Annotated in this window: 98 protein-coding genes (2 of these 98 running past the window's edge); 68 read left to right on the forward strand and 30 right to left on the reverse strand. The window is 63.7% G+C overall.

The genetic code is table 11. The annotated features are described in order from the left end of the window. Window positions 1-423, forward strand: the 3' portion of a protein-coding gene (locus tag Q8L25_RS11675; protein ID WP_308924974.1) for a TetR family transcriptional regulator C-terminal domain-containing protein. 183 nt of this gene lie to the left of the window's left edge; the window shows 423 of its 606 coding nt (coding positions 184-606); the start codon falls outside the window, past its left edge; its stop codon occupies window positions 421-423. Here Q8L25_RS11675 and Q8L25_RS11680 read toward each other — a convergent pair. After that, on the reverse strand, window positions 396-929 hold the full coding sequence (locus tag Q8L25_RS11680) for a DUF6622 family protein (protein ID WP_308924975.1): 534 nt from the start codon (window positions 927-929) through the stop codon (window positions 396-398). The two genes, Q8L25_RS11675 and Q8L25_RS11680, sit on opposite strands and share 28 nt — an antisense overlap. Window positions 930-1,111: 182 nt before the next feature. Next, window positions 1,112-1,384, reverse strand: coding sequence for an oxidative damage protection protein (locus Q8L25_RS11685; protein ID WP_065310347.1), 273 nt, complete (start codon window positions 1,382-1,384; stop codon window positions 1,112-1,114). A 228-nt stretch (window positions 1,385-1,612) separates the two neighbouring features. Here Q8L25_RS11685 and kdsA point away from each other — a divergent pair, with 228 nt between their 5' ends. Both kdsA and kdsB read left to right on the forward strand, forming a co-directional pair. Then, window positions 1,613-2,458, forward strand: coding sequence for a 3-deoxy-8-phosphooctulonate synthase (kdsA, locus tag Q8L25_RS11690; protein WP_308924976.1), 846 nt, complete (start codon window positions 1,613-1,615; stop codon window positions 2,456-2,458). Further along, entirely contained in the window at window positions 2,458-3,750 is a 1,293-nt protein-coding gene (gene kdsB / locus Q8L25_RS11695; protein ID WP_308924977.1) for a 3-deoxy-manno-octulosonate cytidylyltransferase, read from the forward strand. Before kdsA ends, kdsB begins: the two co-directional genes overlap by 1 nt. A 113-nt stretch (window positions 3,751-3,863) precedes the next feature. Here kdsB and argA read toward each other — a convergent pair whose 3' ends face one another. Continuing rightward, on the reverse strand, window positions 3,864-5,174 hold the full coding sequence (argA, locus tag Q8L25_RS11700) for an amino-acid N-acetyltransferase (protein ID WP_308924978.1): 1,311 nt from the start codon (window positions 5,172-5,174) through the stop codon (window positions 3,864-3,866). Window positions 5,175-5,230: 56 nt separating this feature from the next. Here argA and hrpA point away from each other — a divergent pair, with 56 nt between their 5' ends. Next, window positions 5,231-9,343, forward strand: coding sequence for an ATP-dependent RNA helicase HrpA (gene hrpA / locus Q8L25_RS11705; RefSeq protein ID WP_308924979.1), 4,113 nt, complete (start codon window positions 5,231-5,233; stop codon window positions 9,341-9,343). 141 nt (window positions 9,344-9,484) lie between these two features. On the opposite strand, the gene Q8L25_RS11710 is transcribed toward hrpA, so the two are convergent. Beyond that, window positions 9,485-10,120 carry a PRC-barrel domain-containing protein gene (locus Q8L25_RS11710; RefSeq protein ID WP_308924980.1) on the reverse strand — a complete coding sequence of 212 codons (636 nt, stop codon included), beginning with the start codon at window positions 10,118-10,120 and terminating at the stop codon, window positions 9,485-9,487. Window positions 10,121-10,300: 180 nt separating this feature from the next. On the opposite strand from Q8L25_RS11710, the gene Q8L25_RS11715 reads away from it, so the two are divergent. Next, entirely contained in the window at window positions 10,301-11,446 is a 1,146-nt protein-coding gene (locus tag Q8L25_RS11715; protein WP_308924981.1) for a PHB depolymerase family esterase, read from the forward strand. A 3-nt stretch (window positions 11,447-11,449) separates the two neighbouring features. Here Q8L25_RS11715 and Q8L25_RS11720 read toward each other — a convergent pair whose 3' ends face one another. Continuing rightward, complete coding sequence (locus Q8L25_RS11720) at window positions 11,450-12,715, reverse strand: putative Na+/H+ antiporter (protein ID WP_308924982.1); 1,266 nt, start codon at window positions 12,713-12,715, stop codon at window positions 11,450-11,452. Between the two features lie 214 nt (window positions 12,716-12,929). On the opposite strand from Q8L25_RS11720, the gene imuA reads away from it, so the two are divergent. From imuA to Q8L25_RS11735, 3 genes are all read left to right on the forward strand, one after another. Next, the gene (imuA, locus tag Q8L25_RS11725; RefSeq protein ID WP_308924983.1) at window positions 12,930-13,640 is read left to right on the forward strand and encodes a translesion DNA synthesis-associated protein ImuA; all 711 of its coding nucleotides are present in this window, start codon (window positions 12,930-12,932) and stop codon (window positions 13,638-13,640) included. Beyond that, complete coding sequence (locus Q8L25_RS11730) at window positions 13,570-15,066, forward strand: DNA polymerase Y family protein (protein WP_308924984.1); 1,497 nt, start codon at window positions 13,570-13,572, stop codon at window positions 15,064-15,066. Before imuA ends, Q8L25_RS11730 begins: the two co-directional genes overlap by 71 nt. Window positions 15,067-15,410: 344 nt before the next feature. Continuing rightward, window positions 15,411-16,184, forward strand: a complete 774-nt coding sequence (locus tag Q8L25_RS11735; protein WP_308924985.1) for an alpha/beta hydrolase — start codon at window positions 15,411-15,413, stop codon at window positions 16,182-16,184. Between the two features lie 51 nt (window positions 16,185-16,235). Here the strand turns inward: Q8L25_RS11735 and Q8L25_RS11740 are convergent, their stop codons facing one another. From Q8L25_RS11740 to Q8L25_RS11770, 7 genes are all read right to left on the reverse strand, one after another. Then, window positions 16,236-16,586, reverse strand: a complete 351-nt coding sequence (locus tag Q8L25_RS11740; protein WP_065310711.1) for a hypothetical protein — start codon at window positions 16,584-16,586, stop codon at window positions 16,236-16,238. Between the two features lie 23 nt (window positions 16,587-16,609). Beyond that, entirely contained in the window at window positions 16,610-17,245 is a 636-nt protein-coding gene (locus Q8L25_RS11745) for a glutathione binding-like protein (RefSeq protein WP_308924986.1), read from the reverse strand. Window positions 17,246-17,308: 63 nt separating this feature from the next. After that, complete coding sequence (locus Q8L25_RS11750; protein ID WP_308924987.1) at window positions 17,309-19,180, reverse strand: peptidase M61; 1,872 nt, start codon at window positions 19,178-19,180, stop codon at window positions 17,309-17,311. A gap of 24 nt (window positions 19,181-19,204) precedes the next feature. Then, window positions 19,205-22,459, reverse strand: a complete 3,255-nt coding sequence (locus Q8L25_RS11755; protein WP_308924988.1) for a CHAT domain-containing protein — start codon at window positions 22,457-22,459, stop codon at window positions 19,205-19,207. Then, window positions 22,456-24,084 (reverse strand): caspase family protein, encoded by a 1,629-nt coding sequence (locus Q8L25_RS11760; protein WP_308924989.1) that lies wholly within the window; start codon window positions 24,082-24,084, stop codon window positions 22,456-22,458. The genes Q8L25_RS11755 and Q8L25_RS11760 overlap by 4 nt, the downstream gene beginning before the upstream one ends. Next, window positions 24,081-24,578, reverse strand: coding sequence for a hypothetical protein (locus Q8L25_RS11765; protein ID WP_308924990.1), 498 nt, complete (start codon window positions 24,576-24,578; stop codon window positions 24,081-24,083). Before Q8L25_RS11765 ends, Q8L25_RS11760 begins: the two co-directional genes overlap by 4 nt. Continuing rightward, window positions 24,575-25,186: an RNA polymerase sigma factor gene (locus tag Q8L25_RS11770; RefSeq protein ID WP_308924991.1), complete on the reverse strand. Its 612-nt coding sequence runs from the start codon at window positions 25,184-25,186 to the stop codon at window positions 24,575-24,577. Before Q8L25_RS11770 ends, Q8L25_RS11765 begins: the two co-directional genes overlap by 4 nt. A 172-nt stretch (window positions 25,187-25,358) precedes the next feature. On the opposite strand from Q8L25_RS11770, the gene Q8L25_RS11775 reads away from it, so the two are divergent. The 7 genes from Q8L25_RS11775 (at window position 25,359) to coaD (ending at window position 31,680) form a co-directional block, all read left to right on the forward strand. Continuing rightward, entirely contained in the window at window positions 25,359-25,625 is a 267-nt protein-coding gene (locus tag Q8L25_RS11775; RefSeq protein WP_308924992.1) for a helix-turn-helix transcriptional regulator, read from the forward strand. Window positions 25,626-25,704: 79 nt separating this feature from the next. After that, a complete protein-coding gene (locus tag Q8L25_RS11780; RefSeq protein ID WP_308924993.1) occupies window positions 25,705-26,010 on the forward strand; it encodes a hypothetical protein in 306 nt (101 codons plus the stop codon). Window positions 26,011-26,167: 157 nt separating this feature from the next. Beyond that, window positions 26,168-26,641: an Hsp20 family protein gene (locus Q8L25_RS11785; protein WP_308924994.1), complete on the forward strand. Its 474-nt coding sequence runs from the start codon at window positions 26,168-26,170 to the stop codon at window positions 26,639-26,641. A gap of 240 nt (window positions 26,642-26,881) precedes the next feature. Further along, a complete protein-coding gene (locus Q8L25_RS11790) occupies window positions 26,882-28,411 on the forward strand; it encodes a Do family serine endopeptidase (RefSeq protein ID WP_308924995.1) in 1,530 nt (509 codons plus the stop codon). 23 nt (window positions 28,412-28,434) lie between these two features. After that, window positions 28,435-29,094, forward strand: coding sequence for a response regulator transcription factor (locus tag Q8L25_RS11795; protein ID WP_308924996.1), 660 nt, complete (start codon window positions 28,435-28,437; stop codon window positions 29,092-29,094). A 2-nt stretch (window positions 29,095-29,096) separates the two neighbouring features. Further along, the gene (locus tag Q8L25_RS11800; RefSeq protein ID WP_374694300.1) at window positions 29,097-30,437 is read left to right on the forward strand and encodes an ATP-binding protein; all 1,341 of its coding nucleotides are present in this window, start codon (window positions 29,097-29,099) and stop codon (window positions 30,435-30,437) included. Window positions 30,438-30,531: 94 nt separating this feature from the next. Further along, window positions 30,532-31,680 carry a pantetheine-phosphate adenylyltransferase gene (coaD, locus tag Q8L25_RS11805; RefSeq protein WP_308924998.1) on the forward strand — a complete coding sequence of 383 codons (1,149 nt, stop codon included), beginning with the start codon at window positions 30,532-30,534 and terminating at the stop codon, window positions 31,678-31,680. Here coaD and Q8L25_RS11810 read toward each other — a convergent pair whose 3' ends face one another. After that, the gene (locus tag Q8L25_RS11810; RefSeq protein WP_308924999.1) at window positions 31,681-32,283 is read right to left on the reverse strand and encodes a 2-hydroxychromene-2-carboxylate isomerase; all 603 of its coding nucleotides are present in this window, start codon (window positions 32,281-32,283) and stop codon (window positions 31,681-31,683) included. A gap of 116 nt (window positions 32,284-32,399) precedes the next feature. Here Q8L25_RS11810 and Q8L25_RS11815 point away from each other — a divergent pair, with 116 nt between their 5' ends. From Q8L25_RS11815 to Q8L25_RS11830, 4 genes are all read left to right on the forward strand, one after another. Further along, complete coding sequence (locus Q8L25_RS11815; protein WP_308925000.1) at window positions 32,400-32,843, forward strand: hypothetical protein; 444 nt, start codon at window positions 32,400-32,402, stop codon at window positions 32,841-32,843. Between the two features lie 100 nt (window positions 32,844-32,943). Continuing rightward, the gene (locus Q8L25_RS11820; RefSeq protein WP_308925001.1) at window positions 32,944-33,387 is read left to right on the forward strand and encodes a hypothetical protein; all 444 of its coding nucleotides are present in this window, start codon (window positions 32,944-32,946) and stop codon (window positions 33,385-33,387) included. Window positions 33,388-33,407: 20 nt separating this feature from the next. Beyond that, window positions 33,408-33,971 (forward strand): hypothetical protein, encoded by a 564-nt coding sequence (locus Q8L25_RS11825; RefSeq protein WP_308925002.1) that lies wholly within the window; start codon window positions 33,408-33,410, stop codon window positions 33,969-33,971. An 11-nt stretch (window positions 33,972-33,982) separates the two neighbouring features. Next, a complete protein-coding gene (locus Q8L25_RS11830) occupies window positions 33,983-34,507 on the forward strand; it encodes a demethoxyubiquinone hydroxylase family protein (RefSeq protein ID WP_308925003.1) in 525 nt (174 codons plus the stop codon). A gap of 20 nt (window positions 34,508-34,527) precedes the next feature. On the opposite strand, the gene Q8L25_RS11835 is transcribed toward Q8L25_RS11830, so the two are convergent. From Q8L25_RS11835 to Q8L25_RS11845, 3 genes are all read right to left on the reverse strand, one after another. Then, complete coding sequence (locus tag Q8L25_RS11835; protein WP_308925004.1) at window positions 34,528-36,267, reverse strand: methyl-accepting chemotaxis protein; 1,740 nt, start codon at window positions 36,265-36,267, stop codon at window positions 34,528-34,530. A gap of 387 nt (window positions 36,268-36,654) precedes the next feature. Further along, on the reverse strand, window positions 36,655-39,075 hold the full coding sequence (locus tag Q8L25_RS11840) for a TonB-dependent receptor (RefSeq protein ID WP_308925005.1): 2,421 nt from the start codon (window positions 39,073-39,075) through the stop codon (window positions 36,655-36,657). Between the two features lie 166 nt (window positions 39,076-39,241). Further along, on the reverse strand, window positions 39,242-40,027 hold the full coding sequence (locus Q8L25_RS11845) for a PhzF family phenazine biosynthesis protein (protein WP_308925006.1): 786 nt from the start codon (window positions 40,025-40,027) through the stop codon (window positions 39,242-39,244). Window positions 40,028-40,123: 96 nt separating this feature from the next. On the opposite strand from Q8L25_RS11845, the gene Q8L25_RS11850 reads away from it, so the two are divergent. After that, the gene (locus Q8L25_RS11850; RefSeq protein WP_308925007.1) at window positions 40,124-43,273 is read left to right on the forward strand and encodes an error-prone DNA polymerase; all 3,150 of its coding nucleotides are present in this window, start codon (window positions 40,124-40,126) and stop codon (window positions 43,271-43,273) included. Window positions 43,274-43,294: 21 nt separating this feature from the next. Continuing rightward, entirely contained in the window at window positions 43,295-43,765 is a 471-nt protein-coding gene (locus Q8L25_RS11855) for a GNAT family N-acetyltransferase (protein ID WP_308925008.1), read from the forward strand. Here the strand turns inward: Q8L25_RS11855 and Q8L25_RS11860 are convergent. The 3 genes from Q8L25_RS11860 to Q8L25_RS11870 all read right to left on the reverse strand — a co-directional run bounded on the left by Q8L25_RS11860 (window position 43,762) and on the right by Q8L25_RS11870 (window position 47,248). Then, window positions 43,762-44,778 (reverse strand): hypothetical protein, encoded by a 1,017-nt coding sequence (locus tag Q8L25_RS11860; RefSeq protein WP_308925009.1) that lies wholly within the window; start codon window positions 44,776-44,778, stop codon window positions 43,762-43,764. The genes Q8L25_RS11855 and Q8L25_RS11860 overlap by 4 nt on opposite strands. A gap of 149 nt (window positions 44,779-44,927) precedes the next feature. Beyond that, complete coding sequence (locus Q8L25_RS11865) at window positions 44,928-45,611, reverse strand: polar amino acid ABC transporter permease (RefSeq protein WP_308925010.1); 684 nt, start codon at window positions 45,609-45,611, stop codon at window positions 44,928-44,930. Continuing rightward, the gene (locus Q8L25_RS11870; RefSeq protein ID WP_308925011.1) at window positions 45,608-47,248 is read right to left on the reverse strand and encodes a transporter substrate-binding domain-containing protein; all 1,641 of its coding nucleotides are present in this window, start codon (window positions 47,246-47,248) and stop codon (window positions 45,608-45,610) included. The genes Q8L25_RS11865 and Q8L25_RS11870 overlap by 4 nt, the downstream gene beginning before the upstream one ends. 204 nt (window positions 47,249-47,452) lie before the next feature. On the opposite strand from Q8L25_RS11870, the gene Q8L25_RS11875 reads away from it, so the two are divergent. The 22 genes from Q8L25_RS11875 to tssA all read left to right on the forward strand — a co-directional run bounded on the left by Q8L25_RS11875 (window position 47,453) and on the right by tssA (window position 78,910). Further along, window positions 47,453-48,097, forward strand: coding sequence for a hypothetical protein (locus Q8L25_RS11875; RefSeq protein ID WP_308925012.1), 645 nt, complete (start codon window positions 47,453-47,455; stop codon window positions 48,095-48,097). Then, a complete protein-coding gene (locus tag Q8L25_RS11880; RefSeq protein WP_308925013.1) occupies window positions 48,098-53,977 on the forward strand; it encodes a hypothetical protein in 5,880 nt (1,959 codons plus the stop codon). Between the two features lie 373 nt (window positions 53,978-54,350). Then, the gene (tssB, locus tag Q8L25_RS11885) at window positions 54,351-54,893 is read left to right on the forward strand and encodes a type VI secretion system contractile sheath small subunit (RefSeq protein ID WP_308925014.1); all 543 of its coding nucleotides are present in this window, start codon (window positions 54,351-54,353) and stop codon (window positions 54,891-54,893) included. A gap of 46 nt (window positions 54,894-54,939) precedes the next feature. Beyond that, a complete protein-coding gene (gene tssC / locus Q8L25_RS11890) occupies window positions 54,940-56,436 on the forward strand; it encodes a type VI secretion system contractile sheath large subunit (protein ID WP_308925015.1) in 1,497 nt (498 codons plus the stop codon). Between the two features lie 91 nt (window positions 56,437-56,527). Further along, window positions 56,528-57,013, forward strand: coding sequence for a type VI secretion system tube protein Hcp (locus tag Q8L25_RS11895; RefSeq protein WP_308925016.1), 486 nt, complete (start codon window positions 56,528-56,530; stop codon window positions 57,011-57,013). A gap of 66 nt (window positions 57,014-57,079) precedes the next feature. Beyond that, window positions 57,080-57,538 (forward strand): type VI secretion system baseplate subunit TssE, encoded by a 459-nt coding sequence (tssE, locus tag Q8L25_RS11900; RefSeq protein ID WP_308925017.1) that lies wholly within the window; start codon window positions 57,080-57,082, stop codon window positions 57,536-57,538. 28 nt (window positions 57,539-57,566) lie between these two features. Next, entirely contained in the window at window positions 57,567-59,312 is a 1,746-nt protein-coding gene (gene tssF / locus Q8L25_RS11905; protein WP_308925018.1) for a type VI secretion system baseplate subunit TssF, read from the forward strand. Further along, on the forward strand, window positions 59,300-60,394 hold the full coding sequence (gene tssG / locus Q8L25_RS11910; protein ID WP_308925019.1) for a type VI secretion system baseplate subunit TssG: 1,095 nt from the start codon (window positions 59,300-59,302) through the stop codon (window positions 60,392-60,394). The genes tssF and tssG overlap by 13 nt, the downstream gene beginning before the upstream one ends. Window positions 60,395-60,396: 2 nt before the next feature. After that, window positions 60,397-63,096: a type VI secretion system ATPase TssH gene (gene tssH, locus Q8L25_RS11915; protein ID WP_308925020.1), complete on the forward strand. Its 2,700-nt coding sequence runs from the start codon at window positions 60,397-60,399 to the stop codon at window positions 63,094-63,096. After that, window positions 63,093-65,084: a type VI secretion system tip protein TssI/VgrG gene (locus tag Q8L25_RS11920; protein ID WP_308925021.1), complete on the forward strand. Its 1,992-nt coding sequence runs from the start codon at window positions 63,093-63,095 to the stop codon at window positions 65,082-65,084. Before tssH ends, Q8L25_RS11920 begins: the two co-directional genes overlap by 4 nt. Before the next feature lie 100 nt (window positions 65,085-65,184). Next, window positions 65,185-65,820 (forward strand): toxin-antitoxin system YwqK family antitoxin, encoded by a 636-nt coding sequence (locus Q8L25_RS11925; RefSeq protein WP_308925022.1) that lies wholly within the window; start codon window positions 65,185-65,187, stop codon window positions 65,818-65,820. Continuing rightward, window positions 65,821-66,207: a DUF4280 domain-containing protein gene (locus tag Q8L25_RS11930; protein ID WP_308925023.1), complete on the forward strand. Its 387-nt coding sequence runs from the start codon at window positions 65,821-65,823 to the stop codon at window positions 66,205-66,207. Between the two features lie 46 nt (window positions 66,208-66,253). After that, on the forward strand, window positions 66,254-66,502 hold the full coding sequence (locus Q8L25_RS11935; RefSeq protein ID WP_308925024.1) for a hypothetical protein: 249 nt from the start codon (window positions 66,254-66,256) through the stop codon (window positions 66,500-66,502). Further along, window positions 66,499-67,374, forward strand: coding sequence for a transporter substrate-binding domain-containing protein (locus tag Q8L25_RS11940; RefSeq protein WP_308925025.1), 876 nt, complete (start codon window positions 66,499-66,501; stop codon window positions 67,372-67,374). The genes Q8L25_RS11935 and Q8L25_RS11940 overlap by 4 nt, the downstream gene beginning before the upstream one ends. A gap of 28 nt (window positions 67,375-67,402) precedes the next feature. Continuing rightward, on the forward strand, window positions 67,403-68,671 hold the full coding sequence (locus Q8L25_RS11945) for a dicarboxylate/amino acid:cation symporter (protein WP_374694301.1): 1,269 nt from the start codon (window positions 67,403-67,405) through the stop codon (window positions 68,669-68,671). A gap of 7 nt (window positions 68,672-68,678) precedes the next feature. Continuing rightward, the gene (locus tag Q8L25_RS11950; RefSeq protein ID WP_308925027.1) at window positions 68,679-70,109 is read left to right on the forward strand and encodes a cation:dicarboxylate symporter family transporter; all 1,431 of its coding nucleotides are present in this window, start codon (window positions 68,679-68,681) and stop codon (window positions 70,107-70,109) included. A 23-nt stretch (window positions 70,110-70,132) separates the two neighbouring features. After that, the gene (locus Q8L25_RS11955) at window positions 70,133-70,669 is read left to right on the forward strand and encodes a hypothetical protein (protein WP_308925028.1); all 537 of its coding nucleotides are present in this window, start codon (window positions 70,133-70,135) and stop codon (window positions 70,667-70,669) included. 74 nt (window positions 70,670-70,743) lie between these two features. Next, window positions 70,744-72,033 carry a type VI secretion system baseplate subunit TssK gene (gene tssK / locus Q8L25_RS11960; RefSeq protein WP_374694262.1) on the forward strand — a complete coding sequence of 430 codons (1,290 nt, stop codon included), beginning with the start codon at window positions 70,744-70,746 and terminating at the stop codon, window positions 72,031-72,033. Between the two features lie 4 nt (window positions 72,034-72,037). Beyond that, entirely contained in the window at window positions 72,038-72,811 is a 774-nt protein-coding gene (locus tag Q8L25_RS11965; protein ID WP_308925030.1) for a DotU family type IV/VI secretion system protein, read from the forward strand. 21 nt (window positions 72,812-72,832) lie between these two features. Further along, window positions 72,833-76,990, forward strand: coding sequence for a type VI secretion protein IcmF/TssM N-terminal domain-containing protein (locus Q8L25_RS11970; protein ID WP_308925031.1), 4,158 nt, complete (start codon window positions 72,833-72,835; stop codon window positions 76,988-76,990). A 46-nt stretch (window positions 76,991-77,036) separates the two neighbouring features. After that, window positions 77,037-77,663 (forward strand): formyltransferase family protein, encoded by a 627-nt coding sequence (locus Q8L25_RS11975; RefSeq protein WP_308925032.1) that lies wholly within the window; start codon window positions 77,037-77,039, stop codon window positions 77,661-77,663. Window positions 77,664-77,674: 11 nt separating this feature from the next. Continuing rightward, window positions 77,675-78,910, forward strand: a complete 1,236-nt coding sequence (gene tssA, locus Q8L25_RS11980; RefSeq protein ID WP_308925033.1) for a type VI secretion system protein TssA — start codon at window positions 77,675-77,677, stop codon at window positions 78,908-78,910. 15 nt (window positions 78,911-78,925) lie between these two features. Here tssA and Q8L25_RS11985 read toward each other — a convergent pair whose 3' ends face one another. Next, window positions 78,926-80,335 (reverse strand): FAD-linked oxidase C-terminal domain-containing protein, encoded by a 1,410-nt coding sequence (locus tag Q8L25_RS11985; RefSeq protein ID WP_308925034.1) that lies wholly within the window; start codon window positions 80,333-80,335, stop codon window positions 78,926-78,928. Window positions 80,336-80,513: 178 nt separating this feature from the next. Between Q8L25_RS11985 and Q8L25_RS11990 the strand changes: the two genes are divergently transcribed. The 5 genes from Q8L25_RS11990 (at window position 80,514) to Q8L25_RS12010 (ending at window position 85,784) form a co-directional block, all read left to right on the forward strand. Further along, the gene (locus tag Q8L25_RS11990; protein WP_308925035.1) at window positions 80,514-81,404 is read left to right on the forward strand and encodes a ChaN family lipoprotein; all 891 of its coding nucleotides are present in this window, start codon (window positions 80,514-80,516) and stop codon (window positions 81,402-81,404) included. A 117-nt stretch (window positions 81,405-81,521) separates the two neighbouring features. Beyond that, a complete protein-coding gene (gene exbB, locus Q8L25_RS11995; RefSeq protein ID WP_308925036.1) occupies window positions 81,522-82,277 on the forward strand; it encodes a tonB-system energizer ExbB in 756 nt (251 codons plus the stop codon). A gap of 3 nt (window positions 82,278-82,280) precedes the next feature. Then, window positions 82,281-82,706, forward strand: a complete 426-nt coding sequence (exbD, locus tag Q8L25_RS12000) for a TonB system transport protein ExbD (protein ID WP_308925037.1) — start codon at window positions 82,281-82,283, stop codon at window positions 82,704-82,706. Next, on the forward strand, window positions 82,703-83,497 hold the full coding sequence (locus Q8L25_RS12005) for a TonB family protein (protein ID WP_308925038.1): 795 nt from the start codon (window positions 82,703-82,705) through the stop codon (window positions 83,495-83,497). The genes exbD and Q8L25_RS12005 overlap by 4 nt, the downstream gene beginning before the upstream one ends. Window positions 83,498-83,528: 31 nt before the next feature. Beyond that, entirely contained in the window at window positions 83,529-85,784 is a 2,256-nt protein-coding gene (locus Q8L25_RS12010; protein ID WP_308925039.1) for a TonB-dependent receptor domain-containing protein, read from the forward strand. Window positions 85,785-85,849: 65 nt separating this feature from the next. Here the strand turns inward: Q8L25_RS12010 and Q8L25_RS12015 are convergent, their stop codons facing one another. Then, window positions 85,850-86,257, reverse strand: a complete 408-nt coding sequence (locus tag Q8L25_RS12015; RefSeq protein ID WP_308925040.1) for a PRC-barrel domain-containing protein — start codon at window positions 86,255-86,257, stop codon at window positions 85,850-85,852. Window positions 86,258-86,502: 245 nt separating this feature from the next. Here Q8L25_RS12015 and Q8L25_RS12020 point away from each other — a divergent pair, with 245 nt between their 5' ends. The 4 genes from Q8L25_RS12020 (at window position 86,503) to Q8L25_RS12035 (ending at window position 91,474) form a co-directional block, all read left to right on the forward strand. Continuing rightward, a complete protein-coding gene (locus Q8L25_RS12020; RefSeq protein ID WP_308925041.1) occupies window positions 86,503-88,155 on the forward strand; it encodes a CTP synthase in 1,653 nt (550 codons plus the stop codon). 136 nt (window positions 88,156-88,291) lie between these two features. Then, window positions 88,292-89,575 (forward strand): phosphopyruvate hydratase, encoded by a 1,284-nt coding sequence (gene eno, locus Q8L25_RS12025; protein WP_308925042.1) that lies wholly within the window; start codon window positions 88,292-88,294, stop codon window positions 89,573-89,575. A 61-nt stretch (window positions 89,576-89,636) separates the two neighbouring features. Next, window positions 89,637-89,960, forward strand: a complete 324-nt coding sequence (gene ftsB / locus Q8L25_RS12030; RefSeq protein ID WP_308925043.1) for a cell division protein FtsB — start codon at window positions 89,637-89,639, stop codon at window positions 89,958-89,960. Window positions 89,961-90,115: 155 nt separating this feature from the next. Then, window positions 90,116-91,474, forward strand: coding sequence for a glycerophosphodiester phosphodiesterase family protein (locus tag Q8L25_RS12035; protein ID WP_308925044.1), 1,359 nt, complete (start codon window positions 90,116-90,118; stop codon window positions 91,472-91,474). 162 nt (window positions 91,475-91,636) lie between these two features. On the opposite strand, the gene Q8L25_RS12040 is transcribed toward Q8L25_RS12035, so the two are convergent. The 3 genes from Q8L25_RS12040 to Q8L25_RS12050 all read right to left on the reverse strand — a co-directional run bounded on the left by Q8L25_RS12040 (window position 91,637) and on the right by Q8L25_RS12050 (window position 93,710). Then, a complete protein-coding gene (locus tag Q8L25_RS12040; protein WP_308925045.1) occupies window positions 91,637-91,894 on the reverse strand; it encodes a hypothetical protein in 258 nt (85 codons plus the stop codon). Between the two features lie 304 nt (window positions 91,895-92,198). Further along, window positions 92,199-93,179, reverse strand: a complete 981-nt coding sequence (hslO, locus tag Q8L25_RS12045) for an Hsp33 family molecular chaperone HslO (protein WP_308925046.1) — start codon at window positions 93,177-93,179, stop codon at window positions 92,199-92,201. Window positions 93,180-93,185: 6 nt separating this feature from the next. Continuing rightward, window positions 93,186-93,710 carry a gamma carbonic anhydrase family protein gene (locus tag Q8L25_RS12050; protein WP_308925047.1) on the reverse strand — a complete coding sequence of 175 codons (525 nt, stop codon included), beginning with the start codon at window positions 93,708-93,710 and terminating at the stop codon, window positions 93,186-93,188. A gap of 178 nt (window positions 93,711-93,888) precedes the next feature. On the opposite strand from Q8L25_RS12050, the gene Q8L25_RS12055 reads away from it, so the two are divergent. The 8 genes from Q8L25_RS12055 (at window position 93,889) to bamC (ending at window position 100,892) form a co-directional block, all read left to right on the forward strand. Then, window positions 93,889-94,770, forward strand: a complete 882-nt coding sequence (locus tag Q8L25_RS12055) for an alpha/beta hydrolase (RefSeq protein ID WP_308925048.1) — start codon at window positions 93,889-93,891, stop codon at window positions 94,768-94,770. A gap of 80 nt (window positions 94,771-94,850) precedes the next feature. Continuing rightward, complete coding sequence (locus Q8L25_RS12060; protein ID WP_308925049.1) at window positions 94,851-95,684, forward strand: 3',5'-nucleoside bisphosphate phosphatase; 834 nt, start codon at window positions 94,851-94,853, stop codon at window positions 95,682-95,684. An 87-nt stretch (window positions 95,685-95,771) separates the two neighbouring features. Further along, window positions 95,772-96,653: a protease HtpX gene (gene htpX, locus Q8L25_RS12065; RefSeq protein WP_308925050.1), complete on the forward strand. Its 882-nt coding sequence runs from the start codon at window positions 95,772-95,774 to the stop codon at window positions 96,651-96,653. 38 nt (window positions 96,654-96,691) lie between these two features. Then, on the forward strand, window positions 96,692-97,315 hold the full coding sequence (locus tag Q8L25_RS12070; RefSeq protein ID WP_308925051.1) for an L-threonylcarbamoyladenylate synthase: 624 nt from the start codon (window positions 96,692-96,694) through the stop codon (window positions 97,313-97,315). A 70-nt stretch (window positions 97,316-97,385) separates the two neighbouring features. Beyond that, on the forward strand, window positions 97,386-98,063 hold the full coding sequence (locus Q8L25_RS12075; protein WP_308925052.1) for a site-2 protease family protein: 678 nt from the start codon (window positions 97,386-97,388) through the stop codon (window positions 98,061-98,063). A gap of 28 nt (window positions 98,064-98,091) precedes the next feature. Next, window positions 98,092-98,664, forward strand: coding sequence for a class I SAM-dependent methyltransferase (locus Q8L25_RS12080; RefSeq protein WP_308925053.1), 573 nt, complete (start codon window positions 98,092-98,094; stop codon window positions 98,662-98,664). Between the two features lie 84 nt (window positions 98,665-98,748). Then, window positions 98,749-99,627 carry a 4-hydroxy-tetrahydrodipicolinate synthase gene (gene dapA, locus Q8L25_RS12085; protein ID WP_308925054.1) on the forward strand — a complete coding sequence of 293 codons (879 nt, stop codon included), beginning with the start codon at window positions 98,749-98,751 and terminating at the stop codon, window positions 99,625-99,627. A gap of 68 nt (window positions 99,628-99,695) precedes the next feature. Further along, entirely contained in the window at window positions 99,696-100,892 is a 1,197-nt protein-coding gene (bamC, locus tag Q8L25_RS12090; RefSeq protein WP_308925055.1) for an outer membrane protein assembly factor BamC, read from the forward strand. Window positions 100,893-101,056: 164 nt separating this feature from the next. Here bamC and Q8L25_RS12095 read toward each other — a convergent pair whose 3' ends face one another. Together Q8L25_RS12095 and Q8L25_RS12100 are read right to left on the reverse strand one after the other, a co-directional pair. After that, a complete protein-coding gene (locus Q8L25_RS12095; protein ID WP_308925056.1) occupies window positions 101,057-101,311 on the reverse strand; it encodes a hypothetical protein in 255 nt (84 codons plus the stop codon). A 354-nt stretch (window positions 101,312-101,665) separates the two neighbouring features. Beyond that, window positions 101,666-102,787: a cupin domain-containing protein gene (locus Q8L25_RS12100; RefSeq protein WP_308925057.1), complete on the reverse strand. Its 1,122-nt coding sequence runs from the start codon at window positions 102,785-102,787 to the stop codon at window positions 101,666-101,668. A gap of 93 nt (window positions 102,788-102,880) precedes the next feature. On the opposite strand from Q8L25_RS12100, the gene Q8L25_RS12105 reads away from it, so the two are divergent. After that, window positions 102,881-103,432: a peptidylprolyl isomerase gene (locus Q8L25_RS12105; protein WP_308925058.1), complete on the forward strand. Its 552-nt coding sequence runs from the start codon at window positions 102,881-102,883 to the stop codon at window positions 103,430-103,432. A 156-nt stretch (window positions 103,433-103,588) separates the two neighbouring features. Here the strand turns inward: Q8L25_RS12105 and Q8L25_RS12110 are convergent, their stop codons facing one another. Beyond that, window positions 103,589-104,578: a hypothetical protein gene (locus Q8L25_RS12110; RefSeq protein ID WP_308925059.1), complete on the reverse strand. Its 990-nt coding sequence runs from the start codon at window positions 104,576-104,578 to the stop codon at window positions 103,589-103,591. After that, entirely contained in the window at window positions 104,575-107,184 is a 2,610-nt protein-coding gene (gene mutS, locus Q8L25_RS12115) for a DNA mismatch repair protein MutS (RefSeq protein ID WP_374694263.1), read from the reverse strand. Before mutS ends, Q8L25_RS12110 begins: the two co-directional genes overlap by 4 nt. Window positions 107,185-107,510: 326 nt before the next feature. Here mutS and Q8L25_RS31730 point away from each other — a divergent pair, with 326 nt between their 5' ends. From Q8L25_RS31730 to Q8L25_RS12130, 4 genes are all read left to right on the forward strand, one after another. Further along, window positions 107,511-107,807: an integrase arm-type DNA-binding domain-containing protein gene (locus Q8L25_RS31730; protein WP_374694302.1), complete on the forward strand. Its 297-nt coding sequence runs from the start codon at window positions 107,511-107,513 to the stop codon at window positions 107,805-107,807. A gap of 230 nt (window positions 107,808-108,037) precedes the next feature. Then, on the forward strand, window positions 108,038-108,706 hold the full coding sequence (locus Q8L25_RS31735; RefSeq protein ID WP_374694264.1) for a tyrosine-type recombinase/integrase: 669 nt from the start codon (window positions 108,038-108,040) through the stop codon (window positions 108,704-108,706). A gap of 318 nt (window positions 108,707-109,024) precedes the next feature. Further along, window positions 109,025-110,812 (forward strand): hypothetical protein, encoded by a 1,788-nt coding sequence (locus tag Q8L25_RS12125; RefSeq protein WP_308925061.1) that lies wholly within the window; start codon window positions 109,025-109,027, stop codon window positions 110,810-110,812. A gap of 332 nt (window positions 110,813-111,144) precedes the next feature. Continuing rightward, window positions 111,145-111,483 (forward strand): hypothetical protein, encoded by a 339-nt coding sequence (locus Q8L25_RS12130; RefSeq protein ID WP_308925062.1) that lies wholly within the window; start codon window positions 111,145-111,147, stop codon window positions 111,481-111,483. 114 nt (window positions 111,484-111,597) lie between these two features. Here the strand turns inward: Q8L25_RS12130 and Q8L25_RS12135 are convergent, their stop codons facing one another. Further along, window positions 111,598-112,122, reverse strand: a complete 525-nt coding sequence (locus Q8L25_RS12135; protein ID WP_308925063.1) for an IS630 family transposase — start codon at window positions 112,120-112,122, stop codon at window positions 111,598-111,600. 8 nt (window positions 112,123-112,130) lie between these two features. Beyond that, the gene (locus tag Q8L25_RS12140; protein WP_308925064.1) at window positions 112,131-112,409 is read right to left on the reverse strand and encodes a hypothetical protein; all 279 of its coding nucleotides are present in this window, start codon (window positions 112,407-112,409) and stop codon (window positions 112,131-112,133) included. 27 nt (window positions 112,410-112,436) lie between these two features. On the opposite strand from Q8L25_RS12140, the gene Q8L25_RS12145 reads away from it, so the two are divergent. The 3 genes in view from Q8L25_RS12145 to Q8L25_RS12155 are tightly spaced (at most 29 nt apart) and all read left to right on the forward strand, a layout consistent with a single transcriptional unit that may run on beyond the window. After that, on the forward strand, window positions 112,437-112,817 hold the full coding sequence (locus Q8L25_RS12145) for a transposase (protein WP_308921039.1): 381 nt from the start codon (window positions 112,437-112,439) through the stop codon (window positions 112,815-112,817). After that, window positions 112,814-113,161: an IS66 family insertion sequence element accessory protein TnpB gene (tnpB, locus tag Q8L25_RS12150; protein WP_070346880.1), complete on the forward strand. Its 348-nt coding sequence runs from the start codon at window positions 112,814-112,816 to the stop codon at window positions 113,159-113,161. The genes Q8L25_RS12145 and tnpB overlap by 4 nt, the downstream gene beginning before the upstream one ends. Window positions 113,162-113,190: 29 nt before the next feature. Continuing rightward, a protein-coding gene (locus Q8L25_RS12155; RefSeq protein WP_308921040.1) for an IS66 family transposase crosses the window boundary here: on the forward strand, window positions 113,191-114,416 show its 5' portion. It continues 319 nt past the right edge of the window; 1,226 of the gene's 1,545 nt are visible here — the first part of the coding sequence; the start codon lies at window positions 113,191-113,193; the stop codon falls past the right edge of the window.

A 114,416-nucleotide genomic window follows, 5' to 3' on the forward strand; every position in this document is an offset into this window, starting at 1 on the left:
TACCATGGGCAGTTCCAGCGCCGCGTGCTGCAGCCGGCGCTGGCCGCGCGCCAGGGTTTGCCGCGCCTGCGCGCGCTGTTTTCATCGAGCCTGGCGCATATCGGCGAACCGCGGCCGGCCGGCTGTTTCTATATCAGTTGCGCCGCCGAATACGACGACCGTCCCGGTCCGCTGCGCCATGAACTGACCAGCGGCGTGCTGGCCTGGCGCGCGCTGTTCGAGCAAAGCGTGGCGCAGGCGGTGGAACTGGGCCAGCTGGCCGCCAGTGCCGACAAGGGGCAGATGGTGTTCGAGATCTACGGCTTGCTGCTGGCGGTGCAGCACGACATGCGCCTGCTTGAGCGCAGCGGCAGCGTGTCGCAGGCGCAGCAGGCGTTCGAACAACTGCTGCTGCGTCATTTGGCCGATGGCGCCGGATCCTGACGCAGCCATGGCTGGCCCTGCGCCTGGCGATACACGGCCAGGGTGCGCAGCAGGCCGCCCAAAAAGATACCGCTGAAGCAGCCGTAGGCGGCGCACACGAACAGCACAAAACCTGTCGCATGCGCGTAAGCGGGATGGATCGCCAGGCTGACCGCCACCGCATATTTCATGCAAAAGATACTCATCATCAGCATCAGGGGCAGCCAGCTGCCGGCCAGCTGCATCGTGCCGCGCTCGGGGAACGCCGCCAGCTTGCGCGGATTGGTCAGCGACCAGGCGAGCAGGCCGCCGGCCAGCGCACCGGCCGCCCAAGCAAATGGCGCCACGCCGTCAAAACCGAAGCTGCCATGCACGCCGGACAGCGACAGGGCCAGCATCACCAGCGGAATAATGCACAGCTTGCGCAAGGTCACTTCACGGGCACGGCTGGCCAGCACGCCGCGGTACACGAGAAAAGCCAGGATGGCCCAGACGTAGAGGGGAGTGTGGCTGAAGAGCTGTTGCATGGTGTCCGCCTTGGAAAGTCGTTGTCGATGGATGTACTGTGCCTGCCGACGGCGTGGACGGCGAGCGGACTGCGACGAAACGAAGACGGAAGGCCGTGAAAACGGCTGAGGATGGCGTGAAACTGCGGTGTGAAACGAAGACGAAAACCTGCCCGTGACATGGTCGCGGGCAGGGATGCAACTTATTCCGTCGGTGGCACGTAGCCCATGGCGGCATCGGCTCCATCGCCGAAGAAATGCTTTTCCATCTGCGTGGCCAGGTATTTGCGGGCGCGCGCGTCGGCCAGGTTCAAGCGGTTCTCGTTGACCAGCATGGTCTGGTGCTTGAGCCAGGCGGCCCAGGCTTCTTTCGACACCGATTCGTAAATTTTCTTGCCCAGTTCGCCCGGGTACGGCGGGAAGTCCAGTCCTTCGGCTTCCTTGTTGAGTTTGACGCAATGGATAGTGCGGGCCATCTGTGCTCCTGAATCGGTGTAAAGATAAAGCGTGATTATAAGGCACTTTGCGCGGCGCTACCGGCAGCCATGCTCGGCCGGCCGCGCGGCTTGTGACGCGCCCTTGCGCCAGATCAAATTTGATCTGCGCCGCCCCAGCTAGTAAGATGTGTTGTCGCGCAAGTGCGATCTTGCGCCAGTATTGCCTCAACCACGCGGCCCGCCCGCCCAACAAGAATGGAATCCCCTATGGTCTCGGTCAAAGTCAACGATATCAGCGTCAGCAATGAAGGCAAGTTTGTGCTGTTTGGCGGCATCAACGTGCTCGAATCGCGCGATCTCGCCCTGCGCGCCTGCGAAGAATATGTGCGCGTCACGCAAAAACTGGGCATTCCCTATATTTTCAAGGCCAGCTTCGACAAGGCCAACCGCTCGTCGATCCACTCCTACCGTGGCCCGGGCCTGGAAGAGGGCATGCGCATTTTCCAGGACGTCAAGGCCGCGTTTGGCGTGCCCATCATTACCGACGTGCATGAACCATGGCAGGCCCAGCAGGTCGCCGAAGTGGTCGACGTATTGCAACTGCCCGCTTTTTTGGCGCGCCAGACCGACCTGGTGGTGGCCCTGGCCAAGACCGGCAAGGTGATCAATATCAAGAAGCCGCAATTCCTCAGTCCTGGCCAGATGGCCAATATTGTCGAAAAATTCAAGGAGGCGGGCAATGAACAGCTGATCCTGTGCGATCGCGGCACCTGCCTGGGCTACGACAACCTGGTGGTCGACATGCTGGGCTTTGGCGTGATGAAACAGACCTGCAACGATTTGCCCATCATTTTTGATGTCACCCACGCCTTGCAGCAGCGCGATCCCGGTGGCGCCGCCTCCGGTGGCCGCCGCCAGCAAGTGGCGGACCTGGCCCGCGCCGGCCTGGCCGTCGGCATCGGCGGCCTGTTCCTGGAAGCCCATCCGGACCCGGACAACGCGCGCTGCGATGGTCCCAGCGCCTTGCCGCTCGATAAACTGGAACCGTTCCTGACGCAATTGAAGGCGCTGGACGACCTGGTGAAATCCTTCCCTGCGCTGAATATCAATTAATGGAAAACGGTAAATTGAACCCGCGCCTGGCCATCGTCATTCCGGCCCGCTACGCCTCCACGCGCCTGCCCGGCAAGCCGCTGCTTGATATCCTCGGCAAACCGATGGTGCAACATGTGTATGAACGGGCGCTGGAAGTGCCCGGCGTGGACACGGTGGTGATCGCCACCGACGACCAGCGCGTGGCTGACGCCGTGCGCGGCTTTGGCGGGCGCTGCGTGATGACCTCGCCAGACCATCCATCGGGCACCGACCGCCTGGCCGAGGTGATGCGGACGGTGGACGCCGACATCTATATCAACCTGCAGGGCGACGAACCTTTGGTGCGCCCGGCGGATATCGCCTTGCTGGCCGAAGGCATGCGGGTGGACAGCGCGGTGCAGGTGGGAACCTTGTGCCACGCCATCGATGCACAGGAAGCGCGCAACCCGAATACGGTCAAGGTGGTGTTGGCCGCCAATGGCGACGCCCTGTATTTCAGCCGCGCCGCGATTCCATTCGCGCGCGACGATGCGCCGGCCAGTTACCTGAAGCATGTGGGCGTATATGCCTACCGGCGCGACGTGCTGGCCGCGTATTCTGCCTTGCCGGCGGCGATGCTGGAGCAGGCCGAAAAGCTGGAGCAACTGCGTTTGCTGGCGGCGGGACTGCGCATCCGTGCGTTCCAGGTGGCGCCTTCCGGGCCCGGGGTCGATACGCACGAATGCCTGGCGCGCGTGCGTGCGCTGATGGCCGGTGAAACACCTGCATCCCTGCCGACCCTGGCCGAGATCAAACTGGTGATTACCGATGTCGATGGGGTGCTGACCGATGGCGGCATTTATTATGACGCCACCGGCGAATGCCTGAAGCGCTTCCATGTGCGCGACGGCCTGGGCATGCGCCTGCTGGAAGAAAACGGCGTGCGCGTGGCGGTGCTGTCGGGCCGCGATTCTCCGACCCTGCGCAAGCGGGTGGCGGATCTTGGCATCACCCTGTACCAGTTCGGCGTGAAGGATAAGCATGGCGCCTGCCGCGAGCTGATGGAACAGGCTGGAGTTGGCGTCAATGAAACCGTCTGTATCGGCGACGACAGCATCGACCTGCCCGCGTTTGCCGCCTGCGGCCTGTCGTATGCGGTGGCCGACGCCCCCGTCTACGTACAGGCGCGCGCCAGCGCCGTGCTGGTCAAGGAGGGAGGCAAGGGGGCTTTCCGTGAACTGGCTGACGCCATTCTGGTTGCGCAGGGCAAGGAGCATGTATTCGGTTCGGCCGAGGGTTTTTCCACGGTGATGGGCCGGGTGGTGCAATAACATTGAACAGCGGGCCGGAGACGCGAGCTTGGCCCGGGAAGCCTGTGCGGGCGACTGGGGTTGTAATGTCCTCCGCTGGTCTGCTTGTGGAGAGGCCTTGCTCCTGATGGTATTTACAACGTCTTGATCAACACCTGCGACTTGCGCTGCCAGTTATACATATGCTGGCGGTCCTTCGGCAAATCGTCCACGGTGGCCGGCAGGAAGCCCCGTTTCTTGAACCAGTGCGAAGTGCGCGTGGTCAGCACGAACAGCTTGGTCAGCCCGGCGGCGCGCGCGCGGTTTTCCATGTGCTTCAAGATGCGCTCGCCATCGCCCTGGGTCTGCACTTCGGGGTTGACGATCAGGCAGGCCATTTCCGCCATCTTCTCGGCCGGGAACGGGTACAGCGCGGCGCAGCCGAAGATCACGCCATCGTGCTCGATGACGGAGAAATAATCGATTTCGCGTTCGATCAGCTCGCGGCCCCGCTTGACCAGGGTGCCGTCCGCTTCCATCGGCTCGATCAGCTTGATGATGCCGCCCACGTCCTCGATGGTGGCCTGGCGCAGGCTTTCCAGGTTTTCATGGCTGATCATGGTGCCCACGCCATCGTGGGTAAACAATTCCAGCAGGGCCGAACCGTCCATCGAGAACGGCACGATGTGCGAGCGGTCCACGCCGTTGTGGCAGGCCTTGACGCAGTGTTTCAGGTAGAACGCGGTGGCGTCCGGCAAAAAGCCCGCCATCAGCACGGCCTCGGCCTGGTGCGACGACAGCTCGCGGATTTCCACGCCGGTGGCATCGGCCATCATCGGCGTTTCGGTAATGAAGATCAGCTTGTCGGCATGCAGGGCGATCGCCGCGCTGCAGGCCACGTCTTCCATGGTCAGGTTGAACGCTTCGCCGGTCGGCGAAAAGCCCAGCGGCGACAGCAGCACCAGGCCATCGGAACCGAGGATGGAGTGGATGGTTTCGGCGTCGACCTTGCGCGTGATGCCGGTCAGTTCCAGGTCCACGCCATCGATCACGCCCAGCGGGCGCGCCGTGATGAAGTTACCTGAAATAATACGGATCGCCGCGTTCGACATCGGCGTGTTCGGCAAGCCCTGGCTGAACGCGGCCTCGATATCGAGGCGCAATTCGCCGGCCGCTTCCTTCGCGCATTCGAGCGCGGCGATGTCGGTAATCCGCACGCCATTGTGAAAGCGGCCTTCGACGTTACGCAGGGCCAGCTGTTCGGCCACCTGCGGGCGCGAACCATAGACCACGGTCACATTGATATCGAGCGCATGCAGCAGCGATAAATCATGGGCCAGCACCTGCAGCGCCCCGGCGCTGACGAGTTCACCGGGGAAGGCGACCACGAAGGTCTTGCCGCGAAAGGCGTGGATGTAAGGCGCGACGGAGCGCAGCCATTGGACGAATTGGGTAGGGTTTTCCATTAAGCGCATTATAATTCGCTGCGCGATGTGCGCGCTCAAAATACCTGTAAAAAACAATGTCTTCAGCCAGCGATAAGTCTTCCCCTCCTTTCACTGTTGCAAATGTGCCAGCGAATGCACCCGATCGCGCTGCGCGCCAGCGTCCGCCCGTCGGCCAGCAAAGGCCACAGAAGCCGCAAAAGCCGCGTACGGAAGAACAGCAGCAACAGCAGCAACAGCGTGACGCCGCCCGCGCCGCGCGTGAGGCGGAAAAAGCGTTCCGCAATCCGCTGCCTCCGATCACGTATCCGGAAGACTTGCCGGTGTCGGGCCGGCGCGCCGAAATCGCCAAGGCCCTGCTGGACAACCAGGTCATCATCGTGTCGGGCGAAACGGGTTCCGGCAAGACCACCCAGCTGCCGAAGATCTGCCTGGAACTGGGACGCGGCCAGAAGGGCCTGATCGGCCACACCCAGCCGCGCCGTATCGCCGCCTCGTCGACCGCCAAGCGCATCGCGCAGGAACTGGGCACACCGCTCGGTGTCACCGTCGGTTTTAAAGTCCGCTTTGCCGATACCCTGACGAAGGGTGCCTCGGTCAAGCTGATGACGGACGGCATCCTGCTGGCCGAGACGCAGACCGACCCGCTGCTGAAAAACTACGACACCATCATCATCGATGAGGCGCACGAACGCAGCCTGAACATCGATTTCCTGCTCGGCTACCTGAAGCAGCTGCTGCCGCGCCGGCCCGATCTGAAAATCATTATCACCTCGGCCACCATCGACGCCGAGCGCTTTGCGCGCCATTTCGGCACGCCTGAAAAGCCGGCGCCCGTGATCGAAGTGTCGGGCCGCCTGTACCAGGTGGAAGTGCGCTATCGTCCGGTCGAACGCGAACAGGTGGCGATGCCGGGTGCGGCCAATCCCGACAAACCTGGCCAGAGGACTGCCGCCGCGCGCGAAAAGCGCGACCTGATGGACGCCGTCGTCGATGGCGTGGAAGAGCTGTGCCGCATCGGCTCGGGCGACGTGCTGGTGTTCCTGCCGGGCGAGCGCGAGATCCGCGACTGCGCCGAAGCGCTGCGCAAGCACCATCCGCCGCACGTGGAGATTTTGCCGCTGTTCGCCCGCCTGTCGGCCGAAGAGCAGGAGCGCGTCTTCAAGACCAGCAATGCGCGCCGCATCGTGCTGGCCACCAACGTGGCGGAAACCTCGCTGACCGTGCCCGGCATCCGCTATGTGGTCGATGCCGGCCTGGCGCGTGTGAAGCGCTACAGCTACCGCAATAAAGTCGAACAGTTGCAGGTCGAGCCGATCGCGCAGTCGGCCGCCAACCAGCGCGCCGGCCGTTGCGGCCGCGTGGCCGACGGCGTCTGCATCCGCCTGTACGAAGAGCAGGACTATCTGCTGCGTCCGAAATTCACGGAGCCGGAAATCCTGCGCTCGTCCCTGGCGGCCGTCATCCTGCGCATGAAGTCATTGCACCTGACGGACGTGGAAACCTTCCCGTTTATCGAACCGCCACTGGCGCGCGCGATCGCCGATGGCTACCAGCTGCTGCAGGAACTGGGCGCCGTCGACGAGGTCAACCAGCTCACGCCGCTGGGCAACAAGCTGGCCAAGCTGCCGCTCGATCCGCGCGTGGGCCGCATGATCCTTGCCGCGCTGGACAACGCCTGTCTGACGGAAGTCTTGATCGTCGCTTCCGCCCTGTCGGTGCAGGACCCGCGCGACCGGCCGATGGAGCACCAGCAGGCAGCCGATGAAGCGCACAAGAAGTTTGCCGATGAAAAATCGGAGTTTTTGAGCTACCTGAAGATCTGGCGCTGGTTCGAGTCCGCCATCGAGCACAAGAAAACCAACCGCCAGCTGCAGGACAATTGCCGCACCAACTTTTTGTCGCAGATGCGCCTGCGCGAATGGCGCGACGTCCATTCGCAGCTGCTGACCATTGTCAAGGAGCAGGGCTGGCGTTTGAACGAAGCGCCGGCCACCTACGACAACCTGCATATGGCGCTGCTGACCGGTTTGCTGGGTAATATCGGCTTCAAGGGCGAGGACGAGCCGGGCGCGGGCTACCTGGGCGCGCGCGGCATCAAGTTCCATATCTGGCCAGGTTCGTCGCTGCTGAAAAAGCCGGGCAAGTGGATCATGGCGGCCGAACTGGTCGACACCACGCGATTGTATGCGCGCTGCGTGGCCAGGATCGAGCCCGAGTGGCTGGAAAAAGTCGGCGTGCACCTGCTGAAAAAATCGTGGGGCGAGCCGCGCTGGGAAAAACGTTCGGCGCAGGTCACCGCATCGGAACGGGCCACGCTGTACGGCCTGGTGGTGTACAGCCAGCGCCGCATCAATTACGGCAATTTCAATTTGCCGGAAGCGCGCGAGATTTTTATTCGCGACGCATTGGTGGGCGGCGACTTCGACACGCGCGCGCCGTTCTTTGCGCACAACCACAAGCTGATCAAGGACATCGAAAACCTCGAACACAAATCGCGCCGGCTGGACGTGCTGGTCGACGATGAACTGATCGCGGCCTTCTACGACCAGCTGCTGCCGGCCGACGTGTGCAATGGCGCCGGTTTCGAGAAGTGGCACAAGGAAGCCACGCGCGAGAACCCGAAGCTGCTGTACCTGAACCGCGAAGAGCTGATGCGCCACGAGGCGGCCGGCGTGACGACCGACCTGTTCCCGAAAACCATGTCGGTGACGGGCCTGGAAATGGGGTTGACCTACCACTTCGAGCCGGGCAGCCTGCGCGACGGCGTGACGTTATCCGTGCCGCTGTATGCGCTGAACCAGTTGCCGCGCGAGCGCTGCGAATGGCTGGTGCCGGGCATGCTGAAGGAAAAAGTCCATCTGCTGCTGAAATCCCTGCCGCAAAAGCTGCGCCGCCACTGCGTGCCGCTGCCCGACTATGCGGCCAAGTTCTGCGAGCGCGTGCATGAAGCGGGCGTGTTCGGCCGCGGGGACCTGGTCGACGCCATCATTCTGGACATCCGCACGCAGATCACCATCAATGTGCTGACCACCGACTTCAAGCCGGAAACCCTGCCGGCCCATCACTTCATGAATTTCAAGGTGATCGACGAGCATGGCCGCCAGCTCGACATGGGCCGCAACCTGGCCACCCTGCAAGCCGAATTCGGCGGCCAGGCGCGCCAGAGTTTCCAGAAGCTGGCCGAGGTGTCGGGGGTGTCGGGTGCCGGCACGCCGGGCGCGAAGGTGGCGGGCAGCCAGGTTGCCGCGCGCTTGCAGTCACAGGCGCAGGCGGCGCCGGCCAAGGCGGGCAATGCGCCGGCCAAGGCTGCTGCGCCAGCCGGCAATAGCGTTGCCCAGCATATGGGTTTGACGGGCTGGACCTTTGGCGAACTGCCGGAGCTGCTCGAAATCGTGCAGGGCAAGCTGACCCTGATCGGCTTCCCCGCGCTGGTCGACAAGGGCACGCATTGCGACCTGGAAGTGTTTGACGACCCGACCGTGGCGGCGCGCACGCACCGCACCGGCCTGCGCCGGCTGTTCGCGCTGCAGATGAAGGAGCAGATCAAGTTCGTCGAAAAAAGCATTCCCGGCCTGCAGCAGATGGGCATGCAGTTCATGGCGCTGGGGTCGCAAGAGGAATTGCGCGAGCAGATCATCAACAAGGCGATCGACATCGCCTGCCTGCAAGACCCGCTGCCGCTGGACGCCGCCTCGTTCGCCAAGCGCCAGATGGAAGGCAAGTCGCGCCTGGTGCTCCTGGTGAATGAAATCGCCCGCCTGCTGTCGCAGGTGCTGACGGAATTCCACGGACTGCCCAAGCGCCTGCAGAATATTCCGGCGCCGGCCGCCACCGATATCCAGGCCCAGCTGCAAGGCCTGGTGCACAAACGTTTTCTCACCGAAAACGAGTACACCCAGCTGTCGCACTTCCCCCGCTACTTGAAGGCGATCAACGTGCGGCTGGAAAAACTGCGCGCCGACCCCGCGCGCGACACCAAGCTCATGGCCGAATGGCAATCGGCCGCCGCGCCGTATCTGCGCCAGGCGAAAGACCGCCAGGCCGGCAAGAATACCGACCCGAAACTGGTCGATTTCCGCTGGATGCTGGAAGAACTGCGCGTGTCGCTGTTTGCGCAGGAGCTGAGGACGCCGATGCCGGTGTCGGCCAAACGTTTACAAAAAGTTTGGGAATCAATGCAGCGATAGACGACGTCACGCAGGTCGGATTAGGCGGGGCCGCCGAGGCGCAAGGCGCCGTAATCCGACACCACCGTAACGTCAACAATGTTGTCGGATTACGCGAGGCAAAGCCTCGCTAATCCGACCTACGCGCCCCCTGCGGCTAGATCAACTCCGCCGGTTCATCTCGTCATCGTCGCTCAACGACGAGCGCGAGCCCAGGTCGTCTTGCAAGCTGCCGCTCCCGCTTGCGGTCCCGGTCCCGGTCCCGGCCCGGCTGCCGCTCATCGACGAGCCCGACATGCTGCCGCCGGTGCCCGATTGCAGGCTGGCGCCGCCGCGCAGGTCGCTGCCGGAGGGCATGCGGCTACCGGCCAGGCTGCCCATGGTGTTCATGTCGCCGGTGCCATAGCGCGAACTGGTGCCGTAGAACTGGTTCATCTGGTCATTCCACGCTTCGCTGGCCATGTCGGGCCAGTTGTCCTTGTCGAAGCCGGGGGCGCTTTTCAATTGATCCTTGTCCACATCCAGCAGGAAACGCTTGTTGACGGTGTCCAGGGCCAGCTTTTCCCACGGCACGGCGAACAGCTTTTCGCCCAGGCCCAGCACGCCGCCGAAGGACAGCACGGCATAGGCGATCCGGCCGCTGCGCATGTCGAGCATGATTTCCTTGATGTCGCCCAGTTGTTCGTCGTCGTGGTTGTAGACATCGTCGCCGATCAGGGTGTCGGCGCCCATCAGTGCGGGGCCGGGTCCGGTGTCGTTGCGGTACATGCCCAGCATGTCGCGGTCCAGATAGCTCATGGTGTTTTCTCCAGTCAAAGGGGATGGAAGTGCGCGGTGAGCGTCCAGAGTAGGCATGGCGCCCTGGCGGCGCTTGAGCTATCTCAATTGTGTCAGGGGAACTTTTAAAAGCGCCGGATCGTACGGTGTCGTGCGGCAAGTGCGGTACTCTATGGTGTCCAATCAGGAGGCTCTGCAATCATGGTTAAACCCGCCACCACGTGGTTGCGCGGCTTGCTGCGTGCCGGCAAGGTGCAGCAGCGTACGGCCACCAAGCTGGCCAAGGTGCTGTTCGGTCCACCTGCGGCCAAGCCCGCTTCCAAGCCCCGCCGCAAACCGGTGGCCAGGGCCGCGCCGGCCGGCCCCGATCCGCTGGCGCCGCCGCGCGTGCGCAAGAAGGCCGCGCCCGCGCCGGGCAAATGGCTGGCCTCGCAGTATGCGCCGCTGGTGGAGCGGGGACAGTTGCCGGGCCGGCGCCTGCCGTATTATCTGTATCTGCCTGATAAAGCGCCCAACGTGGCCATGCGCAGCCGGGGCCGGCCGCTGCTGGTGATGCTGCACGGCTGCGAACAGAGCGCCACCCAGTTTGCCGAAGGCTCGCGCATGAACCGCCTGGCCGAGCGCAAGGGCTATGCGGTACTGTATCCGCAGCAGTCGCTGCGCTCGCATGCGCGGCGCTGCTGGAAATGGTATGAAAAGCTGACCCAGGAGGGCGGCGGCGACGTCGGCCTGATCGTCGGCGCCATCGCCCAGGTGGCGGCGCGCTATCCCATCGACCGCTCGCGCATTTATATCTGCGGCATTTCCGCCGGCGCCGGCATGGCCCATATCGTGGCCTTGAACCATCCGCAGCTGTTTGCCGCCGTCGGCCTGCATTCGGGGCCCATGTTTGGCGCCGGCCACAGCCTGATCGGCGCCATGCACGTGATGCAGCATGGGGCGGCCAGCCGGGTCGACAGCGCCATCGATGAAGTGCTGGCGCGCCAGCCCATGTTTCCGCGCCTGCCGACCATTTTGCTGCAGGGCCAGCAGGATAGCGTGGTGCGTCCCATTAACCAGACGCAATTGGTGCGCCAGAGCATACGCATCAACCGCATGCCGTTCGACACCGTGGTGACGGCCGAGCGCTGGCCGCCAGGCGCCACGGGCGGCCGCAATCCCGCACATGGCTATGCCCTGCATGATTATCAGGTGGCAGGGGAGTTGCTGCTGCGCGTGGCGCAGATCGAGCAGCTGGAGCACGCCTGGAGCGGTGGCGACGCCAGCCTGCCGTTCAATGCCAAGGCGGGGCCGGACGCCAGCAAGATGCTGCTGGACTTTTTCGCGCGCCAGCAGCGGCGCTTGTAGACGCTACAGCAGCAGGAAGGCCAGCGCCGCCACGGCAGTGGGCAGCAGGGCGCCGGCCAGCAGGCCCAGCGCGCCGATCGATTCATTGTTGAAGCCGCGCCGCAGCAGGGCCACGCCGGCCGGGTTGGGCGCATTGGCGATCACGGTCAGGCCGCCGCCGGCCACCGCGCCCGCCACCAGCATGTATTTCGCTTCCTCGCTCATGCCGACGATCAGCGAACCGAGATAGGTCAGGGCGGCATTGTCGGTAATGGCGGTCAGGCCCAGCGCGCCGAAGAACAGCGCCAGCGGTTTCAGGCTCGATACTATCGGCTGCAACCACCATTGCTGCATGCCGCCCAGCACCACCAGCCCCGCCAAAAAGAAGCCGACCAGCAAGCCTTCCTTCAGGATCAAGGGGCTTTGATGGCGTTCATAGGCCTGCACGAAGCCGAGGAAGAACAGGAACAAGCCCAGGAACAAGACCGGGTGATGGGCCAGCGCCACCACGCCGGCCAGCACGGCCAGGTGCACCAGGCTGATGGCCAGCGGTACTTTGGGCGGCTCGACGGCGCCCGGTTTCGGCTTGATGTCGGCGGTATTGCTGTGCAAATATTTGCGCAACAGCAGGCAGGCGGCGGTGGCGTTGACCAGCACGGCAATCGCCGCCTTCCAGCCGAAATGGCTGGCCATGAAGGCGCTGTCCCAGTTCCAGGTGGCCGCCACCATCAGCACCGGCGGCGCCGCATACGAGGTCAGCATGCCACCGATGGAAACGTTGACGAACAGCACGCCCAGCGCGCCATATTTCAGCCATTCGGGTATGCCGGGGCGAAAGATCTGCGGCGCCAGCATCAGCGCGGCCAGGGTCATGGCGGCCGGTTCGGTGATCAGGGACCCCGTCAGCGGCACCAGCGCCAGACCCAGCCAGGCCAGCGCCAGTTCGGTACGCAGCGGCATGGCGCGCGCCACGCCTTTGAGCAGGCGCTGCACGGCGTCGAGCACGGGGCGCGAAGCGGCCACCACCATGACGACAAAGACAAACAGCGGTTCCGTGTAATGGCGCGACTCGGCATAGCTGATCGCCGCGTCGCCGCCGGAAACGAAGGCCATGGCGATGATCAGGATAAACGCCCAGAAACCGAACACGACTTCCACCTCGCCCAGCAGATGAAACACGCCGGCATGGCGCGGGTGGCGGTGGGCCAGCACTTCAAACGACTTGGCGGCAAAGGTGTGGACGAGGGCGAGGCCGAAGATGACGGCGCTGATCAATTGTATGGTGGTCAAATGGGATGTCCTTGAAGAATAAGAAACCGGCGCTGTCATGCTGGCCGGTAAGGAGAGTGCTTATGGTACAGCAATCGTGATCAATAACAGTGTTTTTCGGCACCGCGAAGCGGTCCGTGGCGCGGCGTGCAAGGCATGGACAGACAGATAATCCTTGCCAAAATCGCTGGTGAATAGTACTGTATATATGTACAGTATTTTACATGGGCACTTCATGCAACATTCCGAACTGATGGCCTCGCCGGAAGCCTTGCACCCGTCCTTGTGGCGCGCCTCGCAGCTGGGGCAGGGCGCCGTGCGCTGCATCGACACCGGCTTTGCCGCCTTGTCGGCACAGCTGCCGGGCGGCGGCTGGCCCACGGGCAGCCTGGTCGACCTGCTGGTGCAGCAGGCCGGCAGCGGCGAGTTGCGGCTGCTGGCGCCGGCGCTGGCGCAATTGCAGGGCTTGCCCATCGTGCTGCTGCAGCCACCCCATCCGCCGCAGGCGCTGGCGCTGGCCGCTCAAGGCTTGCATCCGTCTCAACTGCTGTGGCTGCGTAGCGCCGGCAGCAAGGATGCCTTGTGGGCGGCGGAAAACATCTTGCGCAGCGGCAGTTGCGGCGCGCTGCTGTTCTGGCAAAGCCAGGTACGCGCCGACAGCCTGCGCCGGCTGCACCTGGCGGCGCAGGGCGGCAATACCCTGTTTTTCATGCTGCGCCCGCTGCATGGCGCGCAGGATGCGTCGCCTGCGCCGCTGCGCCTGTCGGTGCGGCCGGCCGCCGGCGGCATCGATATCGGCTTTGTCAAACGCCGGGGACCGCAGCGCGATGCGCCGCTGTTCCTGCCCCTGCAACCTCCTTCTTTACTGCAGCGCCATGCGCCTCTGGATCGGCCTTTGCCTGCCCCGGCTCCCGCTCGACGTGTTCTTGCCGAACTGGTCGGCTGACACCTTGTGCGTCGTGCTGGAGCACGAACAAGTGATTGCCCTGTCGCCGCTGGCGCGCGCGGCCGGCATCAAGCCGGGCATGCGCCGCGCCGGCGCCCTGATGCTGGCGCCGCATGCGCGCGTGCATGAACGCTCGCCTGAACGGGAAGCGCGGGCGCTGCAGGAAGTGGCGCTGGCGCTGCTGCAATATTCGCCACAGGTGGCGCAGGCCGAGGAAGCGACGTTGCTGGTCGACGCGGGCGCCAGCCTGCGCCTGTTCGGCGGCGTGCGCGCGCTGTGCCGCAGCATCGAAGCGAGCCTGCGCGCGCTGGGCTACACGGCTGTGCTGTCGTGTGCGCCGACGGCGCGCGGCGCCTGGCTGCTGGCGCAAGGCGTTGCAAAGGCGGGCGCAAAATCGGGACGCGCGCTGGGCATGGCCAGCCTGGTGCGGCGCCTGGACCGGCTGCCCTGCGCCTTGCTGCCGCCGGCGCGTCCCTTTGGCGACTGGTTCGACGGCATCGGCTGCATGACCCTGGGGCAAATGCGCCGTTTGCCGCGTCCCGGCCTGCAGCGCCGCTGCGGGCGGCCCTTGCTCGACATGCTCGACGACGCCCACGGCCACAGCACGGAATTGTTCGTCTGGCTGGCCGCGCCGCCCAGCTTTTGCGCCTCGCTGGAATTGTTCGACCGGGTCGAGCACGCCGACGCGCTGCTGTTCGGCGCGCGCCGCCTGCTGCAGCAAATGACGGGCTGGCTGTGCGCGCATCAACTGGCCGTCGCGCGTATCGAATTGCTGCTGATCCACGAAAGGGGCAGGGTGGCGAAGCCGCCCACCGTGCTGGCGCTGGCGCTGGGCGAGGCCGTCTGGCGCGACGAGCATCTGGTGCGCTTGCTGCGCGAGCGGCTGGCGCAAGTGACGCTGGACGCGCCCGTGATCGGCTTGCGCTTGTCCGCGCCGCAAGTGCAGGCGATGGTGCCGCCCAGCGACAGCCTGTTTCCCGAGCCGGGCGGCACGCCGCAGGAACGCCAGCGCTTGATGGAATTGCTGGTGGCGCGCCTGGGTGTGGAGAATGTCTTGCAGGCCGTGCCGCAAGCCGACTACCGGCCCGAAGCGGCCAACCGCTGGCTGCCTCTGCCGGCCAGGGCGCCGGCCAACAGCGCCGTGCCCGATTTGCCGCCTGGCCTGCCCGGCATGCCGCGCCCTGGCTGGCTGCTGGCCCAGCCGATCGCCCTCTTGATGCGCGAACACCGGCCGTTTTATGGTTCGCCATTAAGGATGGTGTCGGTGGCCGAACGCATCGAAGCCGGCTGGTGGGGCCAGTCGCAGGCGCGCGATTATTTCATTGCCGAGGGCAGCGACCATGCCCATTACTGGGTCTATCGGGAACGCATCGCCGGCAGCGCGGACGAGGCGCCGAGGTGGTATTTACATGGATTGTTCAGTTGAATTGCATATCACCTCAACCTCGGGAAACCTGATGCCTTTAAACTGTTCAGTGCATGGAAAGAGTAAGGCCTGAAAGCTTAAAAATGGCGGGCGGAGACGCGGCCCTGAGAAAACGCCGATGGCGGCGTTGCAGCTCCTCGCCGTACATGCGTACTGTCTTCGTCGCTGCGCCTTGCCCTCGACATTTTTCAGGCCCGCTTGGCCCGGGAAGCCTGTGCGGGCGACTGGGGTTTAACACGTTTTGCTGGCGTGCTTGTGGTCAAAAACATGCTTGCTTCAGTAGCGCTACAATGTTCCATCTCTTGGCATATGCGGTATATGCGGCAGTTTTTGATGAGCACTTTATGAAATCCACCCGGCAAGACTTCCCCGGCGCGCATGGCCATCTGCTGGCGGCGCGGCTCGATGCGCCCGATGGCGCGATTCGCGCTCATGCGCTGTTTGCCCACTGTTTTACCTGCGGCAAGGATGTGCTGGCCGCGCGGCGTATCGCGCAAGGCTTGACCGAACACGGTATCGCCGTGCTGCGCTTCGATTTTACAGGGCTGGGCGCCAGCGAAGGCGAATTTGCCGCCACCAATTTTTCCTCGAACGTCGATGATCTGGTGGCCGCCGCCGATTTCTTGCGCGCAAAGCATGCTGCGCCGCAATTGCTGATCGGGCATAGCCTGGGTGGCGCGGCCGTGCTGGCCGCCGCCGCGCAAGTGCCGGAAGCCACGGCCGTGGTGACCCTGGCGGCACCGAGCACGCCCGCCTACGTGACGCGCATGTTCAGCGCCCACCTGGACCAGATCGCCGCCGATGGCGAAGCGCTGGTGCAGCTGCAAGGGCGGCCGTTTCGCATCCGCCAGCAATTCATCGACGATGCGGGCAGCCACAGCCTGAAGGAATGCATCGCCGGCCTGCGCCGCGCCTTGCTGGTGATGCATGCGCCGAACGACACCACCGTCAGCCTGTCGAACGCGATGGATATTTTCACGGCCGCGAAACATCCGAAAAGCTTTGTCTCGCTCGACGACGCCGACCATCTGCTCACCGGGCGCGACGATGCGGCCTATGTCGCCAATGTGATCGCGGCCTGGAGCGCGCGCTATCTGGCGCAGCCTGAAACGCCATGACAAACGCCGCACCGGCATATAGCGGGTGCGGCGTAGTGGAGAGGTAAAAACTTACTCGTCGTCGAATTCGGCCGACAGATCTTTCCAGCCTTTACTTGCGGCAAAGGCGGAAAACTCTTCCGGTGCTTCGAGCACGATCAGTTTCTTGTCTTGCAGGCCCAGGTCGCCATGGCCGAAGTCGGGGCCGACGTAGCCGAGGCTGCGCAGGCGCGCCAGGATATGGCCGACCAGGGTCTTGTCTTTATAAGCACCCGCTTCGAGCGGGGCGGAAAAATCGACATACACGTCGATGATGCCGTAGCCTTCGTCGAAGATGCGGATGGCCTTGATGTCGTGGGCACGGCCGGAGCCGTCGGTGGCCTTGAAAGGGCCGCTGAGCTGGATGTCGGTGTCATTGTTCATGGTGTCAGCATACACCAAAACAATCAGACTTTGGGCAAGGCCATGCCGCGCTGCACGGCCGGGCGTTCGCCGACCAGTGTCAGCCAGCGCTGCAGCGCCGGGCTCGTTTCGATTTGCGTGCCCAGCGCACCCTTGAGGCGTTCCTCGGCGGCGCGCACCCACGGGTAGGCGGCGATATCGGCAATCGTGTACTCGCTGCCGGCCAGATAGGGCGCGGTGGTCAGCTGTTTTTCCATTACGTTGAGCAATCTTTCGGCTTCTTCGCGGAAACGTTTTAACGCTTGTTCCGATTTTTCCTCGGCGCGCTCGAAGTAGCCCAGCTGGCCCAGCATCGGGCCCAGGCCGCCGATTTGCCAGCTCAGCCATTCCAGGGCCTTGTAGCGGGCAGGGCCCGACGGCGCCAGGAAACGCTGGTGTTTTTCCGCCAGGTAAATCAGGATGGCCGCGCTTTCAAACAGCGGCAGCGCGCCGCCCTCGGCATCCTCGTCGACGATGGCGGGGATCTTGTTGTTGGGCGAGATGGCCAGGAACTCCGGCGTGAATTGCTGGCGCTCGCCGATATTGACCGCCTCGATGCGGTAGGGAATGCTCAATTCCTCGAGCAGGATGGTGGGCTTGCGGCCGTTGGGCGTGGTCCAGGTATACAGCGTGATCATCATTTCTCCTTGGTGGAATACTGCGCCATCTTAAAACGGCAGCGCGCGCACCAGCGCGCGTTAGCCTTATTTCAACGCTTGCAGGATGGTGCCCAGGCGATCCGGCGTGCCGGCAATGCGTTCCAGTTGCGGATATTTCAGGCCGCCGTGATAGTCGAGCGCCACGGTCTGGAACTGCTTGCCCTTTTTCACCAGCAAGTTGATCGGTTCGCTGCCACCCTTGGCGGCCTTGATGGCCGCTTTCAGCAGCTTGGGCGTGTAGGCCGTGCCATTGACGGCCAGCAAGGTCGTGTTGCCCGACAGGCCGGCCTTGAAGGCGGGGCCGTCCCACAGCAGCCGGCCCAGCTTGCCATCCTTGTCGATCACCACGCCCAGCGAATACGTCAGGTCGGTGCTTTTGCCACGCTCTTCATCGGCCTTCAGGAAAGCCGTGGGGGTGTCGCGGTAGACCAGCTTCCAGCCGGCGCGCGCCAGGCCGTCGAGCGGCGCGCCGGGGCCATGGCCTTCCACCCGGTTGCGCAAAAAGGTGGCCCAGTCATGGGGCTGAACTTTATTCAAGGCCGCCACCACATCCTCGAAAGTGTAGGGCAGCGGCGTGGTGCTGCCGTCGTTGACGCCAAAAAAGGCGCGCGCGAAGTCGTCCAGCGAACGGCGCTCGCGCGACAGTTCGCGGATCAGGGTGTCGACGTCGAGCCAGACCAGCGCGCCCTCCATGTAGTAATCCTCATCGCGCTGCCAGCTGCTCCAGCCCTGCGGGCGGCGGCCATTGATGATGGGATCGTTGGTGGTGTCGCCCATGCTGCGCCAGCTGCGCCCCGGCGCCACGTCATAGCGCGCGGCGGTGGCGGCGAACAGGTCGCGCATGTGGGCCGGCTCGACCAGGCCGGAACGGGCCGCCAGCACATTGCCCCAGTACTGGGTCTGGCCTTCGTAGACCCACAGCAGGCTGTTTTGCAGCGGCGTGTTGAAGTCCGGCGTGTCCTGGCCTGCCGGGCGGCGGAACTTGCCGTTCCACGAGTGCGTCAGTTCATGCGGCAGCAGCACGCGGCCCGGCGCATTCTTGTCCCAGTCGCTGAAGTAGCCGGGCTTGACGCCGTTCTCGCTCGACTGCTGGTGCTCGCGGCCGATGCCGCCGAATTCATCGCTTTGCGCCAGCAGGAAATCGTAGTGTTTGTAATGGCGCGAAGCGAACAATTTATACGCCTGCTGCATCAGCGCGCGGTGCGGCGCGATCTGTTCCGGCGTCGCTTCCAGGCTGTCGGCGTTGTCGGCCACCAGGTTCAGGTGCACCGGGAACCGGGCGCCCGGATCGAGGTCGATGCGCTTGAAATGGCGGCCGGCGAACAGGGGCGAGTCGACCAGGGTTTCCAGGTCCAGCGGCTTGAACGCCACCTGCTGGCCTTGTGGCGTGGCCGCCTGGCTTTGCACGGCCAGCGCGCTGCCGAACTGCCAGCCGGCCGGCAAGGTCAGATTGGGCTGCACGCTGATCTCGCGCGTGGGCTTGCCTGCCGGGTACAGGGTCATGGCCTGCCACTGCACGCCCAGCATGTCACGGGTCATGGTGATGCGGCCCTGGTTCGCCTCGACCGGCGACAGGAACTGGTAGCGCGCTTCCACCATCGATGCGCCGGCCGGCACGGTGACGTGAAAGGCGAACATGTTGACCGGGTCGCGCCGCCACTCCAGTGGCTGGCCGTTGGCCGACAGGCGCAGGCCGGCCAGTTGATTGAGCGGGCCACTGGGGCCGTGGTTGCCCGGTATCCATTGCGGATAGAGCAGGGTCAGCTCGCCGGGGGCGGCGGGTATCGACGCCTGGATCTGGAAAATCTGCTGCGCCACATTGCTGGCGTCGACATTGAGCACGATGGGTTCGGCGGCTTGCGCATGGCAGGCAACCGTTAACAGCAGGGCAAGCAAGGGGCGGGGAGAAAGAGGCATGGAGGCAGATAGTCAAAGAAGAAATCAGGAGCCGAGCAGGATAAAGCCGGCCCAGTAGAAAGGGTGGTCGCGCGACGTCCCGGCAGGGGAGGGCGCGGCCGTGTCGAGCGGTGTCAGGCCGCGCCGCGTCAGGCCGCGCCGCGCCAGGCCGCGCCGCGCCAGGCCGCGCCTGGACTTGCCTGCGGCGCTATGCCGGCCGGCCCGCAGCTGGCGCAGCTGCGCCTGGCGCAAGGCTTGCGGCTTGCTTTTGCCTTGCGCCAGGGCGGCATAAAAGTCGCTCATCAGGGTGGCGGTCGACTGGTCCGACACGCGCCACAGGCTGGCCAGCACATTGCGCGCACCGCGCTGGCGCGCCAGCCAGGCCAGGCCTTCCAGTTCGCGGCCCGTGTCGTCGGTGCCGGCCGGTACGGCCGTCTCGCAGGCCGACAAGGTCAGCAGGTCCAGGCCGTCGAAGCGGTAGCGGCTGTCGCCCAGTTCGGCCAGGCTCAGTTTCCGGCCATCGCCCAGCAGCAGGTACGATTCCTGGCCGGCGCCCGAGCGCAGCACGAAGTGGCTGGCGATATGCACGCTGCTGTTGTCTGGCAGCGCCTGTTGCAGCGCGGCTTGCGTGAAGTCGCCATCGAGATACAGGCGGCTGGGAATGCGCGCCGCGCGTTCGATGGTGTCGACGGCCTGCAGTTCGCGGCGCACGAAGGGCAGCGCGGGCAGTTCGCCGCTGGCGCCGGTCTGGCCGAACAGCGCCATCGACGGCGCGCGCGCCGGCGCCGGTTCCCCTGTGTCGGCGCCGGCCTGCAGCGAGACGGGCAGCCGTTCGACCAGCCAGCGGCGCCCGTCATGCAGCATGGCGAACGGCAGGTAGCGCAGCACGCCGCCCAGCGACAGCGACAGCGCAGTGGCGCCCGCCAGTTCCGCGCGCGCCGGCGCGATCAGCAGCGCATACAGCGCTTGCGCCTCGGTTTTGGCGTCCAGGCCCGGGTCTTGCGCGCTGCGCCGCAGGCGGGCGATATGCCGGGCCAGTGCGCGCTCGTCGATGGCGACGTTGTAGATATGGGTGGCGGCACGCCCGCCACGGCGCGCGACGATGCGCAGGCGCTGGCCCGTCACCAGGTAAGTCAGGTGCAAGGTGCCGCGTTTCAAGGGCGCCGCTTGCACGCTGGTGGAGTGCGGGTCGCGCACGGTGGTGGCCGTTGGCGTCGATGGCAGCGCCAGCAGCGCCCGGCTTGCGGCATCGACCAGGCTGGCCATCGAGCCTTGCGCGGCCGCCAGTGCGGCATCGGCCTGCGGCGCGTTTTGCGCCTGCTGTTCGCGCGCCTGGGCCAGTGCCTGGGCGCCCGCGCGCAGGGCCGCGCCGCTGGCGGCAAACTGGCGCTGCCAGGCGCTTTCCACGCCAGTGTAGTCCAGGCGCGTGGTGCGCGGGTCGGCGCCGCTCCTCACCAGGCTGTGAAACTCGTCTTCGCGCACCATCGCCAGCACGGTTTCGGCTTCGTGCAGGCGGCGCTGGTCGAGCAGGCGGTCGGCCAGCTGGCCGTAGGCGGCGCGCTTTTGGCGCACAAAGCCCAGGCGCAGCGCGACCGGCAAGCCGGCGGTCGCCACGCGCGCCGTTTGCAGCGCATTGACGGCTTGCTTGCCCAGGAAGATGGCGGCGCCATCGGTTTCCAGCGCGCCCAGTTGCGCCGCGGCGCGCGCTTCAAACAGCGTGTTGTCATTGGCCAGCGCGATGGCCAGCGCGCGCGCCGCCTGCTCGCGGGCCGTGGCCAGTTCGCCCGCACGCGCCTGCAGGCCGGCCGCGTCCAGCAAGGCTTGCGCGTAAGCGGGATGCGACAGGCCGCGCGTGGCGGCCAGGTGCCGCGCCATGGCTGACGCCTCGCCGGCCAGCGCGGGCAGGCCGGCGGCATCGATGACTTCAGCGCGCGCCAGCAGATGCGCCTGGCGCACGGTGTCCAGCAGCTCTTTTGACGCGGGCGGCGTTTGCGCCAGGCGCACTTCGAGTGCGCCCAGGATGGCGACGGCTTTTGCTTGCCGGCCCAGCGCGATCTGCGCCTGTGCACCCAGGAGTAGCGCCTCGGCCTCGTCGCCGGGCAGTGCCTGGCTGCCGGACATGGCCAGCCTGGCCGCCGCCTGCGCCGCGTCCAGCGCGCCCTGGTACTGGCCCAAGGCCAGCAGCGCGCCGCCCTGCGTCAGCTGGTGCAAGGCGCAGGCCGGGGCCGTGTCGCCCTGCACGTCGCGGCAGTGGCGCAGCGCCTCGCCGGTCGCCACTTCGGCGCGCCCCAGCTGGTTGTCGGCCAGCGCCGCTTGCGCCACATCCTGCCAGGCGTTGACGGTATGCGCATGGCGGTCGCCGAACAGCGCGCGGCGGATGCGCAGGCCGTCTTCGGCTTCCTGCAGCGCCTTGCCGCTTTCTCCCAGGCGCAAATGGATGCCGCTCAAACGGCTCAGGGCCACGCTGGCCTGCATCGAGTCAGGCCCCGCTCTGCGCACGGCGCTGGCCAGCGCGCGCTGGGCGAACGACAGCGCCTGCCGGTCGTTGCCGGCGAGGGTATGCCAGTTGGCCAGGTCGTTGACGCTGGTCTGCGTCTCGGTGCTGTCTTCGCCGAACGCGCCCAGGCGGATGCTGTAGGCGCGCTCCAGGTAGCCCCAGGCTTCCTGCATGCGCCCCATGCGCAGCAGCAGCACGCCGACGTCGCGCATGCCCCAGGCGTGGTCGGTGCTGTTCTTGCCCGAGGTGCGCTCCCAGGTATCCATCGCCTGCCGCGCATACGGCAGGCCGCGCGCATATTCTTTGGTCTGCAACGCCACGCCGGACAAATTCGACAGGCTGGTGCCATACGACACCGTGTCCTTGCCGATCAGGCGCGCCTTGGCCGCCAGCGCGATATCGCCCCATTGCCAGGCCAGCTCGAAGCGGCTCCACTGGCGGTACAGATACATCAATTCGCTCGGGTAGTACATGGCTTCGCGGCCCGGATCGCCATCGCCATCACCGAGCTTCTGGCGGATGGCCCAGCCATCGAGCAGCGCCTGTTCGCTGTCGGTGTAACGGTTGAGCATCTGCAGGCTCTGGCCCAGGCCCAGCAAGCCGCTGGCCACGCCGGCCTGGTCGCCCGCCGCGCGGCAGGTATCGACGGCGCGCTGGAACAGCGGCAGCGATACGGCCGGCCGCTCGGCCGCATTGGCATCGTTGGCCTGCGCCAGCCACGGCGCGATGGCGGCGCGGCAGCTGTCCGTTGCCGTCGCCGTCATGGGGCAGGCCAGCAGCAGCGCGAGCACCAGGCGCTTCATGGCACCGACTTCCACGATACGCGTGCAAGCTGGGCCTGTTCGGGCGTATCGGCTGGCGCCGGGATGGCGCCACCGCGCGTGCTTGGCGGCAGTGCCTCCAGGATGGCGAAGCGGCGCGGCGGGGCGCCATTGGCGGCCGGTGCGGCCACCAGTGCCAGCCACTCCACGCCATAGGCCGGGCCGCTGACGGCAAAGCTGCGTTCAAAAACGCTGATGCCGTTGCCGATGGCCGGCGGCATGCGGTTGCTGTCGCCCGCCAGCGCCGGATAGATGGCGGTGGCGGCGCCGTGCAGCGGCAAATGCGCCAGGCCCAGGTCGACCGATGCCGGACTCCGGTTTTCCACGCTGATGCGGATGCGCGTGCCGGCCGGCAGCGTGCCCAGGTCGCCATCGGCGAACGGCAACTGGCGCGGCGCCTGGCCCGGCAGAGTCAGTTCGATGCGCGCGTCCAGCAACGGCGCGCCCTGCGATGGCGGCAGCGCCAGCAGCGCGGCGATGCGTCCCTGTGGCGTGTGCGCCGGCGTGCGGCGCGCCCAGTTCATATCGGGCAGGGTTTGTGGACTGTCCGATAGTAGCCGGGAGCTGTTCCAGCCCACTTCACCTGCGCGCCAGCGTGCGCCGCCCGCCTCGAACACATCGCCGCTGCGCACGCCGTCGAGCAGGCCATGCGGCAGCTTCCAGCCCTGCGCGTCGCGCTGCACCGGCCACAAGGCGGCGGTGCCGGCGGCCTCGCCCGCATGCCACAAGGACGCGTCGAGCAAGCCCGCATACACGGGCGAAGGCCAGGCGGAGCGGGGCAGTTGATAGGACTGCAGCGCCGTGCGGTACTGCGCGCTGGCGTTGCCGGCCCAGGCCGCATAGGTGGCTGGCTGCGCCTGCAGGCCGGCGATCACGGCGCGCGTAAATAGTCCCGCCGCCTGGCCGGGGACGGCAACGCCGCGCGCCTCGGGCGTGCGCTGCTGGGCTTCGGCGGCAAAGAAGCCGACAAAACGGGGCCGCGCGCGGGCCGGTTCCGTTCCCGCTTCTTTGCTGGCGGCCTGGCGCCAGCCGATCTCGCCGGCCGACAGGCCGCGCCAGGTCAAACCGTTATCGCTGCGGGTGCCGGCCGCCGCATGGCAGGTGTCGAACACGGCCACCACCTGCACCTGGCGTGCGGACAGCGCATCGATGGCGCGCCCCAGTTCGGCGCTGCCGATGCCGCCGTCCAGCCGCCTGGACGGGCCGGGGCGGCTGTCGCGCGTCAGCAGACGGGTGCGCTGGTTTTGCGCCACGGCGCCGGGATAGGCGGGCGCCAGCACGCTGTGGCCGGACCAGTACAGCAGCAGCACGTCATCCTTGCCCAGGGTTTTTTCCAGCTGCGCCAGGCGCGCCAGGATGGCCGCGCGCGTGGGCGCGGCATCGGCTTCTCCGCCATCGGCCAGGCTGGCGATATGGCGCTCTGCAAAGCCTTGCTGGCGCAGCGCGGCGCGCATGGCGGCCACATCGTTGACAGGGCCGGCCAGCCAGGCCGCGCGCGGCAGGGCCGGCAATTCGCCCACGCCGACCAGCAGCGCATGGCGCTCGCCGGCCAGCGCCGTGCCGCTGGCCAGGCAATGCCATATCAGCCAGCACAGCCTGCGCTTCATGGATGGCGCAGTTCGATGGTGGCGACGATGGCGCCATTCGCCTGCAGGCTGCGCAGCGCCGCCGGCGGGTCGGCTGCGTCGAGCAGATAGCTGCCGTCGGCCAGCGGGCCGGCGACGATGCTGGCGCCGGCCTGTGTCAATGCGGCGTTCATCTGTTCGATGGTGGCGCCGGGCGCGAAGCGCGCGCGCAGGGTTGCCGTGCCCTGCGCTTCCATGCCGGGCAGGCTGCGCCATTGCAGCTGGTCGGCCGGATCGTGTGGCCGCCACAGCATCCAGGCTTGCACCACGCAGAGGCAGGCCAGCGCCGTGACCGCCCATGGCGCCAGGGTAGGGACGGTGGGCCAGCGCAGGCGGCGCCACCAGGCAAGCGGCCGCAGGCGCTGGTGCAATTGCGCCAGGCCCGCGTCGGGATTCATGGCGTCCGCTTCGGCGTCGAGCGCCTCGCGCAGCATGGCGCGCAGGCGTTGATCTTCGGGTTCCAGGGGTTCAGTCATGCCCGGCCTTCCTGTACCAGCCAGCGCTCCAGGCACTGGCGCAAATTGAGGCGGCCATGGAACAAGCGCGTCTTGACGGTGCCCGCCGGCGCCTGCTGGATGCGGGCGATATCGGCCACCGACAGGTCATCGATGGCCCACAGGGTCAGGCTTTCGCGCTGCATGGGATTGCGCAGCCGCCGCAGGCAGTCGAGGATGCCGTGGCGCCGCTGCACGCTCTCGTGCCGGGCCTGCGGCCCCGGGTCGTGTTCCTGTTCATCGAGCTGCGCCTGGTCGTAGCCATCGCGGTCGATCGACTCTTCGCGCGCCTGGCGCTTGCCGTGGCGGCGGATCTGGTCGATCGCCTTGTTGCGCGCCAGCGTCAGCAGCCAGGTGCCAAAGGCGACCCGGCCGTCGTAGCGCATCGGCGCGCGCCACACATCGTGGAACACGTCGACCGTGACTTCGTCGGCGATCGCATGCGCATCGAGCCCGCAGCCGGCCAGCTGCAGCCGCGCAAACACGCGCACGCGCGGCGACCAGGCGCGGAACAAAGCATCGAGCGCGCGCTGGTCGCCCGCTGCCATGGCGGCAAGCAGTTCGGCGGGATTGACGGGCAATGCGCTCATGGAGTGGAAGAAGTGTGGGCGGGGCAGGCAGGCCGCTGGCGATTATATAGCACTGAGGAAACATTGCCTGAACAGTTGTCGCGGCCTTGCAGGTCCGCTGCGCGCAAAAAAAAATCTGCAAAAAGATTGAACCGGATCGTGGCAGCCCGCGAACAAGGCAGTGAAGGGTCGCATGCTTGGCCCCGTCACCGGCAAGGGAGGTTCGATCATGAGACAGCAGGACACGATGTTACAAGATGGCGGCGGCGCCATGCAGCGCCTGACGCCCGCCGAGCGGGCGGTGGCAGCCATGGCCATGCACGGCACGCCCTACAAGACGATTGCCCGCACGCTCGACAAATCACCGGCCACGGTGCGCAACCAGCTGCACATGATTTACCAGAAGCTGGGCGTGAGCAACCGCACGGCACTGTCCGGCGTATTGCTGTGCGACTCATAAAGAAGTGGCCACCCTGGCATTTTCCTAGGGGCGCGGCCGTGTGCTGCGTCCGTTTTACTTATCCATAGAAAGGTTTTTCATGTTTACACGCTTGACACAATCGGCCCTGCTGGCCACCATCGCCCTGCTGGCCGGCTGCACCACGGTCACCTCGAATAACATCCGCGAAGTGAGCGAGCAGAATGTCAAAAGCTGCCGTTTCCTGGGCAATGTCAATGGCGCCGACGCCATCTTCGTGGGCCTGAGCTCGTCCATCGGCAGCAAGAACGCCAAGGCCAAGGCCATCAATGCCGCCGTGGCGCTGAAGGCCACCGATGTGGTCTGGTCGCAACAGGGCACGAGCATGACCAATGAGTGGATCGGCAAGGCTTACGCCTGCCGTTGATGCGGGCGGGGCAAGGCAATAATATTTTTGGCACTGGGGCAAAAATCGCGTTTTTCAAGGCCTTGAAGGGCGCTTGATCGTCCTTAGATTGGGTAGCAGGCGGATGCTCATCGTGAGGTCCGCCCCTCTTATCGCTTAATCTAAAAGGATATTTATCATGCGTACATTTGACCTTGCTCCCCTGTATCGTTCCGCCATCGGCTTCGACCGCCTGGCCCAATTGCTCAACGAACAGCGCGCCGATGCGCAGCCGAGCTACCCTCCGTACAACATCGAACTGGTGTCGGAAGACAAATACCGCATCGTGATGGCGCTGGCCGGTTTCTCGCGCGGCGAGATCGACATCATCACCGAACGCGACTCGCTGCAAGTGACGGGCCGCAAGCAGAAAGATGGCGTCGAGCGCACCTTTTTGCACCGAGGCATCGCCGCCCGTGATTTCGAACAGCGCTTCCAGCTGGCCAACCATGTGAAGGTCACCGGCGCCACGTTTGAAAACGGCATGCTGACCATCGAACTGGTACGTGAAGTGCCGGAAGCGCTGAAACCGCGCAAGATCGAAATCGGCGCCGGCAGCGGCGAGGTGGTCGGCGACAATGTCAGCGCACTGGAACAGCGCCAGGCCGCCTGAGCCTTCCGTCCAGGCCTGAATCAACAGAAGGATTCCCCGTCCTTCTGATGCAGTAAAATACTGGCCGGTTGATCCGGCCAGTGTCACGTCCAGGCCTCCTGGAAAGACTGAATTAGACGATGCTTAAACGCCTGAAAAAGGACTCCACACCTGTTTCTCAATGGAAAAATGTTAAGCGGCGCCTAAGTCTGGTGGCCCACTATTGCATACATCAAAGTCTCATTGAATGAGGAGCAATCCATGGAACGCCAAGAACCCAAATCGACCAGCCCATCGCTGAATATCAAACGCACCGTAGCCGCGCTGGCCGCGATCGGTGTGCTCGGTGCCGGCGGCGCGATGGTGGTGCATCAGAACAATGCCGGCGCGAATGGCGCGACGGCCGCCGCCCCGGCGGCCGCGGCCGTCGCGCCCGCCGCCACCCCGGCCGCGCCCGGCCCGCTGGTGGCCTTGCCCGACTTTAGCCAGATCGCCGCGCGCAACAGCCCGGCCGTTGTCAATATCAGCGTTACCGGCAGCACCAAGGTGGCGCTCGACACCTCCGGCCAGGCCGGTGCCGACGATTTCGGCAACGATCCCTTCCTTGAATTCTTCCGCCGCTTCCAGGGCCCGCAAGGCGGCCAGCGTGGCGGGCGCGACGTGCCGACCCATGGTCTCGGCTCCGGCTTTATCGTCAGCCCGGACGGCATCATCATGACCAACGCCCACGTGGTGCGCGATGCGCGCGAAGTGACCGTCAAGCTGAACGACCGCCGTGAGTTCCGCGCCAAGGTGCTGGGCAGCGATCCGAAGACCGATATCGCGGTGCTGAAAATCGACGCCAGCAACCTGCCGGTGGTGCCGCTGGGCCACTCGAACGACCTGAAAGTGGGCGAGTGGGTGCTGGCCATCGGTTCGCCGTATGGCTTTGACAGCACGGTAACGGCCGGCGTGGTCAGCGCCAAGGGCAGATCCCTGCCCGACGACAGCAATGTGCCGTTTATCCAGACCGACGTGGCCGTCAATCCCGGCAACTCGGGCGGCCCGCTGTTCAATACGCGTGGCGAAGTGGTCGGCATCAATTCGCAGATCTACAGCCAGACGGGCGGCTTCCAGGGCCTGTCGTTCGCGATCCCGATCGACCTGGCCGGCCGCATCAAGGACCAGATCGTCGCCACCGGCAAGGCCAGCCACGCCAAGCTGGGCGTGACGGTGCAGGAAGTGAACCAGGGTTTTGCCGATTCGTTCAAGCTGGCCACGCCGGAAGGCGCGCTGGTGGCGAACGTGGAACGCGGCAGCCCGGCCGACAAGGCGGGCCTGAAATCGGGCGACGTGATCCGCAAGATGAATGGCGAGCGCATCATCGCCTCGGGCGACTTGCCGGCCATGGTGGGCATCGCCCTGCCAGGCGCCAAAGTCAGCCTGGACGTCTGGCGTGACGGCAAGATCGTCACCTTGAACGCTACCTTGGGGAATGCCGCCGACAAGGTGGCCGAAGCGGCGCCCGAGCATGGCGCGGCCGGCAAGGTGAAACTGGGCCTGGCGCTGCGTCCGTTACAATCGGATGAAAAGCGCGAGGCGGGCATCAGCGCCGGCCTGCTGGTGGAAGACGCCGGTGGCGCCGCCGCCAATGCCGGGGTGCAGCCGGGCGACGTGTTATTGTCGGTCAACGGCCGTCCCGTCAACACCGTCGAGCAGGTACGCGACGTGGTCGACAAATCGGCCAAGTCGGTGGCCTTGCTGATACAGCGCGGACCGGACAAGATTTTTATACCCGTGCGTTTGGGCTAAGTAATTAACAAAGAGAGGCAACCATGCGCTTACTGCTGGTAGAAGACGACACAATGATCGGCGAAGTGGTGCTGGACCTGCTGCGCGCCGAGCACTATGCGGTGGACTGGGTCAAGGATGGCGACATGGCCGACACGGCCCTGCAGACGCAGACCTACGACCTGGTGCTGCTGGACCTGGGCCTGCCGCGCAAGGATGGCCTGGAAGTGCTGCGCTCGATGCGCTTGCGCAAACTCGACACACCGGTGCTGGTGGCCACCGCGCGCGACGCCATCGAGCAGCGCATCGCGGGCCTGGACGCGGGCGCCGACGATTACGTGCTGAAACCGTACGACCTCGACGAACTGCTGGCGCGCATCCGCGCCTTGCTGCGGCGCGCTTCGGGCCGGCCGGAACCGGTGTTCGAACACCAGGGCGTGTCGATCAATCCGCTGACGCGCGAAGTGATTGCCGAAGGCCATCCGGTCAGCCTGTCGGCGCGCGAATGGGCGGTGCTGGAAGCGTTGATCGCGCGGCCCGGCATCGTGCTGTCGCGCGCGCAGCTGGAAGAAAAGCTGTACAGCTGGAAGGATGAAGTCAACAGCAATGCGGTTGAAGTGTATATCCACGGCCTGCGCAAGAAGCTGGGCAGCGAATTGATCCAGAACGTGCGGGGACTCGGCTACATGGTGCCCAAGGCATGAGAATGAAGGTGAAGGTGACCGTGACGCACTCGCTGCGCGGCCGCTTGCTGTGGTTCCTGCTGGCCGCCATCATCATGGCGGCGCTGGCGCAGGCCTCGATCGCCTACCGCAGCGCGCTGTACGACGCCGACCAGATCTTCGACTATCACATGCAGCAGATGGCGCTGTCGCTGCGTTCGGGCGCGCCGCTGGCCAATCATGCCGAAGCCTTGCCGGCCGATCCAGCCAATAACGACATGGTGGTGCAGGTCTGGACGCCGGACGGGGTGCAGGTGTTCCGTTCGATCACGCGCGCCGAACTGCCGCAGCGCGCCGTGCTGGGCTTTTCGAACGTGAAGGCCAATGGCACCACCTACCGCATTTTCTCCGTGCAGACCAGTTCCCAGACCGTGCAGATCGCGCAGGACATGGCGGTGCGCAAACGCATGGCCGGCAGCCTGGCGCTGCGCACCGTCGGCCCGATCGCGCTGATGGCGCCGATCTTGATGCTGGTGGTGTGGTGGGTGGTCAGCGGTTCGTTGGCGCCCGTCTCGCGCGTGCGCAAGCAGGTGGCGGCGCGCCAGGCCGACGATCTGTCACCGGTGTCGGAGTCCGGCTTGCCCGACGAAGTGCGTCCGCTGGTGCATGAATTGAACCTCTTATTTGATCGCGTGAAAACCGCCTTCGATGCGCAGCAGCATTTTGTCGCCGACGCCGCGCACGAATTGCGCACGCCGCTGGCGGCCCTGAAACTGCAGGTGCTGAGCCTGGAGCGGGCCGAGTCGGAAGACAAGCGCAGCCTGGCGATTTCGCGTGTCAGCGCCGGCATCGAACGGGCCACGCGGCTGGTCGAGCAATTGCTGGTGCTGGCACGCCAGGAGGCCAGCGCGGCCAGCGGCGACCAGCTGCAGCTGGTCGACCTGAACGATGTCGTCAAGCGCGCGCTGGGCGACATGGCCGGCGTGGCGCAGGCGCGCAAGATCGACCTGGGCCTGCACCATATGGACCCGGCCAGCGCCGCCGGCCAGGCCGACGCCCTGAACATCCTGCTGCGCAACCTGGTCGACAACGCCATCAAGTACACGCCGCAGGGCGGCAGGGTCGATATCGACCTGCGCTCGACCCCGGTCGGCGTGACCCTGTCGGTGGAAGACAGCGGCCCCGGCATCCCCGAGGAAGAACGCGAACGCGTCTTCAGCCGCTTCTACCGCGTGCCCGGCACCGACGCCAATGGCAGCGGCCTGGGCCTGGCCATCATCAAGGCGATCGCCGAGCGCCATGGCGCGCGCCTGGTACTCGACAGTTCCGAACGGCTGGGCGGCCTGTGCGTGCGGGTGGAGTTTCCGCTGCCGCTGAAAAAATAGCGATTTGCTACGAATCTTTGGCATGCTGCATTGACGTGCGCGGCGCAGGCCTATATTGTCTGCGCAATAAGTACATTAATGAACGGAGCGCAGCATGCAGAAGATCGGATTTTCAGGCACCCTCGACCCCATCACCAACGGCCATATGTGGGTGATCGGCGAAGCGCGATCGCTGGCCGACGAGGTGATCGTGTTCCTGTCGCAAAACCCGGCCAAGAAGCCGCAGTTCCCCGCCGAAGACCGCAAGCGCATCATCGAGCAGAGTGCGCGCGCATGCGGCTGGGACAATGTGCAGGTGGTGATCGTCAAGGGCGACTACACGGCGCGCGCGGCGAAAAAGCATGGCTGCGACTACCTGATCCGCGGCATCCGCACCACCGCCGATTTCGACTATGAAAACCTGATCCAGCAAACCAATGTCGACGTGCTGCAGGGCGCGAAAACCATTTTCGTGATGCCGCCGCGCGACCTCGGTTCCGTCAGTTCCAGCTTCGTCAAAGCCCTGGAGGGCCCGGTCGGCTGGAACTGGACCATGAAAAAATTCGTCCCCGGCCCCGCCTACCACGCGTGGATACTCGACTGCCTGCGCAAGGAGTGGGAAGCGCTGTGGCACTATGCCACCGCTTCGCTTGAACAGATCGCACTGCTTGATCACTGGTTCGACCACCTGACGGGACCCGACGCCTATGGCGGCGCCGACCGCCACTATCACAACCTCGACCACCTGGTGCACGGCCTGTCCGAGATCCGCGTCTGGGCCGACAACACCTATGCCGCGCCACGCGACAGCGCGCTGGTAAAAAAAGCCTTCTGGTTCCACGACGCCGTCTACAGCCACGACGAAGACGCCCTGTACTCCAGTGAAGAAGCCAGCGCCCAGCTATGGCTGGGCAGCGGCCTGGATGCCGGCGACAACCAGGAGGTGGCACAACTGATACGCGCCACCGACCACTTCCAGGGCCCGGCCATCGCGCACGCGCTGAAAGACGTGATGCTGAGCGCCGACCTGGCCATCCTGGGCCAGGATGAAGAAGTCTACCAGGCCTATACCCAGGCCATAGCCCGTGAGTACGCGCATGTGGACCCCGTGCATTTCAATACGCAGCGCGGACTGGCCCTGCAACATCTGTGCGCCAAGGCGCAGGCGGGTCAGTTGTTTGGCGATGCGTATTTTGCCAACCAATATAACGAGCGGGCGATCGAGAACATGCAGAAAGAAATCGTGGCGCTGGCGGTCAGCTGATCAGGCGCGCGCGGTGGCAAACACCAGCGCATCGTCCAGCCTGTCATTGCCCCAGAATAATTCACCATGGCAGACAAAACTGGGCGCGCCGAACAGGCCCAGCGTTTGCGCCTGCTGCGTCTGGCGGCGCAGGCGCAGTTTATTGTCATCCGTCAGCGCCAGCGCCAAGATGGCGGGCGCATCGAGGCCCAGCGCCGTCAATGCCTCGCCGACCGCATCAAGGTTGTCGATCTCGCGGTCTTCGGCAAAATTCATCGCCATCATGCGCCGCGAAAAAGGCGCGACCCAGCTCTGGTCCGCGCCGATCAGTGCCACGCGCATGGGCAGCAGGGCGGTGCGCGGAAAGGTGCCGGGCTGCTGCCACGGCAAGCCATATTTGTCGCACAGCCGCGCCATGTCGCGCCACATATAGTCGCCCTTGAGCTTTTGCAGCACGAACGGCGACGACTGCCAGCCCAGCGCCTTGAACACGACACCGAGCAGAAAGGGCTTCCAGATGACCTCCACATGATGTTTACGCGCCAGCGCCTCGATGCGCATGGCGCTCAGGTAGCTGTAGTTGCTGCCGAAATCGAACCAGAATTCCAGTGGCGACGCGGGCATGGCTTCTCCTTCAAGGTGGTGACGCAGATTGCATCTTATATCGATAGCAAAATACGTTAAAGTGGCAACCAGCCAGGCGCAGCCAGCAGGGCTGAACGTGAAGACAAAGGGAGTATATGGATACAGGAATCAGCTTTCTGAGGATGTGGGCCGATGACGATATGGTCGAGCTGCGTATCGAGGTCAACGACGGCACCTCAACCTTTGGCATCAGGGTGTATGCGGGACACCAGCGCCTGAAGGATACCGCCGCAGGATTGGAGCGCTTCAAGGACCAGATCCACGGCGGTATTTATGACCTGCGATTTGGAGAATTCGGCCCTGAATATGCATCGGGCGCCTTTCATGCCCGCCTGCAGTTTCAGCATGGCGGACATGTACATATCACTATTTCAGCCCAGTCCGAGTATTTCGATTTTGGCAAAAAGCACGTTGCCAATGAATGCACCGTGTACATGATGACCGAGCCGGCGCCGCTCGATGATTTTGTCCGCGGACTGAAAGCCTTGAGCGATGGCCATGTCGACAAGGCCAGCTTGGGTGCATGGTCAACTTTTTGAGGCCAGCCATGCTGGATATCGACAGGCCGATACCCGGCAGGCAAAGTAGCCGCTCAGCAAGCATGTACGATGAACGCATTCCCTATCATGTGAGTCTGCCATGTCCCGAATTCGCCGCCTTTTAACCATCCTCCTTTGCATTACGGTGACGCTCTTGCTGGCCCTTCCACCTGGCCTGTATTGGCTGGGACTGAGCGGCGTCGATGGCGTTCCGGAAAAGCCCTTGCAACTTGCCTCCAAAGAGCAGCAGGCGCTGGTTTGGAAACGTGCCCATGGCAACGGTGTGCCACGTATCGCAGCAATCAATCCTTATTCGTTTGCAATGACGCTACTCGTCAAAAAAGACCCCGGCGTAGATCCTGAGGAACTGCTCGTCTGGTGGGTGGCCGCTGACTATCTCATCAGCCACCAGCGGCACAAGGGCATGAACTGGTGGCATTTGTCAGGCGCGGCACTCGCAATTTGGTTGTCACGCCATTGGACGCAGGAGGAAATCCTGTCTGCCGCTGTCGCTGCGGTAAAGTACCCGGAGCAAGCGTCATGACAGGGAACAGGATAAAACCCATGCGATTGCCATCCCGCTTGCTGCCACCCCGCCATCGCGAAAGCCTGGACCATGCCGCAGTGTTATTCCTGACGATCCTGGTAGTGGGGTTCGGATATTTGCTCTATTCGGCATCGACGTTTGCCCGGTGCATGATCGCGATGGCATGCTGCGCCGTCTGGTGCCATGGCGCAGCCGTGACCAAGCGGGAAAAGCGCCGCTACGAAGCGCTGGCAAGGTCGCGTCTAGGTGTATCGATCTGCGAGTTTGCCCGCAGCTTTGACGTGCGCCAGACGGATACGTGGATCATGCGTGCGACCTACCAGGAACTCCAGCAATGGCTGCAGCCGTACGTGACCGCCTTTCCTGTATGCGCCTCGGACAGGCTGTCTGCGGACTTTCACCTTGAGGCGGACGACGTGGACGATTTGTTGCAGGACATCGCGGCCAGGTCAGGACGCTCCCTGGAGAAAACGGAAGACAATCCCTGGTATGGCAGCGTGCATACCGTGAAGGACCTGGTCGCTTTCATCAATGCACAAGCTGCGACAAGCCGCCGCCAGGCATCGGCAGTACCTCAATAGGGACGATTCCGATGACCCTCCATTCCGCGCAATTGGCTGGGCGCATCATGAAGGTGAATCATGCGGGCGAGCATGGCGCCATCAGCATCTACACGGGCCAGATTTTCATGGCGCGCCTGACCGCCAGGTCACTGGTGCCGGAGCTGCGCGCATTCAGGGCGGATGAAGAAAAGCACAGGACCATCTTTTACAACGAGCTCCAGCGTCGTGGCTTGAAGCGCTGCAAGAGTTACTGGCTGTGCGCTGCGGGAGGCTATGCCCTGGGCGCCGCCACCGGCTTGCTGGGTGCGCGTGCCATCTCGCTCACCACGGTGGCGGTCGAACGCACGGTGTTGCGCCATCTGCGCCGGCAAACCACATTGCTGGCGCACGATGCCCAAGCTGTTGCCGCGATTGCCGGCATCCTGGACGAAGAGCAGGCGCATCACGACCAAGCAGCAGGGCAGGGCACAACGACTGGCCTGTGGGGGCGCATGCTCGGTTCCGCCGTTTCCGGCATGACCGAATCGGTGATCTGGCTCGGCATGCGGCTGTAGATAGTATTGATGCGCAGCGCCTAGAATTCTTCCCAGTCACCCACGGCAGCGGTTGCCTTGCGTGCTTTTGCCTGCGACAAAGGCATGATGTTCGACACGGGCGCGCGCTTTGCGGGCAAGGCGCGTGCCGGTGCTTTGGCCACGGCGCTCAGCTTGCCGGCATGGCTCGGCGTTGGCCGCGCGGAGGGGCGTGCGCCGTCTGCGGGTATCTGGAAAACACTCACGGTAAGGACCAGATTGTCGGCTTGAACCCGCAGCGATTCAGCTGCTGCTGCCGCTTCTTCGACCAGCGAGGCGTTTTGCTGTGTGACATTGTCCATCGCACTGACGGCATGATTGATCTGTTCGATCCCGGTTGATTGCTCCTGGCTGGCGCTGACGATCTCGGCGATTACATCGGTCACCCGCGTCACGCTGCTGACCACCTCCGACATGGTGGCGCCGGCTTCGTTGGCGAATTTGGTGCCCAAGTCAACCCGTTCCACCGAGTTGTCGATCAATACCTTGATTTCCTTGGCGGCGCTGGCGCTGCGATGGGCAAGACTGCGTACCTCGGAAGCGACCACCGCAAATCCACGCCCCTGTTCACCGGCCCTGGCCGCTTCCACCGCCGCATTGAGCGCAAGGATATTGGTTTGAAAGGCGATGCCATCGATGACACCGATGATGTCGACGATTTTGCGCGACGCTTCGCTGATCGATTCCATCGTGCCGACCACCTGGGAAACGACAGCGCCGCCCTTGGTCGCGACATCGGACGCCGTGATGGCCAGGACGTTGGCCTGGCGCGCATTCTCGGCATTTTGCTTGACGGTCGAGGTCAATTCTTCCATTGAAGAGGCCGTTTCTTCCAGTGCGCTGGCCTGTTGCTCGGTTCTGTTCGACAAATCGTTATTGCCCGAGGAAATTTCCGCTGCGGCGCTCGACACCAGTTCCGAGTCCTGGCGAACGGATGAGACTACCTGCACCAGCGACAACTGCATGCGCTGCACCGCCGCCAGCACACTGCCGCTGTCGCCGGGCCTGACATGCAACTCGCCGGTCAGGTCGCCACTGGCAACCTTGGTCACGGCGTCACACAAGGCGACCGGTTCCGCGCCCAAGGCATTGAGGAGGCGCTTCAAGATCAGGATGCCGGCCGCAATCGCCAGTGCGGTGGCGAGCATGCTGAGCAGGATCAGCTGGTTCCTGGCGGCCGCAAACTTGTCTTCCGCGTTCTTGATCAGTTCCAGCGAGTGTTGGGTCGTGTATTGCGCGTATTCATTGGAGGCGGCTACCAGGGCTGCCAGCAAAGGGCGGCACTCCTGGTTGATCTTGATGGTCGCTTCCTCTTTCTTTTCTTGCAGGGCAAGATCCACAATGGCCAGCGCCACCGGTGAGTATTGTTTTTCGATGCTTTCGATCTTGGTGATCATGCGCCGGGCATCTTCCGACACGGATGCATCGCTGGCGAGTTCCTTCAGTTTGCGCAAATTGGTCACCACGTCTTCCTGGGCCTGGAAGACAGTTTTCTTCTCCGCATCACGGTCTGCCGGCGTGGTGACGAGGACCAGATTCCTGGCCGCCACGGCACGCATCCCTACCGCTTCCCTCACGACATGGGCCGCTTCGGAACGTGCACGCACACCATGCACATAATTTTCAAAGGTGGCTGACTGGTACGACATTCTGATGATGGCGATAATGGCTATCCCTGCCAGCAACAAGGTGATGCCGCCGAAGGCGAGTGCAAGCTGGGTACGTACGGATAAGTTTTTCATAACATTCCCTTGGGAATTATTTACATGTGATCCTTATCCGTCGTGATATGAGGACGTCAGGGATGCACGAGATGGAAGTCGATGGGCGTGATGGACTATCGATCAACTCAGGCAATGCCATGTTGAAGGCAGGGCCGAGCAAGGTGGGGCGCGATGGTGAGCACGGGGCTGGGTGCTGGAATAACGAAATAAGTTGTTTAGTTATTTCGTTTTGTTATTTTTATTGGTTGAATTTAGTTTCTCACTAAAAATCACAAAAAGCAATGTGAGCGTGATTTCGTTGTGAACAGGCAACTTTTAATGCATGCCATGCTGATCACGGCGTCAACAAAAAAGCGGCTGCCCATCCCTGGCGCAGCCGCTGTTTTTTACGAAATGACCACTACATCAGAACTTGACCCACAAGCGTCCAAAGTACGATGCGCCATTCAGGCCGAACTGCACGCTGTCGTATTTGAAACCGTTGTCGGTTTCGTCGGCGTTCTGCGTGGTCGGTTTGACGTTGAAGATGTTGTTGCCGCCGAAGGTCAGCTTGGCGTTTTTCGTGATGCTGTAGGTAAAGCTCAGATCGGCCGAGGTCTTGGCCTTGTAGCGCGCGTTCGGTACGCCTTCGGCGGTGCCGCTGAAGGTGCCCAGGGTTTGCGGGCCGAAGTGGATCACGCGCAGGTTCGATTCCAGCTTGCCGGTCAGGTAGTCGAAGCCCAGCGTGGCTTTCGAACGGGGGCCGCCTTGCTCGATGAACAGGCGTTCGCGTTCGGACAGCAGCACGTCTTCGAATCCGCTCAAGGATGCTGGCGTCTTGACTTTGGTCACTTCCGTCTTGCTCAGGTTTAGCGCCAGGAACGTGGTCAGGCGGTTGCTGAACAACTCACCCTTGTGCGAAGCGGTCAGGTCCAGGCCGCGCGTGCGCGTGTCGATCGAGTTGACGAAGAATTGCGCTTCGCCCACGCCCAGCAGCGACAGACGGGCGGCCAGGTCCGGGTAGTTGTCGGCGTTGAAGCGGCCCGACAGCACGATGCGGTCCTTGATCTTGATGTTGTACAGATCGGCCGTGACGGAGATGGCCTGGGTCGGTGTCCAGGTAGTGCCGAGGGTAAAGCTGGTGGATTTTTCTTCCTTCAGTTTCGGGATGCCGGCCGCATTGGCCACCGCGCCGCCATTCGGCGCCAGCACCACGTCGGTCGGCACGCCGCCGATAAAGTCGGTGAAGGTCGACGAGAAATACACTTGCTGCAACGATGGCGCACGGAAGCCGGTGCTGGCCGAGCCGCGCAGCAGCACATTCGGCGCCGCCTTGTAGCTGGCGGCCAGCTTGCCGGTGACGGTGGAGCCGAAGTCGCTGAATTTTTCATAGCGCACGGCGCCCTGGGTTTTCAGGCGCTGCGTGACGTCCAGTTCCACGTCGCCATAGGCGGCGATGCTGTGGCGCTTGGCCTTGGTGGCGTCGCCGGGCTGGAAGCCGGGAAAGCCCTGGCTGCCCGCATTGCCGCCCACGCCCACGCCGTCGGCATCGCTGTAGGAGCCCGGTTCGCCGGCGACGATCTTGTATTCCTCGCTGCGGTATTCGGCGCCGAAGGCGACGTTCATGCCTTGCAGCACGGTGTCGTAGTAGCGGCTGAAGTCGGCATTGGTGGTCAGTTGCTGGAACGAGAAGCCGCCCGCGTCATAACGGCTGGCACTGACGCCCTTGCCGCCGTTCAGCAGATCGAGGTTGGCGATCGATGCGTTCAGCGTATTGCTGATGTCGTAGCGCATCTTGTTGTAGCCATAGGTCTGCGAGAAATCCGCATTCCAGTCGCCGATCTGGCCACGGTGGCCGATGGTGGCGTACTGGTCGTCGATCTTGCCGTTGATAAAGGGCACGAAACCGTTCGGATACATGGCGGCCGAATTGCGCGATGGAATATCGTCGCTGCCGATGCCGCCGCGGCCAAACGCGGCGCTCGAGGCGTCGCGCGTCTGCGCGCCGGCCGTGAAATAGAGTTTGCTGGTGGCGCTGGTGGCGTAGTCGCCATTCACGTACAAGGTCTTGTTTTCCGACTTGGTGTCGCCGATGATGCGCATGCTGTCCGAGTCGGCGCGGTTCGAGCGGCCACGGTCCAGGTATTCGCCGGTAATCGCAATCGTGCCCTTGTCGCCCAGCGCCATGCCGCAGTAGGCCGAGGTCATGTAGTTCTTGCCGTCGCCTTCCGAATACTGGCTGTAGCCGGCCACCGCTTCGCAGCCCAGGCTTTTCTTCAGTTCGATATCGATCACGCCGGCAATCGCGTCCGAGCCGTACTGGGCGGCGGCGCCGTCGCGCAACACCTGCACGTTCTTGATCGCCAGCAGCGGAATCGCATTCATGTCGGTGCCCGTGTTGCCGCGGTTGCGCGCGCCGAACAGGTTGACCAGGGCCGTCGTGTGGCGGCGCTTGCCGTTGACCAGCACCAGCGTCTGGTCGGAACCGAGGCCGCGCAGGGCGGCGGAATCGACCAGGTCGGCGCCGTCCGCGCCGGTCTGGCGGGTGGAATTGAATGATGGCGAAATGTATTGCAGCGACTGCGCCAGGTCGAACTGGCCGCCCTGTTCGGCGACCTTGGTCATGGGAATGATATCGACCGGCACCATGGTGTCGGTGGCAGAACTGGCGGTGACGCGGCGTGAGCCGACCACGCTGACCGTTTGCACGGCGCCCGTGTCGGCCGCGCTGGCGGTGTCGCCGGTTTGCGCCATGGCGGGCGCGGCGCACATGCCGAAAACGCCGAGGGCGGCGCTGCCATACAGGCTGATCAGAACGGCTTTACGCAAGGTGGTCAGGGTCGGCACGCGGGTATCTCCAAGTGATTTTGTCACTTGATTCTAGTGCCAATTTTTAACTATCTGCCAGCAATACCGTGTTTTATTATTACAAATAAAGCCTGACTGTTGTTTCCTGGTACGCGGCGGTTTTGTTGCCTCTTTGTCTGCATTGCCTTGGTGCATCATGCCCCGTTCAGGTGCTGCTTTGCACCATTCCGCCCACCCAAATCTCACCCTCGGCATACTCGACCCGGATCAGACAAGGCTGCTGCGTGACATGGCCCTGTGACAGGCTCAGCGACTGTTGCAAGTGCAATGCCAGCGCCCCGGCCGCCACGCCGGTGGCGCTGTCTTCCATGGCCGGGTCGGGATGATTGAAGTTGCGCCCTTCATAGTGGCCATCGGCCAGCTTGCAATACACATAGCAGCCATTGACGCCATGCAAGCGGCCCCAGTCGGCGATCAGCTCCAGGTTGGGCCGCAGCGCGCGCAAGGTGGTGCTGTCCGCCACTTCCAGCAGCAGCTTGGGGCTGCCGATGGAAGCGACGACCGGTGGCGATGCCAGATGCATGTGCTGGCCCATCAGTTCCGATGGCAGATAGCGTTCTATTTCGACAGATGGCGCTGTCTGCGGCGCCAGGCCGATCAACAGGTCCGCGCCGCGCCGCGCCAGCATCAGCGATTGCCCGCGCATGGCGGTCCGTACCGTAACGCTGGCCGGCGCGCCCGGCGCCGCCAGCAGCACATGGGCAGCGGCCAGGGTGGCGTGCAGGCACAGCGGGCTGCGCGTGTGCGGATAAAAATAGTCGAGCACGATGGCGCCGTCGGGCTGGCGGTCGATAAAGACGCAGGCGCTGACCTGGCGTTCACGTGCAAATTGCTGGCGTTCGGTCTCCGTGCCGGTGTCGTGTTCGACGACCAGCGCCGGGTTGCCGCCGCCGGGCGTGGCGCCGAAACATTTCAAGAGATGGATGGTCATGGCAGGTGCTGGTGAAGAGAAAGCACAAGCATAACCGCTTGGCCATTTTTTACTTGAGTATAATTACTGTGTTTATATACAGTATTGAGGTGGATCATGGTGGCGGCGAGCTTGCCCGATTATGCTGAGTTGTTCTGCCTGACCAACTTCAGCTTCCTGCACGGCGCCTCGCATGCGCAGGAACTGGTGGCGCGCGCCATCGAACTGGGCTACCGCGCGCTGGCCATCACGGACGAGTGCTCGCTGGCCGGCGTGGTGCGCGCCCATGGCGTGGCCAAGCGGGCACATTTCCCTTTGATTATCGGTTCGCATTTTCAGCTGACGCATGCCGATGGCCGCCCCGCCTGGTCGCTGCTGGCGCTGGCGAAAAACCGCGAGGGCTACGGCAATCTGTCCGAGCTGATCACCATGGCGCGCACGCGCGCGGCCAAGGGGCGCTATCTGCTGACGCCCGACGATTTCGCCGCGCCGGCGCCCGAGTTCGCGCATTTGAAGGGCTTGCCCGGCTGCGTGATGATCCTGCTGCCCGGCTACCCGGCCGATGCCGATGCCTTGCGCGAACAGGGCGCCTGGATGCAGGCCACGTTTGCCATGGAAGAAGAAAAGGAGCGCAACTGGATCGGCCTGAACCTGCTGCTGCGCGCCCAGGACGATGCGCACCGCCTGGCCGTGCAGGCGGCGGCACAGGCGCGGGGCTTGCCGGTGGTGGCGGTCGGCCATGTCTGCATGCACGTGCGTTCGCGCAAGCCCCTGCTCGACACCCTGTGCGCGGTGCGCGTGGGCAAGCCGGTGGCCGAGTGCGGCTATGCGCTGGCGCAAAACGCGGAACAGCATCTGCGCGCACGCCTGCGCCTGGGCAATGTGTATCCAGCGCAGGCACTGGCCGAAACCGTATTGATTGCCAGCCAGTGCAAGTTCAAGCTCGATACCCTGCGCTATGAATATCCCGATGAACTGGTGCCAGCCGGCCATACGCCGGCCACTTACTTGCGCGAAGAAACCTACCATGGCGCGCGCACGCGCTTTCCGCAGGGTATTCCTGCCAACGTGCAGGAACAGATCGAGCATGAGCTGGCACTGATCGCCGACCTGGAATACGAGCCGTATTTTCTGACGGTCTACGATATCGTGCGCTTTGCCCGCTCGCAAGCCATTCTGTGCCAGGGCCGGGGCTCGGCCGCCAATTCGGCCGTCTGCTATTGCCTGCGCATTACCGAGGTGGACCCGGCGCGCGGCAATTCCCTGGTCGAGCGCTTCATGTCGCGCGAGCGCAATGAGCCGCCCGATATCGACGTCGACTTCGAACACCAGCGGCGCGAGGAGGTGATTCAATATATCTACGCCAAGTATGGCCGGCGGCGCGCCGCGCTGGCCGCTGTGGTGATCAGCTACCGGCCGAAAAGCGCCTTGCGCGACAGCGGCCGCGCGCTGGGCGTGGACCTGGCCATCGTGGAAAAAGTGGCCAAGGCGCACCGCTGGTTCGACGGCAAGCGCGACTTGCTGAACCGGCTGGCCGAAAGCGGGCTGGACCCGGAGGCGCCCTTGTCGCGGCAATGGGCCAGCCTCGCGCAGCAACTGCTGGGTTTTCCGCGCCACTTGTCGCAGCACCCGGGCGGCTTCGTGATTGCGCAAGGCAAGCTTTCGCGCCTGGTGCCGATCGAAAACGCCACCATGGCGGGCCGCAGCGTGATCGAATGGGACAAGGACGACCTGGAAGAGCTGGGCCTGATGAAGGTCGACGTGCTGGCGCTGGGCATGTTGTCGGCCCTGCGCCGCGCCTTCGACATCGTCAGCCTGCGCCGTGGCGAGCCGTTCGTGATGCAGGATATTCCGCCCGAGGACAAGGCGACGTATGACATGATCTGCGAGGCCGATACCATCGGCGTGTTCCAGATCGAATCGCGCGCGCAGATGAGCATGCTGCCGCGCCTGCGCCCGCGCAAGTTCTACGACCTGGTGATCGAAGTGGCGCTGGTGCGGCCCGGTCCGATCCAGGGCGGCATGGTGCACCCGTATTTGCAGCGGCGCCAGCAAAAGGAGGCCGTGACCTATCCCAAGGGGCTGGAAAAGGCGCTGGGCCGCACCCTGGGCATACCGATTTTCCAGGAGCAGGTGATGCAGGTGGCGATCATCGCCGCCGATTTCACGCCCGGCGAAGCGGACCAGTTGCGTCGCGCCATGGCGGCCTGGAAACGCAAGGGCGGCATGAACAATTACCATGACCGCATCGTCGACGCCATGGTCGACAACGGTTATGAAAAAGAGTTTGCCGACGCCATCTTCAGCCAGATCGAAGGCTTTGGCGAATACGGCTTTCCCGAGTCGCATGCGGCCAGTTTCGCGCTCTTGACCTATGCCAGTTCCTGGCTGAAATGCCATGAACCAGCGGCCTTTTTGTGCGCCTTGCTCAACAGCCAGCCGATGGGTTTTTACAGCCCCTCGCAACTGGTGCAAGATGCGCGCCGCCATGGTGTGCAAGTGTTTCCCGTCGATGTGGCCGTCAGCGGCTGGGAGGCGGCGCTGGAGGGGGAGGCCGCGCTGCCTGCCGTGCGCCTCGGTTTCAATACCCTGTTCGGCATGCGCGAGGACGCTGCCCGGCGCATCGAGGATGCGCGCGCGATTGCCGCCTTTCACAGCGTGGCCGAGCTGGCGCGGCGCGCCGGCCTGGACCGTCACGACTTGCAGATCCTGGCCGCCGGCAATGCCTTGCAGGCGCTGGCCGGCAACCGCCACGCAGCCCTGTGGCAGGCGGCCGGCGCCGTGCCCGATCGCGACTTGCTGCGCGCCACCACGCCCGAGGAAGACTTGCCGCAGCTGTCAACGCCGAGCGAAGGCGCCGGCATCGTCAGCGACTACCGCGCGCAAGGCCTGACCCTGGGCCGCCATCCGCTGGCGCTGCTGCGCAAGCAATTGCTGGCGCAGCGCTTTATGCCGGCCTCGACCCTGCGCTGTTATACCAACGGGCAAGTGGCGCGCGCCTGCGGCATCGTCACCGTGCGCCAGCGCCCCGGCACGGCCAAGGGCGTGCTGTTCCTGACCCTGGAAGACGAGACCGGCACGGTCAACGTGATCGTGTGGCCGTCGCTGGTGGAGGAACAGCGCAAGGAGGTGCTGGGCGCGCCCTTGCTGGGCGTATATGGCGTATGGCAGCAGGAGGGCATCGTGCGCAACCTGGTGGCCAAGCGCCTGGTCGACATGTCGCATCTGCTGGGACGGCTGCGCACCAGCAGCCGCGATTTTTGTTGACGCTTGTGGCATGATTTGCCCATGAAGATCTTGCCTGAAATCACACTACGTCCGGCGCTGGTCGCCGACGCGCCCGCCATCGTCGCCCTGATCGACGACCTGATGCCATTCCTGACCTTGCATCCGGACGGCGCCGGCGCGGAAAAATTCATAGCCCACTGCCGCTTGCCGGCCATCGAAAATTATCTGTCGCAGGAAAAATACCAGTACCAGATCGCCCATCTCGGCGGCCAGTTGGCCGGCGTGGTGGCGATGCGCGACAACACGCATCTGTTCCACCTGTTCGTGCCGCGCGCGCTGCACCGGTGTGGCATCGCCCTGCAGCTGTGGCAGGCAGCGCGCGATGCGTCGATTGCCAGGGGCAACACGACGGGCTTTACGGTGAACTCGTCCGTATTTGCCTTGCCCTTCTATGAAAGCCTGGGCTTTGTTGCCACGGCCCCCAAGGTGGAGGCCGATGGCATTGCCTATGTGCCAATGCGGATGATTTAGCGGCCGATAATGGCGTTGCTGCGTGGCCGTGTCGGCGCCTGCGTGATGGCGTTGCTGCGCGGCCGGGTGATGCTCATTTCGTTGCCGGCGTCGTAATAGCCCTGCGCTACCGCGTGCGACAGGTAGGAGGCGAGCCACGTGGCGCCGCCCGCGCTTTCATGCGGTTTGGTCAGCACCGGCAAGGGCACGGCATTGTATTTGTTGCGGCCGATATCGGTTTTGCCCGCCAGATAGGCGTCCGCATAGCCTTTTTGCAGTACGGCGTCGACGGCGGCTGGCATTTTTTCGCGCAGGGTGGTCTTGTAGCCGGTGACCACGGTGCTGATGCTTTGCACCCGTTCCTGCATGGCCGTCAGGTATTGCTGGATCTGCGTCAGCGCGATATTGAGCGACGAGGCTGCCGCCTGGACCTTGAAGGTGGCCGTCGGGAACGTGACGGCGTCATCGAATGTGGCGATGGTGGGCGGCAGGGCGGTGATGTAATTGCACACCTGCTTGTATTGCTCCATCGCCTTGGTGGCCAGTTCCGCCGCTTCGGTGTCGCTGGTGTACAGCATCGATACTTCGCCGCCGGCCTGCTTGTTCAAGGCGCCGTCCGCTTCGCGGATGCTGCGCGTATGCAGCTCGGCTTTCGCTTCGGTGGCGGCCATGGTGATGGTTTTCGACACGATGGTCGACAGCACGGGAATCGGAATCTTGCTGGCCAGTTCGGACAGGGCTTTTTCCGCCAGGCCGACCAGCACGCTGGCGACGTCGTTCTTGTTGGCAAACATGACGCCCAGCTGCAATTTCAGCTGCGCCTTGAAGGTGGTGGTGAACGCGTCCTTGGATTTCTTGCGCAAACTGGCGTAGGTATCCTTGGCCTGGTCGAGATAGCCGGTGACAATGCCCATGTTGGCGCGCGCCATGCGGTCGAACAGGGCGCGGTAGCCGGCCTCCAGTGCTTCTTCGTAATACAAGGCCAGCGCTTTTCCAATCGCTGTCTTGTCCGCCTCGCTTAATGGATAGGGCATCAACTTTCCTTCATATAGGTAGGTATGTTCGAAATCACCACGCCGGGCTGGCAAGGCGTTGGTACGACAACAGCATGGGCGAATTTGTAGCCACTTCGCCAATAATTGTAACTCGGATGGCCAGTCTTGACGGCATCAACCGATGGCGCTCAAGCGGCCGCCGCCAGGTGCGAGCGGGCGTGCGACTGCGTCATTTTCCGGTGCACGCCGGCCATGAATTGGGACTGCTTGAACTTCCTGATCATGGCCGTAAACAGCAGCGAGGTGGCGACGAAAAACAGGCTGCAATACAGATAGATCGGCACCATGGCGCCGGTGCCGCTGGCGGCGATGACGGTATTGCAGCGGCTGACCAGTTCGCTGACGCCGACCAGCGACGAACCCGACGAGGCGACGAAGGAAATCAGGAACACATTGATCCAGTTGGGGATGAACAGCATCACGGCGTCGACATCGCCGCGGCTCCACGCGCGGTGCGCGGCCACCAGGCTCTCGGCCGTGAACGACAGTGGCGAGGCCGACAGGCCGATCACCGCCTTGACCCAGGGCGCGATAAAGATGGTCACGCCGATGCCGGGAATCGTGATCTCGCTGGGCAGCACGAACACCACGTAGAAGATCAGCGCCAGGGTCGGCACGGCGCCCAGGGTGGTCGACACGCGCGCCGCCGCCCGCGACAGCGCGCCGCTGCTCCTGACGCGCAGCCAGGCCAGCAGCGCGCCCAGCAGCGAGCCGAGCGAGACGGCGCAGATGGCGATAAAGACATTCCACAGGAAGCCTTGCAGCAGGAAGGGCGTCCAGGTGGCCAGCAGGCTCAGGGTGTCGAAGTTCATGGATGTACGGCCGGGCGCAGCAGGACCGCCTCAAAATGGTGGATGATTTTTGCCCACAGGGTGGTGGTCAGGTAGAAGGTGATCACCAGCGCCGTCATGGTCAGGAAAATATTGCCTTTTTCCGCGATCAGCAGGCTGCTGGCGCTGAGCAACTCCGGAATCGCGATCGCCGACGCCAGCATGGTCTGCTTGGTCAGGTTGATCAGGGCCTGCTTGATCGGCAAGCCTGAAAATTGCTCGGTTTGCTTGATATTGTGCAGCCGCAGCACGAAATCCGGTTGCATGCGGCGCATGTGGTCGGCCGCTTCGAGGAAGGCGCGCATGATCAGGCCGGCCGTATAAAAGCCCGAGCAGAAGGTGGCGACGGCGAAGGCCGGCAGCTTGATGCCGAATTCGCGCGTGGTCCAGCCGCCGATGCCGAAAAAGATCAGGTACATCATGATCAGGGGCGGGGTCAGCCTGCCGTAGGCCATCAGCACGCGCAGCGCGCGGTGGCGCCAGCCGTTCCTGCCGTCGACGGTGGTGGCCGCCGCGATGCCCAGGGTCAGGCTGATGGCGATGCCCGAGGCAATCAGCAGCATGCTGTACAGCAGGCCGCGCAGGAACTGCGTGCGGTCATACGGGTCGTAGACGAAATTGAGGTCGATGCCGAAATTTTCCTTCAGGCGCAGGCCCAGTGCCTGCAGCCCGGTGACTTCTTCGCTGGAGACATATTCGGCGGTGCGGCAGGCGGCGCTCCAGGCGCCGTTCTTGCCGCGCACGCAGTTCAGCCGGCCGTTCTCGTCCTTGCCCGACCACAGCGCTTTTTGCTGCGTCAGCCAGTCGGTCGATTTGATGCCCCATTTGTTATTGGCTTCCAGCATCCAGCCGCTGCGATGCAGTTCGGCCAGCAGGTCACCGATGGCGATATCGAGCTCGCTGCCCTGTTCTTCGCGCGTCAGGAACACCGCCATCGGCGTCACCAGCGCATTCGGCAAGGGCATGGTATAGCCGGCCCATTGCGGCAAATGCCTGGTATTGTCGAGCGCGCCGGTCGAATACATGAAGCCGGAGCACTGGCCATCGCGCAGTGCCAGGTGGGCGTCGCGCACGGTCTTGTAGGTCTGCAAGTTCAGCAGGTAGCGCTCGCCCATCGGCTTGTTGAAATAACTGCCCTGCACCGCGCACAGGGTGTCGTGGCGGACCTGCTCCCATTTGTCGATCTTGGCGCCGGGCGGGAACAGGGCGTTGACGCTGGTTTCGTTGTAGCCGGGCTCGACCGCCAGGGCCATGCCGCGCCGCTCGGCCGTGTCGGCGACGGTGGCCAGCAGGATATCGACGTCGCCCATCACCAGTTTCTGGAAGCGGTTTTCGGTGGTGGTGTTGACCTTCTTGAGGCGCATGCCCAGGCGCTCGGCGATCAGTTCGGCCAGGTCGCTTTCGAAGCCGGAGACCACGCCTTGCTCGTTGATCGAGTTGTAGGGACGAAAGTCGGTCTTGACGCCGATGCGCAGGAATTTTTTCCGGCGCACTTCTTCGAGCGTGGGGCTGGGCTTGCCTTTCCATGCCGTGGCCGCCGCTGCGGGAGCGGTTTCCTGCGCGGCCAGCTGGCCGGCAAAGCACAGCGCCGCGATCAGGCTCAGGAGTTGAAATACCATTCTTTTGTACATAATTTGTTATCTCTGAGCAATCACAAGCGGCGAGCAGCCATGCTAACTTAGACCAACTCATCATGCAATCACGGAAAGAGAGGATGACGCTTTGTTATCGCCTGGTGTTGTCAAACCGTCTGTTTTTCTTGTCGTTTGCCTTATCCCGTGCCACATGATATTGTCGGCCGACATTATTTCCCTGGGTAGACCATGCTGCATCCTCTGGCCAGTCTCTGGCGCCATTCGGGGCGCGTCACGTTCTACGAATCAGGTGGCCAGGTCGGACAAGCATTATTGCAAGGCGGTGGGCAAGGGTCGGCTTCGGGTTCGCGGCGCCGCTTCGGATCAAGCACCGAGGCGTTCGGCTATCTGCGCTTCTGGGCCGGCGAACCGGCCGCGCGCGCCGAACTGAAATGGGTCTTGCAGCGCTCCGGCCCATCGCTGGCCAGCGCGCATGGCGGGCCCGACGGCTGGATGCATGCGCTGGCCGGGCGCCTGGTCAGCGGCGCCGTGGTGGTGCTCGAGGAAATCAGCCGGCAAGCCATGCCCGGCCGCCTGGTGGCGCCGGCCTCGGCCGCGCTGTCGGCCGCCGCCATTTCCGCGCTGCCGGCGCTGTCCGCCTTGCCTTCCTTGCCGGTGGCGCCCGACCTGTTGCCGGTACTGGAAGACATCCGCATCGAAGGCGCGCAAGTGCTGCCTGAACTGAATCAATCGCTGGCGCAGGTCAAGGGCGCCATCGCCAGCGTCAGCTCGGCTTCGCTGTCGCTGGACCCGGCGCCTACGCGGGTGGCGGCGATCAGGACGGCGCTTGCCAGCGCCACCAGCCAGGCCACCACCACCCTCGGAGCGTTATAAATGAAAGTGATCGAGCACGCCCTCGAGGTCTTGCCGCAAAGTCCGGTACGCATCGCCGCCGCCGTGCAAACGGCTGGCGATACCATGCTGGAGCAGGGCAACAATTTTGTCAGCGAAGTGAGCGCCTGCGCCGAATCGCTGAAGACCGACATGCTGGCCGTGGCCGAACAGATGAAGGCGATCCCGGCGCTGCTCGATCCGCAGCCCATCCTCGATTGCTGCATCGGCGTGCTGGAAACGGCGGCCGCCGACCTGCGCAAGCTGGCCAGCGACGCGGTCGAGATTCCGCAGCGCCTGCTGGAGCAGGCGGCCGGCGCGCAGAAAGTGGTCGACGCGGCCGGCGACGCGGTTCAGTCGATGAGCACGCTGCTGCCCGAGCTGGCCGATCTGGTGCCCGACTTCGGCGCCCAGCTGCAATTTGTCGACAGCCTGCCGTCGCGCGGCGCGGCGCTGGCCGACCTGGCCACGCGCAGCGGCGCGATGGTCGAGCAATACGGGCGCGACCTGCTGCCCTTGTCGGCGCAGCTGCAAAGCCTGGCGCTGCTGCAGGGCGGCGCCGGTGCCGGTGCAGCGCTGACCGAAACACTGGTGCAACAGGCCGAGCAGCTGCAGGCGGACGCGCTGGCCAAGGTGCAGGCATTGCGCGATACCCTGGACGGCAATGTGGTCGACCTCGACGCCACGCTGCAGGACGCAACCATGCAGGTGGTCGACGCGATCGCCGGCGTGTCCAGCCTGGTCGACCAGAAGGCCGAGGCCCTGCTGGCGCCGCTGCAGGCGCAGATCGACTGGATCGGCGAGGTGCGCGCCGCGCTGGCCGACGAGGCCCAGGCATGCGACCGCCTGTTCGACGAGGGCTGCGCCCAGGTCGACCGGCTGGGGGACATCCTGATGCAGCCGCTGGCCACCGCGCGCGCCCAGGTCGACGTGGTGATCGGCAAGCTGGCCGAGGCCGCCGCCAGCGTCGACGCCATGGTCGCCAAGGCGCGCGTGCCGCTCGACGGCCTCGATGCGCGCGTCGATATCATCACCGAAGCGCTGCGCGGCGTGGTCGAGGTGATCCGCCAGGAAGTGGCGAAGGTGCTGCAGCTGTTGCGCGAACTGGACGACGAGGCGGAAAACGCCAAGATCGCCCTGCGCGCGCTGCCGGAACAATTTGCGCCGGTGCGCAGTGCCATCGCCGACGCCGTCGCCATGCTGGTCGGCGTCAAGAACCAGATCCCGCCGTTCGTCGGCGAGGCCAACAGCGCCCTGAGCCTGGCCGACAATGAACTCGACCAGGCCGCCGCCCTGTGCGCCAGCGCGATCGAGATCTGCACCCGTTACATGATGAAGGCGCCTGGCCTGATGCTGGCCAGGACGCTGTTCGTCGGCCTGCAGGCGATGATCCCGCCGGTAAAAACGGCGATCGCCAGCGCGCGCACCGTGGTCGCCACCGCCGGCACGCAGGCGACCGGCCTGATGGACCAGGCGATCGGCCTGGTCGAGTCGCTCAATCCCTTGCTGGACCAGGCGCTGGCGCAGCTGCAAGTGGCGATCGATGCCTTGCTGGCGCTGCTGGAACAGATGCAGATGGCGCTGCTGCAGGTGGCGACCGCCGCCGAGGCGGTGCCGCCGTTGCTGCAGGAGCAGGTCGAAAAAGCCTGTACGGCGGCCCATGCGGTGCTCGACAAGGTGCGCGCCGCCGTCGACCAGTGCCTGTCGCAACTGCAGTGCGAAGCGCTGGTGCAGCGCTTGCGCCAGGAATTGTCCGATTTGCTGGACCGTACGTTCGCGCCGCTGGAAGCCCAGCTGAACGCGGCCGGCGCGCCGCTCAGGCAGGTGCTTGAAACCGGCAAGGTGCAGGTGGGCAAGGCGGCGACCCTGGCGCAGGACGGCTTGCAAACGCTCGCCGACGCCATCGCCAGCGCGCGCGACATGGCGCGCCAGCCGGTGCAGGCCTTGCACGGCACCTTGCAAACGGCGCAGGACCAGCTCACGTCGGTCAGTGGCGTGGCGCGCCAGCAAGTGCGGCAGGCGGCCGACCAGGCCCTGTCGTACGTCGACCAGGCCTGCCAGGCGATCCAGCGCCTGCGTATCCGCGACGCGGCCGGCCAGCTGGCGCCGTTCGTCCAGTTTTACGACGATGTCGCCGCCACTTTTCAACAGGCGGGCGAACAGGTGCGGCAGGCCGGCGATATCGCGGCCCGGGTCGATGGCTGGCGCACCCAGGCGCAGCAGGCGGCCAGCGATTTGCTGGACGACGTCAAAGGCAAGGCGGCGCAGGCCCTGCAGTCGGTGCAACAGCTTGAAACGGCGTCGAACGACGCCAGCGCCGGCGCGCAAGCCCGGCATGACAGCATCGAGGACGGCGAATCGCCGGAAGCGCAGGTGCGCGCCTCGTTCGATGGCATGCAAAGCGATGCGCAAGGCGTTGCCGACCAAGCCGATGCGGCGCTGGCCAGCATGTCGGGCACGCTCGACGAAGCCAAGTCCGAGTCCGAGACGGTGTCGGTGCCCGATCCGGCCGCCAGCGAGCCGGCGCTGGCCGAGCTGCAGTCGCAAGCCGACCAGGCCACGGCGTTGGCCGAACAGGCCAAACAATCCGAGCAGGCGCTGCTGGTGGAAATCGCCAGCTGCGACAGCAGCGTCGGCGCCGCCGCCGACCAGGCCCTGAGCCAGACCACGGCCTGGAAGGACGAAGCGCAAGCGGGCATCGCGCAGGCCATGGCGCAGGTCGAGGGCGTGCAGGCGCAAGTGAATGTGGCGCGTGCCGAAGCGGTCAAGGCCGAGGCCATCGTCGATGCCGAAGTGGTGAAATTTGGTGGTACCTCGACGGCGGCCGATGCGCAGCAAACCGGCGAGCAGGCGGATGCCGCCGCCGCCGCTGCAGGAGCAGGAGCGCAGGCCGCCGCTGGCGGCAGTGCCGGCAATGCGGGCGCCGAAAGCGGCGCCAATAATGCCAATGCCGCCAATGCCGCCAATGCCGCCGATGCCGACGCTGGCGCGGGCAATGATGGCGTGCCAGGCACAGGCGGTGCCAATCAGGTCAACAATAATGCGGCGGACGCCACCGGCAATCCTGGTGCAGACGGCGCGCAAGGCAATCGCAGCGCCGACAGCGCCACGAATGCCTCGGACGACAACACGCAGGCGCGCGGCGATGCGGCGGCAGGCGATGCCGCTGCCGGCAATGAAGGCTCCGGTGACGCCGGCAGCGGTGCCGCAAGCGATGCCGGCGCCGGCGCCGATGGCACTGTGCCGCCCAGCGTGCAAGCCGGCGACGCCGCCGGCAATGCGAACACGGATACCGACACCGGCGCTGAAGCACCTGTGCGCGCCGGACAAGGCGATGGTGAGCCCGCTGATGCCGCCACGCCTGTTGTCGGCGATACCGGCCAGGATGGTGCGCGGTCCGGCGACGATGCGCCACCAGCCGGCGACGCCGGCTTTGCTGCGCGCGATGAGGGCACGCCAGCTGCGGATCGGGCCGCCGAAGTGGCGCCCGTCACGGCGCCGGACGTGCCGGCGCTGGCCCGTGGCGACGCCGACAGCAACGCGCCACTGACGCAAGACGCCGCCGACGACGACATGCCCGCCAATGCCGCCGTCCTGGCCGCCGCGCTTGCGGCATCCAGGGCTGGCCTGGGCGCCGTCGCCGCGGACGCCGCCGCCGTGCCGGCAGGCGGCGATGCCGACATGGCCGCCCTGGCGGTCGCCGCCGGCGGTATCGCCGATCTGTCCGCCACTGGCGCTGGCGTCATGGAAGGGGACGCTGGCAAGGCCAGCACTGGTGATGATGCCGGTGCCGGTGCCGGTGCCGATGCCAGCGCCAGCACGGGAGAGGGTGCGCAAGACGATGGCGCCGGCGCGAATCCGGCCGGTGGCGATGCCGATGCCGGCGCCAGCCGGAACGCAGCCGGTGATGGCACAGCAGGCGATGCCGCCGTCAATGGCGGGGCGGATGATGCCGCAGTCGCCAAGCCCGCCGCCGATGAAGCGCAAGCGGGTGATGCGCAAGGTGAGGATGCGCAAGGAGAGAGTGCACAAGCCGATGCGGCGCAGGACAATGACGCTACGCCGCCACCGGCCGCCGTCAATGAAGGGCAGGGCGCCGGCGCCACCCCGGATGCCGCCGGTGCGGCGGACGCGGGCGCCGACAGTGCGCCGCAAGAAGAGAACGCTGCCGCGCAAGCCGGTGCCGAAACGGGCGTGGCCGATGCCGATGCTAACGCTGGAGCCGAAACCGCAACCGCAACCGAGGCTGACTCCGGCACCGGCACCGGCGCCGCTGCAACGGATGGTGGCACTACAGGTACGGACAGCGCCGGCGCCCAGGATGATGCTGCCGCCAATCAGGCTGCCGCGACCGCTGGGGACGATGCCGGCGCCGCCAATGCCGATGCAGATGCACCGGCACCTGAAACCGACGCGGGTGCGAAGGCTGATGATGGCGCGCAAGGCGACAGCGCCGCAGCTGGAGCGCAGGGAGCCGGGAAGGCCGAGGAGGCCGCCGGTGGTGGACAGGACGACAGCGCCGCCGCTGAAAAGACCGATGGTTCCGCCACGGCTGGCGCTGGCGCGGCCACGCCGTCCGCCGCTGCCGCTGCCGATGCCTCGGCCGCCGAGGGAAGCGGCACCGAAGGCGGTGCGCCAGCCGAAGGCCCGGGCAACGCCGCCAATCCAGCCAATCCCGCCACTGGCCCTGCTGCCGCCGCGACGGATGCCGGCGCGGGCGCGGGCGCTGACGCGGCGGCACCGTCCGCCGCTGCCGATGAGGCGGCCGCCGAATCAGGCAGCGCCGATAATGGCGACGGCTCCAGCGCCGATGTGGCTGGCAATGGGGCGCCAGCCACATCGGCTACTGCGAATGGCGCGGCTGCCGAAGAGGGCGGCGCCGCTGCCGCCGCCGATGGTGGCGAGGGCGCCCAGGGCGGCAGCGACGCCGCGCAACCGGGCGCCGCCGCCAGCGAGGAACATGCCGGTGCGCAGCCGTCCTCTTCCGCCCCCGCCGATACGGACGCAAATACTGGCAAGCAAGGACAAGAAGCTGAGGACGCGGCCAAAGCCGCCACGGCCGATGCTGCTGATACTGTTGCCGCCACCGCCGATGCGCACGACGCCCACGACGCCCATCCCGCCGCCGCCAGCGAGACAGGCGAGACAAGCGAGACAAGCGAGACAAGCGAGGCCGGTACGGCGAACAAGGATGGGCACGCCGCCGCCAGCGAGGCGGGCGAGGCCAGCACCAACGCCAGCGCCAGCGCCACCGGCTCCGCGGCGGCGCCAGCAAGCGAGGCCGGCACGCCTGCAGTGACCGATACAAGAACCGATGCCGGAACCGAAACCGGGACCGATACCACGACCGATACCGCCAGCGACACTGCCCACGCCAGCGCCGCCCTGGCGGCGGGCGGTGGCGTGCCAGGCACCGCCGCTCCGGCAAGCACTGCCGCGTCCACCGATGCCGATGCCGATATCGGCGCCGGCCACGCCGGGTTGCCGGCTGCGGCAGCCCCGGTGGCGCCACCGCATGTCGATCCGCATGGCGCGCGCCATGGCGATGCGGCGCCAGCTTCGGCCCAGGCGCCGCGAACGGCGCATGCCGGCGACTGGCGCGGCACGCCGCCGGCCGCGCCGCAGTTGGAGCATGGGCCGCAGATGGGGGACGGATCGCAGATGGAGTACGGTCTGCAGATGGAATACGGGCCGCAGCTGCCGCCCGCGCCGCAGCCGTCCGTCCTGCCAGGCGATGCCGTCGCCGCGCCGGCCGGCCAGCCAGTGGTTCGGACCAGCTGGCGCGGGGGCGCCGAGGTGCCCTGGGATCTGGCCGGCTGGCGCGCCAGATATCTCTCCAAGGTCAGCCGCAAGGTGCTGGGCAAGCTCGATAGCCCGGACTGATGCCGCCCCTGAAACGGTGCTGTGTAAAGTTATGTGAAGAGTCTGCCGGCAGGCTGGCAGGCCGCATGCTTTGCCGTTATTCTTGTTTTTCTAATGCAACTGATTCGTATCACGCAAGCTTTTTCTTCCATTCGGCAGGCATGTGTCGTATCTAAGTCGCAAAAGAACAATTTCGATAAGTTTATTGATCGAGTGCAAATAAACTTGTTCAAAATTAGTTTTTCCATTTATCATTATTTGGTTGTTGGAAGAAATATCGATTGATACCGTTGCGGGGCCTGCAAAGTCGCGGCACGGCGGGCGTGATGCCTGTTTTGCGGTGTTTTGTTGATTTTTCGCCCCGCCCGCCACTAGTCACCATGTGAGGGTGTGAATGTCAGGCAGCTTACAAAAATGGGTAGGACGTAATCGTCCACCTCGTGTGCAAATCACGTACGATGTCGAAATTGGCGATGCCAGCGAAAAGAAAGAATTGCCATTGGTTGTAGGCTTGTTGGCAGATCTTTCCGGCCAGCCTTTGGTGCCTCCAGCGAAACTCAAATCGCGTCGCCTGATCGAAATTGACGGCGAAAACTTCAACGAAGTCATGAGTAATATTGCTCCCCGCCTTGATCTGTCCGTTCCGGACACCTACAAGGGCCAGGGCAATCTCAAGGTGGAACTGAACTTCACCTCCTTCGAACATTTCCATCCTGAAGCAATCGTTGCGCAAGTGCCGCGTCTGGCCAAATTGCTGGAAGTGCGCCAGCAATTGCGTGACCTGCTTGGCAAGCTCGACGGAAACGATGAGCTCGACTCCCTGCTGGAAAACATCATCCAGAATACAGAGGAGCTCAAGACGCTCAAGGGCCAGGGAGCAGGTGCGACAGCTCCGGCGGCGTCAAGCGAGCCTGAAGCTGAAGTGGCGCCTTCCTGATAGCGTGCTGCACGCTTCCCTCAATTCGTTTACAGAGAGCTAAATCATGGCCACCAATCAATCCGCCAAAGGCGGTGCCGGCAAGTCCGTCGAGTCCGCCGGCGAGCTGAGCCTGCTGGACCGTATCGTCCAGGAAGGCAAGATGGCAATCGAGCCATCGCAAGACGCATACGCAAAAAAACTGCTGGGACAATTCGCGACCCAGGTGCTGGACGAAGGCATGAAGACGGCGCCGAACAAGGGCGTCGTCGCGATGATCAACGAGCGCATCGCCGAGATCGACAAGATCCTCAGCGACCAGCTCAACGCGCTGATGCACCATCCTGACTTCCAGAAGCTGGAAGGCTCGTGGCGCGGCCTGCACGACATGGTACACGGCACCGAAACCGGCACCAATCTCAAGCTGCGCCTGCTGAACGTGTCGAAGAAAGAGCTGCTGAAAGACCTGGAAGGCGCTGTCGACCACGACATGAGCGTCCTGTTCAAGAAGCTCTACGAAGAAGAATACGGCACCTTCGGCGGCCATCCGTACTCGCTGCTGATCGGCGACTACTATTTTGGCCGCGATCCGCAAGACATCGCCTTGCTCGAACGCCTGTCGAAAGTGGCCGCCGCAGCCCATGCGCCACTGATCACCGCCGCCGCACCGTCGCTGTTCGACATGACCGAGTTCACCGACCTGGGTGTGCCGCGCGATCTGTCGAAGATCTTCGAAAGCGCTGAAATGGCCTCCTGGCGCAGCTTCCGCGATTCGGAAGACTCGCGTTATGTCGCCATGGTGCTGCCACGCTACGCGGCACGCCTGCCGTACGGCGCCAAGACGGTACCGGTCGAAAACTTCAGCTTCGAGGAAGACGTCGACGGCCGCGATCATGGCAAATACCTGTGGGCCAACTCGGCCTACCAGCTGGGCCTGCGCATCACCGACGCCTACGCCAAGTACAACTGGACCACGGCGATCCGCGGTGTCGAAGGCGGCGGCAAGATTGCCGGCATGACGGCGCACACCTACAAGACCGATGAAGGCGACGTCGTGCTCAAGTGCCCGACCGAGGTGTCGATCACCGACCGCCGCGAAAAGGAATTGAACGACCTCGGTTTCATCGCCGCCGTCAACGCCAAGGGTACCGACTTCGCCGCCTTCTTCGGTGGCCAGACGGTCAACAAGCCGAAGGTGTACAACCTCGACACGGCCAACGCCAACGCGGCGCTGTCGTCGCGCCTGCCGTATGTGCTGGCCGCGTCGCGCTTCGCGCACTACATCAAGGTGATGATGCGCGACAAGGTCGGCAGCTTCCAGACCCGCCAGGGCGTGGAAAGCTACCTCGGCGAATGGCTCAGTTCGTATGTGCTGCTCAGCCCGAATGCGACGCAAGGTGAAAAAGCCCGCTTCCCGCTGGCCGAAGGACGTGTCGATGTCACCGAAGTGCCGGGCAAGCCTGGCGTGTATTCGGCCACCGTGTTCCTGCGTCCGCACTTCCAGATGGAAGAGCTGACCACCTCGATCCGCCTGGTTGCCGAACTGCCGGCGTCGGTCGGCTGACGGCTGGCCGGTCCGCGTTCAACCTGACGTCCCCTCAACGCCGGCAGCTGGCATGGCCGCCGGCGTTGTTTATCAAATTTGGAGCCAGTAAATGTCTGACGTACTTATTCTGGACTTAGGTCCTTCGATCATCGGCAACTGCCAGGTGGTCGGCTATGTGGGCAAGATCATCGTCCATTCGTATTCGCACGGCGCATCGATTCCCCTGCAAATGGACTCGGCCAACACCGAGCGTACCGCCGGCCGTCCGGTGTTTTCGGAAATGTCGTTTTCGAAGATGGCCGACCTGGCCACCACGGAAATGTACAAGGCTTGTACCCAGGGCAGCAAGATCGGTACCGCCACCCTGTACGTGGGCCGGGTTGAAAATGGCAAGTACATGGGCTTTTTCGTCTACTCGATGACGCACGCCATGATTTCCAATATCAGCACCTCGGGCGGTGGCGGCATTCCAAGCGACTCCTTCTCGATCTCCTTTACCAAGATCAAGTGCGACTTCACCCAGCAGCAGTCGGATTCGACCGCCAAGGGCACCGGCACCTGGAACTGGAACCTGGAGACGATGAAATCGGATTGATGTCGAGGCGGCCGCCTGGCGGCGCCGCCATGGTTGGCCCCTCTCTCTTTCTGATTGCTCCGAATTATGTCCAAAGCCATCACCGCGTCGCTCGTTCCGCTGTTTGACCGACTCACCGGCATGTCCGCTTCGGCCGATGGCAGGCTGCTCGACGGCGGCGGCTTGCAGCAATCGCTGCAACTCGACCTGCTGCGCTTGTTCAATATCCGCAACGCCCTGTCGATACACGACTACCTCCAGGCCGAACCCGCGCTGCTGCCGTTCGGCCTGCCCGACATGCAAGCCCTGTCGGCCCGCTCGGAACAGGATCTCGACTTGTGGACGGCCGTCCTGGAGCGCTGCCTGGCGCGCTTCGAACCGCGCCTGTCGCATGTGAAGGTGGTGCTGCGTCCCGATCCGCACAAGCCGCATGCCGCGCACGCCGACATCAGCGCCGTGGTGAAGCTGGGCAGCCAGCTGTGCCGCGTCAATTTCGATGTCGCCGTCGACGCCCGCTCGGCCGCGTTGCAGGCGCTGGCCGCGTGAAAGGTCCGGTGCTGCCTTGAGCGACGACATGCTGGAATACTATCGGCGCGAACTCGATTACCTGCGCACCCAGTCCGCCGACTTCGCCGCGCGCTACCCGAAGGTGGCGCAGCGCCTGGTGCTGAGCGGCGACGAGTCGGCCGATCCGCATACCGAACGCCTGATCGAATCGGTGGCCTTTTTGACGGCCCGCGTGCACCGCGACCTCGACCGCGATTTTCCCGCCGTCGCCTCGGCCATGCTGGACAATCTGTGCCCCAGCCTGACCCAGCCCGTGCCGGCCATGACGGTGGTGCAGATGCGCCTCGATGCGTCGCAGGGCAAGGTCATGGCCGGCATGCCGGTGGCGCGCGGCACGACCTTGTCGACCACCGCCGCCAGCGGCGAAAACTGCCGCTTCCAGGTCGCCTGGGACACCACCCTGTGGCCGCTGTCGGTGGCCGCCATCAAGCTTGAAGACACGCGCACCTTGCGCCTCGACCTGCGCTGCGACGCCGGGGTCGACGTGGCCGAACTCGAACTGGCTACCTTGCGCCTGCACCTGGCCGGCGACCTGCTGACCACCATGCCGCTGCATGAACTGCTGATCAGCGAACTCGAATGCATCGAATTGCTGCCCGGTGGCGGCGGCGTGCATCGCTTCGGTCCCGACAGCCTGGTCGAGGTGGGCTTCGACGAAGACCAGGCGATCCTGGCGCAGCCGGCGCACGCCCATCCGGCTTACGCCCTGCTGCAGGAGTATTTTGCGTTTCCCCGCAAATTCCAGTTTTTCGACCTGAGGGGCTTGCGCGGCCGCCTGGGCGCCGGCGCCGGCTTTTCGCTGCGCTTCGTGTTCAACCGCAGCGCGCGCGTGCTGGCGCAATTGAGCGCCGACACCTTCCGCCTCGGCTGCGTGCCGGCCGTGAACCTGTTCAAGGTGACCAGCGAACCGCTGCGCCTGGACCGGCGCCAGTATGAATACCTGTTGATCCCCGACTACCAGCGCGACAGCATGATGGAAGTCCATTCGGTGCTGTCGGTCACGCTGTCGGACCAGCGCACCGAGCGCGCCCGCGTCATTCCCAGCATGTTCGCCGAATCGGAACCGGACGCCGGTGGCGCGGCCGACGACGTGTTCTGGTCGCTGCGCCGCGAGATGAGCCTGCGCAAAGGCATCAACGGCAGCGACGTGTATCTGAGTTTCGTCGACCGCGGCAATGTGCGCGCCGATCCGGGCGAGCCGGTGGTGTACGCCCAGCTGCTGTGCACCAACCGCAACCTGGCCGAGCAGATCGGGCCGGGCACGCGCTTCTACGGCGAGGGCATGTCGTCGTCGACCGATATCCGCGCGCTGTACCAGCCCAGCATGCAGCGCGCGCCGGTGCTCGAGGCCAAGGCCTTGTGGTCGCTGGTGTCGCTGCTGCGCCTGAATCACCGTTCGCTGGTCGACGGCAGCACCGGCGTGCAGACGCTGCAGCAGATGCTGATGCTGTTCGCCGGCGAAACCGCGCGCGACCAGGGCCAGGTGCGCGGCGTGAAAAGCCTGCTGGCCACGCCGGCCACCACCCGCGTGGGCCGCGATACCTGGCGCGGCCATTGTCGTGGCACCGACATCGTGCTCGAATTCGACGCCGACGCATTTGTCGGCACCTCGCCGCTGGTGCTGGCCGGCGTGCTGTCGCGCTTTTTCGCCCTGTACACCTCGGCCAATTCCTTCGTGCGCCTGGCGGTCTGGCGCAATGGCGAGCCGTGGATGCAATGGCCGGCCATGAGTGGACGACAATGCCTGATCTGATCGAGCAGCTGCGCCAGGCGCCGCAGACCTTCAACCTGTTCCAGGCGCTCAGCATCCTCGAGCGCGGCGAACCGGCGCGCGCCGCGCTGGGCACCTCGGTCGGACTCGATGAAAGCGTGCGCCTGGTGGCGCAGATCGGCATGGGTTTTGCGCCCAGCGACCTGGCGGCGCTGGAGGACAGCGGCCGGCCCGGCCCGCCGCTGACCCTGGCCTCGACGGTGCTGTCGCTGGCCGGCGCGCATGGTCCGCTGCCGATGCCGTACACCGAAATGCTGCTCGAACGGCGCCGCCTGCGCGACCCGGCCGGGCTGGAATTCCTCGATATCTTCAACCAGCGCCTGCTGGCCTTTCTGTACCGCAGCCGGCGCAAGCACCATCCGGCGCTGGCCGGCGGCGACCTTGCCAGCGCGCCGCTGGTGCGCTGCCTCGATGCGCTGGCCAGCCTGGGACGCACCGCGGACGACGCCGACCAGGCCGGCGCGCGCGGCCCGCACGGCGAACAGGCCTGGCTGCGCCACGCCGCCGTGCAGGGCGCCGCGCCGCGTTCGATGACCTCGCTGCTGGCGGTGGTGCGCGACCGCCTCGGCATCCATTTCACCGGCAAGCAATTCGTCGGCGGCTGGCATGCGCTGGCGCTGCAGGACCGCGCCCGCCTGCACAGCCAGGGCAAGCCGGCCGGCCGCCTGGCCGGGCTGGGCATGGGCGCCAGCCTGGGCGCGCGCGCCTGGGACCAGGGCGCCGGCCTGGCGCTGGACGCGCCGCCGCTGGCGCCGCCGCAATTTGCGGCCCTGCTCAAGGGCGGCAAGACGCATGGCCTGCTGCACTGGCTGGTGGCGCGCCACTTGCAAAGCGACCTCGATGTCGAGCTCAAGCTGCAGCTGGCGGTGCGGCCAATGACCCGCCTGGCCGCGCCCGCAACCGCTACGGCGGCGCCGGTGACGGCCATCACGGCGGCCACGCTGGCGCCGCGGCTGGGCCTGAGCGCCTGGCTGTGCAGCCCCGGCGACGCGCCGCGCCCGGCCGGCGTGGTGTACCAGCAACCACGTTTCCGCCTGTCCGCCAACGCTACAGAAAGTACCTGACGATGGACATCGATATCCGCACGCTGTTACTGAAGTTGAATCCCGAATGCAAGCGCGCCATGGGCGAGGCGGCCGAATTGTGCGTGCGGCAGACGCAGTTCAATGTCGAACTGGAGCACCTGCTGTTCGCGCTGCTGCAGGCGCAGGCGCCCGACTTCGGCGTGATCCTGCGCCGCTTTGGCGTCAACGACAGCGCGGTCACGGCACAGCTGCAGCACAGCATGGATGGCTACAAGCGCGGCAATGGCCGCACGCCGGCGCTGTCGGCCCATTTCATCGCGCTGTTCCAGCAGGCCTGGACCCTGGGTTCCCTGCTGCTGGGCGCACAGCAGGTACGCTCGGGCACGATCCTGTTGGCGATGCTGGAAGTGGACAGCCTGCGCGGCATGCTGATCGACAGCGCGCCGGAATTGCTGAAGATCCCGCGCGAGCAGCTGAAAAACGAACTGGCGGCGTTGCTGGCCGAGTCGGCCGAAGACGCCGGCCAGGCCGGCACGCCGGTAGCCGCCGCCAGCGTCGCCGCTGCGCCTGGCGTGTCCGCTGCGGCGGGCCAGACGCCGGCGCTCGACCAGTACACGGTCGACCTGACGGCGCAGGCGCGCGCCGGCGCCATCGATCCGATCCGTGGCCGCGACGCCGAGATCCGCCAGATCGTCGATATCCTGCTGCGCCGGCGCCAGAACAATCCCATTCTCACCGGCGAGGCCGGCGTCGGCAAGACCGCCGTCGTCGAAGGTTTTGCGCAGCGCATCGCGCAGGGCCTGGTGCCGCCGTCGCTGGCCAACGCGGTGGTGCGCTCGCTCGACCTGGCCCTGCTGCAGGCCGGCGCCGGCATCAAGGGCGAATTCGAAAATCGCCTGAAATCGGTGATCGCCGAAGTGCGGGCATCGAGCACGCCCATCATCCTGTTTATCGACGAGGCGCACCAGCTGATTGGCGCGGGCGGCATGGAAGGGCAGGGCGACGCCGCCAATCTGCTCAAACCGGCGCTGGCGCGCGGCGAATTGCGCACCATCGCCGCCACCACCTGGGCCGAATACAAGAAATACGTCGAGCGCGACCCCGCGCTGGCACGCCGCTTCCAGGTCGTCAAGGTCGAGGAACCGGAGCCCGATGCGGCCGTCGGCATGTTGCGCGGCATGGTCGCCACCTTGGAACAGCACCACGGCGTGGAAATCCTCGATGAGGCGGTGATGGACGCGGTGCGCCTGTCGCACCGTTATATCAGCGGGCGCCAGCTGCCCGACAAGGCGATCAGCGTGCTCGACACGGCCTGCGCGCGCGTCGCCGTGGGCCAGGCCGGGGCGCCGCCGCAGCTCGAAGCGCTGGAACACGATATCGTGCTGGCGGACGAAGCGTTGCAGATCGCGCGGCGCCAGCATGCGCGCGGCGAGGAGCGCGGCGAGGCGATCGCCAAGCTGGGCGTGCAGCTGGCCGCCTTGCGCAAGCGCCAGGCCACCTTGACGGCCAAGCTGGCCGAGGAACGCGGCGCGGTCGACGAGATCCTGGCGCTGCGCCGCGCGATTGCCGCCGATAGCGCGCAGGCCGGCGGCGTGATCGACGAAGAGGAGCGCGGCTCGCGCGGCGCGCAGTTGCAGCGCCTGCAAAAAGGCCTGGAAACGATCCAGGAAGACGAACCGCTGGTGCCGGTGTGCGTCGATTCGCGCATCGTCGCCGACGTCATCTCCGGCTGGACCGGCATCCCGGTCGGCAAGATGATGGCCGATGAAATCCATACCGTGCTGCAGCTCAAGGAGCGCTTGTCGGACCGCGTGGTCGGCCAGGACCAGGCTCTCGACGCGATCGCGCGCCGCGTGCGCACCTTCCGCGCCGAACTGGACGACCCGGGCAAACCGGTGGGCGTGTTCATGCTGGTCGGCCCCAGCGGCGTGGGCAAGACCGAGACCGCCTTCGCGCTGGCCGACATGCTGTATGGCGGCGAGCGCAATATGGTCACCATCAATATGTCCGAGTTCCAGGAAGCCCATTCGATCTCCAGCCTGAAAGGCGCGCCGCCCGGCTATGTCGGCTACGGCAAGGGCGGCGTGCTGACCGAGGCGGTGCGCCGCAGGCCGTACAGCGTGGTGCTGCTCGACGAAATGGAAAAGGCCCACCCCGACGTGCTCGAGATGTTCTTCCAGGTGTTCGACAAGGGCACCATGGAGGATGGCGAAGGCATTTCGATCGACTTCAAGAATACCCTGATCCTGCTGACCTCGAATGCGGCCCAGGACGTCATCACCCAGGCCTGCGCGGGCGGCCAGCGGCCCGACGTGCCGCAGCTGACCGAGCAGCTGCGCGCGGCCCTGCTGGGCCAGTTCAGCCCGGCCTTTCTGGGGCGCCTGGTGCTGGTGCCCTACTATCCGCTCGGTGACGAGCAGATCCGCAATATCGTCGACCTGAAGCTGGCCAAGCTGGCCGCGCGCTTCAAGGAAAACCACCACGCCCGCTTCACCTGGGATGATCATGTCACCGAGGTCGTCACGGCGCGCTGCACGGAAGTTGACAGCGGCGCGCGCAATATCGATTTCATCCTCACGCAATCGGTGCTGCCGCTGCTGTCGTCCCTGGTGCTCGAGCGCATGTCGCTGCTCAAACCGTTCACGGCGGTGCACATGAGCGTCGGCCCCGACCAGCAGTTCCGCTACGTCTTCCGCGACGAACCGCAGCGCGCGCCGGCGGGCACGGCGGGAGCGGCATGAGGACCGGCTTCACGCAGGCGAGCGGCTTCTTGTCGGTCAAGTCGCCATTCGGCGCCGACGACCTGCTGCTCGACGCCGTCGAAGGCAGCGAAGGCATTTCGGAACTGTTCAAGTTCCACCTGCACATGCGGTCGAGCAGCACCAGCCTCGCCGCCGCCACCATCGTCGGCAAGAGCGTGACGGTGACCATGACCCTGGAGGGCGGCACCACGCGCTACATCACGGGCATGGTGTCGCGTTTTATCCAGAGCGGCTACGACCGCGACTTCGCCAACTACGAAGCGGAACTGGTGCCGATGCTGTGGCTGCTGACCCTGTCGCGCGACCGCAAGATCTACCAGGCCAAGAGCGTCACGCAAATCATCGCCGCCGTGCTGGGCGACTTTTCCATCACCTTCGACGACCAGACCACGCAGACCTATGCGGCCCTGGATTACTGCGTGCAGTACGACGAGACCGCCTTCGACTTCATCAGCCGGCTGATGGAGCAGGCCGGCATCTTTTACTTTTTCACGTTTACCAGCAGCGGCCACACCATGGTGCTGGCCGACGCCAGCGCCGCCTTCGCCGATTGCGCCGGCGGCGCCGCGGTGCGCTTCTTTCCGCGCACCGGCATGTATAACGCGATCGACACGGTCTCGCGCTTCGCCTGGGAGAACACCATCGCGGTGAAGAAGGCGACCGTCAACGACTACGATTTCATCAAGCCCAGCACCTCGCTCGAAGGCACGCATTCGGCCACCGGCGGCAAGGGCGAAGTGTACGAATTCGCCACCGGCCACCTGGCCGTCGCCGCCGCCACGGCGCTGGCCAAGCTGCGCGTCGAGGCCAGCCAGGTGAATGCCGAAGTGCTGCGCGGCGACAGTTTTTGCTACCCCTTCCGCGCCGGCTGCAAGTTCACCCTGTCCGAGCATTTCGTCACCTCGCTGAACGCGGCTTTCGTGCTGCGCCGCGTGCACCATACTGCGCGCGACGAGCTGTACACCAATTCCTTCGAGGCGTTTCCGGCCACCGTGCCGTTTCGCCCGCCGGTGCAGACGGCGCGCCCGCGCGCGGTCGGCTGCGAGACGGCGCTGGTGGTGGGCCCCAGCGGCGAAGAAATCTGGACCGACAAATACGGCCGCATCAAGGTGCAGTTTCCGTGGGACCGCGACGGCGTCAAGGACGACAAGAGTTCGACCTGGCTGCGGGTGGCGCAATCGATGGCCGGCAACAGCTTCGGCGCACTGGTCCTGCCGCGCATCGGCCAGGAGGTGGTGGTGACCTACCTGAACGGCGACCCGGAGCGGCCGCTGGTGACCGGCTCGGTCTACAACGGCGAAAACGCCACGCCGGCCACGCTGCCGGCCAACCAGACCCAGAGCATCCTGCGCAGCCGCTCGTCGAAACAGGGCACGGCCGGCAACGAGTTGCGCTTCGAGGACAAGAAGGACGCCGAAGAGCTGTACCTGCATGCACAAAAGGACATGCTGACCGAGATCGAGGACGCGCTGACGACGACCATCAAGAAGGGCGCCGAAATCCATACCCTGCAGGAAGGCGACCGCACGGTCGACGTGCAGAAGGGCAAGGAAATCCACAACGTCAAGGCCACCCGCACGCTGAAGATCGACGGCGACGAAAGCCACACCAGCGGCGCCGATTTTACCCACAAGGTGACGGGCGACTATGCGCTGACGATCGACGGCAAGCTCAGCATCACCGTGACGGGCGGCATCACCATCACGTCCAGCGCGGCCATCACGCTCGACGCCAGCACCTCGCTGACGGCCAAGGCCGGTACCGCCTACAGCGCCAAGGGCGGCACCACCATGATCAACGAAGCGGGCACCAACCTGACCAACAAGGCCGGCATGAAACTGCTGAACCAGGGCGGCGTGCAGCTCGACAGCAAGGCGCCCATCATCAACAGCAAGGCCGACGCGATGCAAACCGTCGAGGCCGGCGCCATGCTGACGCTCAAGGGCGCCCTGGCGAAGGTGAACTGATATCGACACCCATCCATCAGCGGGCGCCGGCGCCGCGCCGCCAAGCTCGTCACCAGAGACCGATCTGCTGGTCGAAGAGCACGCCGACGACGGCCGCCTGGTGCAGCGCTGCACGATGCGCGGCGGCGTGCTGCACGGCCCGCTGGAACAGTTCGGCGCGCAGGGCCAGTTGCTGGTCAAGACGTTTTTCGAGCACGGCAAGATGCACGGCCCGATGGCGGTGTTCGACGAAGACGGCCTGCCGGTGCAGAAGTCGCAGTTTCGCGAGGGCCTGGCGCACGGGCCGATGGAGGTGTATGTGCATGGCCGCTGCGTGTCGCGCCAGACCATGGTCAAGGGCGTGGCCAGTGGGCCGGCGCTGTCGTATGACGAGGCGGGCAACCTGACGTCCAGGCTGCATCTGCTCGAAGGCCAGATCCACGGCCCCGCCGAATTTTTCCACCAGGGGCAACTGGTGCGCAAGTCGGTGTACCAGGGCGGCCTGCTCGAGGGCGCCTCGGTCGACTACGACGCCGAAGGCAGCGTGGTGCAGGCCTGCGTGTACCGCGCCAACCTGCTGCACGGCCCGCTGCGCCGCTACTGGCCCGACGGCACCCTGATGGAAGAAGTGCATTACCAGGACGGCAAGCTGGTGGGGGCGCCGGCGCGTTTCGACGCCAAGGGGCGCCGCACCGACAACAACGAGGCGACGCCGGCCTTGCTGGAGCGCATACAAAAACTGGTGAGAGGTCAATGAATGGGACAACAAGTATGCATGGGCGCAATGCTGACCTGTACCTTTGGCGCGGCGCCGGGCTCGATGATGGTGTTGCCGATGAACCTGGTGCTGACCGGCGTGCCGGACGCCAACATCATGGACAGCAAGCCGATGATGAACGTGCTGCCTTTCGGCATGTGCATGTCGATGTCGAATCCGATGGTGATCGCCGCCACCGCCGCCGCGCTGGGCGTGCCGACGCCGATGCCGTGCATCCCGATGACGATGGCGCCGTGGGTGCCCGGTTCGCCGACCGTGTTGCTGGGCAATATGCCGGCGCTGAACAATTCATCGAAGCTGATGTGCATGTGGGGCGGCGTGATCGGCGTCACGATGCCCGGCCAATTTACCGTTGCCGTGCCGTGAAGCGCGGCCGCCCAAGTTTGAACCATCCTGACCAAGAATGCCCGACATGAACTACAAATTTTCCCTCACGCCACGTTTGATCTCGCTGGCGATCTTTTCCGCCATCGCCCTGATGGTGCTGCTGTTCGCGCTCGGCTACCAGGTCGGCAAGAGCAGCGCGCCGGCGCCGCAGGTGGAGGGCCGCCTGGTCGACCAGGCCGAGCAGCGTGCGGAACGGCGCGTGGAACAGCGTCTCGGCGCCGCCACGGCACCGCTGGCCGCGCCCGTGCGCGAGCTGCAGAAAGTGGCGCCATGAAGCACGTGTATTACTTCGTGGCCGCGCTAAGCCTGGGCTGGACCTTGTTGTCGGCGCCGGCGCTGGCCGCCGCCCCGGCCGCGCCCGCCGCAGTGGCGCCGGCGCGCATTTCTCCGCTGGTCAAGGTGCCGGACGGTCGCATGCTGGCGCCCGATATCGCGCGTGTCGTCAGCCAGGGAGAACTGGTGGTGGCCATGCTGGCGATCGACAATCCGCCGTTCTTTTCGGTCAGGAACGGCGCCCTGGTCGGTACCGATGTCGACCTGGCCAGGCGCATCGCCGCCGCGCTGGCGGTGCCGGTACGGTTCGACCGCAGCGCCACCACGTTTGACGCGGTGGCCGACACGGTGGCGTCGGGCCAGGCCGACCTGGGCATCAGCCGCATGGCGCGCACGCTCAAGCGCAGCCAGGTGGTGCAGTTTTCCGATACCTACATGCGGCTCGGCCATGCCTTGCTGATCAACCGCGTGCGCTTTGCCACGCTGGCCGGCGACCAGCCGCTGCCGCAGGTGATCCGCAATTTCAGCGGACGCATCGGCGTGATCGCCGACTCCTCGTGGGAAGAGTTCGGCAAGCGCAATTTTCCGCGGGCGACCCTGGTGCGCTACAAGACCTGGGCCGAAGTGGTCAGGGCGGCCAAGGCGGGCGAGGTGGTGGCCGCCTACCGCGACGAGCTGGAAGTGATGCAGATCGTGCGCAGCGACCCGAGCCTGGCGCTGTCGCTGCGCACCGTCACCTTTGACGACCTCGAGTCGCCGCTGCGCGTGATGGTGGGCATCCGCGACACCACCATGCTGGCCTTTGTCAACGAAGTCATTGCGCAGTGGCCCGACAAGCCCACCGTCAGCAGTGTGCTCAAATCGATCAAATAAGAGCGCACCCATGGATATTCCCGTGACCATGCGGCGTTACCAGAAATGGGCGCTCAATCCCCTGACCGTGCTGGCCTGCGTGCTGGCCGGCGGCCTGGCCGGCTGGGCCTTGCCGGGCCCGTCCAGAATGCTGGGCCTGGTCGGCGTGGTGTATGTCGACCTGCTGAAGATGATCGTGCTGCCGTTCATGATTTCGGCCGTCATTTTCAGCCTGCAAAGCCTGTACCGTGAAGGCGGCGCCAGCCGCATCCTGCAGCGCGTGGTGGTGGTGTTCCTGGCCGCGTCGCTGCTGACGGCGGCGCTGTCGGTGGCCACCGGGCTGCTGGTCAGCCCCGGCGGCGAGATGCCGGCCGAGACGCGCGCCGCGCTGGGCAAGATCGTCAGCGCCGACGGCGACAGCAGCAATGCCAGCATGTCGCTGCGCAGCATGGACGAGCCGGTGTACGCCAGCAGCGTGCAGGATGTGCTGCAGTCGCTGATTCCGCAAAATATCTTCGCCTCGCTGGCGAATGGCGAAACCTTGAAGGCGCTGGTGTTCGCGCTGCTGTTCGGGCTGGCGGCGGGCAGGGTGCCGAACCGCATTTCCACAGGTCTGAACGAGGCGCTGGAAACCATCTACCTGGCCTGCCAGACCCTGACGCGCTGGGTCAACCTGCCGGTGCCGCTGATCCTGTTCTGCATGGCGGCCAGCCAGGTGGCCGAGTCCGGCCTGCAGCCACTGCGCGCGATGGCCGGCTTCGTCTTCGTGTTCCTGTTCATCTGCGTGCTGCTGCTGGCGCTGGCGATGTCGGTCATCAGCCGCCGCGCCGTGGTGCCGTATGCGGTGGTGCTGAAAGCCATGCGCGAACCGTTCGCCCTCAGCGTGGCCACCAACAACAGCGCCACCTGCATGCCGGCGATGGTCGACGCGCTGGCGCGCCAGCTGCAGTTTGCCCGTTCGCGCGTCGAACTGCTGGTGCCGCTGAGCATTTCACTGCTGCGCGTCGGCGCGATCGCCTATTTCGTCTGCGCCACCCTGTTCATCGCCGCGCTGTACGGCCGCACGCTGTCGCCGTACGACCTGTGCATGCTGGCGCTGGTGTCGGTGCTGTCGGGTTTTGCCGCGGCCGGCATGAGCGGCATCGTCACGGTGTCGCTGGTGGGCACCATCTGCGCCTATCTGTCGCTGCCGTTCGAGGCGGCCTTCGTGCTGCTGGCGGCGGTCGATCCGATCTGCTCAATGGCGCGCACGGCCGTCACCGTCATCGGCAGCTGCGCCTCGGTGGCGGCGATCTGCGCCCAGCCCGTCAAACTCTAGGCCGCCCATGTTTCCCATGCCTTCCGCCATCAAGCCGACCACCATCCAGATCGGCGAAATCGTCCGCCATCCGGTCGTCATGCTGGGCATGGTACTGCTGGGTGGCACGCTGGGCGCATTGACGCCGGGCAGCGCGCCGTGGCTGTCGGCCTTGTCGACGCTGTACCTGTCGCTGATCCAGATGGCCGCCTTTCCCTTCGTCATCCTGGCCGTGTATTTTGGCGTGCAGCGCCTGCCCAGCGTGCCGGATGCTGGCAAGCTGCTGCTGCGTTTGGTGCTGATGGCCTTGCTGGCCATGCTGCTGTGCACGGTGATCGGCGCGCTGGTGGCCGGCCTGACGTCCGCCGGCTCGCACATGTCGACGGCGCAGGTGGCCGAACTGGGCAAGCTGGCGCTCGATTCCGAACCGGGCTTTGCGATGGCGATGCGCGGCCGCGAGGCCGAGGCCGCCACTTGGAACGTATCGGCGCTGGTGCCGGACAATCTGTTCGGCGTGCTGGCCTATGGCCCGGCGCCGGCGGTGCTGGTCGGCGTGCTGTGCTTCGGCGCGGCGGTGGCGGTGCAGGCGCCAGCGCGCGCGAATGCCCTCGGCGCCATCTTCGAAGGCATCTACCGCGCGCTCGAATCGCTGGTGCACCGTTTCAACACCTTGCTGCCGCTGGCGGCCTTCGTGCTGGCCGGCGCGGCCACCGCCACCGCCGGCATGGAAACCATCTTGCTGCTGGGCGGCTTCCTGCTCGCCTTTTTGGCCGCGGCGCTGCTGGTGTGCGCGATGGCGCTGGGCGTGATCTGCTGGCGCCTGAAAAAAGCGCCGTGGCCGGTGCTGGTGGCGCTGCGCGAGCCGATCACGGTCTGCCTGTTTTCGCCGGTGGCGACGGCCGCCGTGCCCGGCTTTATCCAGGTCATGAGCGGCCAGCTCGGTTTCAACCGCGCCCTGGTGGAGCTGTGCACACCGATCGCGCCGGTCTTCCTGAAGGCCGGCGAGGCGATGTATTTCTCGATGCTGGCGATCTTCATCGCCAATCTTTACCATCACCCGCTGGCCGCCGCCGATGTGGCCCTGATCTGCGTGCTGTCGTGGACCGCCGCGCTGTGGTCGGTGGGCATTCCCGGCGTCAAGTCGCTGGTGCTGGGCACGTTCGTGATGGCCTCGCTGGGCCTGCCGCTGGAGGCCGTCTTGCCGGTGTTTTTGCTGGTCGAGGTGTTGTGCGAAGGACCGCGCAACCTGCTTTCCCTGCTGATATCGTCAGCCTTGATTGCACTGGTTGCGGATGGTCTGTATATTAACTTCGGGCAAGTTTCAGAGGCATGGCAACCGGCGACGCTGAAGCTGGTGTTCAGCCGCAAACAGATGATGCTGTTTTTTGTATTGGCGTCGATTGCGCTGGCAGGCGTGTTCTGCGCAGGCGTCGGCTTTGGGCTGTATGCGGCTTCCTGATGACTTTTTTTGATCGAACAACTATGACATGGAACTCCCGCCCGATGGCGCAACCGGCGCCGATGCGCCGCGGCGTGCTGATGTTGATGCTGGCCGGCGTGCTGAACGGCTGCGGCGTGGTCTCCGGCGCCGGCGCGCTGCTGGGACTGGGTCCCAAGCCGGTCGAGCCGGACTGGAAGACCCTGGCCCTGCAGGCGTCCGACGACGCCAATGACAACAGCGCGCTGGCGGTGGACGTGGTGCTGGTGCGCGACGCCGCCGTGCTCGAATCCTTGCTGGCGATGCCGGCCTCCAAATGGTTCGCCACCCGTGCCGATGTGCGCCGCAGTTTTCCCGATGCGCTGACCGTGTATTCCTATGAAATCGTGCCGTCGCAGAGCATCAAGCTCAACGACAAGCTGTGGCGTTCGGAAAAGGGCTGGGCGGCGCTGGTGTACGCCAGTTACGCCACCCCGGGCGAACACCGCGCCAGGCTGCTGCTGTCCGCTTCCGGCTATGTGGTGCGGCTTGGCGCCCAGGGCTTCGAAGCGGGCGAAATCAGGCCCGGCGCGGCGCAATAGCAGATACAGCAGATGATGAAACGACCACAATGATTCCAACTCAACTTTTGAACCGCATCCAATGGCATGAAGGCATGCTGTTGACTCCGCAGCACTTCCAGCAGGAAGGCGCGCGCATCGACACCCTGCTGGCCTGGCAAACCGTGGCCACCAATCCTTACGGCTGGGGCGTGCGCGAGCTGGTGATCGACGAGGCGCGGCTCAGCACCGGCACCGTCAGCGTGCTGCGGCTGGAAGCGATTTTGCCGAACGGCATGGCGGTCAGCTACGACGCCAGCACCGCGCAGGTGCGCGACATGGAACTGAAGCTGGAACTGGCGCCATGGGACGGCGAGATGACGCAGCGCGATGTCGACGTCTACCTGGTGCTGGGTAATACGCGCTCGCTGCGCCAGCCGGGCCAGCCGGCGATGTTCCGTGGCATCGAGAGCGCGCCGGTGGAGGATGAAGTGTCCGAGGCGCTGCCGGCCACCGTGCCGCGCATGGCCGTCAACCTGGCGCTGATGGCCGACGCGCTGCCGTCGTTCGGCTACGCCAGCCTGCGCCTGATGACCGTCAACAAGGTCAACGAGATCGTGCGCCGTGGCGCCTTTTTGCCGGCCATGCTGCAAGTGCCGGCCGAGGCGCCGATCCTGAAACGCGCGCGCGAACTGGCCACGCAGATGCGCAGCAAGGCGCTGTTCCTGGCGCGCCAGACCGCGCAGCCGTCGTCGCGCACCGAAGACCGGCTCAACCTGCTGGAACAGAAGTCGCGCTTGGCCAGCCTGATCCTCAATTTGCCCCTGCTCGAAGCCGTCTCCTCGTGCCCGGTGGTGCAGCCGCTGCCGCTGTACCTGGCGCTGTGCGCCCAGCTTGGCGCGCTGACCACCTTGCGCCCCGGCGCCGTGCCGTTGATGCCGCCGGCCTACGACCATGGCGACAGCGCGGCGATGTTCGATACCGTGCTGACGGCCTTGTCCAGCCTGGTCGCCGAAGTGAGCCAGGAATGGAAGACCTGCACCTTCGAATTCGACGGCAAGGTGTTTGCGCTCGACGTGCAGCCGGAATGGCTGGCCGGCAGCCGCATCGTGGTCGGCTTGCGCGGCCGGCCGGAAAGCGAGGCGATGCAATGGATGCGCGGCGCGGCGATCGGTTCGAAAACCGTGTGGACCTCGCTGACGGACCGCAGGGTCAGCGGCGCGGCGCGCATGAAGATCGATGTCGCCGAAGAGCTGGGCCTGCGCGCCAGCAGCGGCTACACCCTGTTCAGCATCGAGTTGTCCGAGCAATTCATCGTGCCTGACCAGCCCCTGCTGATCAGCAATCCCAATGAAAGCCTGCTGGCCCAGCGCCCGCAGGAAGTGGTGTTGTTCATAAAAGGATGAGTGCGTGAGCAAATCAACCAGTCCGGCCAATACCCTGTCGACGGGCAATACATGGAGCGGCGCCAATACCGAAGGCGTCGACCTGGCGTCGGTGCAGTTCCGCGATTTCTACGAAGTGCTGGCGCGCGCCGCGCAGGCCGTCACGCGGCTGACCGAAGGCGAAGCCAAGCCGGCCGCCGAAGCGCTCAGCCGCCAGCTGTGCCAGATGATCGAGCTGCAGACGCTCGAAGCGCGCCGCATCGGCGGCCATGCCGGCATCGAAGCCGAGGTGCAGGGCCGCTTCCTGAAGGCGGCGCTGGCCGACGAAGTGCTGCTCAATACCGAATGGGTCGGGCGCACCTACTGGCGCCATGTGCTGGTCGAGGCGACCCTGTACAAATCGAGCTTTGCCGGCGAACGGGTGTTCGACGACCTGGACCAGCTGCTGCGCGACCGCGAAGCGTCGCGTCGCAACCTGGGCCGGCTGTACCTGTATCTGCTGTCGCTCGGTTTCCAGGGCCGCTACCGCGGCCAGCCGCAGGACAAGATCGCCGAGTACCGGCGTGAGTTGTTCCAGTTCGTCTACCAGCGCCCGGCCGACCTGCAGGGGCGCGACCGCACCCTGTCGGAACAGGCCTACGCCAATACCCTGGCGCACCTGACGGCGGGCCGCTTGCCGCGCTTCAGCCGGCTGGGCCTGATCGCGGTGGTGGGATTCCTGGCCTTGCTGGGCATTTCCGAGCTGTTGTGGTTGTGGCTGTCGTGGCCCGTACGCACCGCCCTGGCGGTATCCTTATGATCGGCCTGCGGGGACCTCATCGTGTTTAGTTTTTTATCGGATAAGATAGCCATTGTCACTCTGCTGGGCCTGACCTTGCTGGTATTGCTGCTGCTGGCGGTGGTGATCTGGGCGGCCATGAAGGGCGCGCAGCAGGCCGACAAGCCGGCGGCCGAACAGCCGCGCCTGCTCAGCGCCGATTCGCTCAAGCAGTCCTTCCGCGTGGCGGTCGAGCTGATTGAAAACAATATCGCGGCGCGCGCGGAACGCTACAACCTGAGCTGGACCCTGGTCCTGAACGAGGGCAAGCAGGGCCGCGAATTGCCGCTGGTGCAGTCCGGCCTGCAAAGCGCGCTCAGCGCCGACAGCACCCTGGCCGCGCGCGGCCAGGGCATCAACTGGAATTTCTTCGACCAGGGCGTGGCGATCCAGCTGCAGTCGGAATACCTGGGCTCGCCCGATGGCGAAGGCCCGGGCGGCAACAATACCTGGGACGACTTCCTCGGGCTGTGCCGCAACTACCGTCCCGACCGGCCGTTCGACGCCATCGTGCTGGCGATCCCGGCCGCCGCCTTCTTCGATACCGACGGCCAGGCCCACCTCGACCTGATCGCGCGCGCCAAGGCCATCCACCGCCGCCTGTGGCTGGCGCAAAACCGGCTGGCGCTGCGCTTCCCGATCTATATCGCCATCGCCGACTGTGAAACCATACCCGGCTTCGCCCGTTTCGCCGCCGCGCTGCCCGAGCCGCTGCGCCGCTCGATGCTGGGCTGGTCGTCGCCATATGAATTGTCGGCGCCGTTCCAGGCGCAATGGGTCGACCACGCCATGAACGACATCGTGCGCAGCCTGTCGAACAGCGGCGCCGAACTGTGCGCGCTGGAACCGGCCGGTTCCGACAGCAGCGCCTACTTTTTGCTGCCGACCCAGGTCGAACGCCTGCGCACCGGCCTGAAGCTGTTTGCCGAAGAACTGATGCGGCCGAGCGCCTATCACGAGCCGTTTTTACTGCGCGGCATTTATCTGACGGGCGACTGCAGCGACGCCGCCGTCCTGCTGGGCAGCGGCAACGATGCCCAGGACCCGCTGGCCTCGCTGGCCTACGCCATGCCGGCAGCGCCGGAGCCGATCCCGGTGCCGGGCGACGAGCTGGCCTGGAACGGCAGCGGCGCCATCGCCAGCGCCGCGCCGGCCCTGCAGGCGGACCAGCTCAATGCGATGCCGGCCTTCTTGCGCGATATCTTCGAACGCAAGATCTTTGCCGAGGCCGGGCTGTTGCGCTCGTCCTCGTCGCAGCGCATGCGCCGTCCGGCCATGAACCGCGTGCTGCGCTGGTGCCTGGTGGGCGTGCCGGTGGTATGGGTGATCGGCATGGGCATCGGCGCGACCAGGCTGCATTACCTGGCGCGCGACGTGGTCGGCTACCTGCACAATATGGACGCCAACGCGGGCAACCTGGCCGGTAACCGCCAGGTGTTCGACCTGGCGCAGAACCGCCAGCACGCGCTCGACGCGCTGCTCAATATCGAACGCATGGGCGCGGCCCACATGGGCTCGCTGGCCATGCCCGGCTCCTGGCCCTGGTTCGACGGCCTGCATGACCGGCTGCAATGGCGCATGGAAAAAGGCTTTGCCGACAATGCCTTCGACCCCTTGCGCCGCGCCGCGTATGCGCGCGTCAGCGAGCTGACCGGGGTGCCGCTGGACCCGGTCTCGGGCAGCCTGATCATCGGCGCGCAATGCACCTTGCCGGCCCGCTGGCACCAGAACACGGGCGCCGTGACGAACGCCCTGAATGTCGAGGACCTGCCCGAATTCGGCGCCACGCTGGACTATATGGCGCGCCTGGAACAGCTGGAAAAACTGCTGCAGGCGATGATGCGGCTCAAGTCGCCCAGTTCCGGGCCGGCTTCGGGCGACGACCTGGCGCTGGTGGTGCGCATGGTGTTCGGTTTCGAACTGAGCGGCAATCCGGCGCGCACCGCGGCGCTGTTCCGCCAGGTCTCGCAAAACATGGCCTCGCTGTCGATGGAGCCGCTGCAGGAAGCGGCCGCCTGCTCGATGCGCCTGGCCATGAAGAGCACCACTCGCCGCCTGTTTGTCGACAACGGCTTGCTGCGGGCCGAGCAGGCCATCGGCGCCGGCTCGATGGAACTGGTCGACGCCAGCACCAAAATCGCCGATCCGGCCGCCACCTTGCTGGTCTGGCAAAACCTGCGCACCGCCCTGCGCTCGCAGGAAACGTATCTGGTGGCCGGCAAGGGCGCCTGGATGCACAGCAACGCGCTGGCGCTGGGGCCGGCCTGGGACAGCCTGCTGCAGCGCATGGAATCGCTGACCTTGCTGGGCAAGGGGCCGGCCGACGACGCGCGCAAGCAGGCCGAACAGGGCTTCATGCAATTTACCTCGGCCTGGGATGCGACCCTGGAATCGGACCGTTTGATCCAGGGCCTCAGTTCGGGCCTGGAATGGTCCGACAGCAACGCCAAGTGGGCTTTCGCGCCGGACCGCAAGGCCTTGCTCGACGCCTTGAACAACCTGCTGTCGCAGCCCTACATGAAGTTCAATACGCAGATCCGCTTCCCCGACGTGCCGCCGGGCGCCACCGTCAGCTGGGACCAGGCGCGGCTGGAGCAGGTGCTGGCGCTGGGCGAGGCGCGCAAGCGTTTCCAGACCGAATTGCTGCCCAAGTTCCCGGTGGCACTGCATGGCGCCGCCGCGGCGTTCGCCGATGCGGGCCTGGTGGAAACGGCGCGCGATCTGATCTCGCAGGCGTATTTCGTCTCGCCGCGTGAGCTGCAGGCGCCGGCCAGCGAACTCGACCGCGGCCGCGCGCTGCGCATGCGGGCCTGGCTGCAGGATGTCGGCGCCATCGATACGGCCGATACCCTGAGCCGCATCCTGGCCACCGATGCGCTGTCGCGTTTGCAACTGCTCGACGACACCCTGACGCGGGCCCAGGTCTACGTGCCGCGCGACCGCGCCTTCCGCGACTGGAACGGCGAAAAAGCGCCGCTGCTGCACGCCTTTGGCGCCAGCGATCCGGCCGGCCTGAACGCCTATGTGGCGCAACAGCAATCGTTTATCGAAGCGATCCACAAGGACGCCGAAGCGCTGCTGCTGCAACTGGGCGGCGCCCACGCGGGCAATCCGCTGGTGGCGCGCTGGCAGGCCAGCGTGGCCGACCTGAGCCGCTACCGGCTGCGCAGCCCGACCAGCAGCCTGATGTCGCTGGAGCAATTCGTGCTGAGCGGTTCGTCCGAGCTGGAGTTCGGCAATTGTCTCGACAAGCTGCCGCGCGGCGCGGCCCAGCGGCGTGGCGTCGACCTGTTTTCCGAGCGCTTGCAACTGCTGCAATCGGGCTTGTATGCGCGCTGCCGCGAATTGACGGTGAAGGGCTACCAGGATGCCTGGAACAATTTTGCCGACGCCTTCAACCGCGACCTGGCCAACCGTGCGCCGTTCCGCGCCCCCGGCGCCGACAGCGCGGCCAAGGGCGGCGGCGAACGCACGCCGGCGGCCGTCGACGATGTCGTCGCCACCTTGAAATTGTTCGACCGTGCGCGCGCCCTGGCGCCGTCTTCCGAGCGCGATACGGCGCGTCCGGCGGCGACGCAGGAGGTGCGCAGGTCCGACGAGCAGATGCAAAAAGTGCGCGATTTCCTGGCCCCCCTGTACCAGGGCGAGGAGGGGCAGCCCGGCGGCATGGATGTCAGTGTCGATTTCCGCGCCAATACCGCCGCCGAAGTCGACGGCAACAAGATCATCGACTGGGCCATCACCATCGGCGGCCAGACGCTGCGCCAGCGCGACACGCCGCGCCCGCTGCGCTGGGAGCCGGGCATGGCGGTGGCGCTGACCTTGCGCGTGGCCCAGGATGGCCCGGTGATGCCGAAGGCCGAGCCCGGGCACCCGGGCATGAGCGTCGAGGAACGCACCGTCAGCTACCGCTTCAACGATGCCTGGGCGCTGCTGAGTTTCGTGTCTGCCTACCGCGAAGCGGGCGCGCCGTCATCGTCGGCTTCGCGTTCGCAACTGCTGCGCTTCGAGTTTCCGATGACGGCCGTCAGCGACAGCGCCCGTATCGCCACCCGCGATACGCGCGCCAGGGTCTTTATCCGGGTCAGCGTCAGCCCGCCGGGCAAGCGCGCGCCGCTGGCCTGGCCCGGCGTTTTCCCGGCCAGGGTGACGGCGTGGTAAACCATTTCATGATTTGCAATCCTCCCATCTTAAGGACGTATCATCTATGACGGACGAAATACGCATTGCCGTTTTCGGCAGTTTTCACCGCGGCTTTCACGTCTTGAGCGAGTTGCTCAAGGGACCGCTGGCCAGCAAGGTGCGCGTGGTTGGCGTGGCCACCGACGATGTGCAGTCCGGCCACATCAGCCGCGACCGGCGCGTGTGGGCGTATCCGCATGCGCGCGAGGAGGAAACCATGGTCGAGGAACTGGCGGCGGCGCACGGCTTGCTCGCCTACAAGGGCAGGGTCAAGACGCCCGAGTTCTATCATATGTATGAACAGGAATGGCGGCCCGACGTGTGCATCGCCGCCACCTTCGGCCAGCGCATCGACGCTCGCCTGTTCGAGTTTCCCTCGCTCGGCTTCTACAACCTGCATCCGTGCATCGACGATGGCTGGCCGTCGCACTATGCGGGGCCGAACCCGTTCAAGGCCTTGCTCGACGATAAGTCGGACCATGTCTCGATCGCGCTGCACGAAGTCGATGATGGTTTTGATACGGGCAGGCTGCTGGGCTTGTCGGAAAAAATCTATTTCCCGCCTGGCGCGACGGTGGTTGATCTGCACCGCCTGTCGTCGCCGATCGCCGCCAAGTTTTTTGCCAGCGAACTGAACAAGATGCTCGGCTAGGCGCGACCACCATGGCGACACCGAAAAGCAGTATCAGCAGCAATTTGCGCAACTTGTACGACAAGGCGCGCCTGCTCATTACCGAGGAGCGCGACCCCGCTTTCCCGACACCGATGGCTCCTATGAATCCTCCCAGCTTGCCGATACCGATTTCCCTGATGAGCCATGCGCACCAGGATCAATTGGACATGTTGCTCCAGCCTCTCAGCGAAGAGCTGCCTTGCGGGCCGGCGCTGCGCTACGATCCGATCTTCACCGAGGTCCGGCTGCTGCGCGAAGAGGATGATCCCAGCTTGCCGATGGGTAACTGGGAACGTCCGCTGAAACGGGCCGACTGGCCCCTGATCGAAGCGCGCTGCGTGACGATGCTGAGCACCCGCTCCAAGGATTTGCAGATCGCCGCCTGGCTGCTCGAAGCTTGGGTGCGCCAGGGCGGTTTCGACGGCCTGTACCGGGGCCTGAGCCTGATCGACCGGCTGGTGCGGCAACTGTGGGAGCCGCTGCACCCGATGATCGAGGACAATGACGAGGACGCCCGCATCGCGCCGCTCGAGTGGCTCAACGCGTCGCTGTCGGCCACCTTGCGCCTGCATGTGCCGCTGCTGAAGATTGCCGGGCGCAAGCCGCCCGTGCTGACCCTGATCGACTGGGAACGGCTGATCGCGGTGGAACTGGCCGGCCCCGGCCACACCACCGACAAGCCCGGTGGCGGCGACGACGCGCCGCTGACGCGCGCCGACGTGGTGGCGTATGCGCACCAGCGGCTGGGGCGCGAGATGGCGCTCAAGCGCGAGATCATCAAGCGCTGCCTGAATTGCCTGGAAACCATGATGGCCTTTGTCGAGATACAGCTGGGCTCGCGTTCGCCCAACCTGTCCAAGCTGAAGGGCACGCTGGTGGCGTATGAACGGGTGATGGCGCAATTGATCGTGGAACCAACAGAGGATGACATCATGCCGCAAGACAGCGACAGTGTAGACTTGCCGCCCTTGGGCGAGGTGGCCGAAAGCGCGCCGGCCAAGGCCGGCGTGGCCAGTTCGGGCTGGAAGAACCGCAAGGAAGCGTATGCCACGCTGGAGTCGCTGGCCGATTACCTGAGCGCGGTCGAACCGCACAGCCCGACGCCCTACCTGCTGCGGCGCGCCGTCAAATGGGGCAGCATGCCGCTGCCCGAATTGATGGCGGAAATCATCCGCGAAGAGGGCGACCTGAATCGGCTGGCGAATGTGCTGGGCCTGAAGGAATAGTTGCCAGCGGACGGGCTACCAGCTGATAATTTTGCCTGGATTCATGATGTTGTTCGGGTCCAGCGCATGCTTGATGGCGCGCATGGTGTCGATCGCGTCCGCGCCATGTTCTTCCACCAGGAAATCCATCTTGTGCATGCCCACGCCGTGCTCGCCGGTGCAAGTGCCGTCCATGCCGATGGCGCGTGTGACCATGTCGCTGTTGACCTGTTCGGCGCGCGCGATATCCACCGGATTGCCTGGGTCGACCAGCATCTGCACATGGAAATTGCCGTCGCCGACGTGGCCGATAATGGCGTAGGTCAAGCCGGCGCGTTCGCAGTCATCCCTGGTGGCCAGGATGCACTCGGCCAGCCGTGAAATCGGCACGCAGCAATCGGTGGAAATGGCGCGGCTGCCCGGGCGCAGTTGCAGCAGCGCAAAATAGGCGTTGTGGCGCGCGGCCCACAGGCGCGAGCGCTCTTCGGGCCGGCTGGCCCATTCGAAACCGCTGGCGCCGTGTTCGGCCGCAATCTCCTGCACCAGCTGCGCCTGCTCGGCCACGCTGGCCGGCGTGCCGTGGAATTCAAACAGCAGCAGCGGTTTTTCCGGCAGCGCCAGCTTGTCGTAGGCGTTGATGGCTTTCACGCCGTTTTCGTCAAGAAACTCCACGCGCGCCACCGGCACGCCCAGCTGGATGGTCTGGATCACGGCGTTGACGGCCGAGCCCGTGCCGGGAAACGAGCAGACGGCGGCGGAAATGGCTTCCGGCAAGGGGTACAGTTTCACCGTCACTTCCGTGATGATGCCCAAGGTGCCTTCGCTGCCGACAAACAGCCGCGTCAGGTCGTAGCCGGCCGACGATTTTTTCGCCCGCGTCCCGGTCCTGATGATGCGCCCGTCGGCCGTGACGACGGTGAGCGCCAGCACGTTTTCGCGCATGGTGCCGTAGCGCACGGCATTGGTGCCCGAGGCGCGCGTGGCGGCCATGCCGCCCAGCGAGGCGTTGGCGCCCGGGTCGATCGGGAAGAACAGGCCGGTGTCGCGGATTTCCTCGTTGAGCTGCTTGCGCGTGACGCCGGCCTGCACCGTGGCCGTCAGGTCCTGGCCGTGCACGGCCACCATCGCGTTCATCTGCGACAGGTCGATGCAGACGCCGCCATGCAGGGCCAGCACATGGCCCTCCAGCGAAGTGCCGCTGCCCCAGGCGATCACCGGCACGCCGTGCGCGGCGCACAGCTTGACGGCGGCCGCCACTTCCTCGGTGGAATGGGCAAAGATCACGGCGTCGGGCAGCATGGCATCGTAGCGTGATTCGTCGCGCCCATGGTGCTCGCGCATCGCCTGCGTGGTGCTGTAGCGGTCGGCGAAGATCAGGGCCAGTACGGCAGCCAGCGTTTCGGGTAGTGGCCGTTTCAGGGCCGCCAGTTGGTCGGTGTGCGTCACGTGTGTCCTCCGTTATTTTCCTGATTTTACTCCCAGGCTGCCTTGCCCCTGAGGTCGGTTTTTTTGCCAGCTGTAAAAAAAATTGCTGTAACGTATTGTTTCAATTGTAAATGAGAATCATTTCTAATAGAATGATGCCGGTTATTGTTGTTGCATGTCATTTTTTGAAAGCTGATCGATGAAATTATCTGTTTTCCTGCTGTTGGGCGGTGCGCTGGTCTTGAGCGCTTGCGGCGCCCTTGCTCCTGCCGCTGGCGGCGCCGACGCGGTTGTCTTCGCGCAAGCGCCACATCCTGCCGGCGATATCATCGACTTGCGCAGCGGCCAGCGCATCGAAGCCGGCCAGCTGCTGGCGCAACTGGCGGCCGCGCCGCGCGTGATCGTCGGCGAGCAGCACGACCAACTGAGCCACCACCGGATCGAGCAATGGCTGGCGCTGCAGCTGCAGGGCCAGCGTCCGCAAGGCAGCGTGCTGCTGGAAATGCTGAACCCGGATCAGCAGGCGAAGGTGGACAAGGTCCAGCCCTGGCTGCGGACGGACCCGGTGGTGCGTCCCGAGCATGTGGCCGAACTGCTGGCCTGGCAACCGGGCTGGCAGTGGCGGCAATATGGCGAGCTGGTCATGACGGTGATGCGCGCGCCGTACCCGGTCTGGTCTGCCAACCTGGACCGCAGTGAAATCAAGCAGCTGTTTGTCGACCGGCCTGGCGTGCAGGGCAAGTATTCCAACCTGGCCAACGATGCCAAAGTGCACGCCAGGCTCCAGGACCTCATCCGCGTCATGCACGACAACCAGATCGATGCGCCGCGTCTTGCCGCCATGCTGTCGGTGCAGCAGCAGCGCGACCGCCGCATGGCCGAGCGCCTGCTGGCCGCGCCCGCGCCGGCCCTGCTGATCGCCGGCGCCTACCATGCGGCCAAGGATGTGGGCGTGCCGCTGCATGTGCGGGACCTGACGGGCGGCCCCGCGCCGCTGGTGCTGATCCTGGCGCAACAGGGCGCCACAGTGACGCGCGAGCAGGCCGATTTCGCGTGGTTCACGCCAGCGTCCGCCGCCGACGTACAGTAAGTATTTCCCATCCCCCCCAGCAAGCTCTTCCAGCAGCCAGGCAGTCCCTTCGATTTTTTTTGCATGCGCATGCGCCGCCGCAGGCGCAGCCATGCCCGCTGACCTGGTAAAACCCTGATGACTGTTGCTGCTTCCCTCACTTCCCTGACACCCGCCGCGCGCGCCGCCGCCTTGTCCCATGATATGTCGCCCTTCGGCATGTTCCTTGCCGCCGACCAGGTGGTCAAGAGCGTGTTGCTTTGTTTGCTGCTCGCGGCATTGGCCGCCTGGGTGATCTTGCTGGTCAAGGGGGCCAGCCTGCTCAAGGCGCGGCGCGAAGCGGCCCAGGCCGTTGCCTTGCTCAGGACGGCAATTTCATTGCCGGACGCAACCCGGAAGCTGGCCAGCGCGGCGCCGCTGGCACGGCTGCTGCTCGATGACGTGCGGCAGGAACTGGCGCTGTCGCACGCCGATGCGCCGGTGGCGGCCCTGAAGGAGCGGGTGGGATTTCGTCAGGAGCAGTTGCTTGCCGATACCGTGCGCGCCATGGGGCAAGGCCTCGGCGTGCTGGCCAGTATCGGCGCCGTCGCCCCGTTCGTCGGTTTGTTCGGCACCGTGTGGGGCATCATGAACAGCTTTATCGGCATTGCCGCCAGCCAGAGCACCAACCTGGCGACGGTGGCGCCGGGCATTGCGGAAGCCTTGCTGGCCACGGCGCTCGGGCTGGTGGCGGCGATACCGGCCGTGGTGATCTATAACCTGCTCAGCCGTGGCATCAACGGTTACAAGGCGCAATTGCGCGCCGCTTCGGCGCAGGTGCTGCTGATGCTGAGCCGCGATCTCGATGGCCGGGACGCCGCCACTGTCCGTCAATCCAGCCTCCGGCAGGCCTGAAGCATGGCCTCCCTGTTTCCTTCGCAAGCGGACGATGCGGCTGACCTGGCCGAACTGAGCGAGATCAATGTCACGCCCTTTATCGACGTGATGCTGGTGCTGCTGATTATCTTCATGGTCGTCTCGCCGCTGGCCACGGTCGACCTGAAGATCGATTTGCCGGCCGCCACCGCGCGGCCCGAACCACGCCCCGATCAGGCGCTGTTCGTGTCGCTGAAAGCCGACCGCAGCCTGTATCTGGGCGAGGCGCCGGTGGCGCGCGAGCAGCTCGGTGCGCGGCTGGACGGCGCAACCGGAGGCGACCGCCAGCGCACCGTGTTCTTCCAGGCTGACAAGCAGGCCGCTTACGAGGATGTGCTGGCGGTGATGGACGGTTTGCGCCAGGCCGGTTACCTGAAAGTGGGCCTGGTCGGCCGGGAGGGCGGGTGATTTCGCGATCGCATCAGGAGCGGCCCGTGCTGGGCTGGGGCATCGCCAGTGCGCTGGTGACGGCGCTGGCGCTGGCGCTGCTGCTGTGGCTGAGCTGGCGGCCGCAGGCGGTGGCGCCGCCATTGCCCGCAGCCAGCGTGATGGTGGTGTTTGCCGCGCAAGCGATGTCGCCGGAAACGCAGGCCAGCCAGGCGGTGGGCGCGCGCCAGTCGGCCGCCTCGCATGCGGCGCGGCCGCCTCCTGGTCCGCTTCCCGCGCCAGCGCTGCCGGTGCTGGCACGTGCCGATGCCTCGGTCATCGCGACGACCGACAAGCAGGCGAAGGCGGCCGCCAGTCCATCGCCCGACCCGGGCCAGGATGCGGCGCTGGAGGCGGCCTCGCCGGCACAGGCCAGCAGCAGCGCCGCGCCGGCGCCGGCGGCCGTGCGCGGTCCGCAGGCGGCGCCCTTCGACAGCGATACGCCAGCGAGCAGCGCCGTGCAAGCCAGCTGGCAAAGCCTGGTGCTGGGGCATCTGGCGCGCTTCAAGCGTTATCCGGGCGATGCGCGCCAGCGCCAGCGGGCAGGGCAGGCGTGGGTGCGTTTCCGGCTCGATGCGGGCGGCAAGCTGCTGTCGAGCGAGCTGCTGACGTCCTCGGGCACGGTGTTGCTCGACCGCGAAGCGCTGCAGGTGCTGGCGCGCGCCCAGCCTTTGCCGGCGCCGCCCGGCGAGGTGCTGCGGCAGGGCGTGGTGACCGTCACCTTGCCCGTGTCGTTCAAGCTGGCGGCGGGCCACCCGCCCGATGCCACATGATTTTCTAAAAACTTACCACAAGCGAGGATGCATGAAAATGAACAGGATGGCGTACGCCGTGGGCGTGTGCATGATGGTGCTCGTCCAGCAGGCGCGGGCGCAGGAAGACGACGATGGCAAGGTGGAGTTTTCCGCCTTGAATGTCTCGGGTGAGGCTGTTTCCGCAGAGCAGCAGGCGCTGGAAAAACCGGGCGCCGTCAGCGCGCGCGGCGCCGACACGCGCTTGCAGTCGGTGGACCAGATCGTGCGCAGCATGCCGGGCACGTTTACCCAGATCGATCCGGCGCAGGGCGCCGTCAGCGTGAATATCCGCGGCCTGTCGGGCCTGGGCAGGGTCAACATGATGGTCGATGGCGTGAGCCAGAACTATTACGGCAGCGCGCCGTCGGAAGTGTCGCATGGCGGCGTGCCGGGCAGCCAGTTTGGCGCCCTGATCGACCCCAACTTCATCGTTGGCGTGGATGTTTCGCGCGGCAATATCACGGGCGGCGACGGCGTCAATGCGCTGGCTGGCAGCGCCAATTTTCGTACCATCGGCGTCGACGACGTGGTGTTTGCGGGCGAAAGAACGGGCGCGCGCACGAAACTGTCGGCGGGTAACAATGGCACCGGCCGCAGCGCCATGCTGGCCGTGGCGCTGAAAAACCCGGCTTTTGATGGCGGCAGCGTGGGCTTCATGGCCGCCACCAGCGCCAGCGTGATCGGCAGCAACTACAAGAATGGCAAGGGCACGAATAGCGAGGAGTTCGGTTTCGGCTACAACCGTTACTACAAGCAAAAACCGAAGTCGCAGCTGCTCAAGCTGGACCTGACACTGAGCGACTTCCATGCGCTGGAACTGTCGGCGCGCGATTATCGCAATACCTTCACGCGCCGCGATATCCAGAGCAACGATTACTATGTGAAATACCACTACACGCCGTTTTCCGAACTGGTCGACCTGAACGTCATGGCCAGCAGCAGCCGCGGCAACCAGAAATACATGCCGGAAGCCTTGCTCAATTTCGTCAACACCAATGCGGCCAACCGCGCCGACGCGTTCGACATCCACAACACCAGCAGCTTCCGGCTGGCCGGCGGCGACGCGCTGGTGACCGTGGGCGGCAAGCTGATGCGCAACCGCTACAGCAAGCATGTGGAAAGCCTGGTTCACGACCCGGACAACCCGGACGCCAACCGGCAGTCGATCGAGTCGAATACCTTCGGCCCGTCCGGACGTCAGAGGATCGACAGCCTGTACGCCAGCATGCAGTACAACCGCGGCATCTATCAGGTCAATGCCGGCCTGAACTACACGGGTTTCGAGCTGACCGGCTACAAGCCCGCCTGCGATGTGCGTGTGAAATGCTTCCCCCAGGGCGCGGCCGATATCGCCCTGAAGGAGCATGGCATCAACCCCTCGCTGCTGTTGTCGGCCCAGTTGCATCCGTGGTTCCAGCCGTTTGCCAGCGCCGAGCGCACCATGCGCGGGCCGAATCCGCAGGAAGTATTTTTCTCCAATGATGGCGGGGCCTCGATGAATCCTTTCCTGAAGGGGGAAAAGTCGACCACCTATCAGCTGGGCTTCAATTCCAGCCTGCATGGCTTGCTCAGTGCTAACGATGCGCTGAACTTCAAGGTGCTGTATTTCAAGAGCAAGATCGACGGCTATATCACCAGCCAGTCCTTTCTTGTCTGCGAAGGCGGGCGCAAGTGCAATATCGCCGAAGTGATCGCCACCGACTGGCAAACCGTCGATCCCTACGTGACCAATATGTATATCTACATCAACTCGGCCACGCCGGTGCATACGCGCGGGCTGGAACTGGAAGCGCAATACCAGTGGGGGCCGGCCTATGCGCGGCTGTCGTATACACGCGAAAAAACCAGCCAGCCCACCTCGATCGCCAGCGCCTGGTTCGGCGCGGCCGATATCAGCGAACTGCCCAGCGTGTACTACAACCTCGACGTCGGTGCGCGCCTGCTGGACAATAAACTGGAACTGGGCGCCATCATCAAGCATACGGGCAGCAACCGCCGCCTGTCGCCGGATAACGAGGCCGATGAGGTAACGGGCGAAGTGACCAAGGTGAGCAATCCGAAGATCCCGGCCGTGATCGACCTGTATGCCAGCTACCGGCTGGGCAAAAATCTGTTGCTGCGCCTGTCGGTGCAAAATGCGATGGACAAGGATTATTCCGAAGCGCTGAACCGCATGAATTCCATGCCCTCGCAGTCGAACGACTATACGCCGATGGGCACGGCGCGCGGCAGGACCTATGTGGCGGGGCTGGAGTACCGCTTTTAAGCGCCGGCCATGAAAAAGGCCGGATCATGGGATCCGGCCCAGGGAGTTGCTGTTGGGCTTAACTCTTAGTATTCGCGGGCGGTGGTGCCGTAATAGCTGTGGATCTCGTTGGACCAGGTGGTGTCGGCCATGTTCGGCCAGTTGTCGGTGTCGAAGCCGGGCGCGTTTTCGATGCGCTCCTTGTCGATGTTCAGCGTGAAGCGCTTGTTGACGGTGTCGAGCAGCAGGGCTTCCCAGGGCACGGCGAACAGTTTTTCGCCGATGGTGAACACGCCGCCGTGCGACATGACGGCGTAGGCAATTTTGCCGCTGCGCATGTCGATCATGATTTCCTTGATTTCACCGAGATGTTCATCCTTGGCGTTATGCACGTGGTCGCCGATCAGGGTGTCGGCACCCATCAGTTCGGGGCCGGGACCTTTATGGCCACGGTCCACATACATGCCATAGGCGTCGCGTTCTTCATAGCTCATGATATACCTCCGTTGAAAAATGCCAGTCTGCGGCAGGGCGACGCCTGGGTCTGTTCGCTCACCCACATAATGTATAAGAGTATAAATATTTCAAATATTGCCACTGCATAATGTTGTTGCGTATGCACCCTCGCTGCGCGCGGATAGCCGGCAGTTGGCGCAATTTTCCACGCCGCAGCGGTCCGTACGCCGGGCTTTAGTGTATAATTTCAATTTCCCGCACGTGCCGTTCGGCACCATCTGCAATGACCAAATTTGTCTTCGTCACCGGTGGCGTTGTGTCTTCCCTTGGAAAAGGGATTGCCGCCGCCTCTCTCGCCGCGATCCTCGAATCGCGCGGCCTTAAAGTCACCATGCTCAAGCTCGACCCGTATATCAACGTCGACCCTGGCACGATGAGCCCTATGCAACACGGTGAAGTCTTCGTCACCGACGACGGGGCCGAAACCGACCTCGACCTCGGTCACTACGAGCGCTTCATCTCCACCCGCATGAAAAAGGTGAATAACTTCACCACCGGCCAGATCTATGAATCGGTGATCCGCAAGGAACGCCGCGGCGAATATCTGGGCAAGACCGTGCAGGTGATTCCGCATATCACCAATGAAATCCAGGACTATATCCGCCGTGGCGCCGAAGGCTACGACGTGGCCCTGTGCGAAATCGGCGGCACCGTCGGCGATATCGAGTCCCTGCCCTTCCTGGAAGCGGCACGCCAGCTGAGCCTGCGCGCCGGCCGCAAGAACACGGCCTTCGTCCACCTGACCCTGGTGCCGTATATCGCCTCGGCCGGTGAACTGAAAACCAAACCGACCCAGCACTCGGTGCAGAAGCTGCGTGAAATCGGCATCTTGCCGAACGCGCTGCTGTGCCGCGCCGACCGCGCGATTCCGGAAGACGAGCGCGCGAAAATCTCGCTGTTCTCGAACATCGAGGAAGACGCCGTGATCTCCGTGTGGGACGTCGACACCATCTACAAAGTGCCGCAGATGCTGCACGACCAGGGCCTCGACAAGATCATCTGCGACGCGCTGGACCTCAATCCCGCGCCGGCCGACCTGTCGGTCTGGAGCAAGCTGATCTACACGCTCGAGCATCCGAAGTCGGAAGTGACCATCGGCATGGTTGGCAAGTATGTGGAACTGACCGAATCGTACAAATCGCTGACCGAAGCGCTGCGCCACGCCGGCATCCACAACGAGTCGAAGGTCAATATCGAGTACATCGACTCGGAAGAAATCGAAACCACCGGCTGCGCCGAACTGGCCAAGTACGACGCCATCCTGGTGCCGGGCGGCTTCGGCAAGCGCGGCGTGGAAGGCAAGATCATGGCGGCCCAGTTCGCCCGTGAGAGCAAAGTGCCTTACCTGGGCATCTGCCTGGGCATGCAAGTGGCGCTGATCGAATACGCGCGCCACAAAGCCGGCCTGACGACGGCCAATTCGACCGAATTCGACCTCGAGACCGCGCAACCGGTGGTGGCCCTGATCGACCAGTGGCAAGGCGCCGACGGCAAGGTCGAGAAGCGCGACGAGAACTCGGACCTGGGCGGCACCATGCGCCTGGGCGCGCAAACCTGCGAAATCAAGCCGGGCACCCTGGCCGCCGAGATCTACGGCGCCGTGGTGACCGAGCGTCACCGTCACCGCTACGAAGCGAACAATCACTACCTGCCGCGCGTGGAAGCGGCCGGCCTGGTGGTGGCCGCCCGTACGCCGACCGAAGACCTGTGCGAAATCATGGAATTGCCGCGCACCGGTGATAACGCCCACCCATGGTATATGGGCGTGCAGTATCATCCGGAATTCAAATCGACCCCACGTGACGGCCACCCGCTGTTCACCTCGTTTATCAAGGCAGCGCTGGCCCACAAGGAAGCGAACGCCACCGAGCAATAAACGTGGTTGATGGCGTTAGGCCTTGAAGCACCGCTCCCGGCAAGTCAGTCTCGCCGGGAGTTTCTTTACCCTCTTTGTGCAATTGCGCATCAGAACGCAGTGTGCAGCCCTGTTACGCTTAACTTTGGAGAATGATATGAGTGCTATTGTTGACATTATCGGCCGTGAGATCCTGGACTCGCGCGGCAATCCGACCGTCGAATGCGACGTCTTGCTGGAATCGGGTGTGATGGGCCGTGCCGCCGTACCGTCGGGCGCCTCGACCGGTTCGCGCGAAGCCGTGGAACTGCGCGACGGCGACGCCAAGCGCTACTTCGGCAAGGGCGTGCTGCAAGCCTGCGAGAACATCAACACCGAAATCTCCGAAGCCATCATGGGCCTGGACGCCAATGAACAGGCTTTCCTGGACCGCACCCTGATCGACCTGGACGGCACCGAAAACAAGTCGCGCCTGGGCGCCAATGCGATCCTGGCCGTGTCGATGGCCGTCGCCAAGGCTGCCGCCGAAGAAGCCGGCCTGCCTTTGTACCGCTATTTCGGCGGTTCCGGCGCGATGCAACTGCCAGTGCCGATGATGAACGTGATCAACGGCGGCGCGCACGCCGACAACAACCTGGACATCCAGGAATTCATGATCATCCCGGTGGGCGCCCCGTCGTTCAAGGAAGCCGTGCGTTACGGCGCGGAAGTATTCCACACGCTGAAAAAAATCCTGCACAAAAAGGGCCTGAACACCAACGTCGGTGACGAAGGCGGTTTCGCGCCATCGCTGGCCAACCATGAAGAAGCGATCAAGCTGATCATCCAGGCAATCGAAGAAGCCGGCTACGAGCCAGGCACGCAAGTGGCCATCGGCCTGGACTGCGCCGCTTCCGAGTTCTACAAGGACGGCAAGTACGAGCTGGAAGGCGAAGGCCTGTCGCTCACCGCCACCGAATTCACCAACCTGCTGGCGACCTGGTGCGACAAGTACCCGATCATCTCGATCGAAGACGCGATGCATGAAGGCGACTGGGATGGCTGGGCGATCCTGACGGCCGAACTGGGCAAGAAAGTGCAACTGGTCGGCGACGATCTGTATGTCACCAACACCAAGATCCTGAAAGAAGGCATCCAGAAGGGCATCGCCAACTCGATCCTGATCAAGATCAACCAGATCGGTACCCTGACCGAAACCTTCGCCGCCATCGAAATGGCCAAGCGCGCCGGCTACACGGCCGTCATTTCGCACCGCTCGGGCGAAACGGAAGACTCGACCATCGCCGATATCGCTGTCGGTACCAACGCCCTGCAGATCAAGACCGGCTCGATGTCGCGTTCGGACCGCATGGCCAAGTACAATCAGCTGCTGCGCATCGAAGAAGATCTGGGCGACATCGCTTCCTACCCGGGCCGCGATGCATTCTATAATCTGAAGTAAATGAAGTAATATCACCAACTGACCGGCCGGAATTTTCCGGCCGGTTTTTTAACCGAGACCCATGCGCCTGATTACGCTCGCCCTGGCGGCCCTGCTGCTGCTGATACAATTTCCCCTCTGGACGGGCAAAGGCGGCTGGCTGCGCGTTGCCGACATGGAAGCGCAAGTCGCGCAGGCGAATCAAAAGAATGTGGAATTGAAAGCCCGTAACGCCAAGCTCGAATCCGAAGTGCGCGACCTGAAGGACGGCACCGGCGCGGTCGAGGAGCGTGCCCGCTATGAGCTGGGCATGGTCAAGCAGAACGAGATTTTCGTGCAGATCGTGCGCAAGGGCCAGATCCCGCCACTGACAGAAGCGCCGTCCGATACCACTGCGCCTCACTGAGACACTGCCTCTGCATTCCTGTTGCAGCGCAGGTTGGCGTCATTATCCTGTCATAACTGGTTTTTACAATAAGGCAACACGGTGTTTCGGGCAATCGCTGCGCATTGCCCGGTACGTGTTCCCCTAATGATAATCAACCAGGAATTGCGCTTGCCATGATCACCAACAAACACACCTTGCTATGCCTGTCGGCGCTGGCCTTGTCCGCCTGCGGTGGCAGCAGTACCGAGTCGCTGCAGACGCTGGACGGCAAGGCGCCGCTGGTGATTGCCCATCGCGGCTTGCCGGGCCTGTACCCTGAACAAACCCGTCCGGCCTACGAGGCGGCGGCCGATGCCGGCGCCGATTCGCTGGAACTCGATGTGCACATGTCGAAGGACTGCGTGCTGGTGGCGCGCCATAATCCCTGGCTGAGCGACAACACCAATATCGGCACGGTCGCGCTGACCAATGCCCAGGTCGCCGCACGCAAACGCACGGTGCCGGGCCGCCTGGTCAATGTCGGCTATTCCCTGGCGACCTACGGCGGCCCGGCGCAATACCTGACCGACCTGACCGATCCGGCCAATCCGAAATCGGTACTGAAATCGCTGATCGTCGATGGCGAAGATCATACGGGCGACTGGTCGATCAGCGACTTTACGGCGGCCGAACTGAAACAATGGATCGGTGGCACGACCTACGACGCGCGCGAATCGCGTCCCAGTGAATTGAATGGCAAATATCCTGTGCTGACGATGCAGGAAGTGATCGATATCGCCAAGGCCAAGAGCGCATCGAGCGGCCGCACGATTTCGGTGTATCCGGAATCGAAAAACCCGGTATGGAACAATGCCCAGGCCATCGCCAACGGTTGCGGCAGCGGCAGCCATCCGTTCGAAGACGCGATCGTGAAGATCGTCAAGGACAATAACCTGAACAGCAAGACAGCGGCGATTTATATCCAGAGCTTCGATCCCGCCAGCCTGAAATACATGCGCGCTGCCGGTTTGACCAGCAAAATGGTGCAGCTGGTCGATGGCAATGACATCAACTACAAAACAGGTGAGATGATTTATCGCACCAACGATGTCTACAACTTCGTCGATGGCCGTCCGTATAGCTGGACCCTGGCTGGCGACGGCCGCTTCTTCGGCGAGATGCTGACGCCGGCCGGGCTGGCCGAAATCAAGACCTACGCCGACGGTATCGGTCCCTGGAAGCCGCAAGTGATGGCCTTGACGATTTCACCGTTCAAGGCGACCAATGCCGATGGCACGCCGTACACCGGTTCGGCTGCAGATGTCAACAAGGCGACGCCAACGAGCCTGATCGCCGACGCGCACAAGGCCGGCCTGTTCGTCCACAGCTATACGTTCCGTAACGAGGCGAAATATCTGGCTGGCGTGTACAAAGGCGAGCCTGCACTGGAATTGCTGGGCTTTTTCCGCGCCGGTATCGATGGCGTTTTCAGCGATTTCAGCAATACGGCCGTGGTGACGCGTAATGCTTATTTGAAAGAAACGGGACACTAAGCACCGTGGCCGGCGCCGCCCGTCGTTGGTACTGCTTAGAACTCGCCCTTGCCGGTCGAGATCAGGTAAAAACGGATGGCGGTGACGGCAACGGCCAGGGCGATCAGGGTGGTTTCGAGGATCATCATAAGGTTCCTAAAGATATCAGTAATTGTTGGTGGATCAGCCGCGCGAAGCCAAAAAGCGCAGTTCGCTGGCCAGATTCGGCATCAGCTGTTCGTAGCGTGCCGCTTCCGAGTTCAGCAGCGCGATATCGTGCTTGCTGGGGCGGGTGTAGCGTGGCTCTTCGCTGGCGGCGGCAGCCTGGACGTATGGTTTCGAGGCGAGCAGGGCGCCCAGGAAGGCGCGCGTGGCGCGGCCCAGGTTGCTGAAGTAACCGTCGTGGCTGTCGGTGCTGTAAGTGCTGGTCAATGTGGACATATGTCCTCCATAAATGGTGTGTTGTTGCATTGCACAATAGCGCAGCCATGGTTATGCGTCCAATTTCAAATTCCAATTTCAGAAATTCAATATGTGAATAATAAGGGCGTAGCAGCCTGGCAACGCATGGAAAAGAATTTGTTGATCTGAATCAATTCTGTTGCAGGCCGGGCGCTTGCGAAGAATGGTGATGACAGTTATGCGTTTGCGTGGGGATGACTGCGCCCTGTGCGCAGGCGCGCGGCGCTGGTGCGGTGCAGCATGAAAGAGGGGTGCGCCGCCGGGCGGCGGCGCGGGAGGGGGCTTAATTGATGCTGGTCGCCGGCGGGATCAACACCTCGGCCGGTGCATCGGTCACAAACAGCTGCGCGCAATCGACCTTGTCGAAATCATAGTGCTGGCCGCAGAAGTCGCAGTTCACGCCCACGTGGCCGATTTCCGCCAGCGCGTCGTTGACTTCCTGTTCGCCCAGCATCTTGAGCATATTGCCCACTTTTTCGCGGGTGCAGGTGCAATGAAAACTCGGGTGCAGCGGATCGAACACGCGGATGGTTTCTTCCCAGAACAGGCGCTGCATCAGGGTGTCGATGTCGGTGGCCAGGATTTCTTCCTCTTTCAGGGTCGACGCCAGCATCACGGCGCGGTTCCAGGTGTCGAGGGCATCTTCTTCCGACACCGGCGTCGCTTCGGCCTTGCCGCCGTGGTGCGGCAGCTTTTGCAGCAGCAGGCCGCGCGAGGTGGTGTCGTCGGTGGCCAGCCACAGGCGCGTGTCGAGCTGTTCCGAGCGCAGCATGTAGTTTTCGATGACGGTCGCCATGTCGTCGCCGTCCAGCGGCACGATGCCCTGGTATGGCTGCTGGCCCGGCACCTTGTCGGCCGGATCGAGCGTGATGATGAAGCGGCCCTTGCCGTTGGCGTTCATCAGTTGCGGCACGGTGGCGCCGTCGACGATCTCCGCATCCGGATCGAGCTTGGCCGTGGCGCGCAGGCGCAGGTCGGAGTCGCACTCGACCACCATCAGGCGTACCGGACCGTCGCCATGGATCTGCATGATGATGGAGCCGTTGAATTTCAGGTTGGCCGACAGCAGGGCGGCCGCCGCCACCATTTCGCCCAGGACTTTTTTCACGGCCAGCGGGTAGGCGTGGCGCGACACCACTTCCTGCCAGGTGTGCGAGACGTCGATGAACTGGCCGCGCACGGCGGCGTTATCGAAAATAAATTTTTGCAGCGTATCCTGGCCTGCGATGGGGGCGATGATCGCGCCGCTGGTGTCATTCGTCATGTGGTTTTATCCAATCTTCTTGAGTTGCGTATTAAATAGCTGGCCGCGCTGTACATAATTGAGAGCATTGCCTTGCAGCCTGGTGATATCGTCCGCTGTCAGGGTGCGCACGGCCTTGGCCGGCGTGCCGATGATCAGCATATTGTCGGGAAATTCCTTGCCTTCGGTGATCAGCGCACCGGCACCGACCAGGCAGTTCCTGCCGATCTTCGCGCCATTGAGCACCACCGCCTGGATGCCGATCAGCGAGCCGTCGCCGATGGTGCAGCCGTGCAGCATGGCCTGGTGGCCGATGGTGACGTTCTGTCCCACGTCGAGCGGATAGCCGGGGTCGGTATGCAGCACGGCGCCTTCCTGTACATTGCTGTTGGCGCCGACCGTGATGCGTTCATTGTCGCCGCGCAAGGTGGCGCCAAACCACACCGAAGTGTTTTCATGCAAGGTGACCTTGCCGATCACATTGGCCGTGTCGGCAACAAACGCGGAAGCATCAATCTGTGGCGCCTCGGCGCCCAATTGGTAGAGTGTCATGTTTAGCCTGAGGCAGTGGTGGAAAGGCCGGGATAGCGCTATTTTACGCTGTTGCAAGACAAGCCAGAACGGCGGCAAGCGATCCGGTATAATTAAAGAACGGTCGTACTTTTATGGCGGTACATTACTTCAGACACAGCATGTGGCGACGCCTGCGCCACTTTCAAGGTAGCTACTCATGAAACTTTCTCGTTCCGAATTCATCAATATCCGTGGTGCGCGCGTCCATGTGCGCCACTGGGGCCGCGACGACGCGCCCATCCTGTTCATGGTGCATGGCTGGATGGACGTGGCCGCCTCGTTCCAGTTCGTGGTCGATGAGCTGGCAGGCGACTGGCATGTGATCGCGCCCGACTGGCGCGGCTTCGGCCAGAGCGACTACACGCAGTCCGATACCTACTGGTTCCCCGACTACCTGGCCGACCTCGACGCCATGCTGCTGCATTACTCGCCCGAGGCGCCGGTGCACCTGCTGGGCCACAGCATGGGCGCCAATGTGGCGGGCCTGTATGCGGGCGTGCGGCCCGAGCGCATCGCCAGCTTCATCAACCTGGAAGGCTTCGGCATGATGGCGACCCGGCCCGAGCAGGCGCCTGGCCGCTATGCCAAATGGCTCGATGAATTGCGCGAGCCGCCGCTGATGCGCAGCTATCCAAGCCAGAAAGCCGTGGCCGAGCGCTTGCAAAAGACCAATCCGCGCTTGAATGATGAACGTGCGGCGTTTCTGGCCGAACACTGGTCGGTGCAGAATGAGGCGGGCGAGTGGGACATCATGGGCGATCCACGCCACAAGCGCGTCAATCCGATGCTGTACCAGGTCGAGGAAGTGATGGCCTGCTGGCGCCGCATCACGGCGCCGGTGCTGTGGGTCGAGGCAGACGACACCAATATGTGGCAATGGATGGGGCCGAAAGAAGAGGCGCGCATCGAAATCGACCGCCGCCTGGGTTTTTTGAAAGACGTGCGCTGCAAGCTGATGGAGGACGCCGGCCATATGCTGCACCACGATCAGCCACGGGCGCTGGCGCGCATGGTGGAAGAGTTCCTCGCCGGAATATGATGTGAACGCTGCCATGCCCTGGCAGGCAGCGTACAATAAAAACTTCCTCCATTTACAGCCTTGCACGGTATTGTTTCCCCATGCTTAAAGTCGACCTGCATTGCCATTCGAACATCTCCGACGGCGTCCTCGCACCGGCCGCCGTGGCCGCGCATGCACGCAAGGCCGGCGTCGACGTTTGGGCGCTGACCGATCACGACGAGGTGTCCGGCATTGCCGAGGCGCGCGCCGCGGCGCTGCAGCAGGGTATGCAGTTTGTTGCTGGCGTGGAAATTTCGATTACCTGGGCCGGCCAGACCGTGCATATCGTCGGGCTGCAGGTCGATGAAAACCATCCCGGCCTGGTCAACGGCCTGAACCAGACACGCTCGGGGCGCGACGCGCGCGGGCGCGAGATCGCCCGCCAGCTGGACCTGGCCGGCGTCCCCGGCGCCTATGAAGGCGCGCTGAAATTCGTCGGCAATCCCGACCTGATGTCGCGCACCCATTTTGCCCGTTACATTGTCGAAACGGGCAAGTGCGCGAATATTCCCGAGGTGTTCAAGAAATACCTGTCCGAAGGCAAGCCCGGTTACGTCGAGCATCGCTGGGCCACCCTGGCCGAGGCGGTCGGCTGGATACGCGGCGCCGGCGGCGTGGCCGTGATTGCCCATCCTGGCCGCTACCGCTTCAGCGACATGGCACAGGGCGTGCTGTTTGATGAATTCAAGCAATTGGGTGGCGTGGCCATCGAAGTGGTGACCGGCAGCCATAGCCCGGACCAGTATCCGGAATATGCGCGGCTGGCCAACGACTACGGCTTTCTGGCCTCGCGCGGCACCGATTTCCATGCGCCGGGCGAGTCGCGCGTGGATTTTGCGCTGCTGCCGCCTCTGCCGGCGAACGTCAAGCCGATCTGGCACGACTGGTTTTAAGTCGGGGCTAAGCCCGCTCTGGCAAGCTTGATAACAGTCATATTGCCCTTATTTTATTGTTATCGCATTCCTGCTGGAGCCATCGCCATGAAACGTATCGTCCTGTTTATTGTCACCAACTTGGCTGTGATGCTGGTGTTGTCGCTTGTCCTGAGTTTGCTGGGCGTCGGCAATCCCGCGCGCGGCAGCACCCTGAACCTGGGCAGCCTGATGGTGTTCTCGCTGGTGGTCGGTTTCACGGGTTCCATCATTTCCCTGTTGATCAGCAAACCGATGGCCAAGTGGAGCACCGGCGCGCGCGTGATCGACAACCCCACGTCGTCAACCGAGCTGTGGCTGGTCGGTACGGTGCGCACGCTGTCCGAGCGGGCCGGTATCGGCATGCCTGACGTCGCCATCTACGAGGGCGACGCCAATGCGTTTGCCACCGGCGCGTTCAAGAACTCGGCGCTGGTGGCGGTATCCACCGGTTTGCTGGAAAGCATGAACCGCGATGAGGTCGAAGCCGTGCTGGGCCATGAGATCGCCCACGTCGCCAATGGCGACATGGTGACCCTGACCCTGATCCAGGGCGTGGTCAATACCTTCGTGGTGTTCCTGGCACGGGTGGTGGGTTTCTTTGTCGATAATATGCTGCAGAAAAACAATAACCGTGAAGGCGGACGCGGCATCGGTTATTTCGTCACCGTGATGGTGTGCGAGGTGCTGTTCGGCCTGCTGGCCTCGATCATCGTCGCCTGGTTTTCGCGCCAGCGCGAGTTCCGCGCCGACGCCGGTTCGGCCAAGCTGTTGGGCAGCCCGACGCCGATGATGCATGCGCTGGCGCGCCTCGGCGGCGTGGCGCCGGGCGAGCTGCCGCAGTCGATGCAGGCGCTGGGCATCAATGGCAAGGGCGGCTGGGGCGCCCTGTTCGCCACCCATCCGCCGCTGGAGGAACGCATCGCCGCGCTGCGCGGCGTACAATCATGACACATCAATAAAAAACTGGTCCGCCAGTCAGTGAACCCATGAGTCAATTTTTCCAGATTCACCCTGACAATCCGCAATTGCGCCTGATCAAGCAGGCCGCCCACATCATCCAGTCCGGCGGCGTGGTGGCCTTGCCCACCGATTCCTGCTACGCGCTGGTCTGCCAGCTCGACGACAAGGGCGCCGTCGAGCGCCTGCGCCGCATCCGCGGCATCGATGAAAAGCATCATCTGACCCTGCTGTGCCGCGACTTGAGCGAGCTGGGCGTATACGCCCGCGTCGACAACCGCCAGTTCCGCCTGCTCAAGGCGGCCACCCCGGGCGCCTATACCTTTATCCTGGAAGCGACCAAGGAAGTGCCGCGCCGCCTGAGCCACCCGTCGCGCAAGACCATCGGCCTGCGCGTGCCCGAGCACCGCATCGTGCAATGCCTGCTGGAAGAACTGGGCCAGCCGCTGTTGGGTACGACCTTGACCCTGCCGGGAGATGAAGACAGCCTGACCGACGCCGACACCATCCGCGAGCGCCTGGAAAAGCTGGTCGACCTGATCGTCGATGGCGGCGTCTGTGCGCACGGCCCCACCACCGTGATCGACCTGACCGGCGCCGAGCCCGAAGTGGTGCGCGTGGGACGTGGCGACCCGGCCGCGCTGGGCCTGTAGGCAGGGGCTTTACCTCCCTTTAATGGCGGCATAAGAAAGTGGCAAGGGCGGCTCTGGTAGAATCGCGGTCATGAGCGATTTCAACACGATAGTCCAAACCGTCGCGGTGTACCTGGTACCCGTTCTTTTTGCCATCTCCCTGCATGAAGCGTCGCACGGCTATGCCGCCCGCTATTTTGGCGACCCGACCGCCGCCAACCAAGGCCGGCTGAGCCTGAACCCGATCCGCCATATCGATCCGTTCGGCACGGTGCTCCTGCCGCTGCTGTTGTATTTCACGATACAAGTGCCGTTCGGCTATGCCAAGCCGGTGCCGGTCGATTTCAGCCGCCTGCGCAACCCGAAGAAACAGATGGCCTGGGTGGCGTTTGCCGGGCCCGGCTCGAACTTCGTGATGGGCTTTGCCTGGATGATCGCCCTTGTCGTGCTGAGCGTGCTGCCGCCGACCGAGATCGGGGCGTTCCTGCGCAAGATGGCCGGCGCCGGCGTCAGCGTCAACGCGGCCATGTTCGTGTTTAACATGATCCCCGTGCCGCCGCTCGATGGCGGGCGCATCATGACCGGCATCCTGCCGATGTCGCTGGCGCGCCCTTACGCCAGCATCGAGCGCTATGGCATGTATGTGTTCGGCGCGCTGGTGCTGCTGATGTATCTGGGCGTGCTGAACGGCGTGCTGCTGGCCGCGATCAAATTTGTCATCGGCATTTTCGTCATGCTGGTGTCGCCGCTGACCGCCATGCTGACCTGAGCCGCCACCACAACCGATGGATATTTCGATGCAAGCAACTGAACAACACAAGAATGCCGAGACCATCTCCGGCTGGGTGCGGCGCTGGGCGCCGCTGCTGCCGGGCGGCGAAGTGCTGGACCTGGCTTGCGGCAGCGGCCGCCATGCGCGCCACCTGGTCAGCCTCGGCCACCCGGTAATCGCGCTCGACCATGATCCGGAAATGCTGGAAAAAGCGGCCGGACCGGGCGTCACCACCTCGCTGGTGGACCTGGAGGCGCCTGGCGCCGCGTGGCCCTTCGCGGCCGGCCGCTTTGCCGGCATCGTCGTCACCAACTACCTGCACCGTCCGCTGTTTGACGCGATGATCGCCAGCCTGGCGCCCGATGGCCTGCTGCTGTACGAAACCTTTGCCGAAGGCAATGAAGAGTTTGGCAAACCGTCGAACCCCAACTTCCTGCTGCAGGAAGGCGAGCTGCTGGCGTTGGCCTTGCAGCAAGGCTTGCGCGTGGTGGCGTTTGAAGAAGGCCGCGTGGAGCAGCCGAAAGCTGCTTTGGTGCAACGAATTTGCGCCGTACGGCCGGATTTTCCACGGCTGGCGGCTTTGTTGCCAGCGTTTTGAGCGGCATTCCTCTCGTAGAATGCACCACAGGCGCGGGCTATCCGCTACAATCGTTGTTTTATTTATCGGCGCTATAAACTTACTATGATCAAGGGCAGCATTGTAGCAATCGTCACCCCGATGCACGCGGACGGCAGTCTGGACATTCCAGGTCTGCGCAAGCTGATCGACTGGCATATTGCCGAGGGTACAGACAGCATCGTGATCGTCGGCACGACCGGCGAATCGGCAACCGTCAGCGTGGAAGAGCATTGCGAGCTGATCAAGCTGACCGTCGAGCACGCCAATGGACGCATTCCTGTCATCGCCGGCGCTGGCGGCAACTCCACGGCGGAAGCCATCAAGCTGACGCGTTACGCGAAAGATGCGGGTGCCGATGCTGTGTTGCAAGTTGTGCCTTACTACAACCGTCCTACCCAGGAAGGCATGTATCAGCACTTCAAGGCCATCGCCGAAGCCGTCGATATTCCCGTGATCCTGTACAACGTGCCGGGCCGCACCGTGGCCGACATGAGCAACGAGACCATCGTGCGCCTGGCCGCGATCGCCAACATCGTCGGCGTGAAAGATGCAACCGGCAATCTCGGCCGTGGCATCGACCTGCTGCGCCTGGTGCCCGCCGATTTCGCCGTCTACTCGGGCGATGATCCGACCGCCATGGCGCTGATGCTGTGCGGCGGCCACGGCAATATTTCCGTGACGGCCAACGTTGCCCCGCGCGCCATGCACGAGCTGTGCGTTGCCGCCATGGCCGGTGACCGCGCCACGGCGATCGCCATCAATAACAAGGTCTTCCCCCTGCATCAGAAATTGTTTGTCGAACCGAATCCGGTGCCCGTCAAATGGGCGCTGGCGGAAATGGGCCTGATGCCTGCCGGCATACGCTTGCCGCTGGTGCCACTGGCCGATCAGTACCATGCCACCGTGCGCGATGCCTTGCGCGACGCTGGCGTCTTATCCTGAGCCCGGACTGGTATAGTCCGGACCTTCCCTGATTTCAGCTGCCACTTAGCTTCTTATCCAGTAACGACATGACTAATAGCAAGAAAACCTCCCCGGCGCCAGCCACCATTGCCCTGCGTGGCCTCGTCATCGGCGCCGTCGCGGCCAGTCTCGCCGGCTGCGGCATGATCAGTTCGGTAGTCGGCGGCGACAAGGTCGACTACAAGTCGGTCAAGAAAGCCAGTTCCCTGGATGTGCCACCCGACCTGACGCAACTGCAGCAAGACAACCGCTACTCCCTGCCTGACGCGAAGAACGGCGTGGCGACCGCCTCCGGCTACAATGCCCAGCGCAATGCCGCCGCCGGTACGCCGGCCGTGGTTGGCGCCGATGGCGTGGTCGGCGTGGTGCCGATCACGGCCGGCTCTGTCAAGGTCGAGCGCGCGGGCAACCAGCGCTGGCTGGTGGTCAAGCAGTCGCCTGAGGTGCTGTGGCCGCAGGTGAAACAATTCTGGGAAGACGCAGGCTTTACGATCGCCCTCGACCAGCCGACGGCGGGCATCATGGAAACCGAGTGGAATGAAAACCGGGCCAAGATTCCGCAGGATATCATCCGCAAGACGATCGGCAAGGTTTTCGACGGCCTGTATTCGAGCGGCGAGAAAGACAAATACCGCACCCGTGTGGAACGCCTGGCCGACGGCTCGACCGAGATCTACATCAGCCACCGTGGCGTGGAAGAGGTACTGACCGGCCGCGACAAGGAAAGCACCACCTGGACGGCACGTCCCAACGATCCCGGCCTGGAAGCGCAATTCCTGGCTCGCCTGATGACCCGCCTGGGCGCGGCCAGCGACGAAGCGCAAGCCCGTACCGCGGTCGACGCCGCGATTGTGCAACCGCAGCATGCGAAGCTGGTCGGCGATGTCGCCACGCCGGCGCGCGCGATCGAAGTCGACGAAGGTTTTGACCGTGCCTGGCGCCGTGTCGGCCTGGCGCTGGACCGTGTCGGCTTTACCGTCGAAGACCGCGACCGCACGCAGGGCACGTATTTCGTGCGCTACGTCGACCCGGACGCCGTCAAGAAAGACGGCTTCTTCTCGAAGCTGTTCAGCTGGGGCTCGTCGGACGACAAGGACAAGGGCGCGCAGCGCTACCGCGTGCTGGTCAAGGCCGCCGCCACCGGTTCGGCCAGCACCGTCAGCATCCTGTCGAACGAAGGCCAGCCCGACGTCTCGCCAGTGGCCGAGAAGATCCTGGGCTTGCTGAACGATCAGTTGAAGTAACAGTAATGATTGCAGGGCGGTGGGTGCATACCCGCCGCGCGGCAAAAAGGCTGGCCCGGAAACGGCGCCAGCCTTTTTTATCGCCTGCCACTCTGGGGTCATGACAAAGTGGCGGACGTAAAAAAGCCGGCCCGAAGGCCGGCTTTTTCACTACGGGTGCTAAATTACTTAGCAGCCGATGCAGCCGACGAAGCGGCAGCAGCAGCGTCCGAAGCAGCCGAAGCGGCGCTCGAAGCAGCAGCAGCAGCATCGGTAGCAGCCGAAGCAGCAGCGTCAGCAGCTGGTGCTGGAGCAGCTTCAACTACTGGTGCTGGTGCTGGGGTTTCAACTACTGGTGCTGGTGCAGGAGCTTCTTCTTTTTTGCTGCAAGCAGCCAGAGCAACAACCATCAGGGAGGCGATCAGCAGGGATTTTTTCATTTGTTTTCCTTAATTATTTCAAAAAATAAATCAACATTGTTGCGATGAATAATTACCGGTAATTATCGCTCGTTAGGTCGTCTTCGAAGGCTTTTCGTACCAGGTGGTGCCTGCCAGACAACGGAAACTTCCTAACCGAATATTATAGCGATTTTTGGTGCGTCGCAATAGGAGCAAGAGGCAAATTCGCAACTATTTTGTGATATCGCAATATTTGCCAAGGCAAATTGCAAGCAAGTGTAAGAGTTTTGCGAAAGCGCGTCAAAACGATATTAAAACTCCATCTTTCTTTGCGTCAGCGCAGACTCTTTACCCTTGCCTGTGTTTCACCACATTTGCTGCGTTGCGCCTCAATCAGGCCAGTTCGAGCCAGCCATCCTGATACCAGGTGTACAGCGCTTCCATCACGTCATCGGATGCCAGGGCCACGGCCGCGCCGTTCAGGGCACGGTCATTGGCCAGCGTCTCCAGCGCCGTTTTATCGGCCCGGCCAATCGCGAACGACTCGCCATTGATGAAGACATTCTTGCCACGATACAGCATCAGCGTCTTGCGTGACAACACAACACCCTTCTTGTGTGCCGCTTGTGTGAAGCGTCCCACAGTCAGCGGCTTGGCCAGTGGCGTGAAGAACACATTGTGCTTCGGTTCGGACAGGTGTTCGCCGAGGAAAATGGTGACGTCCTCTTCCGTGAAGCGCACCTTGTTCATCTCTTCGGTGATCACGCTGAGCATCTCGCGCGGGATTTCCGCCGGCTTGGCCGACGCCTTCAGGTCGGGGTCGCTGTAGATGCCGGGCAGGTCGATCGAATCGGCCATGAATTGCAGGAACGCTTCGCCCAATTCCTGGAACGATGGCGAACGGAAACCGATCGAATAGGTCTGGCAGTCGCCGATGGCCACGCCGTCGTGCGCATAGTGCGGCGGCAGGTACAGCATGTCGCCCGGTTCCAGCGTGAATTCTTCGTCGGGCGTGAAGTTGCTGAGGATTTTCAACGGCAGGCCGTCGATCAGGCTCAGGTCCTGCTGCGCGCCGATGCGCCAGTGGCGCTTGCCCTGGCCTTGCAGCAGGAACACGTCATAGGAATCGAAATGCGGGCCGACGCCGCCGCCGTCGGTGGCGAAGCTGACCATCAGGTCGTCCAGGCGCGCATCGGGCAGGAAGCGGAACTGGCGCAGCAGCGCGTCGGCATCGGCGCTGTGCAGGTTGGCGCCTTGCACCAGCAAGGACCATTGCTTCTGTTTCAGGGAGGGCAGGCTGGCCAGCGGGCCCTGCTGCATGGACCAGTGGCCGTCCACCAGGCTGACCAGGCGCGACTCGACATGGTCGAGCTTGGCCAGTTCGGCCAGGGCCTTGAAGTCCAGCAGGGGCTTGAAGCCAGGCACGGCCTGGCGGATCAGCAGCGGTTTTTTATGCCAGTAGTCGCGCAGGAATTGCGCCGGCGTGATGTCGCCGAGGAGAGTTAATTTTTTCATGCGCCCATTATAACAACCGGAAATGCAGGAATGCGCCTGTCGTTGGCGGCGGAAAGGTATAATTTGTCAGCTTATACAATGAAAGGAAGCATAATGAAGATTGCCAAAAATACGGTCGTGACTGTCAACTACAAACTGTCAGACGCGCAAGACAATCTGATCGAAGACGGCCGCCAGCCGATGGTCTATCTGCACGGTGATTATGAAAACACCCTGCCGAAGATCGAAGAAGAGCTCGACGGCAAGGAAGTTGGCTATTCCAACACGATCCAGATCGAACCGGATGATGCTTTCGGTGAATACGACCCGGCGCTGGTCAAGGTCGAGCCACGCAATCGCCTGCCTGAGCCGCTGGAAGTGGGCATGCAGTTCGAAGGCATGCCGGAAAGCGATTCGCCGGACGAAGAAGCGATGATCTTCACCGTCACCGATATCGCCGACGACAAGGTCGTTCTGGATGGCAACCATCCGCTGGCCGGCATCGCGCTGCGCTTTGCGCTGACGGTCGCCGACGTGCGTGAAGCCACCGAAGAAGAAATTGCCCACGGCCACGTGCATGGCGCGCATGGCCACGGTCATGACGATGAAGATGGTGATGACGAAGGTGCTGAAGGCGATCACTTCCGCACCCATCCTATCCACTAATCGATAACACCTGACCAAACCTGCTGCGCGGCGCGCTTTGCGGCCGGCGATGCTCACCGTACTGAAGTACGGTTGCGCTTCTCGGCCACAAATCACTGTCGCTCGCTACGGTTTGCTCAGGCGTCGTGACGCTAGTTGTAAAGCAGTACTTCTGATTTAACGGCGCGGCACCGACGGCCTGGTGGCGCGCTCGCGCACTTCAAACAGCGGCGTCTTGCCGGTGCGTACCGCAATCGCCGCCCAGTCGCTGGCGATGCTGACATGGCCCACATTACTCTTCCAGTGGATGGCCGGCGTGGCGCCCTGGCGTGTTCCCTTGCCCTTGCTGTCCCGCTCTTTCTGCGTATCAACCAGTAATACCTTGCCACCGAATTTTTTTGCGAGCAGGCGGATCTGCTTGCGCGGACCGGCAAAGCCATCCTGTTTCGAGCTGAAGCTGGGCAACAGCGAACTTTCCTCTTCATCGAGCACGCCGACGTCGCCGTCGGAAAACAGCACGATGCCGTCGAGCTTCTTGCCTTGTGCCATGGCGAACAGCCGCTGCAGCCAGGCGCGGTTGGCCACCAGCCGGTCTTCGAATTCGCTGTTGCGGCCCGCTTCTGGCAGGAAATGGTTGTTATTGGCGGGCAGGTTGACGGTGGCAAACAGCACGCCGCCCACTTCCCAGTGCGCATTTTCCGCATAGCTGCGGAACTTGGCCGTCGATGACAGCCGCGACAGGTTCAGCTTGCGCTGGCCCAGGCTCTGGTTGTCGGCGAAATACACGTCGCGCAAGCGGTTCAGCCGTTCGATGGCGTTGACCCTGCCGCGCGAATTGCGGCAGCCGGCCCAGTCGCTGGCCGACAGTGACACGATCAGCGGCGAGGTACTGGCCTCAAATAAATCCTTGCGCTGGCCGTACAGCTTGTCGGTGCACGATTCGCTGGCGGCCTTGATGCCGGTCGCCACCACGAACGAGGCATTGAAGGCGCTGGCGCCGGCAATCGCTTTTTTCAAGGGCCCGTCATCGGGTCCGGCCTGGAAGGAGTGGCCCAGCACGGCAAACTCGAAGCCGGGGTTGCCGGCATTGGCCAGCGCCGGCGCCGGCGCCAGATGGCAGCTGGCTACCAGCAAGGTCAGGCTTGCGATGCGACTCTTCAAGGTCATGCGGCGGCCAGCCGTTTCAACTGATACAGCTGCTCGAGCGCGTCGCGCGGTGTCAGGGCATCGGGATCGAGTTCGGCAATCGCGTCGAGCAAGGCCTGTTGCGCTTCGCTCAGGGCGGCCGGTGGCGCCGTTTCTTCTTCCTCTGCATATGGATCGGACGCCGGCGCGGCAAACAGGTCGCGCTGCGGCGTGGCGTCCAGCGCCTGCGCTTCCAGCCGCGCCAGGTGCTTGCGCGCAGCCTTGATCACCGGCTGCGGCACGCCGGCCAGCTGGGCCACCTGCAAGCCGTAGCTTTGCGAGGCGGGGCCGGGCTGCACCGCGTGCAGGAAAACGATGCTGTCCTTGTGCTCGACGGCCGACAGATGCACGTTGGCCGCGCTCGGATGGCTGTCGGGCAATTGCGTCAGTTCAAAATAGTGCGTCGCGAACAGGGTGAAGCTGCGGCTGGTGTCGATCAGATGGCGCGCGATGGCCCACGCCAGCGCCAGGCCATCAAAAGTGGAGGTGCCGCGGCCGACTTCATCCATCAGCACCAGCGAGTGCTCGGTGGCGCCGTTCAGGATGGCCGCCGATTCCGTCATTTCCACCATGAAGGTCGAGCGTCCGCCTGCCAGGTCATCGGTCGCGCCGATGCGGGTAAAGATGCGGTCGATCGGGCCGATGGTGGCGCTGGCGGCCGGCACATAGCTGCCCACGTAGGCGAGCAGGGTGATCAGGGCCACCTGGCGCATGAAGGTCGATTTACCGCCCATGTTCGGGCCGGTGATCAGCAGCAGCCTGCGTTCGTTGACGAAGCGGCAGTCGTTGGCGATAAAGCGCTCGATCTGCTTTTCCACCACCGGGTGGCGGCCTTCGACGATATTGATGCAGGGCTCACCCACCAGCTGCGGCGCGGCCCAGTTGTGCTGCTGCGCATGTTCCGTCAGTGCATTTAAAGTATCGAGCTGGGCCAGGCCCTGGGCGATGGTTTGCAGGGTGCCGATATGCGGCGCCAGGTCGGCCAGCAAGATGTCGTACAGCAGCTTTTCGCGCACCAGCGCCTTGTCCTGCGCCGACAGCGCCTTGTCCTCGAACACCTTCAGTTCCGGCGTGATATAGCGCTCGGCGTTTTTCAGCGTCTGGCGGCGGCGGTAGTCGTCCGGCACCTTGTCGGTCTGGCCGTGCGTGACCTCGATATAAAAGCCATGCACCTTGTTGTATTCCACGCGCAGGTTGGCGATTCCCGTGCGGGCCCGCTCGCGCGTTTCCAGGTCGACCAGGAACTGCCCGGCGTTTTCCGACAGCGCGCGCAATTCATCGAGCTCCGCATCGAAGCCGCGCGCAAACACGCCGCCGTCGCGCACCATCGCGGCCGGCTCCGGCGCCACCGCGCGCACCAGCAGGTCGAGGCAGGTTTCTGGCGTGGCCAGTGCGTTATGGATGTCGGCCAACAGGCCGTCGCACGGCTCGCCGCCATAGCAGTGGGTGACGCGTTCGCGCAGCGCCGGCAATTGCTGCAAACCATCGCGCAGGGCGGCCAAGTCGCGCGGGCGCGCCGAGAGCAGGGCGATGCGGGTGGTGATGCGTTCAATGTCCGGTACTTGCGACAGGGTGGCGGCCAGTGGCGCCGCCGCTTCGCTGTGCATCAGCGCGGCGATCGCCTGGTGACGCGCGCGCGCCACGCCCTGATCGCGCCGCGCGTGGTGCAGCCAGTGGCGCAACATGCGCGAACCCATGGCGGTGCGGCAATGATCGAGCAGCGAAAACAGGGTGGGGGACTCTTGCCCGCGGATGGTTTCCGTCAGTTCCAGGTTGCGCCGCGTGGCGGCATCGAGGCCGATGAATTCGCTTTCCGTCTCGGTCGTCAAGGAGCGCACGTGTTGCAGGCCACGGCCCTGGGTCGACTGCGCATAGCGCAGCAGCGCGCCGGCCGCGCCGAACGCGGCGCCGAGGCCATCGGCGCCAAAGCCGGTCAGGGTCGCCACGCCGAGCTGGTCCAGCAGCGCCTTGTGTCCGCCGGCCACGTCGAAATGCCAGTCCGGCACGCGGTTGACGTGGGTGGTCGGATGGTCGTCAAACAGCGTGCCGGCGTCGCCGCTGAGGATCTCGGCCGGCACGATGCGTTCCAGCTCCTGCTGCAGCCGCAAGGCAACAGTTTCGCTGCTGCCCGAAAACTCCATCAATTTGAGCGCGCCGCTGGCCAGCGACAACCAGGCCAGGCCGGTGGTCACCATCTTGCGCTGCGTGATGCTGCACAGGGCCAGCAGCGGCCGCTCGGCCTTTTCCGGCAGCAAGTCGGCGTCCGTGAGGGTACCCGGCGTGACCACGCGCATCACCTTGCGCTCGACCGGCCCCTTGCTGGTGGCCGGATCGCCGATCTGCTCGCAAATGGCGACCGACTCGCCCAGTTTCACCAGCTTGGCCAGGTAGCCGTCGAGCGAATGAAACGGCACGCCGCACATCTTGATCGGATTGCCGCTGGCCGCGCCGCGCGCCGTCAGCGTAATGCCCAGCAAGCGCGCGGCTTTTTCCGCATCGTCAAAAAACAGCTCGTAAAAGTCGCCCATGCGATAGAAGACCAACATCGTCGGGTGATTGTCCTTGATGCCCATATATTGCTGCATCATGGGCGTAAGTTTGCTTTTGTCGATCGTCGCAAGCTCTTGATTTGACTGCATTTTCATTTGTAAGTATTTGATTTGTTTCGTTATTCTGTTGATTCAATGTTCGCTCTATTGCATCATCGCACATCACCGCATATCATCACACTTCATGTTTTGGCGTAGCTTTTTTGGTTGGTTTTGCAAAGCTACGCCGAAAAACAGCCTTCAGGTTTTTGTGCTGGATTAAAGCTACGCCGGACCTACGCTAATGGGTGAGAATGTAATTCGATGCAAGAGCGGCGAAGCTGCTCGCGGCTGGTCAACACTTTACCATTTCCGACTGCCCAAGGCTGCGACATGAGGCTACAAAGTCGAAGAGATCGTGGATATATCGCTATAAAAGCCCGCTCGATGGACGTATGCGACAGACCAACATTGGCGAATGGCCAGCGATTTCCTTGGCGGCCTCGACGGTCGAGTGGGGGCGCCTGCGTGGTGCCCGCAGCGCCGGCTTCGACTTGGCTGTCGACAAGCGCGAGGTGCGCGCGCAGTCGCGCCAGGCTACGGAGGCGAAGAGCGACCGCAAGGCGAAAGCGCTGCTGACTGTTCGGCGCGTGGAGGATATGTATGTGGCTGGCCACCTGTAGCGCAATCGTGGTGAGAAAGGCGTCAAGGAAGTGTCGCGCACGTTCGAGACAATGCTGGGCGAGTTTGGCGATATGCCAGCGGCTGAGGTTTCACGCTCCCACGCTTTTGACCTGATCGAGAGCTTTGCCCATACTCCCGTTCAGGCGGCCAAACTTCGAGCGGAGCTAGGATCGGCCGGGGACTGCGCCAATGATGCCGGGTGCCTGTGCCGAACTGGTGTCGCTTGATCATGCGCGGCAAGCTGCGCAGCAAGGGGCGTGCGGTACATGGCGTCCAGGCTGGGCCGGTAAAGCGCATCTTGGGCGCGGAAGAGCTGACCACCTTGATCAAGTGGCTGCCGAATTTTTCAAATACAGTGGCCGACGTCCTGACGCTATACCTGTGGACATGCGCGCGCGGCTCGGAAATCATGGCCATGGAAGTGAGCGAAATCAGCGAGGATGATGATGGCCTCTGGTCGACAATTCCGAAGGCGAAAATGAAGAATTCATGGCGCGAACATGCTACCGATTTGCGCGTGCCTCTGATTGGCCGGGCTGAAGTCGTGGTGCGCCGACGCATGGATGCAGCTAAAGGAGCATACCTTTTTGCATCGAGGGGCAAGGTGCCTTACATGGAGCAAAAGTCGGTGGGTGTGGCTGTGTGGTTTCACATGCCGTACAGCAAAACGAAGCCGGAAGACCTGCGGCCGCGCTTGCCAGTGACGAATTGGGCGCCACACGATTTGCGGCGTAGCTGTCGCACGCAACTGGCAATACTGGGATGCACGGAAGAGGTGGCCGAGGCGGTGCTGGGTCATATGAAGAAGGGCGTCGTCGGCGTATATAACCGGCATGCATACGATCAGGAGCGTAGAGAGTACTTGGGCTGGCTCAATACGCATCTTGAAGCTTTGTAAGCAGCCTGCCCAAACTTGATAGTCATAGTCATAGTCATAGTCATAGTCGAGCGTCGAAGATCGCCAGGGGCCCGCAGTCCGCCTATCTATCTTGCCACAAGTTCTTGTGTGGCGAGCAATAATAAGTAAGAACCACATATTTCAGGGAAGATTCACGTATTTTCTAATGAGCAAGATGCTATCATCGTTGTTCGCCGGCTGAGTTCTGCCTGTAGCTCTTGGTCCTATATAGATAGATGCCTGCTAAATTTCTGGTAATTGAAAGAAAGAGGTCTGCAGAGAACGGTGATATCAATAAATTAGAATAATATATTAAAAATGACAATTAGTATCCCATCTTGGCTCCCGCGTTTTCTTAAAATAACTCTTCCTCTAGCTATTGGACTAGCATTTATATTATCAGCTGGGCCACAAGTTCAGAGCTATTTGTTTTCATTCGTAAATAGTAACGTTCCATCAGTGTATGGGTCTGCATATAAAGACCAGTTAATCGATTTTCCATCGCTGAGGGAATGGGCGGTGGGTGTGGCTAACTGGCCTTTTCTTGCTATGGCTTTTATCATTGTGTTAACCGCTATCAGGGATGCTAAGCCAAGAGTCATACTTTGGTGCGTTTCATTCAGTAGCTTCATTGTTCTTTCAATTTTTGATATCGGGTTCACGTTATATAGAGGTGATTGCACCGTTAAATTAATTGCTGAGAATCTTCTTGGTAATTTTGTGGGTTCTTTAGTTATTGCGGGTTTAGTGGTTGTAATTATAGCTTTGGCGGAATTTCTCTTTTTGCATGTTCCTGCGAATCCCGTTGCAAAAAAAATAGCTGCAGGATCATCTGTGGTAATCAGTGGGTTTATGTTTTTGGTATTGATGTATTACCTCGCGGATCTTTTTTATAGCCCACTGTCAGTTCGAATGGAGGCGCATTTGGCATCACCCGTTAGTGGAGCCATCGTATTTAAGGGGCAGAGTAATCCATCAGCGAAGAACAATGATGTTAAATTGAAAAAATTAAGCCAATCGCTAGTTCCGAATAAAGCAATTCATTCACATGCAAGCTGGCATGCAGCAGAAGGGCAACAGAAAATCGCTTTTAGGGGAATGTCGCCAAGTACACGCTATGAAGTTGCATTCATCTTTCTCTCTGGATTATGTACCTCTGAGAAAATAAAGAAGCTGTCTCCCGTTGAACCAACGATGAAATTTAATGATATTGATAAAGGAAATATTTCGTTTGATGCTGGGACAAGCATGTTGGATATTTTCACGCCAGAATCCGCTGCGTCAAAATTCTCGCTTTCTATAAAAGATTTATCAATGTTCTGGTTTGCGCAAGAATCGAGTACTAAAGAAACGCATTTAACCCATTTTTTAAATGAAAGTGACTCTGTAAAAATAGTTGTGGCGCACAAAGATAACTCCTTCCTTTTAACCGCGCCTCTGATGCAAACTAAGGCGGGAAAAACGGTACTTGCCACACGGATTTTCACCGCTAAGTTGGGCGCAAAGGATTATGTTATTCGATTCGCCCCTTCAAAGATGGCCCGATCAGACAGTGTCAGTAATTGTAAAGTTGTCGCCGCCGCTGACATCGAAAGATCTGATAATGGTGGATTTTTATCCGCCAAAGGTGTCAGAGCGGTCTCGAATGTTCTAGTAAAAATCACGCAAGATGAAGATCCTCAGACACTGAGTTCGGAAGAAACTGAGTTTCTGGTTTCTGGAGGCGGAGGATGGTTCAGACTTGACCCCATGAACGCGGAGGAATTCGAAAACCATCATGTTGGTGCATTGGAAATGGTGCAAACAAGGGGAAACATAAGTGAACTGGCACTGGATGGACAAGCTATGGCCGCTCGCCCGTTGAGCACCTACACTGCCGTAGGAGAATTCACGGCAGCTTACGGGGCGGGTGGGGCACTAATGGTCTCTGGTCTAGCAAAATCGCTCTGGAAAGATGATGGTCGTTTAAATATGACAAAATGGGAAAAATTAACTTGGGAACCTATGGTATTAATTTTAGGACTTTTAGGTGGTGCGATAGTATGGGTATGTGCACGACTGACAAAGTGCTTACGTGTAAATTCGCCTTTCCACTGGCTGAGCTAGCACCCAAAACCGTGCTAATGCCAATATACGCGAATAGCATAATGCGACATGCACAAGTGTAGTTGTGATGCCATCCGTTGAGAAAGACAAATCGGCACCGTCGCCTGACACACACGTAAAGTGCCACGACTGCAGGGAGTTCTTGATCAAAGATGCGCGCAAGTGCAAACACTGTGGATGCTCGCTGGTACCGCAGATATAACTCCCGCACGTTATAGTTCACAGGAGTTCCATTTGCGCAGGGGAAAAACGCTCGCAGCAGCACTCACGGCCCGCATGACGGGCCTTGTGCATTGAGAAGGTCGGACATGGTGCCTGGTCGGGAGAAATTTATGGATAATGAAGAAATGAGTCGCCTGCATATTGGAGGCAATGTAATCCGGATCGGCATGGTGCCTTCACAGGGGCCTGTACCGAGCTATTTTGGAATCGTGCTTGAGCGTGGACACGTGATTTATCAACTGATCCCTGGTAATGGCGAACAGGCCGAGATTTTGGCCATGACAAAGCCTGGTGATACCGTGCAGTTTAGTTTGGCAGTTAGTGTGGAAACGTTAACGCCCAACGGTCCCTCCGTACCAGTTGAGTTCCAGAACCCGACCTTGAAAAACGAACTGCAATTCCCTTCAATGGGCAATCTTCCTGTGTCGATGCGTAGAAATTACACTTAGGAAAACGCGCCCTAGTGGCACCCGACAGTCCGGCCGGAAGCCGGCCAAGGAAAATCCAGTTGCGCAATTGCAGTGGTGATTAGACCAGTCGCGTTTTTGCGTGGGTCTAAGTAGTCAGACGAAATTTATTGTGAATGCAGTTCCGAAACCTTTCATCAAGGATTCCACCTCGCTCAACAACTCACTTCCTTTCAGCCCGGCGAAACGGCGCCAGAAGTACTTGGCCTGTTTCCACAGGATCTCGATGCGATTCAGTTCCGGGCTGTAAGGGGGCAAGTAATACAGAAACAGCCCCTGTGCCACCCATTTTCGTCGGCATTTCTCAATCTGCGGCCCCTTATGAAATGACGCATTGTCCAGTACGACAATGCGCGGCACGGTATGTTTTTGTGCCGCGAGTTCGTCGAAAAAAGCGATCACGTCGTCGCGTACTGTCGGCCGACGTTGCGTTCGCCAGTGCAGCTTGTGGTCATGGCTGAGCGCACCCAGAACATTCACGCGCTCGCCATGTGACAGCGGTTCCACGCCACGCGTCTGTCCAATCGGCGACCAACCGGACTGAATCGGCGGATTCGGGCTGAAACCGGATTCGTCATAAAACAGCAGTTCACACCGCCCGGCGCGTGCCAAGTAATCCAACTCGCCGATTATCCGTGCGGACTTGCCGAAAGCTTCAGGCGGATGCTTTTTTTTAAACTGTAGCGGTAGCGCTTGTAGCTGAACTGCATCTCGTGCAGATATCGCCTTGCCGTTTCCTGGCTGATGACTGGCAAGCCTTCCGTTTGCGCCAGGGTCCGTAGCAGGCTGTTGGCGCTGCCCCCATCGGCTTGCGCCAATGCGCGCAGTGTCTCTTGCTGTTCGTAAGCGTCGTCCCACCGCCGTCTACCCTTGAGCATCGCACGATGCCATGATTGAATTTGGGACACAAATTGGTTGTGTCCACAAATTTATTTATGGACACAATCATTCAACCAGTTGCAATTAGGGCGAAACGCGGGCCGTATCGCCGTCACAGCGATGAATTCAAGCGTGCCGCTGTCGCACGTACGCAGGTCGATGGCGCCTCTGTCTCGCTGATCGCCCGCGAACTCAAGATCAACACCAATCAGTTGTTCAGTTGGCGCAAGCGTTTCGGTGACCAGGCGCTTGCCGGCGGCAATGCGCCAAGCCAGCTGGTGGCCGTCACAGTGCTCGACACCTTGCCCGCAAGTGCACCGGTCGCCAGCGTCCCGCCCGGCGTGATCGTGCTCAGCGTGGGCCAGGCCCAGCTGCGTCTGGAAGGCCAGGTCGACGCGACCACGCTGACGCTGTTGCTGGCGCGGCTACTGCCATGATCGGTTTGCCAGCAGGCACGAAGATATGGCTGGCCGCCGGCGTCACCGACATGCGTGCAGGCATGAACGGGCTGGCCGTCAAGGTGCAGGCGGCGCTGGCCGAAGACCCGTTCAGCGGCCACGTGTTCGTGTTTCGGGGGCGGCGCGGCGACATGCTCAAGGTGCTATGGTGGAGTGGTGATGGCCTGTGCCTGCTGTCCAAGCGGCTTGAGCGCGGGCGCTTCGTCTGGCCGCAGGCCGCCGACGGCAGTGTCGCCCTGACGCAGGCACAGCTGTCGATGCTGCTCGAGGGCATAGACTGGCGTCGGCCAGAGCGTACCTGGCGCCCGACAGCGGCCTTGTAAACGTCACGAACCTCGCGTAAACTCGGCCCATGCTCAACCCTGCCGACCTGCCCAACGACATCGATGCCCTGAAGGCATTGCTGTGGGCACGCGAGGTCGAAGTGGCGGGTTTGAAAGCGCAGTTGAATACCCGCGCCGCCGAGATCGAGCATCTGAAACTGCAGATCGCCAAGCTGCGGCGCATGCAGTTTGGCCGCAAGTCCGAAAAACTCGACCACCAGATCGAACAACTGGAGTTGCAGCTTGAAGACTTGCAGGCCGACGACGCCGAGGCCGAACGGGAGATGCCGGCAGCGGACCAGGCGCCGCGCAAACGGGCGGCACGCAAGCCTTTGCCCGAGCATCTGCCGCGTGATGAACAGCGCTACCTGCCTCCCGATGAAGCCTGCCCGTCCTGCGGCGGCAAGCTGCATCAACTGGGCGAGGACGTGGCCGAGCAACTCGAGTTCGTGCCGGCCAGCTTCCGCGTGATCCGTCACGTGCGCCCGAAACTGGCCTGCGGCGGCTGCGACGCCATCGTGCAGGCGCCGGCGCCAAGCCGGCCGATCGCCCGCGGTATCGCCGGTCCGGGCCTGCTGGCGCATGTGCTGGTGGCCAAGTTCGCGGATCACCTGCCGTTGTACCGGCAGTCGGTGATCTACGCACGCGAGGGTGTCGAGCTGGACCGGGCCCTGCTGGCCAGCTGGGTCGGCGCTGCCAGTGCGCTGCTGCGCCCGCTGGTCGAAGCGATCCGTCAACACGTACTGGCTGGCACCAAACTGCATGCCGATGACACGCCGGTACCAGTGCTCGCGCCTGGCAACGGCAAAACCAAAACCGGGCGGCTGTGGACTTACGTGCGTGATGATCGGCCAGCTGGCGACAACACGCCGCCGGCGGTGTGGTTCGCCTACTCGCCTGATCGTAAAGGCATCCATCCGCAAAGCCACCTGGCCCAGTTCAAGGGCGTGTTGCAAGCCGATGCCTACGCCGGCTTCAACGCGCTGTACGACAACGGCGATATCCACGAGGCAGCCTGCTGGGCGCACGCGCGGCGCAAGTTCCACGACCTGCATGCCGCACGGCCATCGCCGCTGACCACCGAAGCGCTGCGGCGCATCGCCGAGCTGTATCTGATCGAAGCCGAAATCCGTGGCAAACCGCCGGACCAGCGCAAGTCAGTGCGGCAGACAGAAGCATGCCCCTTGCTCGATGACCTGGAGCGCTGGCTGCGCACGTCTCTGGAAAAGCTGTCCCGCAAGTCGGACACGGCAGC

It is taken from the genome of Janthinobacterium sp. J1-1 (assembly GCF_030944405.1).
Taxonomy (GTDB): Bacteria; Pseudomonadota; Gammaproteobacteria; order Burkholderiales; family Burkholderiaceae_D; genus Janthinobacterium.

Bases quoted from the DNA above. Each gene is read 5' to 3' on its own strand.
- Q8L25_RS11680 (WP_308924975.1), bottom strand. From the start codon at position 929: ATGCAACAGCTCTTCAGCCACACTCCCCTCTACGTCTGGGCCATCCTG.
- Q8L25_RS11685 (WP_065310347.1), bottom strand. From the start codon at position 1,384: ATGGCCCGCACTATCCATTGCGTCAAACTCAACAAGGAAGCCGAAGGA.
- kdsA (WP_308924976.1), top strand. From the start codon at position 1,613: ATGGTCTCGGTCAAAGTCAACGATATCAGCGTCAGCAATGAAGGCAAG.
- kdsB (WP_308924977.1), top strand. From the start codon at position 2,458: ATGGAAAACGGTAAATTGAACCCGCGCCTGGCCATCGTCATTCCGGCC.
- argA (WP_308924978.1), bottom strand. From the start codon at position 5,174: ATGGAAAACCCTACCCAATTCGTCCAATGGCTGCGCTCCGTCGCGCCT.
- hrpA (WP_308924979.1), top strand. From the start codon at position 5,231: ATGTCTTCAGCCAGCGATAAGTCTTCCCCTCCTTTCACTGTTGCAAAT.
- Q8L25_RS11710 (WP_308924980.1), bottom strand. From the start codon at position 10,120: ATGAGCTATCTGGACCGCGACATGCTGGGCATGTACCGCAACGACACC.
- Q8L25_RS11715 (WP_308924981.1), top strand. From the start codon at position 10,301: ATGGTTAAACCCGCCACCACGTGGTTGCGCGGCTTGCTGCGTGCCGGC.
- imuA (WP_308924983.1), top strand. From the start codon at position 12,930: ATGCAACATTCCGAACTGATGGCCTCGCCGGAAGCCTTGCACCCGTCC.
- Q8L25_RS11730 (WP_308924984.1), top strand. From the start codon at position 13,570: ATGCGCCTCTGGATCGGCCTTTGCCTGCCCCGGCTCCCGCTCGACGTG.
- Q8L25_RS11735 (WP_308924985.1), top strand. From the start codon at position 15,411: ATGAAATCCACCCGGCAAGACTTCCCCGGCGCGCATGGCCATCTGCTG.
- Q8L25_RS11740 (WP_065310711.1), bottom strand. From the start codon at position 16,586: ATGAACAATGACACCGACATCCAGCTCAGCGGCCCTTTCAAGGCCACC.
- Q8L25_RS11745 (WP_308924986.1), bottom strand. From the start codon at position 17,245: ATGATGATCACGCTGTATACCTGGACCACGCCCAACGGCCGCAAGCCC.
- Q8L25_RS11750 (WP_308924987.1), bottom strand. From the start codon at position 19,180: ATGCCTCTTTCTCCCCGCCCCTTGCTTGCCCTGCTGTTAACGGTTGCC.
- Q8L25_RS11755 (WP_308924988.1), bottom strand. From the start codon at position 22,459: ATGAAGCGCCTGGTGCTCGCGCTGCTGCTGGCCTGCCCCATGACGGCG.
- Q8L25_RS11760 (WP_308924989.1), bottom strand. From the start codon at position 24,084: ATGAAGCGCAGGCTGTGCTGGCTGATATGGCATTGCCTGGCCAGCGGC.
- Q8L25_RS11765 (WP_308924990.1), bottom strand. From the start codon at position 24,578: ATGACTGAACCCCTGGAACCCGAAGATCAACGCCTGCGCGCCATGCTG.
- Q8L25_RS11770 (WP_308924991.1), bottom strand. From the start codon at position 25,186: ATGAGCGCATTGCCCGTCAATCCCGCCGAACTGCTTGCCGCCATGGCA.
- Q8L25_RS11775 (WP_308924992.1), top strand. From the start codon at position 25,359: ATGCTTGGCCCCGTCACCGGCAAGGGAGGTTCGATCATGAGACAGCAG.
- Q8L25_RS11780 (WP_308924993.1), top strand. From the start codon at position 25,705: ATGTTTACACGCTTGACACAATCGGCCCTGCTGGCCACCATCGCCCTG.
- Q8L25_RS11785 (WP_308924994.1), top strand. From the start codon at position 26,168: ATGCGTACATTTGACCTTGCTCCCCTGTATCGTTCCGCCATCGGCTTC.
- Q8L25_RS11790 (WP_308924995.1), top strand. From the start codon at position 26,882: ATGGAACGCCAAGAACCCAAATCGACCAGCCCATCGCTGAATATCAAA.
- Q8L25_RS11795 (WP_308924996.1), top strand. From the start codon at position 28,435: ATGCGCTTACTGCTGGTAGAAGACGACACAATGATCGGCGAAGTGGTG.
- Q8L25_RS11800 (WP_374694300.1), top strand. From the start codon at position 29,097: ATGAAGGTGAAGGTGACCGTGACGCACTCGCTGCGCGGCCGCTTGCTG.
- coaD (WP_308924998.1), top strand. From the start codon at position 30,532: ATGCAGAAGATCGGATTTTCAGGCACCCTCGACCCCATCACCAACGGC.
- Q8L25_RS11810 (WP_308924999.1), bottom strand. From the start codon at position 32,283: ATGCCCGCGTCGCCACTGGAATTCTGGTTCGATTTCGGCAGCAACTAC.
- Q8L25_RS11815 (WP_308925000.1), top strand. From the start codon at position 32,400: ATGGATACAGGAATCAGCTTTCTGAGGATGTGGGCCGATGACGATATG.
- Q8L25_RS11820 (WP_308925001.1), top strand. From the start codon at position 32,944: ATGTCCCGAATTCGCCGCCTTTTAACCATCCTCCTTTGCATTACGGTG.
- Q8L25_RS11825 (WP_308925002.1), top strand. From the start codon at position 33,408: ATGCGATTGCCATCCCGCTTGCTGCCACCCCGCCATCGCGAAAGCCTG.
- Q8L25_RS11830 (WP_308925003.1), top strand. From the start codon at position 33,983: ATGACCCTCCATTCCGCGCAATTGGCTGGGCGCATCATGAAGGTGAAT.
- Q8L25_RS11835 (WP_308925004.1), bottom strand. From the start codon at position 36,267: ATGAAAAACTTATCCGTACGTACCCAGCTTGCACTCGCCTTCGGCGGC.
- Q8L25_RS11845 (WP_308925006.1), bottom strand. From the start codon at position 40,027: ATGACCATCCATCTCTTGAAATGTTTCGGCGCCACGCCCGGCGGCGGC.
- Q8L25_RS11850 (WP_308925007.1), top strand. From the start codon at position 40,124: ATGGTGGCGGCGAGCTTGCCCGATTATGCTGAGTTGTTCTGCCTGACC.
- Q8L25_RS11855 (WP_308925008.1), top strand. From the start codon at position 43,295: ATGAAGATCTTGCCTGAAATCACACTACGTCCGGCGCTGGTCGCCGAC.
- Q8L25_RS11860 (WP_308925009.1), bottom strand. From the start codon at position 44,778: ATGCCCTATCCATTAAGCGAGGCGGACAAGACAGCGATTGGAAAAGCG.
- Q8L25_RS11865 (WP_308925010.1), bottom strand. From the start codon at position 45,611: ATGAACTTCGACACCCTGAGCCTGCTGGCCACCTGGACGCCCTTCCTG.
- Q8L25_RS11870 (WP_308925011.1), bottom strand. From the start codon at position 47,248: ATGGTATTTCAACTCCTGAGCCTGATCGCGGCGCTGTGCTTTGCCGGC.
- Q8L25_RS11875 (WP_308925012.1), top strand. From the start codon at position 47,453: ATGCTGCATCCTCTGGCCAGTCTCTGGCGCCATTCGGGGCGCGTCACG.
- Q8L25_RS11880 (WP_308925013.1), top strand. From the start codon at position 48,098: ATGAAAGTGATCGAGCACGCCCTCGAGGTCTTGCCGCAAAGTCCGGTA.
- tssB (WP_308925014.1), top strand. From the start codon at position 54,351: ATGTCAGGCAGCTTACAAAAATGGGTAGGACGTAATCGTCCACCTCGT.
- tssC (WP_308925015.1), top strand. From the start codon at position 54,940: ATGGCCACCAATCAATCCGCCAAAGGCGGTGCCGGCAAGTCCGTCGAG.
- Q8L25_RS11895 (WP_308925016.1), top strand. From the start codon at position 56,528: ATGTCTGACGTACTTATTCTGGACTTAGGTCCTTCGATCATCGGCAAC.
- tssE (WP_308925017.1), top strand. From the start codon at position 57,080: ATGTCCAAAGCCATCACCGCGTCGCTCGTTCCGCTGTTTGACCGACTC.
- tssF (WP_308925018.1), top strand. From the start codon at position 57,567: ATGCTGGAATACTATCGGCGCGAACTCGATTACCTGCGCACCCAGTCC.
- tssG (WP_308925019.1), top strand. From the start codon at position 59,300: ATGCCTGATCTGATCGAGCAGCTGCGCCAGGCGCCGCAGACCTTCAAC.
- tssH (WP_308925020.1), top strand. From the start codon at position 60,397: ATGGACATCGATATCCGCACGCTGTTACTGAAGTTGAATCCCGAATGC.
- Q8L25_RS11920 (WP_308925021.1), top strand. From the start codon at position 63,093: ATGAGGACCGGCTTCACGCAGGCGAGCGGCTTCTTGTCGGTCAAGTCG.
- Q8L25_RS11930 (WP_308925023.1), top strand. From the start codon at position 65,821: ATGGGACAACAAGTATGCATGGGCGCAATGCTGACCTGTACCTTTGGC.
- Q8L25_RS11935 (WP_308925024.1), top strand. From the start codon at position 66,254: ATGAACTACAAATTTTCCCTCACGCCACGTTTGATCTCGCTGGCGATC.
- Q8L25_RS11940 (WP_308925025.1), top strand. From the start codon at position 66,499: ATGAAGCACGTGTATTACTTCGTGGCCGCGCTAAGCCTGGGCTGGACC.
- Q8L25_RS11945 (WP_374694301.1), top strand. From the start codon at position 67,403: ATGCGGCGTTACCAGAAATGGGCGCTCAATCCCCTGACCGTGCTGGCC.
- Q8L25_RS11950 (WP_308925027.1), top strand. From the start codon at position 68,679: ATGTTTCCCATGCCTTCCGCCATCAAGCCGACCACCATCCAGATCGGC.
- Q8L25_RS11955 (WP_308925028.1), top strand. From the start codon at position 70,133: ATGACATGGAACTCCCGCCCGATGGCGCAACCGGCGCCGATGCGCCGC.
- tssK (WP_374694262.1), top strand. From the start codon at position 70,744: ATGCTGTTGACTCCGCAGCACTTCCAGCAGGAAGGCGCGCGCATCGAC.
- Q8L25_RS11975 (WP_308925032.1), top strand. From the start codon at position 77,037: ATGACGGACGAAATACGCATTGCCGTTTTCGGCAGTTTTCACCGCGGC.
- tssA (WP_308925033.1), top strand. From the start codon at position 77,675: ATGGCGACACCGAAAAGCAGTATCAGCAGCAATTTGCGCAACTTGTAC.
- Q8L25_RS11990 (WP_308925035.1), top strand. From the start codon at position 80,514: ATGAAATTATCTGTTTTCCTGCTGTTGGGCGGTGCGCTGGTCTTGAGC.
- exbB (WP_308925036.1), top strand. From the start codon at position 81,522: ATGACTGTTGCTGCTTCCCTCACTTCCCTGACACCCGCCGCGCGCGCC.
- exbD (WP_308925037.1), top strand. From the start codon at position 82,281: ATGGCCTCCCTGTTTCCTTCGCAAGCGGACGATGCGGCTGACCTGGCC.
- Q8L25_RS12010 (WP_308925039.1), top strand. From the start codon at position 83,529: ATGAAAATGAACAGGATGGCGTACGCCGTGGGCGTGTGCATGATGGTG.
- Q8L25_RS12015 (WP_308925040.1), bottom strand. From the start codon at position 86,257: ATGAGCTATGAAGAACGCGACGCCTATGGCATGTATGTGGACCGTGGC.
- Q8L25_RS12020 (WP_308925041.1), top strand. From the start codon at position 86,503: ATGACCAAATTTGTCTTCGTCACCGGTGGCGTTGTGTCTTCCCTTGGA.
- eno (WP_308925042.1), top strand. From the start codon at position 88,292: ATGAGTGCTATTGTTGACATTATCGGCCGTGAGATCCTGGACTCGCGC.
- ftsB (WP_308925043.1), top strand. From the start codon at position 89,637: ATGCGCCTGATTACGCTCGCCCTGGCGGCCCTGCTGCTGCTGATACAA.
- Q8L25_RS12035 (WP_308925044.1), top strand. From the start codon at position 90,116: ATGATCACCAACAAACACACCTTGCTATGCCTGTCGGCGCTGGCCTTG.
- Q8L25_RS12040 (WP_308925045.1), bottom strand. From the start codon at position 91,894: ATGTCCACATTGACCAGCACTTACAGCACCGACAGCCACGACGGTTAC.
- hslO (WP_308925046.1), bottom strand. From the start codon at position 93,179: ATGACGAATGACACCAGCGGCGCGATCATCGCCCCCATCGCAGGCCAG.
- Q8L25_RS12050 (WP_308925047.1), bottom strand. From the start codon at position 93,710: ATGACACTCTACCAATTGGGCGCCGAGGCGCCACAGATTGATGCTTCC.
- Q8L25_RS12055 (WP_308925048.1), top strand. From the start codon at position 93,889: ATGAAACTTTCTCGTTCCGAATTCATCAATATCCGTGGTGCGCGCGTC.
- Q8L25_RS12060 (WP_308925049.1), top strand. From the start codon at position 94,851: ATGCTTAAAGTCGACCTGCATTGCCATTCGAACATCTCCGACGGCGTC.
- htpX (WP_308925050.1), top strand. From the start codon at position 95,772: ATGAAACGTATCGTCCTGTTTATTGTCACCAACTTGGCTGTGATGCTG.
- Q8L25_RS12070 (WP_308925051.1), top strand. From the start codon at position 96,692: ATGAGTCAATTTTTCCAGATTCACCCTGACAATCCGCAATTGCGCCTG.
- Q8L25_RS12075 (WP_308925052.1), top strand. From the start codon at position 97,386: ATGAGCGATTTCAACACGATAGTCCAAACCGTCGCGGTGTACCTGGTA.
- Q8L25_RS12080 (WP_308925053.1), top strand. From the start codon at position 98,092: ATGCAAGCAACTGAACAACACAAGAATGCCGAGACCATCTCCGGCTGG.
- dapA (WP_308925054.1), top strand. From the start codon at position 98,749: ATGATCAAGGGCAGCATTGTAGCAATCGTCACCCCGATGCACGCGGAC.
- bamC (WP_308925055.1), top strand. From the start codon at position 99,696: ATGACTAATAGCAAGAAAACCTCCCCGGCGCCAGCCACCATTGCCCTG.
- Q8L25_RS12095 (WP_308925056.1), bottom strand. From the start codon at position 101,311: ATGAAAAAATCCCTGCTGATCGCCTCCCTGATGGTTGTTGCTCTGGCT.
- Q8L25_RS12100 (WP_308925057.1), bottom strand. From the start codon at position 102,787: ATGAAAAAATTAACTCTCCTCGGCGACATCACGCCGGCGCAATTCCTG.
- Q8L25_RS12105 (WP_308925058.1), top strand. From the start codon at position 102,881: ATGAAGATTGCCAAAAATACGGTCGTGACTGTCAACTACAAACTGTCA.
- Q8L25_RS12110 (WP_308925059.1), bottom strand. From the start codon at position 104,578: ATGACCTTGAAGAGTCGCATCGCAAGCCTGACCTTGCTGGTAGCCAGC.
- mutS (WP_374694263.1), bottom strand. From the start codon at position 107,184: ATGATGCAGCAATATATGGGCATCAAGGACAATCACCCGACGATGTTG.
- Q8L25_RS31735 (WP_374694264.1), top strand. From the start codon at position 108,038: ATGCGCGGCAAGCTGCGCAGCAAGGGGCGTGCGGTACATGGCGTCCAG.
- Q8L25_RS12125 (WP_308925061.1), top strand. From the start codon at position 109,025: ATGACAATTAGTATCCCATCTTGGCTCCCGCGTTTTCTTAAAATAACT.
- Q8L25_RS12130 (WP_308925062.1), top strand. From the start codon at position 111,145: ATGGATAATGAAGAAATGAGTCGCCTGCATATTGGAGGCAATGTAATC.
- Q8L25_RS12145 (WP_308921039.1), top strand. From the start codon at position 112,437: ATGGACACAATCATTCAACCAGTTGCAATTAGGGCGAAACGCGGGCCG.
- tnpB (WP_070346880.1), top strand. From the start codon at position 112,814: ATGATCGGTTTGCCAGCAGGCACGAAGATATGGCTGGCCGCCGGCGTC.